The organism is Nocardioides acrostichi (assembly GCF_015319165.1).
Lineage (GTDB): Bacteria > Actinomycetota > Actinomycetes > Propionibacteriales > Nocardioidaceae > Nocardioides > Nocardioides acrostichi.
Genome location: NZ_JADIVZ010000003.1, coordinates 224,805 through 340,147 on the forward strand (window position 1 = coordinate 224,805; position 115,343 = coordinate 340,147).

The 115,343-nt window shown below is 71.5% G+C and carries 102 protein-coding genes (2 of these 102 cut by a window edge); 73 read left to right on the forward strand and 29 right to left on the reverse strand.

All coding sequences use genetic code 11. From position 1 onward, the window contains the following. Both ISG29_RS08905 and ISG29_RS08910 read left to right on the forward strand, forming a co-directional pair. Positions 1–578, forward strand: the 3' portion of a protein-coding gene (locus ISG29_RS08905; RefSeq protein WP_194503065.1) for a SpoIID/LytB domain-containing protein. Its footprint begins 586 nt before the window's first position; 578 of the gene's 1,164 nt are visible here — the last part of the coding sequence; its start codon lies off the left edge, out of view; it ends in the stop codon at positions 576–578. 47 nt (positions 579–625) lie between these two features. Then, positions 626–1,813: a SpoIID/LytB domain-containing protein gene (locus tag ISG29_RS08910; RefSeq protein WP_194503066.1), complete on the forward strand. Its 1,188-nt coding sequence runs from the start codon at positions 626–628 to the stop codon at positions 1,811–1,813. Here ISG29_RS08910 and ISG29_RS08915 read toward each other — a convergent pair. Beyond that, entirely contained in the window at positions 1,800–2,906 is a 1,107-nt protein-coding gene (locus ISG29_RS08915) for a glycoside hydrolase family 6 protein (RefSeq protein WP_194503067.1), read from the reverse strand. The genes ISG29_RS08910 and ISG29_RS08915 overlap by 14 nt on opposite strands. Before the next feature lie 43 nt (positions 2,907–2,949). Continuing rightward, positions 2,950–6,360 (reverse strand): pyruvate carboxylase, encoded by a 3,411-nt coding sequence (locus ISG29_RS08920; RefSeq protein ID WP_194503068.1) that lies wholly within the window; start codon positions 6,358–6,360, stop codon positions 2,950–2,952. A 113-nt stretch (positions 6,361–6,473) separates the two neighbouring features. Here ISG29_RS08920 and ISG29_RS21585 point away from each other — a divergent pair, with 113 nt between their 5' ends. The 3 genes from ISG29_RS21585 to ISG29_RS08935 are packed head-to-tail and all read left to right on the forward strand — an operon-like array spanning position 6,474 to position 9,344. Next, positions 6,474–7,130, forward strand: coding sequence for a LuxR C-terminal-related transcriptional regulator (locus ISG29_RS21585; protein WP_194503069.1), 657 nt, complete (start codon positions 6,474–6,476; stop codon positions 7,128–7,130). After that, positions 7,120–8,238, forward strand: a complete 1,119-nt coding sequence (locus ISG29_RS08930; RefSeq protein ID WP_194503070.1) for an ATP-binding protein — start codon at positions 7,120–7,122, stop codon at positions 8,236–8,238. The genes ISG29_RS21585 and ISG29_RS08930 overlap by 11 nt, the downstream gene beginning before the upstream one ends. Continuing rightward, the gene (locus ISG29_RS08935; protein ID WP_194503071.1) at positions 8,235–9,344 is read left to right on the forward strand and encodes a hypothetical protein; all 1,110 of its coding nucleotides are present in this window, start codon (positions 8,235–8,237) and stop codon (positions 9,342–9,344) included. The genes ISG29_RS08930 and ISG29_RS08935 overlap by 4 nt, the downstream gene beginning before the upstream one ends. Positions 9,345–9,431: 87 nt before the next feature. Here the strand turns inward: ISG29_RS08935 and ISG29_RS08940 are convergent, their stop codons facing one another. Then, positions 9,432–11,228, reverse strand: coding sequence for an acetyl/propionyl/methylcrotonyl-CoA carboxylase subunit alpha (locus ISG29_RS08940; RefSeq protein WP_194503072.1), 1,797 nt, complete (start codon positions 11,226–11,228; stop codon positions 9,432–9,434). Positions 11,229–11,376: 148 nt separating this feature from the next. Between ISG29_RS08940 and ISG29_RS08945 the strand changes: the two genes are divergently transcribed. The 3 genes from ISG29_RS08945 (at position 11,377) to ISG29_RS08950 (ending at position 14,145) form a co-directional block, all read left to right on the forward strand. Continuing rightward, positions 11,377–12,762 carry an OFA family MFS transporter gene (locus ISG29_RS08945; RefSeq protein ID WP_194503073.1) on the forward strand — a complete coding sequence of 462 codons (1,386 nt, stop codon included), beginning with the start codon at positions 11,377–11,379 and terminating at the stop codon, positions 12,760–12,762. Beyond that, complete coding sequence (locus tag ISG29_RS21935; protein ID WP_456237960.1) at positions 12,759–12,860, forward strand: MFS transporter small subunit; 102 nt, start codon at positions 12,759–12,761, stop codon at positions 12,858–12,860. Before ISG29_RS08945 ends, ISG29_RS21935 begins: the two co-directional genes overlap by 4 nt. 100 nt (positions 12,861–12,960) lie before the next feature. Further along, a complete protein-coding gene (locus ISG29_RS08950; protein WP_194503074.1) occupies positions 12,961–14,145 on the forward strand; it encodes an acyl-CoA dehydrogenase family protein in 1,185 nt (394 codons plus the stop codon). On the opposite strand, the gene ISG29_RS08955 is transcribed toward ISG29_RS08950, so the two are convergent. Next, a complete protein-coding gene (locus tag ISG29_RS08955; protein WP_194503075.1) occupies positions 14,111–15,268 on the reverse strand; it encodes an acyltransferase family protein in 1,158 nt (385 codons plus the stop codon). The genes ISG29_RS08950 and ISG29_RS08955 overlap by 35 nt on opposite strands. 205 nt (positions 15,269–15,473) lie before the next feature. On the opposite strand from ISG29_RS08955, the gene ISG29_RS08960 reads away from it, so the two are divergent. Further along, the gene (locus tag ISG29_RS08960) at positions 15,474–15,962 is read left to right on the forward strand and encodes a GtrA family protein (protein WP_194503076.1); all 489 of its coding nucleotides are present in this window, start codon (positions 15,474–15,476) and stop codon (positions 15,960–15,962) included. Here the strand turns inward: ISG29_RS08960 and ISG29_RS08965 are convergent. The 5 genes from ISG29_RS08965 to ISG29_RS08985 form a co-directional block, all read right to left on the reverse strand. Beyond that, positions 15,910–17,145: an MFS transporter gene (locus tag ISG29_RS08965; RefSeq protein ID WP_207792910.1), complete on the reverse strand. Its 1,236-nt coding sequence runs from the start codon at positions 17,143–17,145 to the stop codon at positions 15,910–15,912. The genes ISG29_RS08960 and ISG29_RS08965 overlap by 53 nt on opposite strands. Further along, the gene (locus ISG29_RS08970) at positions 17,133–17,744 is read right to left on the reverse strand and encodes a Maf family protein (protein ID WP_194503077.1); all 612 of its coding nucleotides are present in this window, start codon (positions 17,742–17,744) and stop codon (positions 17,133–17,135) included. Before ISG29_RS08970 ends, ISG29_RS08965 begins: the two co-directional genes overlap by 13 nt. A 21-nt stretch (positions 17,745–17,765) precedes the next feature. After that, entirely contained in the window at positions 17,766–19,436 is a 1,671-nt protein-coding gene (locus ISG29_RS08975; RefSeq protein ID WP_194503078.1) for a DUF885 domain-containing protein, read from the reverse strand. A gap of 54 nt (positions 19,437–19,490) precedes the next feature. Next, on the reverse strand, positions 19,491–19,784 hold the full coding sequence (locus tag ISG29_RS08980; protein WP_194503079.1) for an acyl-CoA carboxylase subunit epsilon: 294 nt from the start codon (positions 19,782–19,784) through the stop codon (positions 19,491–19,493). Between the two features lie 103 nt (positions 19,785–19,887). After that, positions 19,888–21,570, reverse strand: coding sequence for an acyl-CoA carboxylase subunit beta (locus ISG29_RS08985; RefSeq protein ID WP_194503080.1), 1,683 nt, complete (start codon positions 21,568–21,570; stop codon positions 19,888–19,890). On the opposite strand from ISG29_RS08985, the gene ISG29_RS08990 reads away from it, so the two are divergent. The 9 genes from ISG29_RS08990 (at position 21,569) to ISG29_RS09030 (ending at position 29,198) form a co-directional block, all read left to right on the forward strand. Continuing rightward, positions 21,569–22,411 (forward strand): biotin--[acetyl-CoA-carboxylase] ligase, encoded by an 843-nt coding sequence (locus ISG29_RS08990; RefSeq protein ID WP_194503081.1) that lies wholly within the window; start codon positions 21,569–21,571, stop codon positions 22,409–22,411. The two genes, ISG29_RS08985 and ISG29_RS08990, sit on opposite strands and share 2 nt — an antisense overlap. 18 nt (positions 22,412–22,429) lie before the next feature. Next, positions 22,430–22,933 carry a PH domain-containing protein gene (locus ISG29_RS08995; RefSeq protein WP_207792911.1) on the forward strand — a complete coding sequence of 168 codons (504 nt, stop codon included), beginning with the start codon at positions 22,430–22,432 and terminating at the stop codon, positions 22,931–22,933. 5 nt (positions 22,934–22,938) lie between these two features. Next, positions 22,939–23,952 (forward strand): adenylate/guanylate cyclase domain-containing protein, encoded by a 1,014-nt coding sequence (locus tag ISG29_RS09000; protein ID WP_328828520.1) that lies wholly within the window; start codon positions 22,939–22,941, stop codon positions 23,950–23,952. A gap of 248 nt (positions 23,953–24,200) precedes the next feature. Then, positions 24,201–24,512, forward strand: coding sequence for a winged helix-turn-helix domain-containing protein (locus ISG29_RS21590; protein WP_194503083.1), 312 nt, complete (start codon positions 24,201–24,203; stop codon positions 24,510–24,512). A gap of 33 nt (positions 24,513–24,545) precedes the next feature. Further along, positions 24,546–25,718 carry a 5-(carboxyamino)imidazole ribonucleotide synthase gene (locus ISG29_RS09010; protein WP_194503084.1) on the forward strand — a complete coding sequence of 391 codons (1,173 nt, stop codon included), beginning with the start codon at positions 24,546–24,548 and terminating at the stop codon, positions 25,716–25,718. A 10-nt stretch (positions 25,719–25,728) separates the two neighbouring features. Further along, positions 25,729–26,265: a 5-(carboxyamino)imidazole ribonucleotide mutase gene (gene purE / locus ISG29_RS09015; protein WP_194503085.1), complete on the forward strand. Its 537-nt coding sequence runs from the start codon at positions 25,729–25,731 to the stop codon at positions 26,263–26,265. Next, the gene (locus ISG29_RS09020; protein WP_194503086.1) at positions 26,262–27,479 is read left to right on the forward strand and encodes a heparan-alpha-glucosaminide N-acetyltransferase domain-containing protein; all 1,218 of its coding nucleotides are present in this window, start codon (positions 26,262–26,264) and stop codon (positions 27,477–27,479) included. The genes purE and ISG29_RS09020 overlap by 4 nt, the downstream gene beginning before the upstream one ends. 222 nt (positions 27,480–27,701) lie before the next feature. Then, a complete protein-coding gene (locus ISG29_RS09025; RefSeq protein WP_194503087.1) occupies positions 27,702–28,250 on the forward strand; it encodes a Dps family protein in 549 nt (182 codons plus the stop codon). 171 nt (positions 28,251–28,421) lie between these two features. Continuing rightward, positions 28,422–29,198 (forward strand): sigma-70 family RNA polymerase sigma factor, encoded by a 777-nt coding sequence (locus tag ISG29_RS09030; RefSeq protein ID WP_194503088.1) that lies wholly within the window; start codon positions 28,422–28,424, stop codon positions 29,196–29,198. 4 nt (positions 29,199–29,202) lie between these two features. Here the strand turns inward: ISG29_RS09030 and ISG29_RS09035 are convergent, their stop codons facing one another. Both ISG29_RS09035 and ISG29_RS09040 read right to left on the reverse strand, forming a co-directional pair. Continuing rightward, complete coding sequence (locus ISG29_RS09035; protein WP_194503089.1) at positions 29,203–30,102, reverse strand: crotonase/enoyl-CoA hydratase family protein; 900 nt, start codon at positions 30,100–30,102, stop codon at positions 29,203–29,205. Positions 30,103–30,114: 12 nt separating this feature from the next. Continuing rightward, the gene (locus ISG29_RS09040) at positions 30,115–31,338 is read right to left on the reverse strand and encodes an LCP family protein (protein WP_194503090.1); all 1,224 of its coding nucleotides are present in this window, start codon (positions 31,336–31,338) and stop codon (positions 30,115–30,117) included. A gap of 24 nt (positions 31,339–31,362) precedes the next feature. Between ISG29_RS09040 and ISG29_RS09045 the strand changes: the two genes are divergently transcribed. Both ISG29_RS09045 and ISG29_RS09050 read left to right on the forward strand, forming a co-directional pair. Beyond that, positions 31,363–31,881 (forward strand): acyl-CoA thioesterase, encoded by a 519-nt coding sequence (locus ISG29_RS09045; protein ID WP_194503091.1) that lies wholly within the window; start codon positions 31,363–31,365, stop codon positions 31,879–31,881. A 48-nt stretch (positions 31,882–31,929) separates the two neighbouring features. Then, on the forward strand, positions 31,930–33,396 hold the full coding sequence (locus ISG29_RS09050; RefSeq protein ID WP_194503092.1) for an LCP family protein: 1,467 nt from the start codon (positions 31,930–31,932) through the stop codon (positions 33,394–33,396). Between the two features lie 61 nt (positions 33,397–33,457). On the opposite strand, the gene ISG29_RS09055 is transcribed toward ISG29_RS09050, so the two are convergent. After that, positions 33,458–34,120 carry a GNAT family N-acetyltransferase gene (locus ISG29_RS09055; RefSeq protein ID WP_194503093.1) on the reverse strand — a complete coding sequence of 221 codons (663 nt, stop codon included), beginning with the start codon at positions 34,118–34,120 and terminating at the stop codon, positions 33,458–33,460. A 54-nt stretch (positions 34,121–34,174) separates the two neighbouring features. Next, a complete protein-coding gene (locus ISG29_RS09060; protein ID WP_194503094.1) occupies positions 34,175–35,923 on the reverse strand; it encodes an HNH endonuclease in 1,749 nt (582 codons plus the stop codon). A gap of 604 nt (positions 35,924–36,527) precedes the next feature. Here ISG29_RS09060 and ISG29_RS09065 point away from each other — a divergent pair. The 7 genes from ISG29_RS09065 to ISG29_RS09095 all read left to right on the forward strand — a co-directional run bounded on the left by ISG29_RS09065 (position 36,528) and on the right by ISG29_RS09095 (position 46,638). Further along, positions 36,528–37,445 carry a glycosyltransferase family 2 protein gene (locus tag ISG29_RS09065; protein WP_328828527.1) on the forward strand — a complete coding sequence of 306 codons (918 nt, stop codon included), beginning with the start codon at positions 36,528–36,530 and terminating at the stop codon, positions 37,443–37,445. Next, a complete protein-coding gene (locus tag ISG29_RS09070) occupies positions 37,442–38,350 on the forward strand; it encodes a glycosyltransferase family 2 protein (RefSeq protein ID WP_194503096.1) in 909 nt (302 codons plus the stop codon). Before ISG29_RS09065 ends, ISG29_RS09070 begins: the two co-directional genes overlap by 4 nt. Positions 38,351–38,356: 6 nt before the next feature. Then, positions 38,357–39,556: a UDP-galactopyranose mutase gene (gene glf, locus ISG29_RS09075; protein ID WP_194503097.1), complete on the forward strand. Its 1,200-nt coding sequence runs from the start codon at positions 38,357–38,359 to the stop codon at positions 39,554–39,556. After that, positions 39,553–41,583: a glycosyltransferase gene (locus tag ISG29_RS09080; protein WP_194503098.1), complete on the forward strand. Its 2,031-nt coding sequence runs from the start codon at positions 39,553–39,555 to the stop codon at positions 41,581–41,583. The genes glf and ISG29_RS09080 overlap by 4 nt, the downstream gene beginning before the upstream one ends. Positions 41,584–41,632: 49 nt before the next feature. Then, entirely contained in the window at positions 41,633–42,664 is a 1,032-nt protein-coding gene (locus ISG29_RS09085) for an ABC transporter permease (protein WP_328828530.1), read from the forward strand. A gap of 19 nt (positions 42,665–42,683) precedes the next feature. Beyond that, positions 42,684–43,505 carry an ABC transporter ATP-binding protein gene (locus ISG29_RS09090; RefSeq protein ID WP_328828532.1) on the forward strand — a complete coding sequence of 274 codons (822 nt, stop codon included), beginning with the start codon at positions 42,684–42,686 and terminating at the stop codon, positions 43,503–43,505. 325 nt (positions 43,506–43,830) lie between these two features. After that, entirely contained in the window at positions 43,831–46,638 is a 2,808-nt protein-coding gene (locus ISG29_RS09095; protein WP_194503099.1) for an FG-GAP-like repeat-containing protein, read from the forward strand. 25 nt (positions 46,639–46,663) lie between these two features. On the opposite strand, the gene ISG29_RS09100 is transcribed toward ISG29_RS09095, so the two are convergent. Beyond that, positions 46,664–47,407 (reverse strand): TIGR03089 family protein, encoded by a 744-nt coding sequence (locus ISG29_RS09100; protein WP_194503100.1) that lies wholly within the window; start codon positions 47,405–47,407, stop codon positions 46,664–46,666. A gap of 63 nt (positions 47,408–47,470) precedes the next feature. Between ISG29_RS09100 and ISG29_RS09105 the strand changes: the two genes are divergently transcribed. Beyond that, entirely contained in the window at positions 47,471–48,607 is a 1,137-nt protein-coding gene (locus ISG29_RS09105) for a mannose-1-phosphate guanylyltransferase (protein WP_194503101.1), read from the forward strand. Positions 48,608–48,673: 66 nt separating this feature from the next. On the opposite strand, the gene ISG29_RS09110 is transcribed toward ISG29_RS09105, so the two are convergent. The 3 genes from ISG29_RS09110 to cofD form a co-directional block, all read right to left on the reverse strand. Continuing rightward, positions 48,674–49,441: a DUF3105 domain-containing protein gene (locus tag ISG29_RS09110; RefSeq protein ID WP_194503102.1), complete on the reverse strand. Its 768-nt coding sequence runs from the start codon at positions 49,439–49,441 to the stop codon at positions 48,674–48,676. Positions 49,442–49,508: 67 nt separating this feature from the next. Next, the gene (gene cofE / locus ISG29_RS09115; protein ID WP_194503103.1) at positions 49,509–50,492 is read right to left on the reverse strand and encodes a coenzyme F420-0:L-glutamate ligase; all 984 of its coding nucleotides are present in this window, start codon (positions 50,490–50,492) and stop codon (positions 49,509–49,511) included. Then, positions 50,489–51,529 carry a 2-phospho-L-lactate transferase gene (gene cofD / locus ISG29_RS09120; RefSeq protein WP_194503104.1) on the reverse strand — a complete coding sequence of 347 codons (1,041 nt, stop codon included), beginning with the start codon at positions 51,527–51,529 and terminating at the stop codon, positions 50,489–50,491. Before cofD ends, cofE begins: the two co-directional genes overlap by 4 nt. Positions 51,530–51,693: 164 nt before the next feature. On the opposite strand from cofD, the gene ISG29_RS09125 reads away from it, so the two are divergent. The 3 genes from ISG29_RS09125 (at position 51,694) to ISG29_RS09135 (ending at position 56,422) form a co-directional block, all read left to right on the forward strand. Then, a complete protein-coding gene (locus ISG29_RS09125; RefSeq protein WP_194503105.1) occupies positions 51,694–51,948 on the forward strand; it encodes a WhiB family transcriptional regulator in 255 nt (84 codons plus the stop codon). Positions 51,949–52,025: 77 nt separating this feature from the next. Then, positions 52,026–54,950, forward strand: a complete 2,925-nt coding sequence (locus ISG29_RS09130; protein WP_194503106.1) for a glycosyltransferase — start codon at positions 52,026–52,028, stop codon at positions 54,948–54,950. Continuing rightward, entirely contained in the window at positions 54,947–56,422 is a 1,476-nt protein-coding gene (locus tag ISG29_RS09135; RefSeq protein WP_194503107.1) for a DUF5719 family protein, read from the forward strand. The genes ISG29_RS09130 and ISG29_RS09135 overlap by 4 nt, the downstream gene beginning before the upstream one ends. 15 nt (positions 56,423–56,437) lie before the next feature. Here the strand turns inward: ISG29_RS09135 and ISG29_RS09140 are convergent, their stop codons facing one another. Continuing rightward, on the reverse strand, positions 56,438–56,926 hold the full coding sequence (locus ISG29_RS09140; protein WP_235958896.1) for a metallopeptidase family protein: 489 nt from the start codon (positions 56,924–56,926) through the stop codon (positions 56,438–56,440). Between the two features lie 50 nt (positions 56,927–56,976). On the opposite strand from ISG29_RS09140, the gene ISG29_RS09145 reads away from it, so the two are divergent. The 22 genes from ISG29_RS09145 to secA all read left to right on the forward strand — a co-directional run bounded on the left by ISG29_RS09145 (position 56,977) and on the right by secA (position 84,082). Next, positions 56,977–57,333, forward strand: coding sequence for a DUF3499 domain-containing protein (locus ISG29_RS09145; protein ID WP_194503108.1), 357 nt, complete (start codon positions 56,977–56,979; stop codon positions 57,331–57,333). A gap of 35 nt (positions 57,334–57,368) precedes the next feature. Further along, entirely contained in the window at positions 57,369–58,748 is a 1,380-nt protein-coding gene (locus tag ISG29_RS09150; RefSeq protein ID WP_194503109.1) for a phosphomannomutase/phosphoglucomutase, read from the forward strand. A 2-nt stretch (positions 58,749–58,750) separates the two neighbouring features. After that, on the forward strand, positions 58,751–58,936 hold the full coding sequence (locus tag ISG29_RS20490; RefSeq protein ID WP_207792912.1) for a Trm112 family protein: 186 nt from the start codon (positions 58,751–58,753) through the stop codon (positions 58,934–58,936). After that, positions 58,933–59,961, forward strand: a complete 1,029-nt coding sequence (locus ISG29_RS09155; RefSeq protein ID WP_328828543.1) for an SIS domain-containing protein — start codon at positions 58,933–58,935, stop codon at positions 59,959–59,961. The genes ISG29_RS20490 and ISG29_RS09155 overlap by 4 nt, the downstream gene beginning before the upstream one ends. Positions 59,962–60,030: 69 nt before the next feature. Next, positions 60,031–61,128 (forward strand): acyltransferase family protein, encoded by a 1,098-nt coding sequence (locus ISG29_RS09160; protein WP_268927665.1) that lies wholly within the window; start codon positions 60,031–60,033, stop codon positions 61,126–61,128. Positions 61,129–61,273: 145 nt separating this feature from the next. Next, the gene (locus ISG29_RS20495; protein ID WP_207792913.1) at positions 61,274–61,942 is read left to right on the forward strand and encodes a hypothetical protein; all 669 of its coding nucleotides are present in this window, start codon (positions 61,274–61,276) and stop codon (positions 61,940–61,942) included. Between the two features lie 535 nt (positions 61,943–62,477). After that, the gene (locus ISG29_RS09170; protein WP_194503112.1) at positions 62,478–64,403 is read left to right on the forward strand and encodes a hypothetical protein; all 1,926 of its coding nucleotides are present in this window, start codon (positions 62,478–62,480) and stop codon (positions 64,401–64,403) included. A gap of 23 nt (positions 64,404–64,426) precedes the next feature. Further along, positions 64,427–65,071, forward strand: a complete 645-nt coding sequence (locus ISG29_RS09175) for a DUF402 domain-containing protein (protein WP_194503113.1) — start codon at positions 64,427–64,429, stop codon at positions 65,069–65,071. Positions 65,072–65,113: 42 nt separating this feature from the next. Further along, positions 65,114–68,131, forward strand: a complete 3,018-nt coding sequence (locus ISG29_RS09180; protein WP_194503114.1) for a penicillin acylase family protein — start codon at positions 65,114–65,116, stop codon at positions 68,129–68,131. 33 nt (positions 68,132–68,164) lie between these two features. Further along, positions 68,165–69,115 carry a DUF808 domain-containing protein gene (locus ISG29_RS09185; protein ID WP_194503115.1) on the forward strand — a complete coding sequence of 317 codons (951 nt, stop codon included), beginning with the start codon at positions 68,165–68,167 and terminating at the stop codon, positions 69,113–69,115. Positions 69,116–69,136: 21 nt separating this feature from the next. Beyond that, positions 69,137–70,057: a LysR family transcriptional regulator gene (locus ISG29_RS09190; protein WP_194503116.1), complete on the forward strand. Its 921-nt coding sequence runs from the start codon at positions 69,137–69,139 to the stop codon at positions 70,055–70,057. Positions 70,058–70,240: 183 nt separating this feature from the next. Further along, positions 70,241–71,293, forward strand: a complete 1,053-nt coding sequence (locus ISG29_RS09195) for an SLAC1 family transporter (protein ID WP_207792914.1) — start codon at positions 70,241–70,243, stop codon at positions 71,291–71,293. A gap of 99 nt (positions 71,294–71,392) precedes the next feature. Further along, positions 71,393–72,844: an adenosylhomocysteinase gene (gene ahcY, locus ISG29_RS09200; protein WP_194503117.1), complete on the forward strand. Its 1,452-nt coding sequence runs from the start codon at positions 71,393–71,395 to the stop codon at positions 72,842–72,844. 95 nt (positions 72,845–72,939) lie between these two features. Then, positions 72,940–73,650: an MtrAB system response regulator MtrA gene (gene mtrA, locus ISG29_RS09205; protein WP_194503118.1), complete on the forward strand. Its 711-nt coding sequence runs from the start codon at positions 72,940–72,942 to the stop codon at positions 73,648–73,650. 14 nt (positions 73,651–73,664) lie between these two features. Next, a complete protein-coding gene (gene mtrB / locus ISG29_RS09210) occupies positions 73,665–75,335 on the forward strand; it encodes an MtrAB system histidine kinase MtrB (protein ID WP_328828549.1) in 1,671 nt (556 codons plus the stop codon). After that, a complete protein-coding gene (locus ISG29_RS09215) occupies positions 75,332–77,095 on the forward strand; it encodes an LpqB family beta-propeller domain-containing protein (protein ID WP_194503119.1) in 1,764 nt (587 codons plus the stop codon). The genes mtrB and ISG29_RS09215 overlap by 4 nt, the downstream gene beginning before the upstream one ends. Positions 77,096–77,171: 76 nt before the next feature. Then, positions 77,172–77,903 carry a ComF family protein gene (locus tag ISG29_RS09220; RefSeq protein WP_194503120.1) on the forward strand — a complete coding sequence of 244 codons (732 nt, stop codon included), beginning with the start codon at positions 77,172–77,174 and terminating at the stop codon, positions 77,901–77,903. A 445-nt stretch (positions 77,904–78,348) separates the two neighbouring features. Continuing rightward, on the forward strand, positions 78,349–78,987 hold the full coding sequence (hpf, locus tag ISG29_RS09225) for a ribosome hibernation-promoting factor, HPF/YfiA family (protein WP_194503121.1): 639 nt from the start codon (positions 78,349–78,351) through the stop codon (positions 78,985–78,987). 122 nt (positions 78,988–79,109) lie between these two features. Next, entirely contained in the window at positions 79,110–79,799 is a 690-nt protein-coding gene (locus tag ISG29_RS09230; RefSeq protein WP_328828553.1) for a response regulator transcription factor, read from the forward strand. Between the two features lie 101 nt (positions 79,800–79,900). Then, positions 79,901–80,074, forward strand: a complete 174-nt coding sequence (locus ISG29_RS21595; RefSeq protein ID WP_328828555.1) for a hypothetical protein — start codon at positions 79,901–79,903, stop codon at positions 80,072–80,074. Then, positions 80,075–81,127, forward strand: coding sequence for a winged helix-turn-helix domain-containing protein (locus tag ISG29_RS09235; RefSeq protein WP_328828557.1), 1,053 nt, complete (start codon positions 80,075–80,077; stop codon positions 81,125–81,127). Between the two features lie 102 nt (positions 81,128–81,229). Next, positions 81,230–84,082, forward strand: coding sequence for a preprotein translocase subunit SecA (gene secA / locus ISG29_RS09240; protein WP_194503123.1), 2,853 nt, complete (start codon positions 81,230–81,232; stop codon positions 84,080–84,082). Positions 84,083–84,112: 30 nt separating this feature from the next. Here secA and ISG29_RS09245 read toward each other — a convergent pair whose 3' ends face one another. Further along, positions 84,113–84,655 carry an Rv3235 family protein gene (locus ISG29_RS09245; RefSeq protein ID WP_194503124.1) on the reverse strand — a complete coding sequence of 181 codons (543 nt, stop codon included), beginning with the start codon at positions 84,653–84,655 and terminating at the stop codon, positions 84,113–84,115. Continuing rightward, positions 84,652–85,323 (reverse strand): LysM peptidoglycan-binding domain-containing protein, encoded by a 672-nt coding sequence (locus ISG29_RS09250; protein WP_194503125.1) that lies wholly within the window; start codon positions 85,321–85,323, stop codon positions 84,652–84,654. Before ISG29_RS09250 ends, ISG29_RS09245 begins: the two co-directional genes overlap by 4 nt. Before the next feature lie 119 nt (positions 85,324–85,442). Here ISG29_RS09250 and ISG29_RS09255 point away from each other — a divergent pair, with 119 nt between their 5' ends. Further along, positions 85,443–85,982, forward strand: coding sequence for a hypothetical protein (locus tag ISG29_RS09255; protein ID WP_194503126.1), 540 nt, complete (start codon positions 85,443–85,445; stop codon positions 85,980–85,982). A 468-nt stretch (positions 85,983–86,450) separates the two neighbouring features. Here the strand turns inward: ISG29_RS09255 and ISG29_RS09260 are convergent, their stop codons facing one another. The 4 genes from ISG29_RS09260 to ISG29_RS09275 all read right to left on the reverse strand — a co-directional run bounded on the left by ISG29_RS09260 (position 86,451) and on the right by ISG29_RS09275 (position 89,872). Beyond that, entirely contained in the window at positions 86,451–86,789 is a 339-nt protein-coding gene (locus ISG29_RS09260) for a sec-independent translocase (RefSeq protein WP_194503127.1), read from the reverse strand. 80 nt (positions 86,790–86,869) lie between these two features. Beyond that, positions 86,870–88,030 carry an Mrp/NBP35 family ATP-binding protein gene (locus ISG29_RS09265; protein ID WP_194503128.1) on the reverse strand — a complete coding sequence of 387 codons (1,161 nt, stop codon included), beginning with the start codon at positions 88,028–88,030 and terminating at the stop codon, positions 86,870–86,872. An 11-nt stretch (positions 88,031–88,041) separates the two neighbouring features. After that, positions 88,042–88,608, reverse strand: coding sequence for a DUF1003 domain-containing protein (locus ISG29_RS09270; protein WP_194503129.1), 567 nt, complete (start codon positions 88,606–88,608; stop codon positions 88,042–88,044). Next, positions 88,601–89,872, reverse strand: coding sequence for a magnesium transporter MgtE N-terminal domain-containing protein (locus ISG29_RS09275; RefSeq protein ID WP_194503130.1), 1,272 nt, complete (start codon positions 89,870–89,872; stop codon positions 88,601–88,603). The genes ISG29_RS09270 and ISG29_RS09275 overlap by 8 nt, the downstream gene beginning before the upstream one ends. A 22-nt stretch (positions 89,873–89,894) precedes the next feature. On the opposite strand from ISG29_RS09275, the gene ISG29_RS09280 reads away from it, so the two are divergent. The 6 genes from ISG29_RS09280 (at position 89,895) to ISG29_RS09305 (ending at position 96,772) form a co-directional block, all read left to right on the forward strand. After that, positions 89,895–91,022 carry a serine/threonine-protein kinase gene (locus ISG29_RS09280; protein WP_194503131.1) on the forward strand — a complete coding sequence of 376 codons (1,128 nt, stop codon included), beginning with the start codon at positions 89,895–89,897 and terminating at the stop codon, positions 91,020–91,022. A gap of 148 nt (positions 91,023–91,170) precedes the next feature. Next, the gene (locus tag ISG29_RS09285; protein ID WP_194503132.1) at positions 91,171–92,313 is read left to right on the forward strand and encodes a glycosyltransferase family protein; all 1,143 of its coding nucleotides are present in this window, start codon (positions 91,171–91,173) and stop codon (positions 92,311–92,313) included. A 211-nt stretch (positions 92,314–92,524) separates the two neighbouring features. Further along, a complete protein-coding gene (locus ISG29_RS09290; protein WP_194503133.1) occupies positions 92,525–93,844 on the forward strand; it encodes a phospholipase D-like domain-containing protein in 1,320 nt (439 codons plus the stop codon). 9 nt (positions 93,845–93,853) lie between these two features. After that, on the forward strand, positions 93,854–95,410 hold the full coding sequence (locus tag ISG29_RS09295) for a class I SAM-dependent methyltransferase (protein WP_194503134.1): 1,557 nt from the start codon (positions 93,854–93,856) through the stop codon (positions 95,408–95,410). Then, positions 95,401–95,643: a DUF6752 domain-containing protein gene (locus ISG29_RS09300; RefSeq protein WP_328828567.1), complete on the forward strand. Its 243-nt coding sequence runs from the start codon at positions 95,401–95,403 to the stop codon at positions 95,641–95,643. The genes ISG29_RS09295 and ISG29_RS09300 overlap by 10 nt, the downstream gene beginning before the upstream one ends. Before the next feature lie 10 nt (positions 95,644–95,653). Further along, positions 95,654–96,772: a hypothetical protein gene (locus ISG29_RS09305; protein ID WP_194503135.1), complete on the forward strand. Its 1,119-nt coding sequence runs from the start codon at positions 95,654–95,656 to the stop codon at positions 96,770–96,772. Here the strand turns inward: ISG29_RS09305 and ISG29_RS09310 are convergent. Further along, a complete protein-coding gene (locus ISG29_RS09310; protein ID WP_194503136.1) occupies positions 96,738–97,892 on the reverse strand; it encodes an endonuclease/exonuclease/phosphatase family protein in 1,155 nt (384 codons plus the stop codon). The two genes, ISG29_RS09305 and ISG29_RS09310, sit on opposite strands and share 35 nt — an antisense overlap. Before the next feature lie 65 nt (positions 97,893–97,957). On the opposite strand from ISG29_RS09310, the gene ISG29_RS09315 reads away from it, so the two are divergent. The 3 genes from ISG29_RS09315 (at position 97,958) to ISG29_RS09325 (ending at position 102,941) form a co-directional block, all read left to right on the forward strand. Then, positions 97,958–100,084 (forward strand): acyltransferase family protein, encoded by a 2,127-nt coding sequence (locus tag ISG29_RS09315; RefSeq protein ID WP_194503137.1) that lies wholly within the window; start codon positions 97,958–97,960, stop codon positions 100,082–100,084. A 165-nt stretch (positions 100,085–100,249) separates the two neighbouring features. Next, a complete protein-coding gene (locus tag ISG29_RS09320) occupies positions 100,250–101,797 on the forward strand; it encodes an exonuclease/endonuclease/phosphatase family protein (RefSeq protein WP_194503138.1) in 1,548 nt (515 codons plus the stop codon). 31 nt (positions 101,798–101,828) lie between these two features. Continuing rightward, positions 101,829–102,941, forward strand: coding sequence for a hypothetical protein (locus ISG29_RS09325; protein WP_194503139.1), 1,113 nt, complete (start codon positions 101,829–101,831; stop codon positions 102,939–102,941). Between the two features lie 21 nt (positions 102,942–102,962). Here the strand turns inward: ISG29_RS09325 and ISG29_RS09330 are convergent, their stop codons facing one another. After that, the gene (locus tag ISG29_RS09330; protein ID WP_194503140.1) at positions 102,963–104,012 is read right to left on the reverse strand and encodes an endonuclease/exonuclease/phosphatase family protein; all 1,050 of its coding nucleotides are present in this window, start codon (positions 104,010–104,012) and stop codon (positions 102,963–102,965) included. Positions 104,013–104,145: 133 nt separating this feature from the next. Between ISG29_RS09330 and ISG29_RS09335 the strand changes: the two genes are divergently transcribed. Together ISG29_RS09335 and ISG29_RS09340 are read left to right on the forward strand one after the other, a co-directional pair. Continuing rightward, complete coding sequence (locus tag ISG29_RS09335; RefSeq protein WP_194503141.1) at positions 104,146–105,342, forward strand: acyl-CoA dehydrogenase family protein; 1,197 nt, start codon at positions 104,146–104,148, stop codon at positions 105,340–105,342. Positions 105,343–105,407: 65 nt separating this feature from the next. Then, entirely contained in the window at positions 105,408–105,950 is a 543-nt protein-coding gene (locus ISG29_RS09340) for a DUF2332 family protein (RefSeq protein WP_328828572.1), read from the forward strand. 48 nt (positions 105,951–105,998) lie between these two features. Here ISG29_RS09340 and ISG29_RS09345 read toward each other — a convergent pair whose 3' ends face one another. Next, positions 105,999–106,484: a DUF6174 domain-containing protein gene (locus tag ISG29_RS09345; RefSeq protein WP_194503142.1), complete on the reverse strand. Its 486-nt coding sequence runs from the start codon at positions 106,482–106,484 to the stop codon at positions 105,999–106,001. A gap of 93 nt (positions 106,485–106,577) precedes the next feature. Here ISG29_RS09345 and ISG29_RS09350 point away from each other — a divergent pair, with 93 nt between their 5' ends. From ISG29_RS09350 to ISG29_RS09370, 5 genes are all read left to right on the forward strand, one after another. After that, positions 106,578–107,108, forward strand: a complete 531-nt coding sequence (locus ISG29_RS09350; protein WP_194503143.1) for a MaoC family dehydratase — start codon at positions 106,578–106,580, stop codon at positions 107,106–107,108. 100 nt (positions 107,109–107,208) lie between these two features. After that, positions 107,209–108,003, forward strand: a complete 795-nt coding sequence (locus ISG29_RS09355) for a potassium channel family protein (protein ID WP_194503144.1) — start codon at positions 107,209–107,211, stop codon at positions 108,001–108,003. Further along, positions 108,000–108,578 carry a histidine phosphatase family protein gene (locus tag ISG29_RS09360; protein WP_194503145.1) on the forward strand — a complete coding sequence of 193 codons (579 nt, stop codon included), beginning with the start codon at positions 108,000–108,002 and terminating at the stop codon, positions 108,576–108,578. The genes ISG29_RS09355 and ISG29_RS09360 overlap by 4 nt, the downstream gene beginning before the upstream one ends. A 4-nt stretch (positions 108,579–108,582) precedes the next feature. After that, entirely contained in the window at positions 108,583–109,230 is a 648-nt protein-coding gene (locus tag ISG29_RS09365) for a DUF6758 family protein (RefSeq protein WP_328828575.1), read from the forward strand. Positions 109,231–109,300: 70 nt separating this feature from the next. Beyond that, positions 109,301–110,191 (forward strand): PHP domain-containing protein, encoded by an 891-nt coding sequence (locus tag ISG29_RS09370; protein WP_194503146.1) that lies wholly within the window; start codon positions 109,301–109,303, stop codon positions 110,189–110,191. 130 nt (positions 110,192–110,321) lie between these two features. Here the strand turns inward: ISG29_RS09370 and ISG29_RS09375 are convergent, their stop codons facing one another. Beyond that, positions 110,322–111,080: an SDR family NAD(P)-dependent oxidoreductase gene (locus ISG29_RS09375; RefSeq protein ID WP_194503147.1), complete on the reverse strand. Its 759-nt coding sequence runs from the start codon at positions 111,078–111,080 to the stop codon at positions 110,322–110,324. Between the two features lie 62 nt (positions 111,081–111,142). Between ISG29_RS09375 and ISG29_RS09380 the strand changes: the two genes are divergently transcribed. Together ISG29_RS09380 and ISG29_RS09385 are read left to right on the forward strand one after the other, a co-directional pair. After that, the gene (locus ISG29_RS09380) at positions 111,143–111,955 is read left to right on the forward strand and encodes a ParA family protein (RefSeq protein WP_194503148.1); all 813 of its coding nucleotides are present in this window, start codon (positions 111,143–111,145) and stop codon (positions 111,953–111,955) included. Positions 111,956–111,958: 3 nt separating this feature from the next. Further along, the gene (locus ISG29_RS09385; RefSeq protein WP_194503149.1) at positions 111,959–112,759 is read left to right on the forward strand and encodes a L,D-transpeptidase; all 801 of its coding nucleotides are present in this window, start codon (positions 111,959–111,961) and stop codon (positions 112,757–112,759) included. An 80-nt stretch (positions 112,760–112,839) separates the two neighbouring features. Here the strand turns inward: ISG29_RS09385 and ISG29_RS09390 are convergent, their stop codons facing one another. Next, positions 112,840–114,114, reverse strand: a complete 1,275-nt coding sequence (locus tag ISG29_RS09390) for a lipopolysaccharide biosynthesis protein (protein ID WP_194503150.1) — start codon at positions 114,112–114,114, stop codon at positions 112,840–112,842. Between the two features lie 78 nt (positions 114,115–114,192). Here ISG29_RS09390 and ISG29_RS09395 point away from each other — a divergent pair, with 78 nt between their 5' ends. Beyond that, positions 114,193–115,343, forward strand: partial view of a hypothetical protein gene (locus ISG29_RS09395; RefSeq protein WP_194503151.1) — the 5' portion only. 565 nt of this gene lie beyond the right edge of the window; only the first 1,151 of its 1,716 coding nucleotides appear in the window; its start codon is at positions 114,193–114,195; its stop codon lies beyond the right edge, outside the window.

A 115,343-nucleotide genomic window follows, 5' to 3' on the forward strand; every position in this document is an offset into this window, starting at 1 on the left:
TGAACAAGGTGAGCCTGGAGAGCTATCTGCGCGGCGTCGTGCCGCAGGAGGTGCCGGCGTTGTGGTCGGCGAACGCCGTGCGCGCGCAGGCCGTCGCGGCCCGCACCTACGCCGCGTACGAGCGGGCGCACCCCCTCACGGGGCGCTACCAGATCTGCGACACCGCGCTGTGCCAGGTCTACGGGGGCGCCTCGGCCGAGCACCCGGCGTCCGACCAGGCGGTCAAGGCCACCCGCAAGCAGGTGCGCACCTACCAGGGCCGGCCGGCCTTCACCCAGTTCTCGGCCAGCAACGGCGGCTACTCGGTCAAGGGATCGGCTGCCTACCTCAAGGCGCGCAAGGACACCTTCGACGACTACCCGGTCTGGAAGCAGAGCGTCTCGGCTGCCGCGATCGAGAGCGCCTACGACATCGGCGCCTTCCGCTCCCTGAGTGTCTCCGAGCGCGACGGGAACGGGGCCTACGGCGGCCGTGCGGTCACGGTCAGCATCCGAGGCTCGTCGAAGACGGTGACGGTGAGCGGCGACGCCTTCCGTTCGACGTTCGGCCTGCGTTCGACGCTGTTCAAAACTACGTGACCGTAGTTCTCGCGTAGCCCGGCGGGGCTGGTGTGACGCGTGGTGCGATGACGCCCATGCGCTCGCTGTTCGCCGTGTCGTTGACGGCTCTGGTCGCCCTCACGGTGGGTGCGGCTCCCGCCCAGGCCCGGCGCGCCGCCGCGATCGACGTGCCCTCCGACGCGGTGTTGACGGTGACCGGTCACGGCTTCGGGCACGGTCACGGGATGTCCCAGTACGGCGCCGAGGGCGCCGCGCGGCAGGGCCTGACCGCGCAACAGATCGTCGCGTTCTACTACCCGGGCACGGACGCCGGCACGCGCGGCGGCCGGATCAGTGTCGGCCTCAGCGGCACCGGACGTCGCGATCTGGTGGTGCGGCCCCGGTCGGGGTTGCGGGTGCGCGACGTCGCGACGGGGGAGACCACGGAGCTGCCGGCCGACGGGGTGTCGCGCTACCGCGTGCGGGTGCGCGATGACGGCGCGCGGGTGGCGCGGCTGCCCGCGGGTGCTCCGGCCAAGGGAGGCTGGGAGCCGGTGGTCGACCTGGCCGGCTCCGGCGAGCTCGACGCGCGCAACCGACCGGTGAGCATGGTGACGCCGTCCGGCGACCGTGCCTACCGGGGCCGGCTGCGGCTGGTCGCTACGGGCTCGGCGCCGGTCGTGGTGAACCGGCTGCGCCTCGAGGACTACCTGCGCGGTGTGGTGCCCCGCGAGATGCCGGCGAGCTGGAGCCCGGCGGCGGTGCAGGCCCAGGCGATCGCGGCCCGCACCTACGCCGCCTACGAGCGCGCTCACCCGGTGAGCCCCGACTATCAGGTCTGCGACACCACCTCGTGCCAGGTCTACGGTGGCGTGGGCTCGGAGAATCCGCTCTCCGACGACGCGGTCGCGGCGACCGCGCGGCAGGTGGTCCTGGCCGACGGGGCCGCGGCGTTCACGCAGTTCGGCTCCAGCAGCGGTGGCTACACCTCGGCCGGCTCCGTGCCCTATCTCGTGGCGCAGGCCGACCCCTACGACGGGTGGTCCGGCAACGGCTACCACGACTGGACGCGTCAGGTGACCGACGACCGCATCGAGTCGCAGTGGCCGGCTCTCGGCGACCTCGAGCGCATCGTCGTGCTCGACACCGAGGGCGGACGCCGCGTGCGTTCGCTGCGCCTCGTCGGCTCCGATGCCACCGTGACGCTCACCGGCGACGCCGCCCGCTCCGGGCTCGGCCTGCCGTCGACCTGGTTCCGCTTCAGCGTGCGCTGAGCGCCTCTCCTCCCCGCGCTGCGGCGAACGGGGTGGTGCGGGCCATCCGGAGAGCGCGCTGCCTGACGAACGGCCAGGTCTGGGTGTCGAGCCAGGGGCGTCCGGCCCAGAGGTAGCCGTCGACGTGCTCTCGGGCGAGCCGGCGGATGCGCGCGGGTAGGTGCCACCGCTTGCGCGCCACCTGGGCGGTCGGCGGGATGCCGAGGGTCGCGCAGACCCTCTGGGCGGCCCTACGGCAGGCGGGTGCGTTGTTGAAGACGCCGTCGGGGTGGGCGTCGAAGAACTCGGTGTAGGTGAAGGGCCGGCCGTTCTCGGCGGTGTCGACGGTGAAGTGGACGTCGTCGAGGCCAGCCTTCGCGAGCGCCGCCACGACCTCGGCGCCGAAGTCGATCTCGCGGGCGGTCGACTCGTAGTGCGTCGTGTTGAGGTGGAAGCCCCGCACGTGCTCGACGCCGGCCCGCGTCAACTGGCGGACGGCGTTCGCCGGGTCGAGGTGGTTCCAACCGGCGGATCCGGCGTCGATGTAGGTGGCGACGTTCGGCAGGGCACCGAGCCGCTTCGCCGCGTAGGTCTCGAGCCGCGAGAGCACGTGCGAGCCGTCGGGCGCGCACAGGGCGAAGGGCCCGTCGGGCTGGAGGACCACCGCGGCGTGCTGCTCGGTGCCGATGCCCGCGACGAACCGGCGGATCCACCGCTTGTACGACGTCCGCTCCGTCTTCGTGGGCAGTCTCGTGCAGGCGGCCTGCTCCCACGGCACCATCCTGAAGACGGTGAGCTGGGCGACCACGGCGGTGTCGCCGCCCGTGGAGGCGTCGATGTAGGAGCGCACCTTCTGCTTGATGTCACCGTCGGGGATCCAGGCGCCGAACCACTTCGAGGTCGGCCGTAGGGCGATGCGGCCGAGCAGTCTCTTCTGGCGACCCGACGCGGCCTCGTACGCGAGCCACTGGGGCTCGGCGGTGTGGCGGGGCACGCCCCACGCGCGTCCGGCCAGCGGGTTGCCCGGATTCGGGTCGGCCGCGCCGGCGAGGGACGGCACGAGCAGGGGCAGGCTCAGAGCGGTAGCGCACACGGCCAGCAACAGACGTCTCACCGCGGCAGGGTAGATCTCGGCCGCGGCTCCTGACCGGCGAACGTCAGGAACCGAGCACGACCACCAGGTCGCCGCCCTCGACCGAGCGGGTGCCGCTGAGGGCCAGGCGGGCCACGGTGCCGGCCCGCGGGGCGGTGATGGCGGCCTCCATCTTCATCGCCTCGATCGTGGCGAGGGTCTCGCCGGCCTCGACCGGCTGGCCCTCCTCGACCACCACCGTGACGACGCCCTGGAAGGGGGCGGCCACGTGACCGGGTTCCGAGGGGTCGGCCTTCTCGGCGGCCTCGACCGCGGCCGACACGCTGCGGTCGCGCACGCTCACGGGGCGCATGTGGCCGTTGAGCATCGCCATCACGGTGCGGAAGCCGCGCTCGTCGGGCTCGCTGATCGACTGGAGCCCGAGGATCAGGTGCTTGCCCTCGTCGAGTGTGACCTCGTGCTCGACGCCCGGGCGCAGCCCGTAGAGGTAGTCCAGCGTGGCGAGCACCGACACGTCGCCGTAGGTGTCGACTGTCTCGGTGTACTCCGCGGTGGGCCCCGGGAACAGCAGCCGGTTGAGCGTCCGGCGGCGCTCGGGGTTGGTCTGGCCGGCCGTGCCGGCGAGCCCGGCGGTGTCGTCCTGCGACAGCGACTCGGTCGCCGGCGTCCAGGAGCGGCCCTCGAGCGCTCGGGAGCGGAACGGCTCGGGCCAGCCGCCCGGCGGGTCGCCCAGCTCGCCGTGCAGGAAGCCCACGACCGAGGCCGGTAGGTCGAACCTCGAGGGGTCGGCCGCGAACTCGGCCGGGTCGGCGCCCAGACCGACCAACGCGAGGGCGAGGTCGCCGATGACCTTGGACGAAGGCGTCACCTTCGGCACGTTGCCGAGGATGTCGTTGGCCGCGGCGTACATGTCCTCGACCTCCTCGAACCGCTCGCCGAGCCCCAGCGCGATCGCCTGCTGGCGCAGGTTGGAGAGCTGGCCACCGGGGATCTCGTGCCGGTAGACGCGGCCGGTGGGAGCGGTGAGGCCGGACTCGAACGGCGCGTAGACCCGCCGTACGGACTCCCAGTACGGCTCGAGCGCGTTGACGGCGGCCAGCGAGAGGCCCGTCTCGCGCTCGGAGTGGTCGGTGGCCGCCACGAGCGAGGAGAGCGGCACCTGCGAGGTCGTGCCCGCCATGGCCGCGCACGCCGCGTCGACCGCGTCGACGCCGGCGTCGATCGCCGCGGTGAGCGTGGCGAGCTGGCCGCCCGGGGTGTCGTGGGTGTGCAGGTGCACGGGCAGGTCGAAGTTCTCCCGCAGCGCCATGACCAAGCGACGGGCCGCAGGCGCCCTGAGCAGCCCGGCCATGTCCTTGATGGCCAGTACGTGGGCGCCGGCCTCGACGATGCGCTCGGCCAGGCGCAGGTAGTAGTCGAGCGTGTACAGCTTCTCGCCGGGCGAGGAGAGGTCGCCGGTGTAGCACAGCGCGACCTCCGCCAGTGCGGTCCCGGTGCCGCGGACGGCGTCGATGGCCGGGCGCATCTGGTCGACGTCGTTGAGCGCGTCGAAGATGCGGAAGACGTCGAGTCCGGTGGCCGCGGCCTCCTCGACGAACGCATCGGTGACCGTCGTCGGGTACGGCGTGTAGCCGACCGTGTTGCGACCTCGCAGCAGCATCTGGAGGCAGATGTTCGGTGCCGCCTGACGCAGGGCCGCCAATCGCTCCCACGGATCCTCGGAGAGGAAGCGCAGCGCGACGTCGTAGGTCGCGCCGCCCCAGCACTCCAGCGACCACAGCTCGGGCGTGGTGCGGGCGACGTACGGCGCGACCGCCAGCAGGTCGGCGGTGCGCACGCGCGTGGCCAGGAGCGACTGGTGGGCGTCGCGGAACGTGGTGTCGGTGACCGCGACGTTCTTCTGCTCACGCAAGGCCCGGGCGAACCCCTCGGGCCCCAGCCGCAGCAGCGCCTGGCGCGTGCCGTCGGGCGCGGGCACCCCGAGATCGACGGGGGGTAGCTTCTCGACCGGGCTGATCGTCACCGGAGCCTCGCCGTGCGGCCGGTTGACGGTGACGTCGGCGAGGTAGGTGAGCAGCTTGGTGCCGCGATCGCCGGTGCCGCGGGCGCGCAGCAGTTGCGGGTGGGTCTCGATGAACGAGGTGGTGACCCGGCCGGCCGTGAAGTCGGGGTCGGCGAGCACCGCCTGGAGGAACGGGATGTTCGTGGAGACGCCGCGGATGCGGAACTCCGCCACCGCCCGACTCGCCTTCTCGACCGCCTTCTCGAAGGTGCGCCCGCGGCAGGTGAGCTTGGCCAGCATCGAGTCGAAGTGCGCCGACACCTCGGCGCCGGTGTAGACCGTGCCGCCGTCCAGACGCACCCCGCCGCCGCCGGGGGAGCGGTAGGTGGTGATGACCCCGGTGTCGGGGCGGAAGTCGTTGGCGGGATCCTCGGTGGTGATGCGGCACTGGAGCGCCGCGCCGCGCAGCACGATGGAGTCCTGGCTCAGCCCGAGGTCGGCCAGCGTCTCGCCGGCCGCGATGCGGATCTGGCTCTGCACCAGGTCGACGTCGGTCACCTCCTCGGTGACGGTGTGCTCGACCTGGATGCGCGGGTTCATCTCGATGAAGTGGTACGTGCCGTCGGCGCCGAGGAGGAACTCCACCGTGCCGGCGTTGCGGTACCCGATCTCACGGGCGAAGCGCACGGCGTCGGCGCAGATGCGCTCGCGCAGACCGGGGTCGAGGTTCGGCGCCGGCGCGAGCTCGATGACCTTCTGGTGCCGCCGCTGCAGCGAGCAGTCACGCTCGTAGAGATGGATGACGCCGTCGTCCCCACCCGTGCCGTCGCTGAGGATCTGCACCTCGATGTGCCTCGGGTCGACCACCGCCTGCTCGATGAAGCACGTGGGGTCGCCGAAGGCGCCCGCCGCCTCGCGCATGCAGGCCTCGACGGCGTCGCGCAGCCGGGCGGGGTCGTCGACCCGTCGCATGCCGCGACCGCCGCCGCCGGCCACCGCCTTGACGAAGAGCGGGTAGGGCAGCCTCTCCGAGGCCGTGAGCAGGGTGTCGACGTCGTCCGACGGCTCGACGCTGGCCAGCGTCGGGACACCCGCCGCCTTGGCCGCGGCGATGGCCCGGGCCTTGTTGCCGGTGAGCTCGAGCACCTCGGGAGCCGGGCCGATGAAGGTGATGCCCGCCTCGGCGCACGCCTCGGCCAGGGCCGGGTTCTCGGAGAGGAAGCCGTAGCCGGGGTAGACCGCGTCGGCTCCGGAGCGTACGGCGACCTCGACGATCGCCTGCGGGTCGAGGTAGGCGCGCACGGGGTGGCCGAGCTCTCCGATCTGATAGGACTCGTCGGCCTTGAGGCGGTGCTCGGACCACCGGTCCTCGTGCGGGAACACCGCCACCGTGCGGGCCCCCAGCTCGTAGGCGGCCCGGAAGGCACGCACGGCGATCTCGCCACGGTTGGCCACCAGCACCTTGGAGAACATGCGTGGCAACCTATCGAGACCAGGTGCGTGAGGGCACCGCGCGTCTCACCGGGTGGCGCCCACCGGCCGGATCGGCTCTCGCGCCGGTGGCTGACCTCACCTAGCCTTTACTCGTGACCGCACCAGTCGCCGAGGGGCCGTGCCGGGTGGCCGCCATCGACGATCACCCGATGATGCTCTACGGGCTCGAGACCTACGCCGATGAGCACCCGGACCGCTACACCTTCGTCGGGCACGCGGCGTCCGTCGCGGACTACGCCGGCGCCGGCTTCGAGGCCGACGTGGTGCTGTTGGACCTCCAGCTCGGAGACGGCTCGCGCCCCCGCGACAACGTGCGACGGCTACTGGCCCTCGACGCCGGGGTGCTCGTCTACACCGAAGGAAGCCGCAACGCGTGGGTCGTCGACGCCCTCCAGGCGGGCGCCTTGGGAGTGGTGCTGAAGTCGGAGGAGCGGGAGGTGCTGCTCGACGCCATCAGCCAGGTCGAGGCGGGGCTGCCGGTCATCAGCCACCAGATGGCCGAGATGGTGCACGCCTACGAGCGCCAGCGACCCCGGCTGGCCAGGCGGGAGGAGGAGGCGCTCCAGTTGGTCGCGCACGGGCTCACCGACCGGCAGGCGGCGCGGGCGATGGGCATCTCGGAGGAGACGCTCAAGGAGTACCTCAAGCGGGTCCGGGTCAAGTACGCCGACCTCGGGAGGCCGGCCTCCTCACGCGTCGACCTGCACCGTCGCGCCGTGGAGGACGGCCTCATCGCCGATGCGGACTGACCCGCGCCGGCTGGCCTGTCTGCTCTTGGTCGTCGGCCTGCTGACGCTGGTGTTCCCCGTCGCGGTCGGTGTGCGCGAGCAGCACGACGGCTACCCCCTCTGGTGGACGGCGGCCGGCCTCGCAGCCCTCGTCGCGAGCCTCGTGCTGGCGGTCGCGGGGCACGATGTCGGTTCCGGACGCACGGTGGTCGCGACCGAGGTCGCCCTCCTGATCACCCTGCCGCTGGTCGAGACGGCGAGTCGGGTGCAGACGCCCTGGCCGCTCTATGTCATCTACGTCGCGAGCGGCGCCGCCGCCGTGGTCTCCCGACGTGGCTCGGGCGTCGCCCTGGCCGTGCTGGCGCTGGTGCTGGCGCGCGGCTGGCTGTCCTGGCGCGTCGACTGGGGCGAGCGGCCCGAGGATCTCGTCGGCAGCCTGCTGTTCGTCGTCACGATCGCCGGTGGCCTCACGACGGTCCGGCTGGTGCTCGACCAGAGCGTCGGACGCATCGGGGTGGCGCGGGCCGAGGCCGTCCGACGACTCGAGGACGCCAGGGCCGTCGAGGCGCAGGGACGAGCCGCGGCGCTGTGGGACGCCTACGTGCACGACGAGGTGCTCGCGGTGCTGGCCGATGTGCAGGTGTCGCAGGACGAGATCCCGGCCCCGGTGCGCGAGGCCGCCGCCAGAGTGGTCGACGACGCCGGGGCCGCGGCCGCGCAGGGTCCGCCGGCGCCCGACCTCGTCGACGGGCTCCTGGACAGCACGCTGGAGATGTGTCCGAGCGCCGACACCCTCGTGGAGGTCGACGACGACGCGGTGCCGCTGCCCGCCGAAGTACGGATCGCGCTCGTGGAGGCGACCCGCGAGGCGCTGCGCAACGTCGGCCGCCACGCGTTCGGGGGCGAGCCGGCGCCCGAGGGGACGGTCGAGGTCAGCGTGCACCACGACCGTCGGGCTGTGCGGGTGCGCGTCGTCGACCGCGGTCGAGGGTTCGACCCCGACCACACCGCCCCGGACCGCCTGGGCATCCTCGTCTCCGTGCGCGGACGCATGGAGGCGGTGGGTGGGCGAGCCCGCGTGCAGTCCAGGCGAGGTGCAGGCACGGAGGTGGAGGTGCTGTGGCCGTGACGTCGACGACGAGCGCGCACCCGACGCCGACGACGTCTGAGGACTCCTCGACGCGCCCGACGGGTTCGTCGGTCACGGCCCCCGTGCGCACCGCCTGCCTCGTCGCGGCCGGTGCCTGGTCGGTGCTGCACGTGACCATGGCGCTGCTGTCGTGGGAGCTGGTCGACGAGCCGTGGCTCTATCTGGCGGCCCTGCTCGGGTGCGGCCTGGTCGTCGTGCGCATGCTCATGCCTCTGATCGACCCTCGCACGCGCCCGCTCGGCCGCGGCGAGGGGCTGATGGTCGTGGCAGCCATCGGCCTGATCGAGGCGGCGGATCTCGCCTCCCTGCACCCCGGTGAGTTGCAGACCTATGCGAACTGGGCGCAGGGGTGGACGGCGCTGCTCATCGCCGTCCTCGTGCTGCGGGGCCGCCCGGGCCACGGTGCCCTGGCTGCGGTGACGCAGATGGGGGTGCAGGTGACCTACCTGCTGCTGGAGCACGGGGTGGTCGTCTCACTCTCCGACGTCGCGCAGGCGAGCGTGGCCGCCCTCCTGTGGTTCCTCGGTTCGTGGGGCATCAGGAGTGTGGTGCAGCCCGCCGACCGGCTGGCCTCCCGGCTGCTCGGCCGTGCGGTCGCCTCCGCCGGTGACCAGGTGGTGCTGGGGGAGTGGGTGGCCGTACGCGAGCAGCGGGTGCGTGAGCTGGAGGCCGACGTGCTGCCCTTCCTGCGCAGCGTGTCCTCCGGTGCGGTCTCGCCGGCCGACGCCGCGCTCCAGGCGAGCCTGCTGTCGGCCCGGCTACGAGACGACCTGCGCGCCCGGGTGCTGCTCGACGCCGGCGTGCGCGAGGCGCTCGTGCGCGCGCGAGCGCGGGGCGCCGTCGTCCGGCTCAGCGCCTCGACGCCGCTGGACCCGGGACGGGCGGCCACGGGCCGCGCCGTGGCGCTGTGCGTGCTGGGCGGCTCCGACGTCGACGACGTGACGCTGCGCGTGACACCCGATCGCCTGACCGTGGCCGTCGAGGGTGCCGATCTCGAGGGCATCGCGGAGGCCCTGCCCAGCCTGCTGCCGGGGGTCTCGCTCACCGAGCGGCCGGGCTTTGTGTGGGCCGACCTGCTCTGGTGACACCCGCCCAGCACACGTGAGAGCAACCGGGAGGTCCGTGTCGACACGGACCTCCCGGTTACCGGAGTGCGACGGGTGGGAGCCGGGTCAGTCCTTCAGCTCGCAGATGACCGCGCCGCTGGTGACGGTGGCGCCGATCTCGGCGGCCAGTCCGGTCACAGTGCCGGCCTTGTGCGCCTTGAGCGGCTGCTCCATCTTCATGGCCTCGATGACCACGATCGTGTCGCCCTCGGCGACCTCGGCGCCCTCCTCGGCGACGACCTTGACCACGGTGCCCTGCATGGGGCTGGTGACGGCGTCGCCGGACGCCGCGGCGCCGGCCTTCTTGCCTGCGGCGCGCTTGGGCTTCTTCGCACCGGCGCCGGCGCCTCCGCCGGTGGCGGCGAGTCCGCCGAGGCCGGCCGGGATGACGACGTCGAGGCGCCTGCCGCCGACCTCGACCACCACGGTCTGACGCTCGCCGGCCTCCTCGGCCTCGGCCACATCGCCGCCGTAGGGCTCGATCTGGTTGTCGAAGTCGGTCTCGATCCACTGGGTGTAGACGTCGAAGGAGCCCTCGCCGGTGGGGTTGGAGGGGCCGACGTAGGCGGGGTCGGAGACCACGGCGCGGTGGAACGGGATGACCGTGGGCATGCCGTCGACGACGAACTCGTCGAGCGCGCGCCGCGAGCGCTCCAGCGCCTGGGTGCGGGTGGTGCCGGTGACGATGAGCTTGGCGATGAGGGAGTCGAACGAGCCGGGGACGGTCTCGCCGTTCTCGTAGCCGCCGTCGAGCCGGATGCCCGGGCCCTGCGGCGGGCTCCACGCCGAGAGGGTGCCGGGAGCGGGCATGAAGTTGCGGCCGCCGTCCTCGGCGTTAATGCGGTACTCGATGGAGTGGCCGCGCACCTCGGGGTCGCCGTACCCGAGCTCCTCGCCGGCGGCGACACGGAACATCTCGCGCACGAGGTCGATGCCGGTGACCTCCTCGGAGACGCAGTGCTCGACCTGGAGTCGGGTGTTGACCTCGAGGAAGGAGATGGTGCCGTCCTGGGCGACCAGGAACTCGCAGGTTCCGGCGCCGTAGTAGCCGGCCTCGGTGAGGATGCGCTTGGAGGACTCGTAGAGCTCGGTCATCTGCTCGTCGGAGAGGAACGGCGCGGGCGCCTCCTCGACCAGCTTCTGGTTGCGGCGCTGGAGCGAGCAGTCGCGGGTCGAGACGACCACGACGTTGCCGTGCTGATCGGCCAGGCACTGGGTCTCGACGTGACGCGGCTTGTCGAGGAACTTCTCGACCAGGCACTCCCCGCGGCCGAACGCGGTGACGGCCTCGCGGACGGCGGAGTCGAAGGCGTCGGGGATCTCCTCGAGCGTGCGCGCGACCTTCAGACCGCGACCGCCGCCGCCGAAGACCGCCTTGATGGCGACCGGCAGGCCGGCCTCCTTGGCGAACGCGACGATCTCGTCGGCGTCGGCGACCGGATCCTTCGTGCCCGGGGCCAGCGGCGCGTTGGCGCGCTCGGCGATGTGCTTGGCCTTGGCCTTGTCGCCGAGGGCCTCGATGGCCGCCGGCGGCGGACCGATCCAGATGAGGCCGGCGTCGATCACGGCTTGGGCGAAGTCGGCGTTCTCGGCGAGGAAGCCGTAGCCGGGGTGTACGGAGTCGGCGCCGGACTTCTTCGCCACCGCGATGATCTTCTCGATGTCGAGGTAGGACTCGGCCGGGGTGGCCCCGCCCAGCGAGTGGGCCTCGTCGGCGATGCGCACGAACACGGCGTCGCGGTCGGGATCGGCGTAGACGGCGACGCTACCGATGCCGGCGTCCTTGCAGGCCCTGATGACCCGGACCGCGATCTCTCCGCGATTCGCGATGAGGACCTTCTGCAATGGCTTGATCTCCGGCACGTGCGCTCCTGCCCGATGGTGGTGAGGGGTGTTCTCGTGGGACTCGGTTCGCAGGGTATCGCCCGACTCACCCCGACCGATCAGGTGTGGCGCCTCTCACGTCGGGTCGGCAGGGTGGCCATCACATCGTTGACGTAGGAGGATTCTCGTGGCCGTCCCGTCGTTCCTCTCCCGTGAGCGCATCGTCGCGCCACCGGGATACAGCCGGTGGCTGGTGCCGCCCGCCGCCTTGGCCGTGCACCTCTCCATCGGTCAGGTGTACGCGACCAGCGTGTACAAGAGCGCGCTCGTCGAGCGCTTCGACTCCAGTCTCACGGCTGTGGGCGTGGTGTTCTCGCTGGCGATCGCGGTGCTGGGGGTCTCCGCCGCCCTGTTCGGCACCTGGGTCGATCGCAACGGCCCGCGCGCCGCCATGGCGGTGGCCGCCGTCTTCTGGTCGGCCGGCTTCTTGGTCTCGGCCCTCGGCATCTCCGCGGGACAGCTGTGGCTGGTCTACCTCGGCTACGGCGTGCTCGGGGGCATCGGACTGGGCATCGGCTACATCTCACCGGTCTCGACCCTCATCAAGTGGTTCCCCGACCGACCCGGCCTCGCCACCGGCATGGCGATCATGGGCTTCGGGGGCGGTGCGCTGGTCGCCAGCCCGCTCAGCAGCCGGCTGCTCTCGCTCTACGACAGCGGCTACCCCGACCAGACCGCCAGCGGCGGGGCCGTCGCCGGGCTGTTCGTCACGCTGGGGCTGGTCTACCTCGCGTTCATGCTCTTCGGCGCGCTCATCGTGCGCGTGCCGGCCGACGACTGGAGGCCGGGCGGGTGGGAGCCGTCGCGGAGCAAGCAGCAGAGCATGGTCACCACCGCCAGCGTGTCGGCGGCCACGGCCATCAAGACTCCCCAGTTCTGGCTCGTGTGGCTGGTGCTCTTCTGCAACGTGACCGCGGGCATCGGCATCCTCGAGCAGGCCGCGTCGATGATCGTCGACTTCTTCCGCGAGGGTGGCGCCTCGAGCGTCTCCGCGCCCGCAGCGGCCGGATTCGTGGGCTTGTTGTCGATCTTCAACATGGCCGGGCGGTTCGTATGGTCCTCGACCTCTGATGTCATCGGCCGTAAGCCCACCTACATGCTCTACCTGGGAGTCGGCCTCGTGCTGTACTCGGCGCTGGCCCTGGCCGGGACCAGTTCGACGGTGGTCTTCGTGCTGCTCGCCGCGGTCATCATCTCCTTCTACGGTGGTGGTTTCGCGACCGTCCCGGCCTACCTGCGCGACCTCTTCGGCACCTACCAGGTCGGCGCCATCCACGGCCGGCTGCTGACGGCGTGGTCGCTCGCCGGCATCGTCGGACCACTCATCGTCAACGGGTTCCTCGACGCCCGAGGGACACCGGGGGAGCTGGTCGCCGACGACTATCGGCCGGCCCTGCTGACGATGGTCGGTGTGCTCGCGGTCGGCTTCGTCGCCAACCTGCTGGTGCGCCCCGTGGCCGAGAAGCACCATGAGCCCGAGACCGCACCCACCGAGGAGAGGAGCGCCGCATGAGCGCCAAGATCGCCGGAGCCTGGGCCCTCGTCGGCATCCCGCTCGTGTACGGGATCGTCGAGACGCTGATCAAGGTCAGCTCGCTGTTCACCGAGTGAGCCAACGCCCCGGGTGGGCTCAGTGTGGCGGCCCTCGGGGGCCGATGACCGTCGTCCCGGTTGGTTAACAAACGCTAACCGGTCGGGCTAGGGTGCAGACATGACCGCTGCCACGCCATTCGAGCTGTCCCGCGAGCACGAGGAGTTCCGCCGCAGCGTGCGGGAGTTCGCCCAAGGGGAGATCGCCCCCCACGCGGCCCAGTGGGACAAGGACCACCACTTCCCGACCGACGTCGTGCAGAAGATGGGGGCTCTGGGGCTCTTCGGCCTCACGGCACCCGAGGAGTTCGGCGGCGCGGGCGACGACGGCGACTTCACCTCGCTGTGCGTGGCGATCGAGGAGGTCGGCCGGGTCGATCAGTCGCTCGGCATCACACTCCAGGCCGGTGTGGGCCTGGGCATCAACCCGATCCTCACCTACGGCACGCGCGAGCAGCAGCAGGAGTGGCTGCCGGCGCTGGTGGCCGGCGATCGCCTGGCCGGGTTCGGGCTCACCGAGCCCGGCGCCGGCTCCGACGCCGGGGCCACCCGCACCAAGGCCGAGCTCGTGAACGACGAGTGGGTCGTCGACGGCGCCAAGCAGTTCATCACCAACTCGGGTTCCGAGATCACCTCGCTGGTCACGGTCACGGCCCGCACCGGCACGCGCGACGACGGCCGCCCCGAGATCTCCGCGATCATGGTGCCCGCGGGTACGCCAGGATTCGTCGCCGAGCCCGCCTACGACAAGCTCGGCTGGCACGCCTCCGACACCCACCCGCTGAGCTTCACCGGCTGCCACGTGCCGGCCGAGAACCTGCTCGGCGAGCGGGGGCGCGGCTACGCCCAGTTCCTCGCCACCCTCGACGACGGCCGCGTGGCCATCTCCGCCCTCTCGGTCGGCTGCATCCAGGCCTGCCTCGACATGGCGGTCGCCTACGCCGGCGAGCGTGAGACCTTCGGTGCCCCGATCGGCCGCAAGCAGGGTGTGGCCTTCCAGATCGCCGACCTCGAGGTCATGGTGCACGCCTCGCGCCTGCTCACCTACCGCGCCGCCGCCCTCAAGGACGCCGGAGCCCCGGCGTCCGCCTTCAAGCAGGCCGCGGCGGTGGCCAAGCTCTACAGCACCGAGTCGGCGGTCACGGCCACGCGCATCGCCACGCAGGTGTTCGGCGGCTACGGCTTCATGGAGGAGTACCCGGTGGCGCGGTTCTACCGCGACGCCAAGGTGCTGGAGATCGGCGAGGGCACCTCGGAGGTGCAGCGGATGCTCATCGCCCGTGGCCTCGGCCTGCCCGTGGAGTGAGTCGGTCCGCTCCCGACCCGGCGACCTCGAGGGTGGCCCGGGCGGGTGTGCGTCGCCACCGTCGCTCGAGCGGTGACTCGATCCACCTGTGGACGGCCGCGGCGATGGCCACTGATGCCAGCAGCGCCAGTGCGATGGTGATCTGGTCGAGTGTGGGGTCGGCGCCGAGTCGTAGGACCACCTCGTGCTGCACCTTCAAGACGCTGGCGTGCACGAGGTAGAACGCGAAGGACCACTCACCGAGCCGGCGAGCCGCGGGGGAGCCCCACCGTGACGTGCGGTGGGCGAGGTCGTCCGTCGCTGCGGCCGCGATCAGCCATGAGAACGGCACCACGAGCACGAGGGACACCGTGGCCCAGAGGGGCACGAAGGCCGTGGCCACGTACGCCGCGAGGACGAGGAGCAGGGCGGCTCTCGTTGTGAGCGGCGGTCGCCATCCGCGACGGACGGCGTGGGCGACCAGGATGCCGACGGCGAACTCGGCGACGCGCGTGATCGGACAGATGTAGATCAGCCACGCCGCCGTGGAGTCCAGACTCCCGGGGGCCGTGGGATGGAGCAGCAGGCTCGGTACCACCATGAGAGCGGCCGCCCCGAGCCCGAGCGTGCGCCGACCCCGGCGTGTCGCGGTGAGCGTCGTCAGGAGCGGGAACATCGCATAGAAGAAGAGCTCGGCCGAGATCGACCACCCCGGACCGTTGGCCCCGTAGTGCACGGCCGCGGAGGGAAACCAGGCCTGGAGGCCGACGACGGAGGGCGCGACATCGCGCGTGGTCTCCATTAGATCGCCGGTGCCCGCCACGAGCAGCGCCCAGCCGGCCGCGAGGCACAGCCAGTAGACCGGCATGATCCGGGCGAGCCGGCGGCGGTAGAACGCACGGGGGGTGTCGTCAGGCCGGTGTGACCAGGTGAGCACGAAACCGGACAGCACGAAGAAGAACGACACGCCCACATAGCCCCGACCCGCGACGGCGAGTGCCATGTCGTGCCCAGGGCCGGGCAGGGAGTGGCCGGCGGCGTGGTAGGCGAACACCGCCAGCGCGGCGGGGAACCTCAGGCCGGTCAGCGAGTCGATGCGTGGTCGCTCGGCGACCTCGCTGGCAGCCGCTTCGTGGGTACTCATGCCGATCGCAGAGCCTAGGGCGCCCGCGACGACCGCGGGTCTGTGTTGCGCTCTTGTCGTGTTGTGTCTGGACCAGTGGCCGGCCTCGGGGTCACCGCGAGGGGTCGTACATTGCGCCTCGAGGGGTCGCAAAGTGCGGCGCCGCTGCGCGATTTGCGACCCCTCGGGCAACGATTTGCGACCCCTCGCGCATAACCTGCTGACCATGGGACGACGGTGGCGCCGCTTCGTCGACGAGGCGTGGCGGTTCCTCGCGGTGGGCGGGTTGGCGACGATCATCGCCTTGTTCCTCTTCAACCTGCTCGTGCACGGGTTCGGCACGCCGCTGGCGGTGCTGGCCGACCAGCCGCTGGTGGCCTACGTCGTGGCCAACCTGGTGGGGATGGCGGTGAGCTACCGGGGCAGTCGCGACTTCGCCTTCCGGCACCGCGAGCCGGTGCATGCCGACGGCGGTCGCACGGCCTTCGTGGTCATCAACGTCGCGACGATGGCGATCCCCGTGGCCTGTCTCTTCGTGAGCCGCAACCTGCTGGGGCTCGACGACCCGGTCTCCGACAACCTCTCGGCCAACGTGATCGGCCTCGTGCTCGGTCTGGTCACCCGGTTCTGGCTGTTCCGGCGGTTCGTGTTCCGGCACCCCGTCAGCCTGCTGGCTCGCTCCCGTCCACGAGCGGACGCGTCTCGGGAGCCCTGAGCCACGGACCGATCGCGAGGGCGCTCACGAGGGCCGTGAGCGCGTAGGCGGGACCGAAGCCGGCGTGGTCGGCCACCACGCCGGTGAGCACGGGACCGAGGATGGCTCCGGCGTCCTGGCACATCTGGAACGTGCTCAGCACGGTGCCGCCCGTGCGTTCGTTGCCCACGACGTCGGCGACGGCAGCCTGTTGCCCCGGGTTCACCAGCCCGGCCCCGAGCCCCGATACCGCCGCCAGCGGCAGCAGCACCCAGAGAGTCGTGCTGGTGCCGAGCGCCACCAGACCGACCGCGGTGACGCCCAGGCCGGCCAGCACGAGCGGACGACGTCCGATCCGGTCGGTGAGCCGGCCGGCGGCCTGGAGGGCCACGGCGGTCGCTGCGGCTGCGACCGCGAGCGAGACGCCGGCCGCCCAGGTGGCACCCGTGATCGCCACCGCCAGCTGGGGCAGCACCGCGACCCGTACACCGAAGTTGCACCAGCCGTTGGCGAACGCGGAGACCAGGGCGGCCCGGTAGGTGCGGTGCGAGAGGGCCTCGCGCACCGGCATCACGGGGCGGGGTGGGGCGTCCGGCGCCGGGCGCAGCCGCGCGCCCGAGAGCCGGAAGCCGACCGCCAGCGCCGCGAGCACCAGCGCGCCGGCGTAGACCACGAACGGCGCTCGCAGCCCGAACTGGGCCAGCGAGCCGCCCAGCACGGGGCCGAGCATGCCGCCGATGAGGAATGTGCTCGCCCATGCCGAGGTGACCCGCCCGCGCATCGTGGGTGGCGCCAGGCGCACGAGGAGCGCCATCGCCGAGACCGTGAACATCGTGGACCCCAGACCGCCGAGTCCGCGCAACACCAACAGCTGGGTGTAGGACTGCGCGAACGCGGTCGCCAGCGAGGACGCCGCCACGATGCCCAGGCCGGTGAGGTAGACCGGTCGCTCGCCCAGCCTGGCGATGAGCGCGCCGCCACCGGGGGCGAAGACCAGCCGGAAGAACGCGAACGCCGACACCACGAGCGAGGCGGCTGCGACGCCGACGTCGAAGGAGCGGGCGTAGGCCGGCAGGACCGGCGCGACGATGCCGTAGCCCAGGGCGATGACGAAGGCCGAGGCCACCAACACCCGGATCTCGCCGGGCAGCGGCTCGCGCTGAGACCGCGCCGGTCGCGATCCGCGCTTGGTCAGCGAGACCACTGGCCGGCCCAGAGGTCGGTCCAGAGGTGACCGAGCTCGGTCGCCATCGTCCGCACGACCGGAAGGCTCACGCCCACCACGTTGTGGTGGTCGCCCTCGATGCCGGTCACGAAAGCGCCGCCGAGCCCGTCGACGGTGAACGCTCCGGCGACCATCAACGGCTCCCCGGTGGCGACGTAGGCCGCGATCTCCTCATCGCCGGGCTCGGCGAAGTGCACGGTCGTCGACGCCACCCGTGAGCGCTGCTCGCCGGTGGCGGTGTCGCGCAGACAGTGACCCGAGTGCAGCACGCCGGTGCGCCCGCGCATCGCCCGCCAGCGCTGCGTCGCGACCTCGGGCGTCCCCGGCTTACCCCACGCCTCGCCGTCCATCTCGAGCACGGAGTCGCACGCGAGCACGAGCGCGCCGGCGGGCACCTCGGGCCGGTCGAGCACGGCGGCCAGCTTCAGCTCGGCCAGACCGCCCGCGAGCTCGGCGGGCGGCAGCCCGTCGAGCACCGACTCGTCGACCCCCGACACCACGACCACCGGGTCGAGGCCGGCGCTGCGCAGGGTGGCCAGGCGTGCGGGGGACTGGGAGGCGAGGACGAACGTCGGCACGGTGCCGACGCTACCGGCGCCTCACAGCCGCGCGAGGGCGGCCTTCAACGGGTCGAGGCCCAAGGAGCCGAGATCGAGGGCGTCGGTGTGGAATCGCTTGAGGTCGAAGGCCGCCCCGGCGCGGGCTCGCGCCTGGTCGCGGGCCTCCAGCCAGATGCGCTCGCCGACCTTGTACGACGGCGCCTGGCCGGGCCAGCCGAGGTAGCGGTTGACCTCGAAGCGCAGCGAGCCGTCGTCCATGCGGGAGTGCGCGCGCAGGAACTCCATGACCAGGGCGGCGTCCCACGTGGCACCGGGCCGGAAGCCGAAGGGGTTGCCCTGCGGCACGCTCAGACCGAGGTGCACGCCGATGTCGACGATCACGCGGGCCGCGCGGAAGCCCTGCATGTCGAGGAAGCCGAGCCGATCGCCGGGGTCGGCGAAGAAGCCGAGTTCGTCCATGAGCCGTTCGGAGTACAAGGCCCAGCCCTCGCCGTGGCCGCTGACCCAGCACAGCAGCCGCTGCCAGCGGTTGAGCAGGTCGGCGTTGTGCACCGCCTGGGCGCACTGGAGGTGATGGCCGGGCACGCCCTCGTGGAACACGGTGGTGGTCTCGCGCCAGGTCGAGAACGTGCGGTGGTCGTCGGTGAAGGAGAACCACATCGTGCCGGGACGGGAGAAGTCCTCGTTCGGCGGGATGTACCAGGCGCCACCGTCGTTGACCGGCGCCACCCGGCAGGCGATCGTGCGGATCGGCTCGGCGATGTCGAAGTGCACGCCGTCGAACTGCGCCAGGATCTCGTCGGCCCGGCGCTGCATCCACTCCTGGAACGCGTCGCGACTGCCACAGTCGCGGGCCGGGTCGGCGTCGAGGGCGGCCACCGCGTCGTCGACGGAGCCACCCGGCACGATGCGCTGCGCGGTCTCGCGCATGTCGGCCTCGATGCGGGCCAGCTCCTCGAACCCCCACAGGTAGGTCTCCTCGAGGTCGACCTCGGCGCCGAGGAAGTACCGCGACGCGAGCGCGTACTGCTCCCGGCCCACACCGTCGATCTCGCGACCGCGCGGGGCCAGCTCGGTCTCGGCGAACCGGCCGAACTCGGCCACCGCGGCCGAGGCCTCGCGCGCGGCCGCCGCGACCCGCTCCGAGAGGCCGGACGGCGCCTGGGCGGCCAGGTTGGCGAAGAAGTCACCCGAGGCGCCCTGCTGGCCGGTCCAGCCCCGCACCTGGTCGGCGATCTCGACATACTGACGCCGCGCCGAGACCCGGCCCGCGTCTGCCTCGGCGCGGAGGGTCTCGCGGTAGCCCGCCAGGGCGGCCGGGACGCCGGCCAGGCGCTCGCCGATCGCCTCCCACTGCTCGTCGGTGTCGGTGCCCATCACGTCGAACACCTCGCGGATCGAGTGCAGGCCGCTGCTGATCACCGACACCTGGCTGCGCACCGCGTGCGCGTCGGCCTGCTCGACCGCGAGGCCGATCCGCTCGGTGAAGGCGTCCTGGGCCACCCGCTCGCGCTCGTCGCACGGCGTGAGCGCGGCGACGTCGGCCAGCGCGCGCCGCTGGAGTTGCTCGCGCGCGCCGAAACCCTCCGGGCTCAGATCCGGCAGCAGGTGGTCGTACCCGGGAATGCCGGCATACGTCGCCTCCAACGGATCGAGGGCAGCGAGTTCCTCGACGTAGGCGTCACACCGGGCATCCACGGGTCGCGTCATGTCGCCACCCTAGGGTCGCGCACCGACACCGTTTGCGACGGTTCCGGACGGCGCTCAGCGGGGCAGGCCGCTGGCCCGCCAGCCGCCCCGACCCTGGGGCAGGCCGGTGGCGTGCGTGGTGCGGTGCAACCGCCGCGGGTGCGACCACTCCGAGCGCACCGGCTCGGGGGCCGGCGCGCCGCCGCCGAGGCTGGCGAACACCGCCACGACGGCCGCGATCTCCTCGGGCGTCGCGTCGGGGTTGAGAACCCTCAGCAGCGGCCTTGCGGCTTCGCTCTCCGGACTCGCTGCGCCCGTCCCGGAAGGCGCGGAATCCGCTGCGCTCGTGCCGTCTTGATTCACGACCATCCAGGCCTCCTTCGTCGGCACCGAAGAGGCGCCGCACTCGCTGCGCTCGCGCTGTCCTCCCGTTCCGACCAGACCAGGCTCGCTGCGCTCGCGGTCTGGTCGGTCACAGCGGGATGTTCCCGTGCTTCTTGGGGGGCAGGGTCTCGCGCTTGTTGCGCAGCAGGCGCAGCGCCTTGACGATCTCGGCGCGGGTCTCGCGGGGGGCGATGACGGCGTCGATGTAGCCCCGCTCGGCGGCGATGTAGGGGTTGGCCAGCGTGGTCTCGTACTCGTCGATCAGCTCGGCCCGCTTGGCCTCGACGTCGCCGCCGTCCTTCTCGACCTTCGCCAGTGTCTTGCGGTGCACGATGTTGGCCGCGCCCTGCGCGCCCATCACCGCGATCTGGCCGGTGGGCCAGGAGAGGTTGATGTCGGCGCCGAGGTGCTTGGAGCCCATGACGTCGTAGGCACCGCCGTAGGCCTTGCGGGTGATGATCGTGACCAGCGGGACGGTCGCCTCGGAGTAGGCGTAGATGAGCTTGGCCCCGCGGCGGATGATGCCGTTCCACTCCTGGTCGGTGCCCGGCAGGAAGCCCGGGACGTCGACGAAGGTGAGCACCGGGATGTTGAAGGCGTCGCAGAACCGGACGAATCGGGCCGCCTTCTCGGAGGCGTCGATGTCGAGCGTGCCCGCGAACTGCATCGGCTGGTTCGCGACCACGCCGACCGGGCGGCCCTCGACGCGGCCGTAGCCGACGATGAGGTTCGGGGCGAAGAGCTCCTGCACCTCCAAGAAGTCGTCGTCGTCGAGCACGGCGGTGATGACGTCGTGCATGTCGTAGGGCTGGTTCGCGCCGTCGGGGATGATCGTGTCGAGCGCGAGGTCGTCGTCGGTCGGCTCGAGGTCGGCCACCTCGTCGTAGACGACCGCCTCGTCGAGGTTGTTCTGCGGCAGGAAGCTCAGCAGCGCCTTGACGTACTCGAGCGCGTCCTCCTCGTCGGAGGCCATGTAGTGCGCGTTGCCCGACTTGGTGTTGTGCGTGCGGGCGCCGCCGAGATCCTCCATCGAGACGTCCTCGCCGGTGACGGTCTTGATGACGTCGGGGCCGGTGATGAACATCGCGGAGGTCTGGTCGACCATGATGGTGAAGTCGGTGACGGCGGGGGAGTAGACGTGTCCGCCGGCACAGTTGCCCATGATGAGCGAGATCTGCGGGATCACGCCGGAGGCGTGCACGTTGCGGCGGAAGATCTCGCCGTAGAGGCCGAGCGAGACCACGCCCTCCTGGATGCGCGCGCCGGCACCCTCGTTGATGCCGATGATGGGGCTGCCGGTCTTGATGGCGAGGTCCATCACCTTGACGATCTTCTCGCCGTAGACCTCGCCGAGCGAGCCGCCGAAGACCGTGAAGTCCTGGCTGAACACGCACACCTGGCGACCGTCGATGGTGCCGTAGCCCGTGACCACGCCGTCGCCGTAGGGGCGCGTCTTCTCCAGGCCGAACGCGGTGGAGCGGTGCCGGGCGAGCTCGTCGAGCTCGACGAACGAGCCCTCGTCGAAGAGCATCTCGATGCGCTCACGTGCGGTCTGGCGCCCCTTGGCGTGCTGCTTCTCCACGGCCTTGGCCGAACCCGCGTGCACGGCCTCGTCGATGCGGCGGTCGTAGTCGGCGAGCTTGCCCGCCGTCGTGTGGAGGTCGATGTCGTCGGGGACGTCGGTGCCCTCACCTGGCTGTGCGCTCACGGATTCCGCTCCTGCCGGGGCTCGTGCTGCTGCTGGGTCTGGTCGTGGGCAGACTAACTGCATGGCCTCGCCCGGGAACGCCCGCCCACGACTCGACACGCCCCTGGACCGGGCACGACTGGAGGAGCGCGGCGTGCGTGTCGTCGACCAGACCACCTCGACCAACGAGGACGTCGCGGCTCTCGCTCGGCGCGGCGCGTCGCCCGGCCTGGTGATCGTCACCGAACACCAAACGGCGGGCCGTGGTCGGTTGGCCAGGCCGTGGGAGACCCCGGCCCGCACCGCTTTGACCTTCTCGCTCCTGCTGCGGCCGGCCGTTCCCGCGTCGGCGTGGCCGTGGCTGCCGCTGCTCACCGGCCTGGCCGTGACCGACGTCCTCACCGCCGCCGGCTTCCCGGCGCGGCTGAAGTGGCCCAACGACGTGATGATCGACGACCGCAAGGTGGCCGGCATCCTGCTCGAGCTCGTCGACGGTGGGGTCGGAGGGCCGGCGGCCGTCGCCGGCATCGGTCTCAACGTGCGACTCCCGGCCGATCTGCTGCCCACCGAGACCGCGACCTCGCTGCTGGTCGAGGCGCAGCGTGCCGGCCTGGGCGTGCCGCGTCGCACGGACCTGCTGCTCGACGTGCTCGACGCGCTCGGGTCGCGGCTGGAGAGGTGGGAGGCGGCGGGCGGCGCGGTCCAGACGCTTCGGGAGGCCTATCTCCCGGTGTGCGTGACGATCGGACGCCGGGTGCGGGTGACGCTGCCCGTCGGCGACCCGCTGGTCGGTGTCGCGGCCGACATCGACGAGTCCGGCAGGCTGGTGGTGCATCCGGACGCCGTCGGACCCGGCGACGTCGAGCCGGTCGCCGTGGCGGCCGGAGACGTCGTGCACGTACGGCCGGCCCCCGAGGGTTCGTGACATGATCGCGGCGTGGGCATGTCTGCGAAGCACCTGAGCGAGGGGGAGCGGATCGTCGTCTCGACCCGGACGCACCCCAAGGTGCTGCTGGGCCCGCTCATCGTTCTCGTCCTGCTCCTGGCGGTCGGTGCCTTCGTGGAGACGCGCACCGGGCCGGGCAGCGACCGGTGGCTCTCCCGGGTCGTGTGGGTGCTCGTCGCGGTCGGCGTCGTCTGGTTCGTCGTGCGCCCGTTCCTCCAGTGGTTCGCGGGCTCCTACACCTTCACCGACCGCCGCCTGGTCACGCGCACCGGTGTGCTCACGCGTCGCGGGCACGACATCCCGCTCTCCCGGGTCAGCGACGTGGCCGTCGAGCGCAACGTGAACGACCGGTTGCTCGGCTGCGGCACGCTCGTCATCAGCGACGCCAGCACGCACGGCTCCGTGACGCTCCCCGACATCCCTCGGGTGGAGGAGGTGCAGCGTCGGCTCAACGACCTGCTGCACGAGATCCACAGCGGTCGCGACGACGAGGGCGCCTGAGGGCCGTGTCGCGCGACGACGAGCAGCTCGAGCGAGAGGCCGAGCAGCGCCGCTCGGGTGACCTGGTGCGGGCGATCCTGGGTGGGCCCCCCGAGCTCACGGCACCGCAGCTCGCCCACCAGGCCGGGGTGACGTCGGAGCAGGCGCGTCGCCTCTGGCGGGCGTTGGGGTTCCCCGAGTACCCCGACGACGTCGAGGCCTTCCTGCCCGCTGACGTCGAGGCGCTGCGACTGCTCGCGGGCACGGTCGAGAGCGGCCTGGTCGACTTCGACCTGGCCGTCAACCTCACCCGCGGGCTGGGGCAGACGATGGCGCGACTCGCCGACTGGGACGTCTCGGCCCTGGTCGGCCGCATCGAGCACCTCAGCGCAGCCGACCCCGATGGCGGCACGCGCGTGGACGCCGCGGTCCGGGTGGTCGACGAGTTCCGCGAGCCCTTCGAGCACCTCATGCTCTACGCCTGGCGCCGGCACCTCGCGGCCGCCGCGGCGCGGGTCGAGACCTTGGCCTCGGACGACGACGAGGGCTTGCACACGGCCGATCTCACGGTGGGCTTCGCCGACATCGTGGGTTTCACCGCGCTGTCGAACACCCTGACCGAGGAGCGCATCGGCGACCTGGTCGAGCTCTTCGAGATGCGCTGCGCCGATGTCGTCACCGCTCAGGGTGGCCGGATCATCAAGTCCATCGGCGACTCGGTGCTGTTCGTCAACGAGAGCCCCCTGCGCTCCTATGACACGGCCGAAGGCATCATCCACGTGATCGGACGCGACCAGCGGATGCCCGACGTGCGCGTCGGCCTGGCCAGCGGCCTCGTGGTGATGCGGCTCGGTGACGTCTTCGGCCCCCCGGTGAACATGGCCGCCCGGCTCACCAACGTGGCGCGGCGCAACCGGATCATCATCGACGCCGCGACGGCGGCCAAGCTGCCCGACGACCAGTTCGAGACCCGTCGTCTGGCCGCTCGACCGGTGCGCGGGTTCGGCATCGTTGAGCCGTTGACGGTGCGCCGCCACTGAACGTCGCGCGCAGCGGCGTCGGTGCTGAGACAGAGCCGGCCTATCGAGAGCCTGTCGGGAGCCCGTCGAGAGCCTGTCGGGGGCCGGTCCGGTCACGGGGGCACCGGACCGTTCGGTGTCCTTTACCTGCCGTCCCCCAAACGGGGGACGGCAGGCGCCCCCGTGAATCCCAGAAGTGACATGAAAATGCCAAGGCCGTTTCGGGCCAAACCCTACCGTCGAGCTCGTCACCTTCCTAGGCTCATCCCGTGATCAAGGTTCAAGAGATCTCCGTCGACCCCGAGACCCGTCAGGCATGGAAGGACGGGGAGGAGGTGGCGCTCTCGCGCAAGGAGTTCGACCTCGTCCACGCCCTCATCGCTCGAGCCGGCGACATCGTGACCCGTGACGAGCTCATGCGCGAGGTGTGGCACGCGTCGTTTTGGACCTCCTCCAAGACCATCGACGTGCACCTGGGCTGGGTGCGCCGCAAGCTGGGCGACGACAGCCGCCGTCCACACCTCATCACGACCATCCGCGGCAAGGGGCTGCGCTTCGAGAAGGCCTCCCCAGCCGCCTGAGCGCCCTCTGCGTCGACCACTAGGCTGTCGGCCGTGAGTGCCGACCCTCAGCCTGCTGCGCCCACCGTCGCGATCATCGGAGGCGGCCAGCTGGCCCGGATGATGGCCCAACCCGCCATCGCTCTCGGCCTGCCGGTGCGTCTGCTGGCCGAAGCGCCCGGGGTCTCGGCCGCCCAGGTGGTCGTCGACCACGAGGTCGGCGACTACCGGGATCTGGAGACCCTGCGCCGGGTCACGGCGGGATGTGCCGTGGTCACCTTCGACCACGAGCACGTGCCCACCGACCACCTGCACGCGCTGGAGGAGGCCGGGGTCGCCGTCCGGCCCGGTCCTCAGGCCCTCGTGCACGCTCAGGACAAGGCGGTCATGCGCGAACGCCTCACCGCGCTCGAGGTTCCCTGCCCGCGGCACGCGGTGGTGGCCGACGCCGACGAGGTGGCCGGCTTCGGGTTCCCTTGTGTGCTCAAGACGACCCGGGGCGGCTACGACGGCAAAGGCGTCTGGGTGGTGCGCACCCGCGAGGACTGCGTCGAACCCTTCGCCACAGCGGCCGAGGCCGGGGTGCGCATCCTGGCCGAGGAGCTCGTCGACTTCCGCCGTGAGCTGTCGGCGCTGGTGGCCCGTGCGCCCAGCGGACAGGCGGCGGCCTATCCGGTGGTGGCCTCGACCCAGACCGACGGCATCTGCCACGAGGTGATCGCGCCCGCCCCCGACCTCGATCCGGCTCTGGCCGCCCAGGCCCAGCACGTGGCGCTGCACGTGGCCGGCGAGCTGGGCGTCACCGGCGTCTTGGCCGTGGAGCTGTTCGAGACCACCGACGGCCGGATCCTCGTCAACGAGCTCGCGATGCGCCCGCACAACACCGGTCACTGGACGCAGGACGGCGCCGTCACCTCCCAGTTCGAGAACCATCTGCGAGCGGTGCTCGACCTGCCGCTGGGATCACCGGCTCCACGGGCCACGTGGACCGTGATGGTGAACATCCTCGGCGGCCCCGACCCCGCGGTGGGCCGCCTCTACGACGGCTACCCCCACGCCCTGGCCAGGGATCCCCACCTGCGGGTGCACCTCTACGGCAAGGCGCCGCGCCCCGGGCGCAAGGTCGGGCACGTCAACGCCTACGGTGACGATCTCGAGGACTGCCTCGAGCGGGCCCGGCACGCCGCGGCCTGGTTCCGTGGTGACCTCGGCGACGAGAGTGAATGAGGATCCGGTGATGAGCATCGACCAGACCAGCCCGGCCCCGCGCGTCGGCATCGTCATGGGGTCCGACTCCGACTGGCCGGTCATGCAGGCGGCGGCCGAGGCGTGCGCCGAGTTCGACGTCGTGACCGAGAGCGACGTGGTCTCGGCGCACCGGATGCCGCACGAGATGCTGGCCTACGGTGAGCAGGCTGCCGACCGCGGTCTCCAGGTGATCATCGCGGGTGCCGGCGGAGCGGCCCATCTGCCCGGCATGCTCGCCGCCGTCACTCCGCTGCCCGTGATCGGTGTGCCGGTGCCCCTGAAGTTCCTCGACGGCATGGACTCCCTGCTCTCGATCGTGCAGATGCCCGCCGGGGTGCCGGTGGCGGGCGTGGCTATCGGCAATGCCCGCAACGCCGGCCTGCTGGCGGTGCGCATCCTCGCGGCGTCCGACCCGGGCCTGCGCGAGCGCATGACGCGCTTCCAGGCCGGCCTGCGCGACGCGGCGCACGCCAAGGGCGAAGCCGTCCGCCGGCAGTCGCGACCCGGTTCCCGGCTCGGCTTTTGACCGAGGCCGCCCGCTTCCGCCTCGTCGGGCTGGACGCCGCCCGCTGGGTCGCCCTGCTCGGCATGATGGCCACCCACCTGCTGCCGATGGCCCAGGCCGACGGGTCCAACACGTGGGTGGCCACCGTCTTCGCCGGCCGCGCCGCCGCCCTGTTCGCGGTGCTCGCCGGCGTCACCCTCGCGCTGCTCACCGGCGGTCCGCAGCCCGTGAGGGGGCCGGAGCTGGCCCGCGTGCGGATCGCGCAGTCGGTGCGCGGTCTGCTGGTGGTGCTGATCGGTCTGGCCCTCGGCGAGACCGACTCGGGTCTGGCGATCATCCTGGTCAACTACGGGGTGCTGTTCTGGCTGGGGCTGCTGGTGGTCCGGCTCCGCGCCCGCGCTCTGGGCCTGCTCGCCGCGGCCGTCGCGGTCGGCGCGCCGGTGGGTGACCACCTGCTGCGCCCGTACCTGCCACCCCGTGGCGTCGGTGTGCCTGTCTTCGGTGACCTGCTGCACCCGCTCCACCTGCTCTCGGAGCTGTTCTTCACCGGCTACTACCCGGTGACCTGCTGGGCGGCCTACCTCCTGGTGGGCATGGCGCTGGGTCGGCTCGACCTGCGCCGGATCTCGGCCGGGCCCCGCGCGCTGCCGGTGTTCGGCGGCATCGCGGTGGTCGGGGCCGCTGTCGCGGCCGTCACGACCGTGGTCTCCCACGCGCTGACGTCGCGGACGTCGGTGCTGGCCCGGCTCGACCCTGCCCTCTACCGCGAGCGCGGGGCGCGCGCCGTCCTCGAGCAGGTGGATCAGCCCCGAGAGGGCGTCGGCTACTTCGGCCAGACCCCGGTGCGCGGCAGCTGGGACTGGCTGTTGGTGGTCGCTCCGCACTCCAGCACCCCGTTCGACCTCGTGCAGAGCGCGGCCAGCGCGGTGGGCGCCATCGGTCTCGCGCTGGCGCTCACACACCTGCTCCACGGTCGAGTGCTCCGTACTGCCGCGGTCGTCACCGGCGCGGGCCGCAGCACCTTGACGCTCTACTCGGTGCACGTGCTGATGACGTCGTCGCTGCTGCCACCCTCGCCGGGTCCGGGGTTCGCGATCGTTCAGGTGGTCGTGGTGCTCGCGCTCGGATCGGGACTCGTGCTGGCCCGTCGTCGTGGGCCCCTGGAGGCGTTGGTCACCGAGGTGTCGAAGGGTGTCGCGGACCGCTTCGTCGCGGCGTCGACCCCACGGACGTGAATCCCGGGGTAGGGTTGGACCGAGCGGCGCAGCGCACCCCCCATGAGGCTGCGTCGCCCGCCGCCGGGAGTCCGGCGGTCTTGGGGTCGGGGCGCCGTTCCCCCCGCGACGTCCCGGCTCCGCCGAAGGCTCGCGCGGTGTGTCGGTTCGTCCCTCCTCCGAGCTGTCGCTCACCCGGGCAGGTGTCCGGAGTCGGGGCGCGGTGTGCCTAGCCTCGCTGGCATGACCTCCGACATTCAGTACACGACCCCCGGCATGGACGCCGCGAGCGCCGCCCGGGTCATCGAACTCCTCCAGGACCGTCTCAACGCGGCCAACGACCTGCATCTGACCCTCAAGCACGTGCACTGGAACGTGGTCGGCCCCCACTTCATCGCCGTGCACGAGATGATCGACCCGCAGGTCGAGGTGGTTCGCGGGTACGCCGACGACCTGGCCGAGCGCATCGCCACCCTGGGTGGGTCGCCGGTGGGCACGCCCGGCGCCCTGGTCGCGGCGCGGTCGTGGGAGGAGTACTCCATCGGTCGCGCGACGACCCAGCAGCACCTCGGCGCGCTCGACCTCGTCTACCGCGGCATCATCGAGAGCTACCGGGCGGGCATCAAGGAGCTCGACGATCTCGACCTGGTCACCCAGGACATGTTCGTCGCACAGACCGAGCAGTTGGAGCTGTTCCACTGGTTCGTCCGGGCGCACCTCGAGGACACCGGCGGCAAGCTGTCGACCGAGGGTGCCGGCTCCGAGCGTGAGGCCGCGGCGCAGGCAGGCTGAGACGGACGGGTCGAGACCGTAGGGTCGAGACCGGCGGGTCGACGAACGTCGCCCATGGGAGGCGGGTGGTCCGGACCGGGCCGCCCGCCTCTCGTATTTACCGACCGGACAGCGTCGTCACGTGCCACGATGAGCCGGTAGTGGGGGGAGCCGAGCAGGAAGGATCCCCCGGTGTCGGCTGACGGTGTGCACGGTTCCTCCATCGGCGTGGCGAGCCGCCGACTCGAGATCGCCCGGCTGATGCTGCGGGCACGCGCGACGTCCGGCGTGGAGAGAACCCGCCTCGAGAACGAGGTCGTTCGGCTCAGCATGCCGGTCGGACGACAGGTCGCGGGCCGGTACGCGCGCCGCGGAGTGGGGCTCGACGACCTCGAGCAGGTCGCCTACCTGGGCCTGGTCAAGGCGGTCCGCACGTTCGATCCGGTGCGGGGCGAGGACTTCCTCTCCTATGCCGTGCCCACGCTGCGCGGTGAGCTCAAACGCCACTTCCGCGACGCCGGGTGGACCGTGCGCCCGCCCCGATCGGTGCAGGAGGCGCAGGCAGTGGTGCTCGCGGCCGAGGCCCGCCTGACCCAGGAGCTGGGCCGTCACCCCGGGCCTGCGGACATCGCCTCGGAGACCGGCCTCGACGTCATGCTCGTGCGGCAGGCGCTGGGGGCCACCGGTCTCTTCCGCCCCGCCTCGCTGGACGCGCCCTGGGAGCGGGAGGTTCCGGTCGCCGACACGCGCGACCTCGAGCTCGTCGAGCTGCGCGAGGCCGTGCGCCCTTTGCTGGCCGGCCTGGGATGGGTCGACCGCACCATGCTGGCCATGCGCTACGTCGAGGGCCGCACCCAGGCCGACATCGGCCGGGTCGTGGGGCTGAGTCAAGAGCAGGTGTCTCGCCGGATCTCCCGGCTGCTCGACGACCTGAGGTCGACCTTGGATCGCGAGGCCGGGGCCGCCTGAGCTCTCAGCCCCGCGGGTGGATGCGTGGAGCCTGGCTGGCGCGGCTGGTGAAGACGGGGGCGCGCTTCTCGCGGAATGCGGCCACGCCCTCCTTGCCGTCACCGATCGAGGTCCAGTACATCGCGAGGGAGTCCGAGAGGTGGGCCTCGAGAGGGTGGTCGTGGGCGCTGTTGCGGTAGAGCATCTGCTTGGCCAGCGCGAGGGCCACCGGAGAGCGGTCGACGACGATCGATCGGGCCAGCTCGAGGGCTGCCGGCACCAGGTCGTCGGGCTCGTGCACCGAGCGCAGCAGCCGGCCGGTGAGCGCCTGCTCCGCGGTGAGGATCTCGGCGGAGTAGACCCAGTCCAGTGCCTGCTGGATGCCGACGATGCGAGGCAGGAACCACGTGGAGCACGCCTCGGGCACGATGCCCAGGCGCCCGAACACGAACCCGATGCGTGCCTTGGTGGAGGCCAGTCGGAGGTCCATGCCGAGCGTCATGGTGGCGCCGATGCCCACGGCGGGGCCGTTGATGGCGGCGATCACGGGTTTGGGCAGTGCGTGGATCGCGAGCGTCACCTTGCCGCCGGTGTCGCGCACGCCCTGGTCGTAGGGCGGCTCGTCGTAGGCCGCGCGGAACTCCTCAGGGGTCGGTCGCACCGTCTCGTCGAGGCCGAACACGTTGCCCTCGGCGGAGAGGTCCATGCCGGCGCAGAACGCCCGGCCGGCACCGGTGACGACCACCGCGCGCACGTCGTCGTCGCGCGCGTCGACGCGGAACACCCGCTCCAGTTCGCGCGCCATCGTGAGGTCGAAGGCGTTGAGGGCGCCAGGCCGGTCGAGGGTGAGGAGAGCGATGCCGTCGTCGTCGACCTCGAAGGTGAGGGTCTCGTAGGCGGGGGTCTGGTCAGTGGTGTCGGGCACGGGGTGACCCTCTCACCCCGTGACGGAGGAGGGCAGACCCGAGGGGGAGCAGAGGTTCTTGCCGATGCGGTCGGTGTCGTCGTTGATGATCGCCTTGAACATCTGCGGCGCCCGCTCGGCGTCCCAGTGCACGGCCAGATCGGAGATCGGCACCGAGCAGGTCAGGCCGTTCTCACCGTTCACGTGTGTCATCGCCATCGCGAACATCGCGGCCCGAGCCGGGTTCATGCCCTTGCCGAACGTCACGAAGCCGGTGGCCGCCATGTTCAGGTTCCAGTAGCGCCACGGGAGCAGAGACCACGGTGAGATGGCCTTGGACCCCACCTGGGAGACGACCTCTCGTTGAGCCTGCGCGCGCTGGATGTCGCCGGTGGCGTACGTGTGCCGTGAGCGTGCGTAGGCGAGCGCCGTGGTGCCGTCGGCCTCCTGACAGCCCTTCTTCACGTCGAGGTTGGCCAGCTTGTCGACCATCGCCTGCTGGGGGCAGATGGTGATGCCGCCGACGGCGTCGACCACGTCGACGAACCCGCCGAGGCCGATCTCGACGTACTCGTCGATCTTGATGCCGGTGTCCTGCTCGACGGTCTTGGTGAGCAGCTTGGGGCCACCGAAGGCGTAGGCGGCGTTGATCTTGGTCGTGCCGTGTCCGGGCACCTCGACGAGCGAGTCACGGGGGATCGAGAGAAGCAGGTTCGGGCCGGAGCCGGTGTGTAGCAGCATGATCGTGTCGGTGCGCTGGCCGACCGCGTTGCCGGTGCCGTACTGCTTGCGCTGCTCCTTGGAGAGGCCGGCCCGGGAGTCGCTGCCGACCAGCAGATAGGTGGTGCCGGGCTGGTCGTCGGGCCGCTTGCCGGACGGCTCGAACGCGACCTCGTCGACCTTCGTCCAGGCGTAGACGGGAACGGCGACCAGGAACACGATGTAGGCCAGCAGCACCAGCAGCAGGTACCGCACCCGGAACCTGGGCCGGAAGCCGCGGCGCGAGCTGCGATAGGTGGTGCCCGGTTGGGACGGCGTGGGCGCCGGCCGCGGGGTGGGTGCCGGCGTGGGTGCCGGGGAGGGCCCGGACGACCCCGTGCCGGGCCGCGGCTGGGTGGGCATCATGCGGGTGGCGTCGTCGCCGCCCTCGTCGCGTCGCGGTGCGCCGCCCTGGCCGTAGAGCCAGTCGTAGCGCTCGCCGTCGGAGGAAGCTCCCGAGGAGTTGTCGGGGGAGTCGCTGGGGGGACGCTGTGCCATGGGTTAGGACGGTACCGTGCCGCCATGCCCGCCGACCTCCACTCGAGCCCGGCGGGTCATCCGCCGACGTACGCCAGCGTGTCGCTGACGGTCATCACGAACGGCACCCAGGCCAACCTGCTGGGCAACATCCACGGTGGCGAGATCGTGAAGCTGGCGGACTCGACCGCCGGTGCGGTCGGTCAGCGACACAGCGGCGGACCGGCCGTGACCGCCGCCCTCGACGAGATGGTGTTCCTGGCGCCGGTGCACGTCGGCGACATCGTGAGCACCTACGCGTGCGTCAACTGGGCCGGCCGATCGTCGATGGAGATCGGGGTGCGGGTCGAGGCCCAGCCGTGGAACGACCCGGACGGCGACGGCTTGCACGTGGCGTCGGCGTACTTCGTGTTCGTCGCCATCGACACCTCCGGCCATCCCCGGTCGGTGCCGCCGCTGTTACCGCAGACCGAGGTCGAGCACCGTCGCTGGCGCGAGGCCGAGATCCGCAGGGCGCACCGGCTGGCCCGCAAGCAGGAGATCGACGCGGCTCGGGGATCCTGACGGCGCGCCTGACCGATGTGACGCCTGTGGCTCGTGATACTTCCTGGCATGCCCGTTCCTTCCCCCGGGTTGCCCGACCCCACCCGACCTCAGCGCCCAGCCGCGGGTCGCACCTCGGTCGACGACCGCGCCGCCCGCATCCGCTTCCGCCGCGCCCTCTCGCTGATGGTGATGACCCTGGTCGCGCCCGGCTCGGCCCAGATCGCCGCCGGCAACGCTCGCGTCGGGCGGATCGCCCTGCGCATCTGGCTGGGCAGCTGGGCCCTCGCCCTGCTGGTGCTGATGGCCGTCGTGGTCGACCACGGCCTGGCCATCAGTCTCGCGGTGTCGCCGTCGCTGCTGCTCCTGCTGCGCATGGCGATGCTGGCCGGTGCGGTCGGCTGGGCGGTGCTGTTCATGGACGCCTGGCGTCTGGGCCAGCCGCTCACGCTCGGCATGGCGCACCGGCGCGCCGTCGTGGGGGTCAACGGCCTGCTGTGCTTCTCGGTCGCGGGCACGTTGTTGTTCGGCGCGCACGTACTGGCGGTGCAGCGCGACTTCATCGTGACGATGTTCGGCAACGGCACGGCCACGAGCGCGAACCACGGCCGGTACAACGTGCTGCTCGTGGGCGGCGACTCCGGCGCCGGTCGGTGGGGCCTGCGACCTGACTCGATGACGGTCGCCTCGATCGACGAGGTCACCGGTCGCACGGTGCTGGTGTCGGTGCCTCGCAACATGAAGAACTTCACCTTCGCTCCCGGCTCGGTGATGGCCAAGCAGTTCCCCGATGGCTTCGACGCCGACTACGTCAACGGCGTCAGCACCTGGGCGCTCGATCACACCGACCTCTTCCCCGGTGACAAGGATCCGGGGATGGACGCCACGATCTCGGCCGTCGAGGGCATCACCGGTCTCGAGATCAACTACTGGGCGATGGTCAATCTGCAGGGCTTCAAGGATCTCGTGGACGCCGTGGGCGGCGTCACCCTCAATGTGCGTCAGCCGATCCCGGTCGGGCTGCCGGGTGACTACGGCTACCACTTCATCCAGCCCGGCACCCGCAAGCTCGACGGCGTCGACACCCTCTGGTACGCCCGGGCCCGCCACACCTCCGACGACTATTCGCGGATGGCGCGCCAGAAGTGCGTCATGAACGCGATGCTGCAGCAGATCAGCCCCCAGGTCGCGGTCACGCGCTTCGAGCAGATCGCCAAGGCGTCCTCCGAGCTCATCTCGACGGACCTGCCGGCGTCTGAGCTGAGCACGTTCATGTCGCTGGCGCTCAAGGCCAAGAGCCAGAAGATCTCCACGATCTCGCTGGTGCCCCCCATGGTGAACACCGCCGACCCGGACATGGACCAGCTGCACTCCATGGTCGCCAAGGCGGTCGACTCCTCCGAGGCCACCCCCTCGAGCGCGCCGAAGAACAAGGTGCGCAAGAAGGCGGAGGAGACCGTCACCGGTGGTTCCCTCGGGTCGCTCTCCACCGGATACGCGGCCAACAAGTCCAGCGACCTCTCCACGGCCTGCTGATTCACCCGCGAGGGGTCGTGAATCGTCCCGCGAGGGGTCGCGAATCGTGCCGCCCGTGGGTTCACTCGTCGGGATCTCCGACACCGAGTACCGTGCGCAGACCTGCGGCCCCGGAGATCGCGACGATCTGTTCTGGCCGCACCAGGTCGGCCGGGTCGAGGACGAAGCGTCGGTGCTCGGCCGCAAGGCCGTCACGGAGTTCGAGCTTGCCGCCGTTGGGCCGGTAGCCGACCTTGCGGCTCACGGCGGCGGACGCCGGGTTGTCGGCGTATGCGCCGCTCGTGATCTGGTGCGCGCCGAGCTCGTCGAAGAACAGCACGCAGAGGGCCCGGCGCATGAGGGTGCCGATGCCTCGACCGTGCACCGATCTGGTCAGCCAGGAGAAGGTATCCGGGGTCCGCAACGCGGGGTAGTGCCTCGCTTCGGCGCCTTGGATGCCGACGATGTTGCCCTCGTGACGGACGACGAGGGGGAGCGCCCACTCGTCGTCACCGAGCCCGGCCCGGTACCGCCAGCAGCGACGGGCGAGATCGCGGCCCACGGTCGTGGCGTCGGCCGACGCCCAGTCACGCGGGAACGGTCGCAGGGAGTCGGCGTGGATACCCGCCTCGGCGGCCTCGGCGAGCTCGGGAAGGTCTTCGTCGCGCATGAGGCGCAGGGTCAGCGGGCCCACCTCGACGTGGAGCGCGAACGGAGGCCAGATCTCTTCGAGGATCGAGGGCATGCCGCGAGCCTTCCGGTGCGGCTCGCGCGGGCGCAACCGGTTTGAGGGTGGCCCTCAGGTGAGGTGTTCGGTGCCGTCGGGGTCGACCAGGAAGTGCCGGCCGTGGGGGCTGGTCCAGAGGTAGAGCCCGGGGCGGATGCGGCGGTAGCGCCAGCGTTTCTCGGATCGGCTTGGTTGGTGGCTGGGGCTGGGGTGGGTCTTGGCGCGGTGGTGGGTGCGGCACAGCGGCGCGAGCGTGTCGGTGCTGGTCTGCCTGGGTGGGCCGCCCTGGGAGCGTGGGACGTATTCGTCGATGTGGTCGAGGTCGGCGCGCATCGCCGACCTGGTACAGAAGGGGAAGGCGCAGGTCTGGCGCTGCTCGGTGACTCGGTAGGCGATGCGGTCGGGGATCTCGTAGGCATCCACCGCGACCGTCTCGGCCAGATCGACGACGGGCTTGACGATGACTTTCGTGTCGGGGTTGCCGGCCCAGGTCGCGACCTGGGCGGCGGTCACGGTGGCCCGGTGTGCACCGGTGGCGGTGGACACGCGGGCGAGGTGGATGCCCAGGGCACCGGTGGCGGGGTCGATGCTCGGTGTGCCGGTGCCAGTGATGGCTTCGCTGGAGAGGTGCACGTGGAGGACGAGTTGGCGGGCGGGCACGCTTGCGGGCACCGTGGTGGGGAGCGTGGTGGGTTGGGGTGGTTTCGACACGCCTTCGCCTTCGGCATCCGGCGGCTCAACCACCAGCAGGGCCGGTGGTTGAGCCGTGAGGCCGTCCACCACCGGCGGGGCTGGTGGTTGAGCCGTGAGGCCGTCCACGGCCGAGCGCGTCGAAACCACCGCCGAGCCTGGTGGTTGAGCCGTGAGGCCGTTCACCACCGCCGAGGCTGGTGGTTGAGCCGTGAGGCCGTCCACCACCGGTGAGCCCGGTGGTTGAGCCGTGAGGCCGTTCACGGCCGAGCGCGTCGAAACCACACCACCGCTCACCCCGCCACCGAGGTCGAGCATGGTCTGGTTCCGCGCGAGCTGGCCCAGGGCGGCGGCACGTCGTTCGCCGAGGTCCAGCGGTGAGCCGAGCGCGGACTGCTCGGCGGCGAGGTGGCGGAGGGCGTGGTCGAGGTCCTCGGCATCGGCACGGTCCAGGAGCCCGTCGAGACGCACGAGGCCGTCGAACGCGCAGATTGCCCCCTGGCCGGGCTGGTCGAGCTCGATGGTGACGTGCCGTTGTGCGTGGGCGTCGGCGATGTCGGCCTCAGCGGTTTCGGGCTGGTAGCGGGCGATCGCGTCGGCGACGAGGCCGTCGAGGGCCCGCAGGCCGGTCTTGTGCGCGACCGGGGTGATCATCCGGTCTACAAAGGCGGCAGCATCGGCACCGACCTTCATCGTCTCTTCGGCGATGCGGCGTACCCGCCACGGAGCCACCCGTCCGGAGGTCATGGCCTCCCAGAGCAGTGGGAGGCGGAACCGGGTCTCCATCACCGCCCCCACGAACGCCCGACCAGAAGCATCGGAGCGCCCCAGTGCGGTGGCGAGCTCGATGATCGCGAACTGAGCCACCAACGGCGTACCCGGGCCACCGGCCCCGATGAGCCGATCACCACCCTCGACCTCATAGGCGGCCAGCAGCTCCTCGGTCACCACACCCAGCGGGCCGCCGGCCACACAGTCCGGCACGTGGCCCTCGGCGTGCGCGGCACACCACTCCGCGGCCGCCTCCCACAGCCGGATCTCGGCGGCCTGCGCTTCGCGTTGCGCGGTGACCGCCGCAGCCAACGCACCATGGGGCAGCCCGTGGGGCTGGGGTGCGGGCGCCGTGGTCATGACCCGATTTTACTCGAACACCTGTTCTATCGGAAGGTGTGACGGCGAACTGTGGAGGAGATGTTGCCTTGCCCGTTGCGGGGTTTCGACGCGCTCGGCCGTGGACGGCCTCACGGCTCAACCACCGGTGCGTCAGCGCCGTGCGGGGTTTCGACGCGCTCGGCCGTGGACGGCCTCACGGCTCAACCACCGGTGCGTCAGCGCTCGCGTGGGGGTGTCGACGCGCTCGTCGCTGGCGCTCCTCACGGCTCAACCACCGGTGCGCCAGCGCCGCGCGGGGTTTCGACGCGCTCGGCCGTGGACGGCCTCACGGCTCGACCAGCGGTGCGTCAGCGTCGTGCGGGGTTTCGACGCGCTCGTCGCTGGCGCTCCTCACGGCTCAACCACCGACGACGCGCTCGTCGCTGGCGCTCCTCACGGCTCAACCACCGGACGACGCGCTCGTGGCTGGTGCTCCTCGCGGCTCGACCAGCGGTGCGTCAGCGTCGTGCGGGGGTTTCGACGCGCTCGTCGCTGGCGCTCCTCACGGCTCAACCACCGACGACGGGCTCGTGGCTGGCGCTACCTGCTCGACCGCCGACGGATGCTCGTTAGGGTGACGCCCGTGGTGCAACGGACGGTGGTGGCGGTCGTCGTGACGTACAACCGTCTGGCCCTGCTGAAGCGGCTCGTCCCACGACTGACCGAGATCGGCAGACAGACCCCGGGCCTCACCGAAGTCGTCGTCGTCGAAAACGCGAGCACCGACGGCACGACCGCATGGCTCGCCCGGCAACCCGTGACGACGCGGAGCCTGCCCGGCAACCGCGGGGGAGCGGGCGGGTTCCACGAGGGCGTGCGGTACGCGATCGAGGAGACCGACGCCGACCTGGTGTGGCTGATGGACGACGACGGCCTGCCCGACCCCGACTGTCTCGCGACCCTGCTGACCGAGACCGACCTCGACTTCTGGGGGCCGATGGTGGTCGACGAGGAGGACGCCGAGCGGCTGGTCTTCCCGATCCGGCTCCCCGGCGGCACCAAGGTCGTGCACCGCCTGGCCGACGTCGAGGCCGCGGGCGGTGAGCGCAGGCGCATCGACGAGATCGTCATCCCCTTCAACGGGGTGCTCGTGACACGGGCGCTGGCGGAGCGCATCGGCTACCCCCGCGAGGAGTTCTTCATCTGGGGCGACGACCACGAGTACCGGCTGCGCGCCGAGCAGGCGGGCGCCCGCATCGCCACCCGCACCGACGCGGTGGTGCGCCACCCGTCCGTGGGCCGGCTCGGCACGCCGATGATGGGTGGGCGTACGACGTACAACCACAGCCCCAGTGACCTCAAGGGCTACTGCATGGCCCGCAACAACACCGTCAACCTGCGCACCTACCGGGGCTGGCCGCACGTGCTGGCGTTCTGGGTCAAGACGATCTGGTTCTACCTCGTCACCCACCGCGACCTGCGCCGCCTCGCCCTGAGTGCCCGCGCCGTCGTCGCCGGCCTGCGCGGCGACTTCACGGGCCACCGGAGGTACCTCTCGTGAGCGAGACCGTGGCCATCGTGGTCGTGACCTACAACCGCGCCCACCTGCTCGAGCCGATGCTCGAGAGCCTGACCAGGCTGGAGCGCCGCCCCGACGCCGTGATCGTCGTTGACAACGCGAGCACCGACGACACGCCTGCCGTGCTCGAGCGGGCGCAGCGGGCCGGTGCACTGCCTCTGCAGGTGATCCGCACCGCGAGCAACCTCGGGGGAGCGGGCGGGTTCCACCTCGGCGTCCGCACCGCCTACGAGGGCGGCTACGACCGCATCTGGCTCATGGACGACGACGTCGCGCCGGACCCCACCTGCCTCACGGTGCTCATGGACGCCGACGAGGACTGCCTGATGGCCGTGCGCGAGGACTCCCAGGGGCGGCTGTGCGAGAAGGCCGCCACCCGCTTCGACCTCACCCACCCCTGGGCGATCAAGCCGAAGACGGCGATGGTCGAGACCGACTACGGGTTCCGGCGCACGATGCCGGCGCGGGTCGAGCTCGAGAACGTCGCCTTCGAGGGCTTCATGGTGCGCCGTCGTGTGGTCGAGCGCATCGGGCTGCCCGACCCGAGCTACTTCATCTTCTACGACGACGTCGACTTCGCGATCCGGGCACGGCGGGCGGGGTTCCGCATCTGGGGGCTGCGCGACGCCGTGCTCGTGCGGCAGCTGGACTTCGACCAGCAGCACGACCTGGCGGGGTGGAAGGGCTTCTACATGTACCGCAACCTCTTCGTCGTGCACCTGCGCTACGGCGAGAACCTCGCGGTGCGCCTCAAGCCGTTGCTCATCGCGCTCGCCGTGGTGCTGCTCTCCTCACTGCGCGGAGGGAGGGCCGAGGCCGCGAACGTGACCCGCGCCCTACGCGCCGCGTGGGAGATGCGCGCGCTGCCCTCGTCGTCCGTAGACTGACCTGCCGTGCCGACCCCTGACGCGAACAGCCAGCCCGAGCCGCCCGACCTGGTCGTGGTGGGCTCCGGCTTCTTCGGCCTGACGATCGCGGAGCGCTGCGCCGACGAGCTCGGCCTGAGGGTGCTGGTCCTCGAACGTCGCAGCCACATCGGCGGCAATGCCTACTCCGAGTTCGACGACGAGACCGGGATCGAGGTGCACAAGTACGGCACCCACCTCTTCCACACCTCCAACGCGCGCGTGTGGGAGTACGTCAACCGGTTCACCGACTTCACGAACTACCAGCACCGGGTGTTCGCGAAGTACCAGGGGCAGGTCTACTCCTTCCCGATGAACCTGGGTCTGATCAACCAGTTCTTCGGTCGTGCGCACACCCCCGACGAGGCGCGCGCGCTCATCGCCGAGCAGGCCAGCGAGATCGCAGGAGAGGACGTCACCAACCTCGAGGAGAAGGCGATCAGTCTCATCGGGCGGCCGCTCTACGAGGCGTTCGTCAAGGGCTACACCGCCAAGCAGTGGCAGACCGACCCCACCGAGCTCAGCGCCGACATCATCACGCGGCTGCCGGTGCGCTACACCTTCGACAACCGCTACTTCAACGACACCTACGAGGGTCTCCCGGTCGACGGCTACACCGCCTGGCTGGAGCGGATGGCGGCACACGAGAACATCACGGTTCGTCTCGACGTCGACTTCCTCGACATCGCCGACGAGTACAAGGGCACGGTCCCCGTCGTCTACACCGGCCCGGTCGACGAGTACTTCGGCAACTCCGAGGGTCGACTGTCGTGGCGCACCATCGACCTGGAGGCCGAGACGCTCGACATCGACGATTACCAGGGCACCGGGGTCGTCAACGCCAACGACCAGGAGCTTCCCTACACCCGTACGCTGGAGTTCAAGCACCTGCACCCCGAGCGCACCTACCTGCCCGGCAAGACGATCGTGGTGCACGAGTACAGCCGCTTCGCAGAAGTCGGCGACGAGCCGTACTACCCCATCAACACCGCGGCCGACCGCGAGAAGCTGCTGAAGTACCGCGAGCTGGCCAAGGCCGAGCCGATGGTGCTCTTCGGCGGACGGCTCGGCACCTACCAGTACCTCGACATGCACATGGCCATCGGCTCCGCGCTCTCGATGTACGACAACAAGATCAAGCCGCACTTCGCCGACGGCGCCCCGTTCACCTCAGGAGGCGTGGCATGACCGCCACCGACCAGACCGCCAGCCGCCTGCTCCAGCGGCAGATCATGCCGATCGACCGCGACTTCGACGTGCTCGCGCTCTACGTCGACCCCGAGGAGGCCAAGCTCGACGCCGACAAGTACGAGATCGGCGGCAACAAGGCGGCCAAGGATCTCAACAACGCCGCCATCCGGCAGTCGACGGCGACCGGCCGCTCGCTGCACCCCGACCAGATCGAGTCGCGCACCGCATTCCGGGTCAACTCCGGCCAGCGACTCTCCTTCGGCACCTACTTCAACGCATTCCCGGCCAGCTACTGGCGGCGCTGGACCATCGTGTCGGCCGTGCGGCTCGTCGTCACGCTCAAGGGCGAGGGCGCCACACTGCTGGTCTACAAGTCGATGGCGCGCGGCAACGCCCAGCGGGTCGCCACGGCCGAGACCGACGCGTCGGGATCGCAGACGTTCACCTTCGACCTCACGCTCAAGCCGTTCGTCGACGGTGGGTGGTACTGGTACGACGTCATCGCCGGCGACGCCGACGTGGTCGTGGAGTCGGCCGAGTGGTCTGCCGACGTACCGGCCGACCGCGCCGAGCACGGCACCGTCGACATCGCGATCACCACGATGAACCGGCCCGACTACTGCGCCGAGCTGCTCGGCCAGATCGGTGCCGACGAGACGCTGCGGCCCTACCTCGACTCCGTGATGGTGATGGAGCAGGGCAAGGACAAGGTCACCGGCTCCGAGCACTTCCCGGCAGCGGAGAAGGCGCTGGGAGAGAAGCTGCGGGTGCTCGAGCAGGGCAACCTCGGCGGCTCCGGCGGCTACGCCCGCGGCCAGCTCGAGTGCGTGCGCAAGGGCACCGCCACCTATGCGCTGATGATGGACGACGACGTCGTCTGCGAGCCCGAGGGCATCATCCGCGCCGCGACGTTCGGCGACCTCGCGCGGCGTCCGACCATCGTCGGTGGCCACATGTTCAACATCTACTCGCGCAGCCGACTGCACTCCTTCGGCGAGATCGTGCAGCCGTGGAAGTTCTGGTGGCAGTCGCCACTGGACACCTACTCCGACTGGGATCTCGCGGGTCGCAACCTGCGTTCGTCGCGGTGGCTGCACAAGCGCATCGACGTCGACTTCAACGGCTGGTTCATGTGCCTGATCCCGCGGGTCGTGCTCGAGCAGATCGGCCTCTCGCTGCCGCTGTTCATCAAGTGGGACGACTCCGAGTTCGGGCTGCGCGCCAAGGCCGCCGGCTTCCCGACCGTCACCTTCCCGGGTGCCGCGGTGTGGCACGTGCCGTGGACCGACAAGAACGACGGCCTGGACTGGCAGGCCTACCTGCACCAGCGCAACCGCTTCGTCGCGGCGCTGCTGCACTCGCCCTACCCCCGCGGTGGCCGGATGATCCGCGAGAGCCGCAACCACCAGATCTCGCACCTGGTCTCGATGCAGTACTCCACGGTCTGGATGCGGCACCAGGCGCTGCTCGACATCCTCGAGGGGCCCGAGAAGCTGCACGAGCAGCTCGACGGCCTGCTGGCCTACATCAACGGCATCCGTGCCGGCCACAGCGACGCCCAGCTGGAGACCGACCGCGACGCCTTCCCCCCCGTACGGCGTGAGAAGCCGCCGCGTAAGGGTCGTGACAGCGCCGAGATCCCGACGCGACTGGGCACCCTGATCAGTGCCGGCCTGCAGCCGCTGCGTCAGCTCAAGCCGCCGCGGACGATGTCGCGGGAGTTCCCCGAGGCGGAGATCCGCGCGATGGACGCCAAGTGGTACAAGCTCGCGACCTACGATTCGGCCGTCGTCTCGATGGCCGACGGCACGTCGGCGGCGCTCTACCGGCGCGACCCCGAGCAGTTCCGCGAACTGGCCGCCAAGACCTTCGTCATCCACGAGAAGCTGAAGAAGGAGTGGCCGCGGCTCGCGGAGGAGTACCGCGCCAAGCTGGCCGACGTCGTCTCGCCCGAGGCGTGGGAGAAGACGCTGGCGCCGTGGCTCGACGGCGGACTCGAGGACGTGAGCGCCGGTGACGACTGAGACGCCCGCCGAACCGATGTCGCAGGCTCCCGCTCCGGAGAAGCCGGCGGTGACCTCGCCCGAGCTCGAGGAGCTCGAGGCCGCCGCGGCGGCGTTCGGCGAGGACGACGTCTCGCCCGAGGCTCGGGCGGCCCGCAAGGCCGCGCGCAAGGTGCGCCAGCGGCTCGAGATCCGCGCCGAGCGGGAGCGCCGCGCCTACCTCGATCCGAACCGGCCGCTGGTGCAGGCACCGCTCGTCCCGCCGGCCGCCACGCAGGGTCTGTTGGAGGTGTTCCGCCGCCGCTACCTGCTCAAGCTGCTGGTGCGTCGCGAGGTCAACGCCCGCTACTCCGGGTCGTTCCTGGGGCTGCTGTGGAGCTACATCAACCCGGCGAGCCAGTTCCTCATCTACTACTTCCTGCACGTCTTGCTGCTGGGGCGGCACGCGACGCCGAACTTCGCCGTCCACGTCTTCTGCGGCCTGGTGGTCGTGCACTTCTTCACCGAGACCTTCAACGCCGGAACCCGCTCGATCGTGCGCAACAAGAGCCTGGTGCGCAAGGTGGCGGTGCCCAAGGAGATGTTCCCGGTCGCCTCGATGCTGGTCTCGCTGTTCCACGTGGGGCCGCAGCTGCTGATCCTCTTCGGGCTGATCCTCATCGAGGGGTTCAACCCCGATCCGTTCGTGCCGTTGGCGCTGCTGCTGGGTCTGGGCATCATCATGTGCCTGGGCACGGCGCTGGCCCTGATCTTCAGCGTGGCGAACGTCTACTTCCGCGACTTCCAAAGCGTGGTGTCGATCCTCACCAACCTGGTGCGGTTCAGCGTGCCGATGATCTACCCCTACTCGCTGGTGCCGGAGCGGTTCGGCCCGGCGGCGCAGTACTACCTCTGGAACCCGCTCGCCTCCGCGGTGCTGTTGGTGCAGCGGGCCATCTGGTACCCGGCCACGGGAGACGAGCAGAAGGATGCCCTCAAGGAGCTGCCGCACCGGCTCATCGAGCTGGGCACGATCATGCTCCTGCTCTCCATCGTCACGCTGTTCTTCGCCCAATGGCTGTTCCGGCGGCTCGAGGACCGCATCCCGGAGCGCCTGAACTGATGTCAAGAATCGAGCTCTCGTGACCAGCATCCTGACGCCCGGCGCGGCAGCACCCGACGAGTTCCCGGCGTCGACGTCGATCGTCGTCGAGAACGTCACCAAGACCTTCAGCCTGCGCTACCACCGCACCTTCAAGCAGGTGACGGTCGCAAAGATGCGCGGCGAGAAGACCAAGGACGACTTCCAAGCCGTCGACGACGTCTCGTTCACCGTCGAGCAGGGCGAGTCGATCGGCCTGATGGGACTCAACGGGTCGGGCAAGTCGACCCTGCTCACCCTCATCAACGGCACCATGAAGCCCGACGAGGGGCGCGTCCTCACCCGCGGGCGGATCGCGGGCCTGATCGCCACGAGTGCCGGCTTCCACCCGCAGCTCTCGGGCCGCGAGAACGTCTTCCTCAACGCGGCGGTCTTCGGGCTGACCGAGGAGGAGACCAAGGACCGCTTCGACGACATCGCCGAGTTCGCCAACATCGGCAAGCACATGGAGTCGGCGGTGGGCAACTACTCCTCGGGCATGAGCTCGCGGCTCGGGTTCGCCATCGCGATCAACGTCGACTGCGACATCTTCCTCGCCGACGAGCTGCTCGCGGTGGGCGACCGGCCCTTCAAGCGCAAGTGCATCGAGAAGATGGAGGAGGTGCGCGACTCCGGACGCACCCTCTTCTACGTCAGTCACGCTGCCGGCTCCGTGCGCAAGATGTGCAACCGGGTGCTGATCCTCGAGGAGGGTCGGCTCGTGTTCGACGGAGACGTCGACGAGGGCATCGAGTACCTCCAGTACGACTCCGACGGCGATGACGACGAGCGCGAGGACGAGGAGCTCGGCGCCGACATCTGAGCGCGCCGAGGGGGTCCTCGTGATCGCCCGCGGAGTCGATCTCGATCATTCCGCGGGTCAGTGGCGCCCCGTGAGCGATCATCGCCCACCCCTGGGCCGGTCAACCGTGACGCCTCGCGGGCATACGGCTGCGCGCTGCGGTGGGCCTGGGGCACCCTGGGACTCAAAGATTTCTGACTAGACCACGGCGTGTCGGCTGGAAATTACACGATTGTAGTTACTCACGAAACCTTCCGTGAGCCGAGTGACGCATGTGAAAGTTGCGTCTGGTGTGGCCCCAGCGGACGCACCGCAGCACTTGCCCGGCTTCCCCAGAAGGTGCTCGATGCCCCCCTCGTTGACCCGTGGTCGCGCGTACTACGTGACCGCCTGCCAGCAGCTCCTCGCGCTGGCCGTGGTCGTGGCGGCACTCACCCCGGCGACCGGCATCGTGCGTCTCGACGTGGTGCCCTCGGCTCCCAGCGCCCAGACGATCACCATCTCGCCGATGGCCTCGGTGCGTCACGACGACGCCCTGGTGCCCACGGCTCCCGTCGATGCCGTGGTGCACGAGTACCCGCTCGCCGGCCCGGGCGCGGACGACGCCCGCACGGTCACGGGCCGACACGGCGTCGTCCGGCTCGTCGGGGCGCCGCAGCCCGTGAGCGGCTACGGCGCGGTCGGCGTCACCTGGGAGCACGGTGAGGACCTACCCGAGGACGCCCTCGGCCTCCAGGCGCGCACCCGCACCGGCGGCACCTGGTCGAGCTGGACCGCGCTCGACTACGACCCCGACCACGCGCCCGACCCCGACACCCGCGAGGGGCGGCACGCCCGCCCCGGCACCGAGCCACTGTTCGTCGGCCACGTCGACGAGGTGCAGGTGCGGGTGGAGGCACCCGCCGGCGCGACCGGCACGCGAGCCCTGCCCGACGACCTGCGGATGGCGGTCGTGGACCCGGGGCACGCGACGTCCGAGACCACCGAGCGGCCGGCGATCGACACCGCGACCCTCGACGGCACCTCCGACACCGCGACCGCCGCGGCCGCCGACACCGACGCTCGGCCGGGCGTGACCCCGAAGCCGCAGATCTTCTCCCGCGCCCAGTGGGGGGCGGACGAGTCGATGCGCGACAAGCCCTCGCTGCACTACGGCGAGGTACACGCGGGCTTCGTGCACCACACGGTGAATGCCAACGACTACACGCGCGCCGAGGTGCCGGGCATCATTCGCAGCATCTACGCCTACCACGTGCGGTCCAAGGGCTGGTCCGACATCGGCTACAACTTCCTCGTCGACCGGTTCGGCCGCATCTGGGAGGGCCGCTACGGCGGCGTCGACCGCCCCGTCGTGGGCGCGCACACGCTGGGCTACAACGACGACGCGTTCGCCATGTCGGCCATCGGCAACTACGAGATCGCGCGGCCCAGTCAGGCGATCATCTCGGCGTACGGAGCGCTCTTCGCGTGGAAGCTCTCCTTGCACGGCGTCGACGCGGCCTCGACCCGGCAACGGGTCGCCGGCCGCACCTTCCAGGCGATCAACGGCCACCGCGACGCCGGCCAGACCGCCTGCCCCGGCAGGTACCTCTACGCCCGACTGCCCGACATCCGCCGCCTCGCCGCCGCCGACCAGGCGAGCTGGGCCGCCCGCGACCTCCGGACCGACCTGGTACAAAGCGCCCACCCCGACCTCGTCGCGCGCCGCACGTCGGACCACCACATCGTGCTCGTCCCCAACCACGGGCTCTCCGCCGTGCGCGCGCCGCGCCTGGTGTCCTCCGACTGGGGGCGCTACGACGGGGTCGTCGGCTCGACCGACCTCACCGGCGACGGCGTGCCCGACCTGGTGGGCGTGCGCGCTACCGGCGCCGTCGAGGTGCGTCCCGGCGGCCAGGACGGCGTGTACCCACGCTCGGGCTCGGTCGTCCAGGCCACGCGGGGCAGCGACCTCGTCGCCGCGCCGGGCGACGTGGACGGCGACGGTCACGCCGACCTGGTGTCACGCGACAGTGCCTCGGGTGCGCTCGTGCTGGCCCGCGGCGCCGGTGACGGGACGTTCACCGAGACCTCGCTGGGCGGGGACTGGTCGCGCTTCGCGCTGCTGGCCGGTTCCGGCGACGTCGACGGCGACGGCCACCCCGATCTGGTGGCGCGCGCGAGCGACGGCAGCATGTGGCTGGCGCGTGGCACGGGCTCGGGCTTCGCCGAGCCGACTCGGCTGCCCAGCGCCCGCGGCCCGTGGGACGTCGTGGCCCCGGCGGGGGACTGGAACCACGACGGTCACCCCGACCTCTTCGTGCGCAAGAAGGGCGCCCACGCCTTCGTGCTGCCCAACCTCGGCGACGGCACGTTCGGTCACCGGATCGGCCCGATCAAGCGGCTGCGCGACCGGGCCGGCCTCGCCACCGTGCCGGTCACCTCCGGTGCGGCCGGCGGCTCGGTCGACGTGATCTCGCTCGACGGCAGCGACCTGCGCGTCCTCGCCAACAAGGGCGGCTACGAGAGCGGCGCAGCCGTCGACACGGGCATCGGGGCCAAGAACGCCGTCGCCCTGCTCGACGCCGGTGACTGGGACGGCGACGGGCACGGCGACGTGCTCCTCGTCGATCGTCGAGGCCGGGCCAAGGTGCGGCTCGGCGACGGGGCTGGTCACTTCGGACCGCTCCAGCGCATCGGGGGCGGCTTCGCCCACATGAGAACCCTGGACGTCGTCGGCGACGTGACCGGCGACGGCCTGCCCGACCTCATGGGGCAGCCGATGGGCGGCGACGTGCGCATCTGGCCGGGCCGCGGCACGGAGCGCCTCGGTGCCTCCTACGTCGCGCACAGCGCCGTGTCAGGCGGATCGCTGCTCGGCGTGGGGCTGTGGAACGGCGACGGGGCGCCCGACGTGATGGTCCGCGACGGCGACCAGCTCTCGCTGTACCCGGGCAACGGCCCCGGCGGGATCATGACGCCCAGCAAGGTCGGGCTCGACCTCGGGCCCTACGACCGGCTGGTCGGTGTGTCCAGCGTGCGCCCGAACGGGCACGCCGACCTCGTGGCGCGGGAACGGTCCACCGGCGACCTCTGGCTCTTCGAGGGTCGCCCCGGCTCGCTCGCGCCGCGGCACTACCTCGCCGACGGAGGGGACTACGACCTGATCGACTAGTGCTCCGTGAGCGCGCCACCAGCACTCAGCGAGCACGATGCGTGATGCGCTCGTCGGCTGCCAGCCGCTCGACCCGCTCCTCGAGAGGGCCGGGGGTAGGCGGGGCGCCGACGACCAGCACCACCGAGCCGCCGCGTGCGAGCGGCTCGACCAGCGTGGCGGGATCCGGAGGGGAAGCCGGGCCCGACACCACCAGGAGGCGGCCCCCGTCGGTGAGGAGACTCCCGCGGGCGGCCGCCTCCGTCAGCTGCGCCTGGCTGGTGCCGTCGCTCAGCGCCTGGTCGTCGCCGGTGGGCGGGTCGTAGGGCGAGAAGGCGTCGGGCTGACCCCACACCTCGACCCCCACGTCGTGCACCCCGTCGGGCAGCGGCTCGGCGAACCGGACGCCGAGCGGCAGCAGGGCGCACGCGAGCACGGGTGCCTGGGCGGCGAGCGGTGCATGAGCGTCGAGGTTCTGCGGTCCGGTCACGATGACGTCGGGGGAGTCGGCGCCGGGGCCGTCGGGTAGCGCGACGGTGAGCCCCGCCGTCCATGCCGCGCCGAGGAACACGGTGGCGAGCCAGTGGTCGGGCAGGTCCAGCAGCAGGGTGTCACCGCGCTCGAGTCCGTGCTCGTCGACCAGGAGGGACGCCGCCTTCGCCACCCAGTTCGCGTACGTCGCGACCGACAGCTCGGTGCGCTCGCCGGTGGCGAGGTCGTAGAACGTGACCAGGGGGCGACCCGGCTCTCGGCGCAGTTCGGCCGCGAGGACGTCGGCGAAGGTGCTCATGGTCACGACCCTAGGGCGCGACCGCGCTGCGAGCGGTGCGGGGCTGGCCCTAGGGTGTGCGCCATGACGGGCCCTGTCGACACGGCACTGCACGAGGCGATCGAGGACTTCTGGGCCGTCGTGCCCGCCGGCGGGGCCGGCACCCGGCTGTGGCCGTTGTCGCGCGCCTCCGAGCCCAAGTTCCTGCGCGACCTGCGCGGCAGCGGCCGCACGCTCCTCCAGGAGACCTACGATCGGCTGGCGCCGTTGGCCCAGGAACGCTTCCTGGTCGTCACGGGCGCCGCACACTCGGCCGCGGTCAGCCGGCAGCTCGACGCCGTGCCCACGTCGTCGATCCTCGCGGAGCCGTCGCCGCGCGACTCCATGGCGGCGATCGGGCTGGCCGCCGCGTTGCTCGAACGGGAGAGCCCGGAGGCCGTGATGGGCTCCTTCGCAGCCGACCACGTGATCGCCGACCGCGTGGGTCAGCCCGGGTTCGCCGACGCCGTGCGACTGGCCGTCGACGTCGCCCGCGACGGGTGGGTGGTGACGATCGGCATCGAGCCCACGCACCCCTCGTCCGCCTTCGGCTACATCGCCTCCGCGGACCCGCTGACCGAGCACGCCGGAGCCTCGAAGGTCGCGGCCTTCGTCGAGAAGCCGTCGGTCGAGACCGCCACCGCCTACCTCGCGGCGGGCGGCTACCGCTGGAACGCCGGCATGTTCGTGGTGCGGCCCGGTGTGCTGCTCGACCTGCTCGCCGACTACCACCCCGAGCTCGCCGCGCAACTGCGGGGCATCGCGGCCGACCCCGACACCCTCGACGACGTGTGGCCCGGACTGGAGAAGATCGCGGTCGACCACGCCGTCGCCGAGCCGGCGGCCGCCGCGGGACGCGTCGCCACCGTGCCGGCGCAGTTCGCGTGGGACGACGTGGGCGACTTCGACTCCCTGGCGGGCCTGCTCGCGCGAGACGGCGGCCCCGAGCCCACCCCGGCCGCTGCCGGACCGACCGTGCTCGGCGACCCCGACCGGGTGTACGCCGTCGACAGCACCGGCCTGATCGTCCCCGGCGAGCGCGCCGTCGCCGTGGTCGGCCTCGACGATGTCGTCGTCGTCGACACTCCCGACGCGGTGCTCGTCACCTCCCGCTCCCGGGCCCAGGAGGTCAAGCAGGTCGTCGCCGCCCTCAAGGACGCCGGTCGCACCGACCTGCTCTGAGCACCGGCGGACGCGCCCCACGCGCGCTCCTCGCGCGCTCCTCGTTGCTCGGAGCGCGCTGGCGCGTCACATCTGGACGCTGGGCTCCGGGCTGTCCTGCTGGGGGTAGTCCTTCATGAAGGTCTCCAGTGCCGCGCCGCTCGGCTGCGAGCAGTACTGCCACACGCCGACCTGCTTGGTGGTGTCGGTGACCCCGACCCCGCCCGCGGACCAGTGGGTCATCGCGATGTGCTGGCCCTTCGGGAAGGACTTGCCGTTCTCGTCGTCGGAGGTCCAGGGCGCGACGATGAACGCATTGCGCCGGTCGGAGGTGTCGGAGAACTTCGCGGCGATGGCGCGCAGCGTGCTGACCTGGTCGGCATCGTCGGCGACGGTGTCGTCGTACCAGAGGATCGTGAAGCCGTGCTCGAGGTTGTGCACCAACTGCTCGAGCTCGGGCCGGTCGGCGGCGGTGTAGAACTCGCGACCGATCGGCACCGGCGCCAGGCCCAGCACGTTCCAGTGCGGGCCGAACGCGGGCGGCGCCTGGGTGTAGTCGACCTGCTGGGTCTCCGGCACGTGGTTGCCGCTGCCGTTGGCGGACTTGGTGGTGACCTTCTGGCAGTCCGACGCCGGCCCGCCGAGGTCGGCGAGCGCCACATCGGAGTACTTGCGCGAGTCGAGCGCGTTCTTGATCGGTCGGTAGGCGGCCGCGCCGACGATCAGCAGCGCGATGAGCGCGCACACGAGCACGATCGCCAGGCCGCGACGCTTCTCGGAGCCGCGCTGCTTCTTGCGGATCGCGTCGATCTTCGCCTGACGGTCGTTCTTGGCGTACTTCGCGCTCTTGGCCATCGCTGTCGTGTCCTCGCGGCAGTTCCGGATACGGATGAGCCCCCCGGGGGCGGGGGCCGCGGTGAGTCTACAAAGGGGCCGGTCGCATCCGTACTTCGACGACGCTTTCGTCACCCAACGGTGACGGTGCGTCGGCGAGGATCCAGCCGTGGGCGAAGGATGCCGGGGCGAGGAGGGGTACCTGGTCCGGTGCGAGCCGTGCGACCACGCAGGAGCCCTCCCTGCTGGCCACCGAGCCGGTGACGCGGTGGATCGCCTCGATCAGCTCCTCGGGCTCGGCCGGCGCCCCGAAGACGGGTCGGTCGGCCGCCGAGGCCACCAGTGCCCGGACGACGGCCTCCCGCGCGCCGTACCCGAACAGGTCGCCCCCCTCGGGACGGACGAGTGCGCTCGCGCCCGGACCGTCGTCGTCGAGTGGGAGGACGAGGTCGGATCGGCCGCGCAGCACGGCGAAGGGCCGCCCTGCGAGCTTGCCCTGGGCCAGCTCGGCCGCGCCGGCCAGCTCGTCGGCCACGGCCGGGAGCGTGACCGCGAGCTCGTTGCCGTGCGCGTCGAGCCGGCCGGCGAACGCCTCGGCGACTGTGAGCCCAGCGGCGCCCACGGCGATGTCGGTCTGCCCCTCGCGCCAGGCGCGCCCCGCGGTGTCGGTGACGATCACGCCCACCACGGCACCGGCGAGCTCGTGCAGGCGGCGCCGGATCCGACGCGCCGACGCGTCGGGGTCGACGGGCAGGAGCAAGACCGTGCCGAGAGCCGTGTTGGAGGCATCGATGCCGGCAGCGGCCATCGTGAGTCCGAGCCGGGTGCGCACGATGGTGGTGGGTCCGCGGCGGGCGACCACCCGCGCACCGGGGGCGGCGAGCTCCACGTCGAGGGCGTCGTCTCGACCGCCGGTGCGCACCGCTCCCTCGGCCTTGCTCACCACCTTGCTGGTGACCGCGACGACGTCGCCGTCGCGCAGGTCGGCACCCAGTGACACCAGCACCTCGGCCAGATCGCAGCCGCGAGCGATCTCCGGCGCGCCGTCGGGTGCGGTGACCTCGAGCCTCACTCGCGCACCAGGTCGATCGCAGCCGCGGCCATGGCCGCCGTGGCGTCGTGGTCGGTCATCATGAGCGGGACGGCGCGAGCCGCGAGGCCGGCCGCCTCCACGGTCGGCACCTGGTCGGCGTCGACGGTGTCGACGAGCCAGCCGTCGAGCACCCCGCCGCCGGAGCGCGCCCCGTAGTGACGGCCGACGGCGCCCGCGCTCACCTCGACCCCGATGGAGTCGAGCATCTGCTGGGCCATGCCGCGCACGTGGGTGCCGCCGACGATGGGGGAGAGGCCCACCACGGGGGCCGCGGTCGCGCGCACGGCCTGGCGCAGACCGGGCACGCCCAGGATGGTGCCGACCGACACCACCGGGTTCGACGGCGGCAGCAGCACGAGATCGGCGCCGGCGATCGCGTCGAGCACGCCGGGGGCGGGGGCGGCGGCATCGAGTCCGACGAAGACCAGTTGCTCGGCCGGTACCTCGGCGCGCAAGCGCACCCAGTACTCCTGGAAGTGCACGACCCGACGCCCGCTGGCCGACTGCGGGTCGGCGATCGCGACATGGGTCTCGACCCGGTCGTCGGTCATCGGCAGCAACCGAAGCGCATCGCCGTGCGTGGGGGAGAGCCACCGCCGGCACAAGGCCTCGGTGACGGCCGAGAGCGGATAGCCCGCCTCGAGCATCTGGGTGCGCACCAGGTGGGTGGCGATGTCACGGTCGCCCAAGCCGAACCAGGTGGGCTCGACGCCGTACTCGGCCAGCTCGGTCTTCACCGACCAGGTCTCCTCGCGGCGCCCCCAGCCGCGTCCGGGGTCGATGCCGTCACCCAGGGTGTACATCACGGTGTCGAGGTCGGGGCACACCTTGAGGCCGTGCACCCAGAGGTCGTCGGCGGTGTTGGCGACCACCGTGACGGTCGCTCCGGCGGCCACGCCGGGCAGCGAGCCGGTGCGGATCCCGTGCAGCAGACCCTGACAGAAACGGGCTCCGCCCATGCCGCCGGAGAGCACGGTGATCTGGCGGATGTCTGCCTCTGCGGGTGTGGTCGGCATGCCGCCCAGGATGCCCCATCGCGGACCTTCGGCCCGAGGGGGGACGCATATCACCATTCCGCTTGACTCTGGCGGTACGACATGGGTGTAATTCCAAACATGAACTTCTGGTCGGCCACACCCCCGGGGCCACCGGAGTCGGCGGGTCGAAAGGTGGGGTCGGCATGAGAGAACTGTTCCTCCTCGAGTCAGAGACCGAGGCAGGCGGCTGGCAGGAGCGCGCGTTGTGCGCGCAGACCGATCCAGAGGCCTTCTTCCCCGAGAAGGGTGGCTCCACCCGTGAGGCGAAGAAGGTCTGCCTGACGTGCGACGTCCGCCAGGACTGCCTCGAGGCGGCCCTGACGAACGACGAGCGCTTCGGGATCTGGGGCGGGCTCTCCGAGCGGGAGCGGCGCCGCCTGAAGAAGCGCGCCGTCTGACCCTCGACTGAGGCCTTCCTCTCACCGGCCGTCCGCGCGTTAGGGACCGGTGAGCCAGACGGCTACCGTGTTCCCCCGTGTCGGGAGGGGATGTGCGGACCGGTCGGGTCGCTGCGGTCGTGGTGAGCCACGACGGCGCTCGGTGGCTGCCTCAGGTCATCGAGGCGGTCGCGGCCCAGACGAGGCCCGTCGACCACGTCGTCTGCGTCGACACGGGCAGCGGCGACCAGAGCGTCGAGCTGCTCGAGGCCGCCTTCGGCACCGTGCACTCCGCCGGAGAGGGGACCTCCTACCCCCAGGCAATCGACCTCGCCCTGGTCGAGATCGCCGAGCGGGCCTCGGACGTCGAGTGGGTCTGGCTGTTGCACGACGACAGCGCCCCGGCCCCGGACGCCCTCGCACGCTTGCTCGAGCACGCGGAGGCCGACCCGGAGGTCGGCGTCCTCGGCCCGAAGCTTCGTGAGTGGCCGTCGCTGCGGCGGCTGCTGGAGGTCGGCATCACGATCTCGGGCACCGGACGACGCGAGACCGGCCTCGAGCGCGGTGAGTACGACCAGGGACAGCACGACGACGTCCGCCGGGTGCTGGCCGTCAACACGGCCGGCATGCTGGTGCGCCACGACGTGTTGGTCGGCCTCGGTGGCTTCGACGAGCAGCTGCCGGTGTTCGGCAACGACCTCGACTTCGGGTGGCGAGCAGCCGCGGCGGGCCACCGCACCGTGGTCGTGCCCGCGGCCGTCGTGTTCCACGCCGAGGCCGCGCATCGCGGCGTGCGGCGTACCGACCTCACCGGACGCCACACGCACTTCCAGGAGCGTCGCGCCGCGCTGTGGACCCTCTTCGCGAACAGCCGCGCCAGGGCGCTGCCCTTCCAGGCGGTCCGACTCACCCTGGCTACCGTGCTGCGCGCCGTCGGCTTCCTGCTCGTGCGGGCGCCTGGCCAGGCTCTCGACGAGGTGCTCGCGCTCGTGACCATCCGGGCCGGCTCGGTGCTCCGTGCCCGGCGCGAGCGGCAGGGCCGCGCCACGGCACCGTACGGGGAGGTCCGGGCGCTGCTGGCGCCACCGTGGCTGCCCTACCGCCACGGCCTCGACGCCGTGAGCGACCTCGCGGCGGCCGTCACGAACCAGGCCTCCGACGTGGCCGAGCGGCGCCGCGCGGCCGCGCTGGAGCGCGATGCGGCCGCCAACCCGGGGCGCACCGCCCGGCACGTGGAGGTCGACGACGACGTGCTCGAGGCCGACTCCAGTTGGCTGGCCCGCTTCTTCACCAACCCCGTGGCGCTCGTCGCGGCGCTCGCGGTGGCAGCGATGCTGGTCGGCGCTCGCTCGACGTTCGGTCTCGTGGCAGGCGGGCTCTCGGGTGGGGCGCTGTCGCCGACGCCGGATGGCGTCGGCTCGTGGTGGCACCTGCACCTGGACTCCTGGCACGCCCTCGGTAGCGGCACCGGTGTGCCCGCTCCGCCCTACATCGCTCCGCTGGCCCTGCTCGCCAGCCTGGGCGGGCCGGGTGTCGCGCTGCTCCTGGTGATGCTGGTGGCCGCGCCCCTCGGCATGCTCGGGGCCTGGCGGTTCCTGCGGGTCGTCGGGCGGCTCGTCGACCCCGCGGGCCTGCCGTCGTGGCTGCTGCTCTGGGGCGCCGTGTGCTGGGGTCTGGTCCCCGCCGTCAGCGGTGCCTGGGGTGAGGGACGCCTCGGCGCCGTGATCGCCGCGGCCCTGCTGCCGTGGCTCGGTCACGCCATGCTCGGTTTCCTCGACCCCGAGGCGGAGCGGCGGTGGCGCGCCGCCTGGCGCACCGGGGTGCTGCTGGCTCTCGTCGTCGCCGGCGCACCGCCCGCGTGGCCGGTACTGCTCGTCTTGATGGCGCTGGCCGTCGCCGGCGCGGCCGCGCTCGCGCCGTCCGTCGCCCGCTCGCGCGCGGCGTGGGGCCCGCCTCTGCTCGGTGGCCTGCTGCCTGCGGTGCTGCTGGCGCCCTGGGCTCTCGGATCCCTCACGAGTACGGCTGCCGAGGGTCTGCTGCTCGACACCGGCCGCCCACCGGGGGCGGCGCCGTCCGTGCTCGACGTGCTGGCCGGGCGCCTCGGTGACGTCGGCGCGCCGACCTGGGTGGGCTTGGTGCCCCTCGTGCTCGCCGTGCTGGCGCTCGTGCCGACCCGCACGCGGGGCCCCGTGCTCGTCTGCTGGTCGGTGGCCCTGGTCACGGCCCTGGCACTGGTCCTCTTCTCCCGCCTCGGGCTCGACGTCGCCGCCGGTTCCCTCGAGCCCGGGCTCGCGCTCCCCGTGGCCCTGCTCCAGGGGGCCTGGCTCACAGCGGCCGTCTTGGGCGGACTCGGCGCCCTCGACCACCTCAGCGGCGCCCGCGGCCGGTCGCGGCAGGTATGGCTCGGCGCCGGTGCGGTCGTGGCCGCGGTGGCCGTACTCGTGCCGCTGATCGGGGCCGGCTGGTTCACCCTCGGCCACACGGAGCTCTCCGGCACCGACGACTCCGCGGTGCCGGCATACATGCAAGACAGCTCTCGGCGGGGCCCGGAGCACGGCGTGCTCGTCATCACCGGCACCACCTCGACCGGTCTCGGCTTCACGGTGCGCCGCGACGACGGTGTGACCGTCGGCGAGGACGAGGTGCTCACGCTGAGCGCCCGCGACGACCGGCTCACCGAGGCGGTGCGACAACTCGTGTCGGATCCCGAGTCGAAGGCGCCGCGCGAGCTCGCGGCACAGGGCATCGAGTACGTCGTCTTGCCGGCGCCCGCCGACGGCGACGTCGCCGCGGTGCTCGACGCCACCGGCGGACTCGACCAGGCCAGCGCGGAGGACCGCACGACCCGCGCCTGGCGAGTGTCGGCCCCGCTCGGTGATCAAGGCCTGACGGGCACGGGTTCGTGGTGGCATCGGCTGCTGCTGGTCGTGCAGCTCCTCGGCGTGCTCGTCGCCCTCGTGCAGTGCGCCCCGAGCCGCCCCGGCGCTCGCGAGCGCGCAGCAGAAGGGGTGGCCCGTCGATGAGCGACCAGCCTCGTCGAGCGACGACCAGCCGGGCCCGCGCGGCCGTCGGCGCCCGAGCCAGCCGGGCCGGCGCGGGCCGGCGTCCCGGCCCCCTTGCGGTGCTCACGATCGTCGTGCCCGTCCTCACGGTGCTCGCGCTCCTCGGCGTCGGGGTGCCCAAGCCGCCCGCGGCGCAGTACCAGGATCCGACCACCGCTCCGCTCACCCGGGTCGCCCTGGTGTGCCCGGCCGTCGCCGCCGACGGGCAGGTGCTGGTCGCGTCGACGGCCACCGGCGACGGCGGCAAGGTGCTGTCCCGCTCGGGCGGGCGAGCCGCCGCGGCCTCCTCGAGTCGGCTCGACGTGAGCCCGGACCGTACGACCGCCCTCACCGGTGACGACGCCGGCGCCGCGACCCGGCTGGTCGGGGTCGGCGCGAAGGCTCCGGGGCTGTCCGCGACACGGGCCGGTGGTCCGGGGCTCCAGGTGACCGCGTGCCCGACCACGTCGGCCGATCAGTGGTTCACCGGCGTCGGAGCGGGCGCCGAGCACTCCTCGGTGCTCGAGCTGACCAACCCCGACGCCGGGCCCGCGACCGCGAGCGTGTCGTTGGTGGCCCAGTCGGGACCGGTCAGCGAGGGGCTGCTCGACGGCATCTCGGTGCCAGGTCGCACGACCCTGCGCATCGACCTCGCCTCACGCATCCCCAAGCGCGAGGAGCTGGCCCTGCACGTCGTCGCCGCACGCGGCCGCATCGCCGCCTCTCTCGTCGACAGCTTCCGCACCATCGGCGGCGGCCGCACGAGCGACACCAGCGACTATCTGAGCGGGCAGTCCACGCCGGCGGACTCCTCGGTGATGCTCGGCGTGCCCGAGGATCCGCGAGGAGCCGCGGTGCTGGTCGCCAATCCGGGCGACAGCTCGCTCCAGGTGCAGGTTAACGTCGTCACGGCGCAGTCGACGTTCCAGCCGCGCAGCCTCGACCCGGTCGTCGTGCCGCCGCACACCCTGCGTCGGGTCGCGGTCGGAGCGCTGCTGCGCTCGAAGCCGGCGCGTGGCGCCCTCGGTCTCCAGGTGGAGGCCTCCGCCCCCGTGGTGGCGTCGTTCCGCGCCCGGGTCGGCAACGACTTGATGCACCTGACTCCGAGCGGTGCGCTCGACGGTCCGGCCGCCGTGCCGGTGCCGGTCACTCGCAGCGCACGGCTCGTGCTCGGCGGCGCCGAGGCCCTGGGGCGGGTGCGGGTCACCGCTCGCGACACTCGGGGACGGACCCTGGCCGAGGAGACCCTCCAGATCGCGCCCGACCGCGGCGTGGACCTCGACCTGCCGGAGGGCACGGCGCTCGTACAGCTCGACCCGTCCGGCTCGCCGGTGCAGGGCAGCGTCTTGGTGAGCGGACCCTCCGGGGTCGGCGCGGTGGCGATCCAGCCGCCGCTCACCGAACGGCTCGTTCCGGCCGTGCGCCCGGGTCTCCCGCCGGCGCCCGCGGACTGACCGGCCCACGACGACTCAGTCGGGCCGGTAGCGCGGGTCGACCTCGGAGGCGTCGATGCCGAGCAGTTCGGCGACCTGCTCGACCAACACGGTGAGCACGAGCGCCTCGAGCTCGTCGCGGCCCTCGGCCCGGTGCTCGATCGGACGGCGGAACAGCACCAGCCGGTTCGGGTGCCCGCCGCCGCCCCGCACGAGGGAGGCCAACGGGACGGTGTCGTCGTCCCAGTCGTCGGGTATCTGCGGGGTGTCCTCGACCGCGTACTCCATGAGCCCGAGCCGGTCGGACCAGCGCCGCTCCAGGTCGCCCACGAGGTCGACCACCACGTCGTCGAAGCGCTCTCGCCGGCCGCGCAGCACGGGGGTGCGCGGGTCGGACGGCACCACACCCGGACCCCGCATCCCGCGACCTCGGCGGTCGCGGGAGCGGCGGCTGCGACGGGAGGCCTCCGACGGGGTGCTCGGCGGAGAGCTCACGGGCTCGCTCGCCAGCGGGTCGGTGGACATCACCGCGAGCCTAGCCCCGGCCCACGGGGTGGCGGGGTAGCGTCGGCCGGGTGAGCCACGTGCGTCGTTGCAGCCGCACCGCCTGCGGTCGCCAGGCGGTGATGACGCTCACCTACGTCTACGCCGACCAGACCGCTGTGCTGGGCCCGCTGTCGACCTACGCCGAACCACACGCCTACGACCTCTGCGAGGCGCACAGCGAGCGGCTCTCGGCGCCCCGCGGGTGGGAGGTGCTGCGTCTCGCGCAGCCCGAGCCGCCCGGTCCGAGCAACGACGACCTGCTGGCCCTGGCCGACGCGGTGCGCGAGGCGGGGCGCCCAGGCCCGCCTCGGCGTCCGCTGAGCGAGGAGACCGGTCGCGAGACAGGACGTCGCGGTCACCTGCGGGTGCTCAGTCACGACTCCTGATCTTCGGTGTCCTCGGCACCGTCTAGGGTCATCGCATGGTCGACACCCGTTGTGCCGAGAACGCCGGCGCCGTCTTCAAGGCCTATGACGTGCGCGGCACGGTTCCCGACCAGATCGACGAGCCTCTGGCCCGGGCCACGGGCAATGCCTACGTGCAGGTACTCGACCCCGGCACGGTCGTGGTGGGGTACGACATGCGGCCCAGCTCGCCGGGTCTGGCGCAGGCGTTCGCCGAGGGTGCCGCACAGGCCGGCGCCGACGTGGTGCTGATCGGTCTGGCCTCCACCGACCAGCTCTACTTCGCCTCGGGGCACCTCGGCCACGCGGGCGCGATGTTCACCGCGAGCCACAACCCGGCTCAGTACAACGGCATCAAGCTGTGCCGCGCGCACGCCGTCCCGGTGGGCTCGGAGTCGGGTCTCGCCGAGATCCGCGATCTCGTGGTGGCCGGCACCACCGTCACCGCCGAGCAGCCGGGCAACATCACCGAGACCGACGTGCTCGAGGCCTATGTGGCGCACCTGCTCACCCTCGCGCCCGTCACCGGACGCCGCCTCACGGTGGTCGCCGACGCCGGCAACGGCATGGCCGGGCACACCGCCCCGGCGGTGTTCGAGCGCATCGGCCCCGACCAGGTCGAGCTGGTACCGATGTTCTTCGAGCTCGACGGCACGTTCCCGAACCACGAGGCCAACCCGCTCGACGAGTCCACGCTGGCCGACTTGAAGCGGCGCGTGCTCGCCGAAGGTGCCGATGTCGGGCTCGCCTTCGACGGTGACGCCGACCGCTGCTTCCTGGTCGACGAGCAGGGCCGTGCGGTCTCGCCGTCCACCATCACTGCCCTCATCGCCGAGCGTGAGCTGGCCAAGGAGCCGGGCGCGAGTGTCATCCACAACCTCATCACCTCGCGCGCGGTACCCGAGCTGGTCACCGAGCTGGGCGGCACGCCGGTGCGCACGCGGGTGGGGCACTCCTACATCAAGGCCACGATGGCCGAGAGCGGTGCGATCTTCGGCGGCGAGCACTCGGGGCACTTCTACTTCCGTGACTTCTGGCGCGCCGACTCGGGCATGCTGGCGGCGCTCCACGCGCTGGCCGCGCTCGCCGAGGCAGACGTGCCGCTCTCCCAGCTCTTGGCGCGTTACGAGCGCTACGTGATGTCGGGGGAGATCAACTCCGAGGTGGCCGACGCGGCGGCCGTGATGGACGCGCTCGAGGCGGAGTACTCAGCGCGCGAGGGCGTCGCCACGGACCGGCTCGACGGTCTGAGCGTGACCCACGCCGACTGGAGTTTCAACGTGCGACCCTCGAACACCGAGCCTTTGCTGCGGCTCAATGCCGAGGGGCTCGACGAGCAGACGATGGCGGCCGTGCGCGACGACGTGCTGGCCCGGATCCGCGGAGGAGCGCAGTGAGCATGAGCGAGATCGACCCGGCCCTGATGGCCATCATCGTGTGCCCGGAGTGCCACGGCGAGCTGGCGCTGACGCCCGTGCCCGAGGGTGGCGCGGAGGAGCTGGTCTGCCAGGGCACCTGCGGCTACGCCTACCCGGTGCGCGACGACATCCCCGTGCTGCTGGTCGACGAGGCCCGCCGACCGTGACCTGGTTCGACGAGTCGCGGCTCGACGACCCGGTCGCGCTGGAGCGGTTCGACCTGCGGCTGCGCACGCTCGCCGAGTCCGGCGCGCGGGTGCGCCGCGAGGTCGGGGAGGCGGCCGAGGCCATCGCCGAGGCGGTGGCGCGCGCTCGCGACGCCGACCGGCCACGCGCCGTCGTGGCGGCGGGGCCCGACTCGCGGCTGCTCCGCGCCGTACTCGAACCCGCCTGCCCCGTTCCGTTCGTGGCCTGGCCGAGTCCCGCTCTGCCAGGATGGGCCGGGGGCCTCGACCTCGTCATCGTGCTGGCACCGGACGGCGGCGACGTGCGCACGGCGTCTGCCATCGCCGAAGCCGTGCGGCGCGGTTGTCAGGTCGTCGTCGGCTGCCCCCCGGCGTCCTTGGTGGCCGAGCACGCAGTAGGGCGCGACGTCACGGTGCTGCCGACCTCGACCCGGGACCAGCTCGGCATGGCGGTCGCCATGCTCTCGTTCCTCGACCAGGTGCAGCTCGGCCCCGCCACCTCGCCCGACGACGTCGCCGATGCGCTCGACGAGGTGGCCACGCGGTGCGCCCCACGGCGCGATCTCGCCGTCAACCCCGGCAAGGCGCTGGCGATCGCCCTGGCCGACAGCACCCCGGTGGTGTGGGGCGGCACCGTGCTCGCCGCACGGGCAGCGCGCCGCGTGGCGGAGTCGCTGCGCCGGGCGACCGGCCGCACGGCGCTCGCCGGCGACGCCGACGTGTTGCTGCCCGTGCTCGAGGCGACGCGGCCACGCGACGTCTTCGACGACCCGTTCGCCGACGACACCGGGGAGCCGCGCCCGATGCTGGTCGTGCTCGACGACGGCTCCCAGGACGCCGTCGTGACCGAGCAGCGTCACCTGCTCACGGCCGCCGCCGACGAGCGCGGCGTCCGGGTCGAGGTGGTCGAGGCGACGTCGGGCAGCGAGGTCGCTCGGTACGCGTCACTGCTGCTCAGCGGCACCTACGGCGCGGAGTACCTGCGGCTCGCGCTCGTCGAGGACTGAACGGTGCCGAACACGCTGCGACCTCGGGTGTGGTTTGGCAGAGGTGCCCCACCGGGTACACCGACGACCATGGCCGCGCGACGTGACCCTTGGTTCGACAACGCCAAAATGGCTCTCGTGACCCTCGTCGTGGTGGGTCACTCATGGACGCTCCTGCCTGGTTCGGCGACCAACGACCACCTCTACGACTTCCTCTACGCCTGGCACATGCCGGCGTTCGTGCTCGTCACCGGCTATCTCTCGCGCTCGTGGAGCTACTCGCGCGAACGGCTGTGGAAGCTCGTGCGTACGGTCGCTGTGCCATACGTGCTCTTCGAGACGGCGCTGGCGCTGTTCCGCATCTACGTCGGCGGCGAGCGACTCGAGGATCTGTGGCGCGACCCGCACTGGCCGATGTGGTACCTCTCGGCCGTCTTCTTCTGGCGGCTGGCGACACCGGTCCTGCGCAGCCTCGGCGAGTGGGCGCTGCCGGTGTCCGTGGGCGTGTCGATCCTCGCGGGTCTGTACGCGGGCGACACCCTCGACTTCGCAAGAATCCTCGGACTGCTGCCGTTCTACGTGATGGGTCTGCTCGCGACGCCCGAGCGGTTCGAGCGACTGCGCACCCCCTGGGCGCCGATCGCCGCCGTCTTCTCCCTCGTCGGCATCTGGCTGCTCACCGGCCCCGGGTTCCGCTGGTTCAGCACCGAATGGCTCTACTACCGCTCCCGCTACGAGGAGATGGACGTCTCCGACGGGCAGGCGTTCCTCACCCGCGCCTCGTTGCTGATCCTCGGCACCCTGGGAGCGTGGGCGTTCTTGGCGCTCGTCCCGCGGGGGCAGGGTTGGTTCACGCGCATGGGAGCGGCCACGCTGGTCGTCTATCTCTTCCACGGGTTCTTCATCAAGGGTGCGAGCTATGCCGGCTTCGGAGGCTTCGCCGACGCGCACCCCGTCCTCGGCTTCCTCCTCACCACCCTCGGCTCGGTCGGGCTGGCCCTCCTCCTCGCCTCGCCGCCGGTGGTGCGGGTGCTGCGGCACGCCGTCGACCCGCTCGGCTTCGGCGAGCGGCAGGTGAAGGACGCCCTCGAGGTCGTCGATGCCGAGCAGCGCGCCGACGACCTGGCCGAGCGGATCGAGGAGCACATCGCGGAGCAGGTGGGGGAGCGGTCGTCGGTCGGCGGGTGACTGGCAGGCGCGCCGGTGGGCGGGCAGTGAGATCGGCGAGCGTCGTCCAGACCCGCTGAAACGGGTACCAACCCCGCGCGCCGGGCTCCGCTGACTACGCCTCATCCCCATTGCCGGGCGGTGATCGCCTCAGCAGTCTCGGGTCATGCGCCCTCGCTCCTTGATCCGTCCGACCCTCGCGAGCCTCCCGATCCTCGTGCTCGCCGTCCTCCTCGCCGCGGGAGGCGGCGCTGCGGCCGGCTCGCTCATCACGGGCAAGCAGATCAAAGACGGCAGCCTCACCGGGGTCGACGTGAAGGACCACTCGCTCGGCGTCCGGGATCTCTCGGCGAAGACGAAGTCCAAGCTGACCGGCCCGGCGGGTGCCGATGGGGCGGACGGCGTTGACGGGGCCGACGGATCTCAAGGCCCCGCAGGGCCGGCTGGTCCTGCCGGGCCACAGGGGCCGGCCGGACCCTCGGGTGGAGTCGCCCGTGCCTTCGGGCTGCACATGAGCGGCTCCTCGGATGTCTTCTCCCAATCCGGAGGCATCACGTCGCGCAGCCCCTCGGACGGCGTCTGGTGTCTCACCATCCCGGGAGTCTCGCCGAACTACTCCGCGCTCGTGGCCACCTTGAACAACCGCTACAACTTCGGGGCAGGTGATGCGGTCACGAGCATCGAGACCTCGATCGGTGCTGGGGACGGCGGCACCTACTCATGTGCGCAGGACGAGTGGGCTGTGTACATCTCGCGGTACGCGATCTCGAGCGCCACACGCCAAGGCATCGACGCCGCCTTCACCTTCGTCGTAGCCGGTCCGCCTGCGGCCTGAGCGGTGGTCGGGCAGCGAGTCGGCGCGCAGCGCTGACGCACCGCTGGTTGAGCCGTGAGGAGCGTCAGCGACGAGTCCGTCGTCCGGTGGTTGAGCCGTGGGGCCGTCCACGGCCGAGCGCGTCGTCCGGTGGTTGAGCCGTGAGGCCGTCCAGGGCCGAGCGCGTCGTCCGGTGGTTGAGCCGTGAGGCCGTCCACGGCCGAGCGCGTCGAAACCCCGCACGACGCTGACGCACCGGTGGTTGAGCCGTGAGGAGCACCAGCCACGAGCGCGTCGAAACCCCACACCGCGCTGACGCACCGGTGGTTGAGCCGTGAGGAGCGTCAGCGACGAGCCCGTCGTCCGGTGGTTGAGCCGTGAGGAGCGCCAGCGACGAGCGCGTCGAAACCCCACACAACGCTGACGCACCGGTGGTTGAGCCGTGAGGCCGTCCACGGCCGAGCGCGTCGAAACCCCGTAACGGGCAAGGCAACATCTTCTCCACAGTTCACCGTCACACCTTCCGTACGAACAGGTGTTCGACTAGAATCGGGTCATGACCACGGCGCCCGCACCCCAGCCCGCAGGGCTGCTGGCATGTGCGGTGTCGGCGCAACGCGAAGCCCAAGCCGCCGAGACCCGGCTCTGGGAGGCGGCCGCGGAGTGGTGTGCCGCGCACGCCGAGGGCCATGTGCCGGACTGTGTCGCGGGCGGCCCGCTCGGCGTGGTGACCGAGGAGTTGCTCGCGGCCTATGAGGTCGAGGGTGGTGATCGGCTCATCGGGGCCGGTGGCCCGGGCACGCCGCTGGTGGCGGAGTTCGCGATCATCGAGCTCGCCACCGCCCTGGGGCGCTCCGATGCTTCTGGTCGGGCGTTCGTGGGTGCGGTGATGGAGACCCGGTTCCGCCTCCCACTGCTGTGGGAGGCCATGACATCGGGGCGCGTGCCGCCGTGGCGGGTACGCCGCATCGCCGAGGAGACCATGCGCCTCGGGTCTGAGGCTGCTGGGTTCGTGGACCGGATGATCACCCCGGTCGCGCACAAGACCGGCCTGCGGGCCCTGGACGGTCTCGTCGCGGACGCGGTCGCCCGCTATGAACCCGAAACGCACGAGGCCGACCTCGCCGACGCCCACGCGGCCAAGCACGTGACGATCGAGCTCGACCAGTCCGGGCGATCGACTATCCAGGGTGCGGTGTGTGCGTTTGACGGTCTCGTGCGGCTCGACGGGCTCTTGGACCGGGCTGATGCCGAGGACCTCGACCACGCCCTACGCCACCTCGCCGCGGAGCAGTCCGCGCTCGGCTCACCGCTGGACCTCGGCGAACGACGTGCCGCCGCCCTGGGCCAGCTCGCGCGGAACCAGACCATGCTCGACCTCGGTGGCGGGGTGAGCGGTGGTGTGGTTTCGACGCGCTCGGCCGTGGACGGCCTCACGGCTCAACCACCAGGCTCGGTGGTGGTTTCGACGCGCTCGGCCGTGGACGGCCTCACGGCTCAACCACCAGGCTCGGCGGTGGTTTCGACGCGCTCGGCCGTGGACGGCCTCACGGCTCAACCACCAGCCTCGGTGGTGGTTTCGACGCGCTCGGCCGTGGACGGCCTCACGGCTCAACCACCAGGCTCACCGGTGGTTTCGACGCGCTCGGCCGTGGACGGCCTCACGGCTCAACCACCGGCCCTGCTGGTGGTTGAGCCGCCGGATGCCGAAGGCGAAGGCGTGTCGAAACCACCAGGCTCACCGGTGGTGGACGGCCTCACGGCTCAACCACCAGGCTCACCGGTGGTGGACGGACTCACGGCTCAACCACCAGCCCCGCTGGTGGTTGAGCCGCCGGATGCCGAAGGCGAAGGCGTGTCGAAACCACCCCAACCCACCACGGTCCCCGCAAGCGTGCCCGCCCGCCAGCTCGTGCTCCACGTGCGCCTCTCCAGCGAGGCCATCACTGGCACCGGCACGCCGAGCATCGACCCCGTGACCGGTGCCCTGGGCCTCCACCTCGCCCGTGTCTGTACCGCCACCGGTGCACACCGGGCGACGGTGACCGCGGAGCAGGTCGCCACCTGGGCCGGCAACCCCGACACCCAGGTCATCGTCAAGCCGGTCGTCGATCTGGCCGACACGGTCGCGGTGGATGCCTACGAGATCCCCGACCGCATCGCCTACCGAGTCACCGAGCAGCGGCAGACCTGCGCCTTCCCCTTCTGTACCAGGTCGGCGATGCGCGCCGACCTCGATCACATCGACGAATACGTCCCCATGACCGAAGGCGGCCCACCCGGCCAGACCGGCACCGACACGCTGGCGCCGCTGTGCCGCACCCACCACCGCGCCAAGACCCACCCCAGCCCCAGCCACCAGGCAGGCCGATCCGAGAGACGCTGGAGATACCGCCGCATCCGCCCCGGGCTCTACGTCTGGACCAGCCCCCACGGCCGGCACTTCCTCGTCGACCCCGACGGCACCGAACACCTCACCTGATCGACCGGCGGTACGGTGCCGGCATGCCGAGCCGCCGCCTGCGTCCGTCGGGTACACGGCCGTTCTGGTCTCCGGGAGCGCGGATCACGTGGCACGAGGGTGCCGGCCCGCTGGGTACGGGGCCGTTGGCCATCGACCCGGACCAGCCTCACTTCGCCTCGCCGGTGACGGTCGTGAGCGATGACCCCGATTCTCTGGTGGTGTGGCTACCCGTCGGGACGCCGGTGTTGCGCGCCGAGCGCGCAGACGGCCGATCGAAACGGGACGACCCGACGACGCTGTTCACCGCAGAGATGGTGCAGGGCTACGGAGTGCACGAGCAGTACGACCAGCTCAGGATCGCCCCGACCGGCCAGCCCTGGTCGGTCTGGATCCTCCGTGAGCCGGGGGCCCCGGGCCACGCGTGCTGGTACGTGAACCTCGAAGCGCCGCATCGGCGTGATGCACGCGGGGTCTTCACCAGCGACCACGTGCTCGACCTCGTCGTCGGGCCCGACTGCAGTGGGGCTCCTAAGGACGAGGACGAGCTGGGGCTCGCCGTCGCGCAAGGCGTCTTCTCGGCCCAGCAGGCGCGCCGCATCGTGAGGGACTGTGCGCGAGTGGAGCGCCTGGTCGAGCAGTGGGCCTCGCCCTTCTGCGACGGGTGGGAACGCTGGCGAACCGGCTGACGGCCACCGTTACGTTTGTCCACGTCAACCGTTGAACGTGCCGTGAGGATCTCCCGCCCCGTCCTGCTCGCCTCGGTTGCCGGTTCCCTCGCGGTGTCCTGCGTGGCCGCCGGAGCCACCGCCCAGGCCGCGCCGTTCGGCGCGGCGTCCACGGTGGTCGCCCACCACGACGGGCGCGCATCGCAGCCTGCGCCCGACGAGTACGGCAGCGTGCTCGACATCTTGCCGCCTGGGGCCGATGGCAACGTCGACGCCGTCCAGTTGGCCGCGCTCGGGCCGGGGCGGGCCGCCGGCGATCCGACGAGCCTGCTGTCCGAGCTGGCCGCCCCCCAGGGCTTCTTCACCACCGCCACGCCGACCAGCCCACCGCACTTCGCCGACCAGCTCGAGCAGTACGACGCCCTCAACACGGTGCGCCCGGACTCGCTCACCGACGCGCAGCTGCCGACGTACTTCAAGGACGCCGGGCTCGGCGTGCCGGCCGACGAGGTCGAGCACGTGGAGCACCCCAAGGACGGCGTCACCATCACCTGGGACACCGACGGCGTCCCGCACGTGCAGGGGCGCACGACCAAAGACGTCGCCTACGGTGCCGGCGTCGCGAACGCCGAGACCAGGATGTTCCTCACCGACGTCCTGCGGCACACCGGCGAGGCCCGGATGGCCGAGTTCGTCGGGCCCACCGACGCCGACATCGCGCAGGACGCCGCGCAGCTGCGGGTCGCGGCCTACACCAAGGCGCAGTTGAATCGGCAGATCACGCGGCTGGTGCACCGCTCACCGCAGGCGGCCCGGCTGGTGCGCTCCCTCGACGGCTACATCGCGGGAATGAACGCGACCCAGGAGAGGCTGTGCCCGGCCACGACACCGAGTGTCCCGCTGCCCGGCAGCCTGGGGCTCGGCTTCGGGGCGGACTGTCCGGTCGAGTACGCAGCCCTCCAGCGTCCGCCGCAGCCCTACACCCGTGCCGACATCGTGTCGATCGCCAGCCTCGTGGGCGGGATCTTCGGCACCGGCGGGGGCGGGCAGTACACCAACGCGATCTGGCTCCAGCAGCTCCAGGAGCGCTTCGGTGCCCGGGTGGGCAAGCGGATGTACGAGGACCTGCGCGAGAAGCAGGATCCCGAGGCGCCGGTCACGACCACCCTGCGGTTCCCCTACGGCGGTGGGCCACACGTGCACCCCGACCGCCCCGGCGTCGCGATGCCCGACCTGCACCCGAAGGCTCAGGCGCTCGCCACCGGAGCCCTGGTGAACGCCGACGGCTCGCTCTCGGCCCCGCCGGCCGGCGCGGCCGGCAACCAGGGCAACGCCAGCACCACCGACCCGAAGGATCCGCCCTCCCGCACCGCCGACCAGGCCGCGGCCCGAGGCGCCGGCATGCTGCGCGCCTACGGCGTGAACCCGATCGCCGAGGCACACCAGATCCACGGCTCGCTGGAGCGTGCGATGGAAGGCGAGCTGGTCGGCATGAGCAACGCGCTGCTCGTCGACCGCCAGCACTCAGCGGGCCACCACCCGACCGCCGTCTTCGGTCCGCAGACCGGCTACTACGCACCACAGTTGCTCATGGAGGAGGAGTTGTCCGGGCCGCACACGCAGGCTCGTGGGGTGTCGTTCGCCGGCACCAACTTCGTGATCGAGCTCGGCCGCGGTGTCGACTACGCGTGGTCGGCGACCTCGCCGTACACCGACATCACCGACACCGTCGTGCAGCGCCTCTGCAACGCCGACGGCTCCGAGCCCAGCGTCACCTCCACCGCCTACGTGGACCGACGGGGGCGGTGTCGGCCCATGCACAGCTACGAGCACACCGAGACCGGACTGCCGACGCTGGCCGCCCAAGGCTCCCCGCAGCAGATCTCGTTCCTGGTGCTGCGCACCGACGAGGGCCTCGTGCGGCTGCGCACCACCGTCCGGGGCAAGCCGGTCGCGATCGTGCTCAAGCGGTCGACGTACATGCACGAGGTCGACTCCGTGCTCGGGTTCGTCGGACTCGACGACCCCGGCAAGGTGCACGATGCCCGAGGCTTCATGCGTCAGGCGTCGAAGATCCAGTACACCTTCAACTGGTACTACCTCGACGACCGCGACATCGCCTATTACTCCTCGGCCCGGCTGCCGCGTCGCGCTCCCGGCACCGACCTGGACCTGCCCCGTTGGGGTTCGGCCCGCTTCGACTGGCGCGGCTACGTCGGCTTCGCCGGCCACCCGCACGAGATCGACCCGCCCAAGGGCTACATCGTCAACTGGAACAACAAGCTCGCGCGCGGCTTCGCGTCGTCGTCGCAGGTCTACGGCGACGGCTCGGTCTATCGCAGCCGCACGCTCGAGGACCGCCTGCGAGATCTCGTACGGCGTGGCGGCGTGCACCGCTCCGACCTGGTCGGCGCCATGATGGACGCCGCCACCGTCGACGTCCGCGGCGCCTACGTGCTGCCCGACGTGCTCGAGGTGATCGGCAAGCCGCAGGATCCTCAGGACGCCGCCGCGGTGCGTGCGCTGCGCTCGTGGGTGCGCTCCGGTGCCCACCGGGTAGACCGCGACCGTCGGGACGGTTACGCGCACCAGTCCGCGATCGACGTGTTCGACACGTGGTGGGATCCGGACGACATGGGGGCGGGCTGCTCGCCCGACTGCGGGTTCACGTTGCCCGAGGACGCCCTCCGGCACGGCCTGGGCGACTACGTCGACACGCTCCCGGAGCCCATCGACGACCACCCTCGCGAGGGCATCGGCTCGGCCTTCAACGGAATCAGCTGGTACGGCTACCTCGACAAGGATCTGCGCACGACGCTGGGCCGACGCGTCCGGGGCGGGTACTCACGCTCCTACTGCGGCCCCCTCCCGGTCTGCCGCCGCGAGCTGCGCGCCTCCTTCCACGCCGCCGTCGCGCAGGCGCTCGCCGACCAGGACGCGACCTCGGTCGACCAGCTCACCTACGACAAGTCGCGCGACGACATCGTCTCGGTCGCCGGCGGGGTCGTCGGAGTGCGGCCGATCGACTGGCAGAACCGGCCCACCTTCCAGCAGGTGGTGAGGTTCACCGGTCACCGGTGAGACCCGAGCCCGTGGAGCCTCTAGGGTTTCGCCATGGCCGGTGGACTCTTCGCCCTGCTCGACGACGTGGCGGCACTCGCGCGCCTGGCGGCGGCGTCCGTCGACGACGTCGGGGCGGCGGCGGGTCGCGCCAGCGCCAAGGCGGCCGGTGTGGTGGTCGACGACACCGCCGTGACGCCGCAGTACGTGCAGGGCGTGGCCGCGGAGCGCGAGCTGCCGATCATCAAGAAGATCGCGATCGGCTCGATCCGCAACAAACTGCTCATCATCCTGCCCGTGGCGATGGTCGCCAGCCAGTTCGTGCCCTGGATCCTCACGCCGATCCTCATGCTCGGCGGCACGTACCTGAGCTTCGAGGGTGCCGAGAAGCTGTGGGAGAAGTTCGGCCCCGGCCATCACGGCCCCGACGAGCGCGCCGACGAGTCGGACGCCGGGGGAGACCCCGCCGAGACGGAGAAGAGGCTCGTGGGGAGCGCTGTGCGCACCGACCTCATCCTCTCTGCCGAGATCATGGTCATCTCGCTCAACGAGGTGACCGACGAGCCGTTCCTCGCCCGAGCCGCGATCCTCGTCGTGGTGGCGCTCCTCATCACCGTGCTGGTCTACGGCGTGGTGGCCCTGATCGTGAAGATGGACGACGCCGGCCTGCACCTCGCGCAGCGCGACAGCCCGGCGGTGCAGCGGCTGGGTCGTGGCATGGTGCACGCGATGCCCGGCCTGCTCGCGACCATCGCGGCGGTCGGCACCGTGGCGATGCTGTGGGTCGGCGGGCACATCCTGCTGGTGGGCGCCGACGACCTCGGCTGGCACCACCCCTACGAGTTCGTGCACCATGTCGAGCACGCCGTGCACGAGGCCGCCGGCGCCCTGGGCGGGGTGCTCGGGTGGCTCACCAACACCGCGTTCTCGGCCGTCGCCGGGCTGATCGTGGGTGCCGTCGTCGTCGCGGTCATGCACGTGGTGCCGCGTCGCGGGGCCCACTGACCACCCCTGGACGCTGACGACGTGCTGCCCGACCTCGACCTGCTGCGCCTGCTGGTGCGGGTCGACCGCCTCGGCAGCATCGGTGCCGCCGCCCGCGCGAGCGGCGTGAGCCAGCAGGCTGCCTCGGAGCGCCTGCGTCGCCTGGAGGAACAGACGGGGCTCGTGCTCCTGGTGCGGCGACCGTCCGGTACCCAGACGACCGACGCCGGCCGTCTCCTCGTCGACTGGAGCACCGACCTGGTGGAGCGGGCCGCCCACGTCGAGACCGCCCTGGCGGCCCTGCGCGAGCGGGCCCAGGGTCATCTGCGGGTGCACGCCAGCATGACCGTGGCCGAGAGCCTGTTGCCGCCCGTGCTGGTGAGGCTGCGCGAGGAGCGGGACGTGCGGGTGCGGCTGCACGCCACCAACACCGCTGCGGTGCTCGAGGCGGTGCGCGCCGGTGCGACCGACCTCGGGTTCGTCGAGGGGCCCAGCGACCTCACCGGGCTGGGCAGCCGGGTCGTGGGGGGAGACGAGCTCGTCGTCGTCGCGCATCCCCACGATGCTTGGGCACGCCGCGCCCGGCCGCTCGCCGCAGACGAGCTGGCCGCGCGCCCCCTGACCTCGCGGGAGTCCGGGTCGGGCACGCGCGCCACCTGGGAGGCGGCCCTCGCGGCGGCCGGTCAGCCGGGCTGCGAGCCTTCGGTGGAGCTGCACACCACGACCTCGCTGCTGGCGCACGTCGCGTCGGGCGGAGCCCCGGGCGTCGTGAGCCGTCGCTCGGCGGAGCGTGACGTCGAGTCCGGCCTCGTGGTCGTCGTGCCGGTGAGCGGGATCGACCTGGGGCGTCCCTTCGTGGCCGTGTGGGGCGGACGTGACGGCGACCGGCGTCCGGAGGTCGAGACGCTGCTCGCGGTACTCGGCGAGCAGGCCCGCCGGAGCACGCGCTCCGCCGGGATCTGAGTGCCTCAGGTCCGGCCCACAGGTTCACCTTGTGGCCTCACAAGGCGCCGGTCCCTACTGCTCCGAGGGGTTCTCGACGAGCGTGGCGGGGTGACCACGACCGCCCTCCCCGCGAGCCGTCCCGCGACCCCGTCAGCACCGCCCGAGCGGGCCGGCCGACGACCCGTCACCCCTCTGCCCCCAGTGGGGCCTGCCTGGTTCCCGGTCACGATGGGCACGGGCATCCTCGCCACGCTCCTGGAGACGAACGCCGCCTCGGCCGATGCACTTCACCCGGCGGCGGTCGTCGTGCTCGTCCTGGCGTGGGTCGCGCTGCTCGGGTTGAGCCTCGGGTACGGCATGCGCGTCGCCCGCGACACCCGCGCCCTGACCTCCACCCTCACCGATCCGGCGGTGCTGCCGCTGTGGGGCACCGTGGCGATGGGGCTGCTCGCCGTCGGAGCGGCCACCCTCACGGTCGTACCGACCGTCGCGGCCGCCGCGACGAGTGCCGCAGTGGTCGTCGACGCCGTGCTCTGGACGCTCGGCACCGGGCTCGGCCTGGCCACGGCCTTCGGTTTCGCCGTCGTGCTCATGCGCCGGCACGCCGGCCCGCCGACCCCGGTGTGGGGTCTGCCGATCGTGCCGCCGATGGTCTCCGCGACCACCGGGGCCTCGCTGGTGCCGCACCTGGGTGGGACCGGGGCCCGCTTCGCCCTCGTGCTGGTCGCCTCGGCGTGCTTCGCCGTCGCCGCCACCTTCGGCGTGCTGGTCTTCGGCCTCGCCTACCACCACCACTGGCGCGTCACCCCCCTCACGGTCGCGGCCGCGGCGTCCTCGTGGATCCCGCTCGGCATCGTCGGCCAGTCGACCGCAGCGGCCCAGGCCATCGCCAGCCAGGCCGAGAGCCTGCTCACCCCGGCCGCCGCGGCCGCCGCGCACACCGCGGCCGACGCCTACGGCAGCGCCGCACTCGTCGTCGGTGTGCCGCTCGTGGCCTACGCGGTGGTCGTCACCGCCCGCGGGTTCCGGCACCGCATGCCCTTCGCTCCCGGATGGTGGGCGCTCACGTTCCCGATCGGCACCATCGCCCTCGGCTCCCACCTGCTCGGTGCGGCCACCGGCTCGGCGCTCGCCACGCTCGTCGGCTGGACGGCGCTCGCCACGCTCGCGGGCACCTGGGCGCTGTGCGTGTCGGCGACACTGCTCGCCACGGTGCGCATCCTGCAGGCGCGAGGATTGCCGGATCGTCGGTGAGGCGACCTATCGTGACCGGGAAGGTCCGCGCGGGAGATCCCGACGACGCGCAGATGCGCGGCGCAGGCCACGCACCGCACCCATGAGGAGACGTCAACCATGGACTTCAAGGTTGCCGACCTGAACCTGGCCGACTACGGCCGCACCGAGATCGAGCTCGCCGAGCTCGAGATGCCCGGTCTGATCGCGATGCGCGAGCGCTTCGGTGCCGAGCAGCCCCTCGCCGGTGCCCGCATCGCGGGCTCGCTGCACATGACCACCCAGACCGCCGTGCTCATCGAGACCCTCGTCGCCCTCGGCGCCGACGTCCGCTGGGCCTCCTGCAACATCTTCTCCACCCAGGACCACGCGGCTGCCGCCGTCGTGGCCGGCCCCACCGGCTCCGCCGACGCCCCCGCCGGCGTCCCGGTGTTCGCCTGGAAGGGCGAGACGCTGGAGGAGTACTGGTGGTGCACCCAGCAGATCCTCGACTGGGGCACCGACGCCGAGGGCAACCCGGTCTTCGCGAACATGATCCTCGACGACGGCGGTGACGCCACGCTGCTGGTGCACCTCGGGGTCGAGGCCGAGAAGAAGAACGAGGCTCCGGCGGTCGACTCCGCCAAGTCCACCGAGCAGCGCATCATCTTCGAGGTGCTCAACGAGTCCCTGGCCGCGAGCCAGACCCGCTTCACCGACATCGCCCGGGAGATCAAGGGCGTCACCGAGGAGACCACCACCGGTGTGCACCGTCTCTACGAGATGATGCGCGAGGGCTCGCTGCTCTTCCCGGCGATCAACGTCAACGACTCGGTCACCAAGTCGAAGTTCGACAACAAGTACGGGTGCCGCCACAGCCTCGTCGACGGCATCAACCGCGCCACCGACGTGCTCATCGGCGGCAAGGTCGCCGTGGTCTGCGGCTACGGCGACGTCGGCAAGGGTTGCGCCGAGTCGCTGCGCGGCCAGGGCGCCCGGGTCGTCGTCACCGAGATCGACCCCATCTGTGCCCTGCAGGCGGCCATGGACGGCTACCAGGTCTCCACCCTCGACGACGTCGTGGGCACCGCCGACATCATCATCACCGCGACCGGCAACAAGGACGTCGTCACCGTCGACCAGATGCGGGCGATGAAGCAGAACGCGATCCTCGGCAACATCGGCCACTTCGACAACGAGATCGACATGGCCGGCCTCGAGACCTACCCCGGCGCCGTGCGCAAGAACGTGAAGCCGCAGGTCGACCTCTGGACCTTCCCCGAGGGCGAGGGCAAGGCGATCATCGTGCTCTCCGAGGGTCGCCTGATGAACCTCGGCAACGCCACCGGTCACCCGTCGTTCGTCATGTCGAACTCCTTCACCAACCAGGTGCTGGCCCAGATCGAGCTCTTCACCAAGCTCGAGGAGTACCCGACCGGCGTCTACGTGCTGCCCAAGCACCTCGACGAGGAGGTCGCCCGGCTGCACCTGGCCAGCCTCGGCGTGCGGCTCACCACCCTCACCGACGAGCAGGCCGGCTACCTCGGCATCCCCGTCGAGGGTCCGTACAAGTCCGACGAGTACCGCTACTGATCGACCCAGCGCAGACACATGCTGCGGGCGGGGCCCGACACGGCCGAGCGCCGGGTCGGGCCCCGCTCTCAGACTGAGGGTGCAAGATGGACGCCATGAGTGAGGCAGGAGCGCAGGACTACGCCACCAAGGGGCGGGTTCTGGTGGTCGACGACGACGCATCGTTGGCCGAGATGCTCACGATCGTGCTGCGCCAGGAGGGATTCGACTCCCGCATGTGCACCCGGGGCGACGAGGCGATGGAGGTCTTTCGCGAATATCGGCCCGACGTCGTCCTGCTCGACCTCATGCTGCCCGGGCGCGACGGCATCGACGTGTGCAAGGAGATCCGCGCCGAGTCCGGGGTGCCCATCGTGATGCTCACCGCGAAGGGCGACACGGTCGACGTGGTCGTGGGGCTGGAGTCGGGGGCCGACGACTACGTGGTCAAGCCGTTCAAGCCCAAGGAGCTCGTGGCGCGCATCCGTGCCCGCGTGCGTCGGTTCGACGCGGCCACGCAGACCGAGACGCTCCAGGTCGGCGATCTCGCCATCGACGTCGCCGGGCACCGCGTCAGCCGCGGGGGGCAGCCCATCGGCCTCACGCCGCTGGAGTTCGACCTGTTGGTGTGCCTGGCTCGCAAGCCGTGGCAGGTGTTCACCCGCGAGGTGCTGCTCGAGCAGGTGTGGGGCTACCGCCACGCCGCCGACACCCGCCTGGTCAACGTGCACGTGCAGCGGTTGCGCTCGAAGGTCGAGCACGACCCCGAGAACCCCGAGATCGTGCTCACCGTCCGCGGCGTCGGCTACAAGGCCGGCGCGGCCTGAGCGCGAGCGACACCGTGACCGGCTCGGTCGGGATCCTCGGCCGATCCTCGATGACGCGCGTGGTGCGCAGGCCGTTCACCTTCTGGCGCCGCTCCATCCAGGCGCGCGTGGTCGCCAGCACCCTGGTGCTCACCATCGTGGTGGTGGGGGTCGTGGGCATGCTGTTGCTGCGCCAGACGCGCGACGGTCTGCTCGACAACCGGGTCGACGCGGCCCTCGCGGAGACCACCAACGAGACGCAGGATGCACGCAACCGCCTGGAGTCGGCCCTGCTCTCCGACGTCGACGCCGCCCAGCAGCAGCGAGAACTGGTCGAGCCGATCATCCAGCGCGGCCTGACCCGCAACTTCTCCGTGCTGCTCGTCGGCCCGGTGGGCTCGGCGTCTGGCCGGCCCGCCGCCGGAGGGTCGACCTACACCTTCGGCCTCGATCGCTCCTCGGTTCCGGCCGACCTCGTGGCGCACTTCTCCGAGCCGGCCGACATGGCGTGGACCTACACGACGATCCGCCGCTTCGACACCGCCACCGACACGGCCTCTACCGAACCGGGCATCGCGGTGGGCACGCAGTTGACCCTGCCGGCCGACGGCCGCACCTACACCCTCTACCTGCTCTTCCCGACCACAGGTGAGCAGCAGACCCTCGACCTGGTCACCCGGGCCCTCCTCACCGCAGCCATCCTCCTGGTCGTGCTGGTCGGTGGGGTCGCCTGGTTGGTGACCCGACAGGTCGTCACCCCGATCACGATGGCGCGCAGGGTCGCGGAGCGCCTGGCCGCGGGCCAGCTCGAGGAGCGCCTCCAGGTGAGCGGAGAGGACGACCTCGCGCGACTGGCGACCTCGTTCAACCAGATGGCCAGCAACCTCGAGCGCCAGATCGGCCAGCTCGAGGAACTCAGCCGCGTGCAGCGACGCTTCGTCTCCGACGTCTCCCACGAACTCCGGACGCCGTTGACCACCGTGCGCATGGCCAGCGACGTGTTGCACGACGCCCGCGAGGAGTTCGACCCCGTGACCGCGCGCTCGGCGGAACTTCTCCAGACCGAGCTCGACCGGTTCGAGAGCCTGCTCGGCGACCTGCTGGAGATCAGCCGCTTCGACGCGCGCGCCGCCGTCCTCGAGGTCGACGATGTCAACCTGGTCGACGTGTGCCACCGGGTCGTGGAATCCACCCAGCCGCTGGCCGACCAACGCGGGGTGCGGCTGGAGGTGCACGCCGCCGTCGACCCCGTGCTGGCCGAGGCCGACGTGCGCCGCATCGACCGGATCGTGCGCAACCTCGTCAGCAACGGCATCGACCACACCGGCCCGCAAGGCCCCGGGGAGGAGCCACGCGTGGTGGTGACCGTGGCCGGTGACGACCACGCCGCGTCGATCACGGTGCGCGACCACGGGGTCGGCCTCGAGCCGGGACAGACCGCGCGCGTCTTCGACCGGTTCTGGCGAGCCGATCCTGCCCGTGCCCGGACCTCGGGCGGCACCGGCCTGGGCCTGTCGATCTCGCTCGAGGACGCCCACCTGCACGGCGGGTGGCTCCAGGCGTGGGGGCGACCCAAGGAGGGGGCGCAGTTCCGGCTGACCCTGCCGCGCCGGCAGGGCGTGGCGCTGCGGCGCAGCCCGCTGACGCTCATCCCCAGCGATCTCTCCGAGCGGCGGTCCGAGACGATGCGCCAGGAGTGGGTATGACGATGCGGTGGCCGATCCTCCTCGCGCTCCTCGCCGCCCTCGCGGCCGGCTGCGCCACCCTGCCCGAGAGCGGCCCCGTGGTCACGACCCAGCAGACGACGAGCGCCGATGGGCAACCGGGGCTGAACGCGGCGGCGATCTCCGCGCGAGCGCCGGTGCCCGGCATGACCGGCACGGAGGTCGTGCAGGGATTCCTCGACGCCCTCCAGGCCTGGCCGGCCGAGCTGTCCACCGCCAAGCAGTACCTCGCCTCCGACGTGCAGTCCTCGTGGCAGCCACGCGGCACCGTCGTCTACTCCGAGAGCCAGCAGCCGGCCGGCAGCTCCAGCCGGGTCTCGGTGCGGTTCTACGGCGCCGCCCGGCTCGACGCTCGTGGAGCCTGGAAGGGGTCGCTACCCACACGCGACTCGACCCTGCGGTTCCGGCTCGTCGAGCAGGACGGCGAGCTGCGCATCACCAACCCGCCCTCGAGCGTCCTGGTGCCGCGGGCCTGGTTCGAGCAGCGCTACGCGTCGGTGGGGCTGTACTACCTCGACCCCACCGGTGATCTCGTCGTGCCCGAGCCGGTCTTCGTCGGCGAGGACGACAAGTTCGCCTCGACGCTGATCGCCGACCTGCTGCGCGGCCCCGGCACGTCGTTGCGCAACGTGGTCACCACCGCGATCCCGGCCGGTCTGAAGGTCGACCTCTCGGTGCCGGTCTCGGACGGGACGGCCCAGGTCACCTTGACCGGCGGCTCGACCACCCTGGCCGGCGACCAGCTCGAGCAGGTGCTCACCCAGCTCTCCTGGACGCTGCGCCAGGTGCCCGACGTCGAGCGCTTCACGCTCAGCATCGGCGGGCGCGCCGTACGCGACGACGGCGGCCGCACCCGCTTCTCCGTGAACGACGGTGCCCCCTACGACCCCACCGGCACGGGCGCCAGCTCCCAGCTGTTCGGGTTGCTCGACGGCCGGCTGGTCTCCGGTGAGCCGGGAGGACTCTCCTACGCGACCGGTGCCTTGGGCCAACAGCAACTGGGCGTGCGCTCCGTGGGCGTCGACCTGTTCGCCAACCGCGCTGCCGCCGTCACCGACGACGGCACCAGTGTCATCGAAGGCTCGGTGAGCGACCCCGATACCGGCGCCGACACCGTCGTCTCCGATGCCACGGACCTGCTCCCACCCGCGTTCGACTACCGGGGTCGGATGTGGCTCCTCGACCGCACCGACACCGGCGCTGTCATCACCTGGCGTCGCGGGCAGCGCAACGGCACCGTCGACGTTCCGGGCATCACCGGGCAGCAGGTGAGCCAGTTCCTCGTCTCCCGAGACGGCACCCGCCTGGTCGCCGTCGTCCAGGGCCCGGGTGCCGACCGGGTGGTCGTGAGCCGGGTGCGGGTGGCCGAGTCCGGCAAGGTCATCGGCGCGACCCGGGCGGTCCGTCTGCCGCTCGAGGACCAGGCCGGGGCGGGGCTCCTCGACGTCGCCTGGACCTCACCGACCACCCTCGTCGTGCTCAACCGCATCACGGGGCAGTCCTCGAAGGTCATCACCGTGGGGGTCGACGGATCTCCCGGCGGGTTGGCGCAGAGTCCCGGCGCGGCCAGCCGTGACGACGTGTCGACCAGTCTCACCGGAGCCCGCGGCCTCATCGGCACGCCGGTCACCTCCGACCCGGTCTACGCGGTGCTCTCCTCCGGGCTCGTCGACCTCGGTGCCCGGGCCCGCGGGGTCGAAGCGGTCAAGCAGGGTGTCGACGACCTCGACTACGTCGGCTGAGCCGGGCGCTCGAGGTTCTCCACAGGTCGGATCCGTCCTCCTCGCCGACGTCGCGACTCGCTGCTGTGATGGTGCCATGGGCACTCCAGGCCAGGATCTCCACGCCGGTTGGACGGCGCAGTTCACGGACGCCGCCTCCGACCTGCTCCTGGCCGGTCGATGTGTGGGGTGTGACGCCCCCGGGCGGCCGTGGTGTGCAGAGTGCGACCGCACGGTGTCGGGTGGCGCCTGGAGCGTCGGCGACCGCGTGTGGACGGCCACGGTGTACGAGGGGGCGGTGCGCCGGTTGGTGGTGGCACACAAGGAGAAGGGACTCCCGGTCCGGCGTCCGCTCGGCCGGCTGCTGGCCGGAGCGATCACCGGGATCCTGCACGACACCGGCTGCCCGCCCGACCTCCCGGGCCCGGCGGTGCTGCTGGTCCCGGTGCCCTCACGCCGGTCGGCCTCACGCCAGCGCGGCGTCGACGCCACCGGTGTGCTGGTGAAGGAGGCGGCCCGGGTGCTCCGCGCCGCCGGTCACCCGGCCCGCACCAGTGCACTGCTGCGCCTGGGCGCGGGCGTGCGCGACCAGGCCGGACTCGACGTCGCCGAGCGCGCCCGAAACCTGTCCGGGGCCATGGCCTGCCCGTCGTCCGCACTCAGACGGGCCGGCCGCGAGGTGCCCCGCCTGCGCGGCGCGGTCGTGTGTGACGACGTGCTGACCACCGGTGCGACGTTGGCCGAGGCGGGCCGGGCGCTGCGTGCCGTCGGGCTGCCCGTGCTCGGCTCCGCGGTGGTCGCGGCCACGCCGCTGCGACGAGCGCGCTGAAAATCTGCTGGCGGCTCGTCCACGGCCTCGGGTGTTTCCTTCCCCCGCGCCGCCGATGCGCCTATCGTCTCGACATGGAGTCCGTCCGGGTCCGTGGTTGCGTCGTCGCGACGCCCGCGCGCCGGGCGCCGTCACGACAAGCCGATGCCAGTCGCAGGCGAAACGGTCCACGTAATCCGAGGTGCGGGGCTACCTGCGCCGCGGAGATCACGGTGCGGCTTAGAGGTAAGTCCTGCCCCGGCCCGGCCACCAGATGTGGCCGTCGTCGGGAGAAGGCCAGTAGTGGCAGGGAAGCTGCGAACGTCTCAGCAGGCGGTTGTGGGGTCGAAGACCAGGTCGGCCGGACGGACTCCTCCCCGAGGGAGGTCGAGCGCCCGCTCGAGTCTCGGGGTCGCTGAAGTCACCGATGCCGCGTCCCCCCAGGACGCGCGAGGAGGAGGTTCACATGGAAGTTGTCGTCACCGGTCGCCACTGCGAGATCAAGGAGGGCTTCCGCGAACATGCCGCGGAGAAGCTCGCCCGGCTCGAGAAGCACGACCACCGCATCATGCGGGTCCATGTGGAGGTCGACTGCCAGCAGAGTCCGCGTGACCCCGAGCGCGCGGTCCGGGTCGAGCTCACCGCCTTCTCCAAGGGCCCGGTGATCCGGGCCGAGGCGAACGCCGAGGGCAAGTCGGCGGCGCTCGATCTCGCCCTGGACAAGATGGCCGCACAGATGCGCCGCGCCGCCGACCGCCGACGCGTGCACCGCGGCGGCAAGCGCCCCATGTCGGTCGGCCAGGCCACGGCCGACCTGCCGCTGGTCGGCGACGGTCCGGGCGGGCTCGCCGTCGACGAGGCGGTCGAGACCGAGCACGACCGCTACGTGGGCCCGATCGCGGTCACGGGCGACGGTCCGCTCGTCGTCCGCGAGAAGTCGCACCCCGCGAGTCCGATGACCCTCGACCAGGCCCTCTACGAGATGGAGCTGGTCGGCCACGACTTCTACCTCTTCGTCGACAAGGAGAACGACCGGCCGGCGGTGGTGTACCGCCGACGCGGCTACGACTACGGAGTGATCGCGCTCGACCTGGGCGAGGACTAGGCGGCCCCCCACCAGGAGGGCCCTGGGTCACGAGGGGCTGGCCCGTGTGGGCCAGCCCTTCGTGCTCTCGGGGTAGGTCCAGGGGCATAGGGCAAATGGCCCGTACGTGTCATAGTTCTCCGGTGGACACGGCATCAGGCCCACTGCGCACCGAGGGCGAGCCCATCCGGGTCGTCGTCGTCGACGACCAAGAGCTGTTCCGCCGGGGGCTCACGATGCTGCTCGCCTCCGAGACCGACCTCGAGGTCGTGGGCGAGGCCGGCGACGGCATCGAGGGCACCGCCCTCGCCGAGACCTCCGCCCCCGACGTCGTGCTCCTCGACGTGCGGATGCCGCGTCGTTCGGGGATCGAGGCCTGCCGCGCCATCAAGGAGGCCGTGCCCACGGCCAAGATCATCATGCTCACCGTCTCCGACGAGGAGGGCGACCTCTACGAGGCGGTCAAGAGCGGCGCCTCGGGCTACTTGCTCAAGGACTCCTCGATCGAGGAGGTCGCCCAGGCCGTGCGCGTCGTCTCCGACGGCCAGTCGCTGATCAGCCCGTCGATGGCGGTCAAGCTCATCGACGAGTTCAAGCAGATGAGCAAGCCCGACCGCGACCACGTGCCCGGGCTGCGACTCACCGAGCGTGAGCTCGAGGTGCTGCGGCACGTCGCCACCGGCATGAACAACCGCGAGATCGCCAAGGTGCTCTTCATCTCTGAGAACACCGTCAAGAATCACGTGCGCAACATCTTGGAGAAGCTCCAGCTGCACTCGCGCATGGAGGCGGTCATGTACGCGGTCAAGGAGAAGCTCCTGGACTTGCCCTGACCCGCTGCGCGGACCAGAACCCGGAGCTTCGCTCCTCGTCGGCTTCGTCGACCCGGAGTGCAGGGGGTTGGGTGTCGGTGGGGTGTGGTTGAGTCCAGGGCGTGCCGACCACGCAGTCTCTGAGCCGCGCGCAGGCGCGCCGGGTGGCGCTGGCGGCCCAGGGTTTCCTCGATCGTGCGCATGCGAGCCCGACCATGCGCACCCTCGCGCGCACGGTGGAGCGCACCGGGGTGCTCCAGGTCGACAGCGTGAACGTGCTCCAGCGCGCGCACTAAATGCCGTTGTTCTCGCGTATCGGCCCCTACGACCCGGCTCTGCTCGTCCGCGCCGCCGAGCGCCGGCCACGGCGACTCGTGGAGTACTGGGCGCACGTGCAGGCGTTGATGCCCGTGGAGCTGTGGCCGTTGATGCGCCACCGCATGGACTTCTACCGAGAGCGCAGGGGCAAGTGGTGGCGTGACGTCGACCCCGCGTTCACCGCATGGGTGTCCAGCGAGGTGGCCGCGCGCGGGCGCCCGGTCACGGCGTCCGAGCTCGACGACGGCACGCCGCGCAGCACGGAGCACTGGGGCTGGAACTGGTCGCAGGCGCGTCAGGCCCTCGACTACCTCTTCATGGTCGGCGACCTCGCCATGGCGGGGCGCACCTCCCAGTTCGAGCCACGCTACGACCTGCCCGAGCGGGTTCTCCCACCCGACGTGCTCGCCCTGCCCACGCCGAGCCCCCAGGAGGCGGTCACCGCGCTGGTGCGCCGCGCCGCCCGATCGCACGGAGTCGCCACGGCCACCTGTCTGGCCGACTACTACCGCCTGCGTCAGCAGCCGGCGTCCGACGCGCCCAGTGCCCAGCGTGCCGTCGACGAGCTGGTGGCGGCCGGCGAGCTGGAGCGGGTGCAGGTCGAGGGCTGGCGCAAGCCGGCCTACCTGCACCGCGACGCCCGGCTCCCGCGCCGGGTGCGTGCCCGTGCCCTGCTCAGCCCGTTCGATCCCGTGGTGTGGCAGCGCGAGCGCACGGAGCGGCTCTTCGGCTTCCGCTACCGCATCGAGATCTACGTGCCGGCGCCGCAGCGGCAGTTCGGTTACTACGTGCTGCCGTTCCTGCTCGGCGACCGACCCGTGGGCAGGGTCGACCTCAAGGCCGACCGGGCCGCCGGCGTCCTGCGCGTGCAGAGCGCTTGGCGCGAGCCCGACGCTCCGCCCGAGACCGCGGCGGAGCTGGCCACCGAGCTCGAGCGGCTGGGGCGGTGGCTGGGCCAAGAACGCGTCGTCGTCGGGCCGCGCGGCGACCTGGCGCCGGCCCTGGCCGACGAGGTGTCCCGGATCGGTTAGGGAGCGCCGAGCGGCGTGGGTACAGTGAGGGAGCCCGCGCGGGACGCGTGAGGCACCCACCCGCACATCGGGACTTCGAGCCTGCCTAGGAGACGCACCACCGTGCCAGCGATTCTCGACAAGATCCTCCGCATCGGCGAGGGCAAGATCCTGCGCCAGCTGGAGGGCATCGCCAAGGCCGTCAACGCGATCGAGGACGACTTCGTCGCGATGACCGACGAGCAGCTCCGGGGCATGACCGAGGAGTTCAAGGACCGTCTCGAGAAGGGCGAGTCCCTCGACGACCTCATGCCCGAGGCCTTCGCCACGGTGCGCGAGGCCGCCAAGCGCGTGCTCGGCATGCGACCCTTCGACGTGCAGGTCATGGGCGGCGCCGCGCTGCACCTGGGCAACATCGCCGAGATGAAGACCGGCGAGGGCAAGACCCTCGTCGCCGTGCTGCCCTCCTACCTCAACGCCCTGGCCGGCAAGGGCGTGCACGTGGTCACGGTGAACGACTACCTGGCCAAGTACCAGTCCGAGCAGATGGGCCGGGTGCACAACTTCCTCGGTCTCACGGTCGGCGTGATCCTGCCCGAGATGCGCCCCGACGAGCGCCGCGAGGCCTACGGGTGCGACATCACCTACGCCACGAACAACGAGCTCGGCTTCGACTACCTGCGCGACAACATGGCCTCCTCGCTCGAGGAGTGCGTGCAGCGTGAGCACTTCTTCGCCGTCGTCGACGAGGTCGACTCGATCCTCATCGACGAGGCGCGCACCCCGCTCATCATCAGCGGTCCGACCCAGGACGAGGTCAAGTGGTACGGCGAGTTCGCCAAGATCGCCACACGCCTGGTCAAGGACGAGGACTACGAGGTCGACGAGAAGAAGCGCACCATCTCGGTGCTCGGCCCGGGCATCACCAAGGTCGAGGACCACCTCGGCATCGAGAACCTCTACGAGACCGCGAACACCCCGCTGATCTCGTTCCTGAACAACTCCATCAAGGCCAAGGAGCTGTTCCGCAACGACAAGGAGTACGTCGTCCTCGACGGCGAGGTGCTCATCGTCGACGAGCACACCGGCCGCATCCTGGCCGGGCGCCGCTACAACGACGGCCTGCACCAGGCGATCGAGGCCAAGGAGAGCGTGACCGTCCGTGAGGAGTACCAGACCCTCGCGACCGTCACCCTCCAGAACTTCTTCCGGCTCTACGAGAAGCTCTCCGGCATGACCGGCACGGCCATGACCGAGGCCTCGGAGTTCGACAAGATCTACGAGCTCGGCGTCGTGCCCATCCCGACCAACAAGCCGATGGTCCGCCAGGACCAGGCAGACCTCGTCTACCGCACCGAGGAGGCCAAGTACCTCGCGGTCGCCGAGGACATCGCCGAGCGGCACGAGAAGGGCCAGCCGGTGCTGGTCGGCACGGTGTCGGTCGAGAAGTCCGACTACCTCTCGGCCCTGCTGACCAAGATGGGCGTGCCGCACAACGTGCTCAACGCCAAGCGGCACGCCGACGAGGCCAAGATCGTGGCCCTGGCCGGTCACAAGGGCTCGGTCACCGTCGCCACCAACATGGCCGGGCGCGGCACCGACATCATGCTCGGCGGCTCGGTCGACTTCCTGGCCGACGCGGAGCTGCGCAAGCGCGGCCTCGAGCCGATCGGCGAGACCGCCGAGGAGTACACCGCAGCCTGGCCGGGCACCGTCGAGACGATCAAGGCCCAGGTCAAGGCCGAGCACGACGAGGTCAAGGAGCTCGGCGGCCTCTACGTGCTGGGCACCGAGCGGCACGAGTCGCGCCGCATCGACAACCAGCTGCGCGGCCGCTCCGGACGACAGGGCGACCCGGGGGAGTCCCGCTTCTACCTCTCGCTCCAAGACGAGCTCATGCGGCTGTTCAAGTCCGATTGGGTCGACCGCGTGCTCCAGGTGCTGAAGATCCCCGACGACGTGCCGATCGAGAACAAGCGCGTCACGAACGCCATCGCCAACGCGCAGGGCCAGGTCGAGTCGCAGAACTTCGAGTCGCGCAAGAACGTCCTCAAGTACGACGACGTCATGGACCGGCAGCGCAAGGTGATCTACGGCGAGCGGCGCGAGGTGCTCGAGGGTGCCGACATCGAGGCGCAGATCCGCACCTTCCTCGACGACGTCGTCTCCGGCTACGTGCGCGGCGCCACCGAGGAGTTCGCCGAGGAGTGGGATCTCGATGCCCTCTCCACCGGTCTGAGCCAGCTCTACCCGATGACGATCGACCTGCACGCCGAGGCCGAGAAGGTCGGCGGTCAGGCCAACCTCGACCGCGACGAGCTCATCGAGATGCTCCAGGCCGACATCAGCGCCGCCTACGACCAGCGCGAGGCGGCCGTGGGCGACGCCACCGACGAGGGGCACAGCGTGATGCGCGAGCTCGAGCGTCGAGTGCTGCTCTCGGTGCTCGACCGCAAGTGGCGCGAGCACCTCTACGAGATGGACTACCTGCGCGAAGGCATCTACCTGCGCGCCTACTCCCAGCGCGACCCGCTCGTGGAGTACCAGCGCGAGGGCTTCGACATGTTCGCGGTCATGATGGACGCCATCAAGGAGGAGACCGTCGGGTTCCTCTTCAACCTCGAGGTGACCGTCGAGGAGGAGGCCGCCGAGGGGTCGGACGAGGCCGACGACGGGCTCGAGCTCGCCGTGGCCGAGGGGCTGCGATCACCGGTGTCCGCTGACGCCGGGGCGCACGCGCCGCACATCCACGCCAAGGGCCTCGATGCGCCGTCGCGGCCGGCGAACCTCACCTACTCCGCGCCGGATGAGTCCGGCGACGCGGAGGTGCACGGCACCGCTCAGGCGGACGCCGACGACCCCTTCGCCAAGGTGAGTCGCAACGCCAAGTGCCCGTGCGGCTCGGGAAAGAAGTACAAGCAGTGCCACGGCGCTCCCGGCGGCCCCACCGGCCTCACGGCGCGCGCCAACGGCTGAGTCGACCGCTCTGTTGGGTAGTGCCGGGACTCACGAGAAGTCGAAGGCGGTGCACACCCAGGCGTGGTCGCCCCGGGCGTCGTCGCGGTGCTCGAAGCGCGCCGCGACGGCACGAGAGCGGCGTCCGTAGCGCACCCGCACGGCCGCCTCGATGACGCCGGGGCGCGGCCAGGTGCAGTGCACGCTGGCGACCTGGGGTCGGATGGCCGGATGCTGGCCTGGCCCGCCCTGGTGCGCACCCGCCAACGCCACCAGTCGGGCACGGCGGCGCAGGTCGGCGTACACGTCGGAGCTGACACAGCGCAGGAGCTGGCTGCTCGAGCGGTTGCCGCTGACGATCTCGACCGCCACCTGGGCGACCCGCCACACCCACTGATCCGCCTCGCGACGGGCCTGGCGGTCGATCGGGATGACCTGGCTGCCCGACTCATCGGCGAGTGCGGACTCCAGGGTCGGCTGGCCGGCGCCGCGCTGGGTCGCGGAGCGGCGCCCTGGTCGTCGTGGCAACGACGCGGGCACGTCGTCGATGAGCCCCTCGAGCAGTTCGGCGAGGTCAACTGGCAGGGCGGTCATGGTGTCTCCCGAGAGGTGTGGTCGAGCAGGCTGGGCACCCGGAGTCGTTGTCCGGGCGAGATCAGGTCGGGGTCGGCGCCGACGATGACGGCGTTCGCCGCGTAGAGGCGCGGCCAGGCCGCAGCGATGTCGGCGTCCGAGGCGTCTGGGCCCAGGCGTGCGGCGGTGATACGCCACAGCGAGTCGCCGGGCCGGACGACGGCCACCGACGGCCGCTCGCCGAGGGCCGGTCGGGTCGCCACGCTGGGGCGGGCCAGCCGTCCGTCGTCGCGCTGTGACTCCTGGTGCCGCGCGGCCGCGTGCTGGTGCTCCTGGTCGTGGTGGACGCCGCCCGGTGTGGCTGTTGCGGGCATCGCCACGCCGACGGTCGCGCCCACGAGCGCGAGTCCGCAGGTGCCGACGAGGAGCCGGTGGATGCCCCTCGGCACGCCCCGCGGTCGGTGCACCCCACCGGTCCGCAGCACGCTCACCGAGACGGCGATGGCGCACGACCAGACCCAGACGGCGCAGGCCACGAGTGCCCACGAGCACATCCACACGAGCACCGTGTCGAAGCGATCGGTGTGAGGTGCGTGGGGCGGGGGCGCGCACGTCACCACCGCGGCGAGGGCAGCGGTGCTGCCGCCCAGCAGGGCGAGGCCGCGTGACGAGGTGCCAGCGCTTTTCATGGCGATTCCCGAGTGATCGTTGCGTTTGCGTCTGTTTGAGCATGAAAGCACGCAAATGGATGCAAACGCAAAGGTCTGTCCACAGCGCCGACGTCGCCCGGTGCGGCAGACTGGCCGCCATGGTCTGGGCAGAGCACCTCTTCGATGTGCTCGACGAGCTCGAGCAGGAGGCCGAGGCGCTGTACGGCGCCGAGCGACTCGTCGAGATCGAGGACCGAGCGCGGTCCGAGTACGCCGACGTGCCGCTGGCGGGGCGCTTGATGGCCGCCGCAGGAGGCGCCGTCCGGCTGGAGGTGCGGGCGCTCGGGGCCGTGGTCGGAGAGCTCGAGCGCGTCGCGCGCGACTGGGTCGTGGTGCGGGGTTCGCGTCAGGACTGGCTGGTGCCTCTGGCCGCCGTCATGACGGCCGAGGTGCCCACCGATCGCGCCGTCCCGGAGGTGGCGTGGTCACCGCTGACGCGGCTCGGCCTCGGCTCTGCTCTGCGCCGGCTCTCGGAGGAGGGGGAGCGATGCCTGGTGCACCTCCTCGACGGCACCCGTCACGAGGGTGTGCCGCGGCGGGTCGGCCGTGACTTCGTGGAGTTCGCCGAGGCAGACGCCGCCCGCGTGGTCCTCATCGCCCTGACCTCGGTCGTCGCGGTCCAGAGCCCCGACGACTGAGCCACTCCGGTGGTTGAGCCGGGCGAGGCGCTAGCCGAGACCGTGCTTTCCGGTGGTTGAGCCGGGTGAGGCGCTAGCCGAGACCGTGCCTTCCGGTGGTTGAGCCGGGCGAGGCGCTAGCCGAGTCTCGTGTCGAAACCTGGTGAGGTGGTAAGCAGCGTTGCCTTGGCAGTTGCCGGGTTTCGACGCGCTCGTCGCTAGCGCTCCTCACGGCTCAACCACCAGCGGACGCGCTCGTCGATTTCGACACGCCTTCGCCTTCGGCATCCGGCGGCTCAATCCACCGGCTGGCGCTCCTCACGGCTCAACCACCGCAGGGCCATCACGGTGGTTGAGCCGGGCGAGGCGCTAGCCGAGACCGTGCCTTCCGGTGGTTGAGCCGGGTGAGGCGCTAGCCGAGACCGTGCCTTCCGGTGGTTGAGCCGGGCGAGGCGCTAGCCGAGTCCCGTGTCGAAACCCGGTGAGGTGTCAGGTGGCCTCGAGGTCGTAGGGTGGCAGTTCGCCCTCGGCGAGCGGCACGGTCTCGGGCTGGCGGCGGGGACGGATCTCCTCGTCGTCGTCCTCGTTCATCGCCTCGATGATGTGCTTGCGCACGATCGCGCGGGGGTCGAGATCCCGCAGCTCGAGGTCGGCGTAGTCGGGGCCGAGTTCGGTGCGCAGCTCGTCGCGCGCCTGGTTGGCCATCCGCTTGGCCATCTTGGCCCACTGGCCCGCCTGACGGGCGAGCTCGGGCAGCTTGTCGGGCCCGAACACCATGATGGCGACCACCGCGATGACCGCGAACTCAGGCAGACCGATTCCGAACACGGGGCAAGCCTAGAGGGGTACCCGCACGCCTCGGGCCAAGTCCGGCGACTTCACGGCTGATTCACACCTCGGCGGGCAGGTCAGCGACCCGCGGGGGAGATGCCGAGCTGCATGCCGGCCAGACCGCGCGAGCGGCCGGAGAGGCGGGCCGCGATGTCGGTGAGCACCCTCGCCGCCGGGGCCGTGGGGTCGGACTCGACGATCGGCTTGCCCGCGTCTCCTCCCTCACGCAGCGAGATGTCGAGCGGCACCTCGCCCAGCACCTGCACGTCGTAGCCGAATCGCGACGACAGCGTGCCTGCGACGCGCGCGCCGCCGCCGGCGCCGAACACCTCGAGTCGGTGCTCCTTGCCCTCCGGCGTGCAGTGGGGGCAGGGCAGGTAGCTCATGTTCTCGATGACGCCGACGACCCGCTGGTGCATCATCGAGGCCATCGTGCCGGCGCGCTCGGCCACCTCGGCGGCGGCCTCCTGGGGCGTCGTCACGACGACGACCTCGGCGCCGGGCAGGTACTGCCCCAGCGAGATGGCGATGTCGCCGGTGCCCGGGGGCAGGTCGAGCAGCAGTGCGTCGAGGTCGCCCCAGTGCACGTCGGCGAGCATCTGGCGCAGGGCGCGGTCGAGCATCGGACCGCGCCAGGCCACGACCTGGTCGCGGCGGGGCTTGAGCATGCCGATCGAGATGACCGAGACGCCGGACGGCGTCGGCACCGGCATGATGAGATCCTCGACCTGGGTCGGCCGGGCGTCGGCGACACCGAGCATGGCCGGCACCGAGTGGCCGTAGATGTCGGCATCGACGAGGCCGACCTTGAGGCCCTGCTCCGCCATCGCCATCGCGAGGTTCACGGTGACCGACGACTTGCCCACGCCGCCCTTGCCGGAGGCGATCGCGAAGACCTTGGTCAGCGAGCCGGGCTCGGCGAACGGGATGTCGCGTTGGGCCTGGCCGCCGGCCAGGTTGCCGCGCAGCTCCTGGCGCTGCCCGTCGGTCATGACGCCGAGCTCGAGCCGCACGTCGGTGACACCGTCGACCGCCGAGACCGCAGCCCGCACGTCGCGGTCGATGGTGTCCTTCAGCGGGCAACCGGCCACGGTCAGGAGCACCTTCACGTCGACGACGCCGGCCGGGTCGACCTCGACGGAGTCGACCATCCCCAGCTCGGTGATCGGTTGCTTGATCTCCGGGTCGTTGACGGTCGCCAGCGCGGCGTTGACCTGGTCCAGGACGGCACTGCTCATGGGGACCGAGTCTAGGTGGCGGTCCCGTCTTCCTCCGAGTCGGAGGGGGCCTCGGCGGCCGACGCCCGCGAGTCCTCGATCTCGGCCAGCAGGGAGCGCAGCTCGGAGCGTACGAAGTCGCGGGTCGCGACCTCGCCCACCGCCATCCGGAGAGACGCCACCTCGCGGGCCAGGAACTCCATGTCGGCGTGTGCCCGGGCGTTGGCCTGACGGTCCTGCTCGGCGACGACCTTGTCGCGCTGCTCCTGCCGGTTCTGGGCGAGCAGGATGAGGGGCGCGGCGTAGGAGGCCTGCAGGCTCAGGATGAGGGTGAGGAAGATGTAGGGGTAGGAGTCGAAGCGCCAGCTCTGCGGTGCCAGGAGGTTCCACACGATCCACACACCGACGACGAGCGTCATCCAGAGCAGGAAGCTCGCGGTGCCCATGAACCGGGCGAACTGCTCCGCGAACACCCCGAAGTCGTCGGCGTCGAAGCGGGGGCGCTTCACGAGCGGACGGCGCTTGACCTCGGTCGGGGTGTCGAGCCGCGCACGGCGCTCGGAGCCCGAGGGGCGCGGGGTGCGCTGCCGCTCAGCCACGGGGCACCGCCCGGCGCTGACGTCGTCCGCGCTCGCCGTCACGCCAGCCCTCGGGCAGCATGTGGTCGAGCAGGTCGTCGACCGTGACCGCCCCCAGAAGATGCCCGGCCTCGTCGAGCACCGGTGCGAGCACCAGGTTGTAGGTGGCGAGGTGAGCGGCGACGTCGTCGATGCTCATCTCGGGTCGCAGCGCCTCGAGCCGATCGTCGAGCGCGCCGGCGACCAGGGACGACGGCGGCTCCCGCAAGAGCCTTTGGATATGGGCGGCGCCGAGGAATCTGCCGGTGGGGGTCTCGAGCGGCTGGCGGCAGATGAAGACCTGCGAGGCCAGCGACGGCGTCAGGTCGGGATCGCGCACGTGGGCCAGGGCGTCGGCCACGGTCGCGTCGGGTCCGAGGATCACCGGCTCCGGGGTCATCATGGCGCCGGCGGTGTCCTCGACGTAGGACATCAGCCGCTTGACGTCCTCGGCCTCCTCGGGCTCCATGAGGTCGAGCAGCACCGTGGCGGTCTCGGGGGGCAGCTCGGCGATCAGGTCGGCGGCGTCGTCGGCCGACATCTCCTCGAGGACGTCGGCCGCACGCTCGCTCTCCAGCGCGGAGAGGATCTCGACCTGGTCGTCGTCGGAGAGCTCCTCCAGCACGTCGGCGAGGCGCTCGTCGTCCAGCGCGGCGACGACGGCACTGCGCCGCTCGGGGGGCAGCTCGTGGATCATCGTGGCGGCGTCGGCCGGCTTCATCTCGTGGATCGCGTGCAGCAGGTTCGTCGCGCCCTGGGACTCGTCGCGATGCGTGAGGCCCTCGACGTCACGCCATTCCACGACGTGCGTCTGGCCGCGCCGGCGCAACCCCTTGCCGGGCTCGCGCACGGCGATGCGGGAGATGACCCAGTCGCGGTTGCGCGCCTGCTCCATGGCCACGTCGTAGACGGTGCCGGCCACCTCGCTGCTCGGGATGCGCACGGAGCGGTCGAGCATCTGTCCGATCACGAGCGTCTCGGTCGAGCGTTGCTCGAAGCGGCGCATGTTGAGCAGACCGGTGGTGTAGACCTGCCCGGCATCGATGTTGGTCACCCGCGTCATCGGCACGAACACTCGGCGGCGTCCGAACACCTCGCCGACCAGACCGAGAACCCGCGGCTGGTGCACCTCCGAGCGCACGGCCACGACGACGTCGCGGACCTTGCCGACCTGCTCGCCGGTGGGGTCGAAGATCGGCAGCCCGACGAGTCGTGCCACGAAGACGCGGGAGGGGCTGGAGCTCACGGGGTCACGCTAGCGTGAGCGGGTGCAGAAGCCCGGACGTGTCGTGCTGCACGTGGGCCTCACCAAGACCGGCACCACGTGGCTCCAGGGCCTCTTGGCCGGGCAGCGCGAGCGACTGGTCGAGCACGGGGTGCGGTACCCGTACGTGCGCCCGGGCGCCCAGTTTGAGGGTGCGGTCGAGGTACGCGGCAGCGAGACGCGCTTCGGCCTGGACCCCGACCGGGTGCGGGGCACCTGGGCAGCGGTGTGCGGCCGCGCCCGTGAGGCGGCCGCGATGGGTGAGACGGTCCTGCTCAGCCACGAGGTGCTGGCGGGGGCGACGCCCGGTCAGGTGAGGTGGGCGCTGGAGCCGTTGGCCGGGCTCGACGTACGGGTGCTGGTGACCGCACGAGACCTGGGCCGGCAGGCGGTCGCGCACTGGCAGGAGCGCGTGAAGCTCGGTGACCCCCGCAGTTTCGCGGCTTTCGCCGACGAGGAATTGCGCGCCGACACCGGGCCCGACCCGCGGGGCCTGGGCCCGGACGACGGTGGGGTGCGACCGCGGTTCTGGCACGGCCAGGATCTCGCCGACACCCTCGCCCGGTGGACCGGTCCGCTGGGCGCGGGCACGGGTGGTCTCGTCGTGTGCCCGGCGCCCGGTGCGCCGCGCGCCGAGCTGTGGCGAAGGTTCGCCACGGCGGCCGGGGTGCCGACCTCGGCGCTCGACCCCACCGCCGAGGTACCGGGCAACGCCTCCCTGGGCGCGGGGGAGGTCGCGCTGCTGCGAGAGGTCAACGCGCGGCTCGCCGACCGGCTCGATGCACGCACCTACCACGCGGTGGTCAAGCGGGGGTTCGCCGAGAACGACCTCGCGGCCCGGCGTGGTGCAGCGGGCTGGTCGGCGGTGATGACCCCGGCCGACCTCGGACCACTGCTCGGCGGGGCCACCCTCGGCTGGATCGAGGCGGTGCGTGCCGCCGGGCACCCGGTGCATGGTGAGGTCACCGACCTCGATCCCGTACTCGCCGAGCCGGGGGCGCCCGGGCCCGATGCCACCGTCCCGCCCGACCTCGATGTCGACGCGATCGTCGCCGATTTGCTGCGCCGCGCCGAGACGCACCGCGCACCCCCGCGCCGTCCGACCCTGCTCGACCGTCTCCGCAGACGCTGACCTGCCACCAGTTTTCACCTGACCTGCCACCAGTTTTCACCTGACCTGCCACATTTCGCGCGGGCAGAAAAACTCATGGCAGGTCGATCGAAAACTGGCGACGGGTCACGTGAAAACTAGCGACGGGTCAGCGCCTAGGGTGGGCATCATGTTGGTGGCGGTCAGCACGGTGATGGACACGGTCGCTCACGTGCGCCGCTACGTCGAGGGCAACCTGGCCGGTGGCGTCGACCACGTGGTGGTGTTCCTCGACAAGCCCTCGGGCGAGGGTCAGGGCGAGGTGGCCGAGTACCTCGAGGCGCATCCGCGGGTCACGTGTGTGCGCGCGGGCGGGCAGTGGTGGGGTGGTCAGCGCCCGGACCAGCTCAACGTGCGCCAGTGCACCAACGCCGGTGTGGCCAAGCACGCCCTGGCCGCCACGGGTCACCCCGAGGCCTGGGTGTTGCACTGCGACGGCGACGAGATCGCTCGTGTCGACGTGGGTGTCCTCGACGCCGTACCCGCCGAGCAGGTCGCGGTGCGGCTGGCCACCCGCGAGGCGGTGAGCCGTGGCGACTGGCCGGGGGAGCCGACGCTGTTCAAACGGGAGCTGGACGACGACGAGCTGGCGCTGCTCGAGGGGCTGGGTCTGCTCGGCACGGCCACGAACCAGGCCTACTTCCGTGGTCACGTGATGGGCAAGCAGGCCGGCCGGGCGGGCTCGCCCACGTGGCTGACGCTGCACAAGGTGGTCGACGAGGACCGTCAGCCCGTGGCGCCCTTCGAGCACCCGTCGCTCGAACTCTTCCACTACGAGTCGTACTCGGCCGACGACTTCGCCCGCAAGTGGATCGCGATGGTGGCCTCCGGACCCCGCGCCAGCTACCGCTCCGACCGTCGCAGCGTCGCCGACACCCTGCGCGCGCTCATCTCGCGCGACCTGCCTGCCGATGCGCTCGAGCGAGCGCTGCGGCGCTATTACGCCCGCTTCGTCGAGGAGGACGCCGCGGCCCTGCGCGACGTGGGTGTGCTCGTGGAGTGCGACCCCCTCCTCCCGCGAGATGCCGGAGGCGGTGGCCCGCTCGACGAGCAGACGACGAGCGCGCTCGGCGCTGCCATCGAGGAGTGGCGGGGCCAGGACAAGAAACAGCACTTCAACGGGGTCTCCGCGGCCAAACCCGCGGCCAAACCCGCGGCCAAACCCGGGGCCAGGCCGGGCAAGGGCGCCTCGGGGTCGGGCGACGGCGAGTCCGCCGGAGGCCGTCGAGAACGTGCGGGTCTGAGCGGAGCACTGCGCTCGCTTAGAGGCTGAACCCGGGTCGGAACCCGGGTCGGAACCCGGGCCGAGCCCCGGGCGCGACCTCGCCCGTCGGGGTGTCGTCGCTCGCGGAAGCGGGATCGATCGCCAGTGATGTGTACCATCGCGGACAGCCTGCCGGCCCATCTGGCGGGCTCGTGATCATCCGTCCCAGACACCTCGTGGAGTAGCTGTGCCCCTGGTCCGAAGGACGTCGTCCTGGCTCGTGAGCGCGGTGGTCCTGGCCGCCACTGTCAGTCTTGCCCCGGCTGACGCGGCGCCGATCGCCGTGACGGCCCACTCGCCCGTCAGCGCGACCGGCGCGGTCTCGACCGCCGATGCCAAGCCGACCTACCGCGTCAAGGAAGGCATCACCTTCAACGCGGCCACCGGCAACAACGCCACGAAGCGGGCGATCCTCGATCACCTGCTCCAGATGATCTACCGGTCGCGGCCCAACAGCCTGATCAAGATCATGACGTGGAACTTCCTCGACCGCCAGGCCACCGACGCGCTGCTCAAGGCCGTCGACCGCGGCGTGCAGGTGCACATCCTGATGGACCAGGCCAACGACAGTGCTGCCGAGCCGAACGGCCCCTGGCGGCGGCTGCGGGCCGGCTTCCAGAAGCGCAACAAGGGCAAGAAGTGGGCCGACAAGTCGATCGCCCGCACCTGCCAGAACTCCTGCCGTGGCCAAAGCGGTGCGGCGCACGCGAAGTTCTACCTCTTCCCCCGTGTGGGCGCCTCGAAGAAGGTGCTGGTGCAGGGCGGCGCCAACTTCACCAAGGCGGCGGCCTACAACCAGTGGAACGAGGTCTACACCTACGTCGGGCGCAGCGGCATCTACGACTTCGCCGACCACATCTTCGACCAGATGTGGAAGGACCAGCCGGTCGCGAACCCGTTCCAGCGCTTCAACGGCGGCCGGTACGGTCTCTACTTCTCGCCCAACTCCGGTGACGAGTTCAAGGGCGACCCCATTCAGAGCCTGCTCAGTCGCGTCAACTGCAAGCGCACGGTGAAGTCCGGGAACCGCTACCACCGCACGATCATCCGGTCCTTCCCCGACGTCATCCGCGGCAAGCGCGGTCTGGCGCTCGCCCGGCTGTTGCGCGACCTCTGGGACCGCGGGTGCGACGTGCGAGTCGGCTACACCGTGATGGGCTACGACGTGCACGACCTGATGACCAAGCAGGGCAAGCGCGGCCCGGTTCCGATCCGGCACATGGTCCAGGACTTCGACGGTGACGGGAAGTTCGACAACTACTTCCACCTCAAGGTGCTCACGGTCAACGGCCGTGTCGGAGCCGACCCGACCGTCTACAAGGCGTTCAACGGATCCTCGAACTCCTCGGGTCTCTCCGGCGCCTCGGACGAGAACATCGGCACGTTCAAGGGCAAGGGCATCACCATGAAGTACCAGAACTTCATGGACCGCTGGTTCAACAACCCGCCGCCCAACGCCAACCCCAAGCCGACGACGGGCGCGAGCGACCCCCGCCTGGACCCCGACTTCGACCCCTACGAGTTCGTCGACATGGACTGAGGCCGGCCGATGAGGTCGGTGCGTGTGCTCGATGTCGACGAGAGGGGGATCCGGCTCCTGGTGGCCGGACCCGACCGGGTCGTCGACGTCTGCTTCGACGGGCGGCGGATCTGGTCGTTCTGGGTGCGCCGTGACACCGAACGCGGTGCGATGCCCGGGCTCCGGGCCATCGCGTGGCCGGGTGTGACGCGTCAGCACCTGCGCGGTCGCAGCGCCGTGACCGTGCGAGAGCACGTGTCCGACCTCGACCTCTGGGCCGGCGAGGTCGTCTTCACCGACGACGACCGGCGGGTCGACTTCATCGACCGCCAGGGCAACCCGATCAGCCTGGACAAGTCGGGACGCTTCAGCCCGGAGTTCTCCCAGCGCACCGAGGCCGACCTCGACCCGCTGCTCGACGCGGTCGAGGCGCTGCTCGGCGTCTTGAACGCCGAGGGCGTGGCGGCCTTCCCGGCCTACGGCACGCTGCTGGGCGCCGTGCGAGAGGGCGAGTTCCTCGGGCACGACTCCGACGCCGACCTGGGCTATGTGAGCCGCTTCAGCACCCCGGTCGACGCGATGCGCGAGTCGTTCCGCCTCCAGCGCGTCGTGGCCGCTCGGGGCTGGCGCACCTACCGCTACAGCGGCCTGGCCTTCCGGGTCTCGGTCGAGGAGGGCGACGGCAACACGCGCGGCCTCGACGTCTTCGGCGGCTTCTTCGACCACGGCCGCCTCTACCTCATGGGCGAGGTGGGTGCGCCCTTCCGACGCGAGTGGATCGAGCCGCTGGGCACCACCACCCTGGCCGGGCGCGAGCTCCCGGCCCCGGCCCGGCCGGAGAAGCTGCTCGAGGCGATGTACGGCCCGGGGTGGAAGGTGCCCGACCCCGCCTTCAAGTTCGAGACGCCGCCGCACACCGTCGAGCTGCTCAACCAGTGGTTCCGCGGCACGGCGCACGGCCGCCGCGACTGGGAGCGCCGCGCCGCGCTGCGACGTCGCAAGCCGCTACCTCAGGGCTCCTCGCCGCTGGCCCGGCACCTCAAGCGCGCCGAACCCGCGGGTGTGCACGTGCTCGACGTCGGCGCCGGCCGGGGGCGAGACGCCGTGTGGCTGGCCCGCCGCGGTCTCACCACGACCGCCTACGACTACGTGCCGCGCGGCCTCGCCAAGGCGCAGCGCGCCGCTCAGCGACGCGAGCTGCCCTTGGCGGTGCGTGAGCTCAACCTGCTCGAGTGGCGTTCCGTGCTCAGCGAGGGCGCCCGTCTCTCCCGCATCGACGAGCCGCGCGTGATCCTCGCCCGGCACCTGCTCGATGCCACCGACGAGTTCGGACGCCAGTCGCTGGGGCGGTTCGCCTCGATGGCGCTGCGAGGCGGTGGCCGGCTCTACGTGGAGACCTGGACGGGTCGCGGCGGCGGCCCGGCCACCAAGGGGCTGGTGCCGGTGAGGCTGGCAGCAGTGGAGAAGATGGTGGCCCGGCACGGCGGCACGGTGCTGTCCGCCGAGGAGAAGCGCCCCGGCAAGAAGGGTGAAGGCACGGGGGGCAAAGGCGCCTCGAGAGGAAGGTTGGTGGCCCAGTGGACCTGAGCACGAAGGCCGAGCAGTTGCGCGAGAAGCTCCCCACGACGCTGGCGGGGGGCCGGGTGGCCGAGCTGACCGCGCGGGTCGAGCAGCTCGAGGCCGACCTGGCCGAGTTGCGTCGCCACCAGCTGCGCATGGCCGAGCTCGCCGACATCGTCACCGAGCTGCTGGTGCCCATGGCCTCGCGGGACGACGCCGCCGTCGCGGCTGCCCTCGAGAAGTTCCAAGCCGGCCTGTGAGTGCGGGGCTGTGAGCCGCCGGGTCTTCGTGCACATCGGCCTGCCGAAGACCGCCACGACCTATCTCCAGACCATCCTCTGGGCGCACCGCGACGCCGCGCTGGCCCAGGGCCTGCTGCTGCCCGGGCGCGAGCGTCGTGACCACCTGTGGAGCTCGCGGGTGGTGCGCGAGGAGCCGCAGCGCCGCCGTCGACCCGACCGTGAGCACGAGGCGTGGTCCCGGGTGGTCGCCGACGTGGCGGGCCACGACGGCGACGCGCTGATCAGCCACGAGTTCTTCGCCGCGGCCACCGCCGAGCAGGCGCGCTGGATGGTGGACTTCTTCGCCCCCGACCCGGTGCACGTGGTCGTCACGGCGCGCGAGCCGCTGGGTCTCTTCACGGCCAGCTGGCAGGAGAGCCTGAAGAACCGCGGCACGACGCCGATGGCCGAGTACGGCCGCGACGAGTCGACCAATCCCCAGGACATCTGGAACTGGCGCACCCTGGATCTGCGGCTGGTGCTCGAGCGCTGGATCCAGGCGGTGCCGGCCGAGCGGGTGCACGTGCTGCCCCTGGACCGGTCGGCGCCGCGCGAGGAGATCTGGCACCGGTTCGTTGGCGTCGTCGGGCTGGACGCCGCCGCGTTCGATCCGGGTGTCTCCTTCCCCAACGAGTCGATGGGGGTCGTCGAGGCCGAACTGCTGCGCCGCGTGAACCCGCACCTGGGGGCCTTCAACTCCGCCTTCGACCGCGGCGTGTGGATCCGCACGTTCCTCGCCGACGAGCGACTGGTGCCCCGGGCGGGGGAGAAGTTCTGGCCGCTGCCCGACCAGGTCGCCGACTGCCGGCGACGGGCCGAGCAGGCCGAGGCCTACCTGGCGAGCAGTGGGGTCGACGTCGTGGGCGACGTGGCCCACCTGCGGGTGCCCGACACGCTCGAGGAGCGGCGTACCCCCGACTCGGTGACCGAGGCTGAGCTGGCCGAGGCCGGGGCCGAGATCATCGCCGTCCTGCTCGGTGATGCGCGAGAGCTCCGCGACGAAGTGCGCTCGCTCCAGCGCGCGGAGGCCGAGGGGCCGGCCGGGTCGTCGCTGACCCGCGCAGCCGGGCGGCTCAGGAGGCGGGCGGGACGCTCGCGGTCGCGCTGACGTAGTAGTGGTCGCTGATGCGACGGGCCGGCACGGACTCGTCGATCGAGTAGTTGCCGAAGGTGGTCGGCGCGGAACCGGCGACCCAGTCGACAGGCATCCGGCCCGGCGGTCGGCAGCCGCTCGCGGTGGAGCCGCCGACGGCGGCGACCATGTGTGTCGGGGTCAGCACCCGGCAGAAGAAGGCCGCGCGGTCGTTCATGTCACCGGTGATGAACACCGGCAGTCCGGTGGCCTTGAGCCGGTTGATCTGGCTGACCGCGGCGCTGTAGCCCGCCAGCCGGGTGGAGGTGTTGTGCGGGTCGTGCCCGGCGGAGGGGTGCATGTTGATGACGTAGAACTCCCGCCCCGTGGCCTTGTCGCGCAGCTTCACGATCGTCTGGGGGCGAGAACGGCTCATGAAGACGACCGGGAAGGTCGATCCCTCCACGAGCTCGTACATCGACGGGTTCCAGATGATCGAGTTGTCGGTGTCGCCGATCGAGGTGCCGGGGTAGGCCGCGTACCCCAGGGCGCCGGTGATCGCACCGAGCTGGTCGGGCTTGAGCTCCTGCATGCCGACGATGTCGGAGCCGTGGGCGCGGATGGCGCCGATCGCGCCCGGGGTGCGCACCGAGGCGGGCGGCAGGTTGGGGCGGTCTCCGCCGGGGGCGGTGTGGTTGCTGCCCAGCACGTTGAAGGTCGCGATGTCGATGGTGAAGGGCTGGGCGGCCAGCTTGGCTGCCTTGGCGGCGGCGATGCGCGCCTTGCGGGCCTTGATGCGAGCCAGCCGAGCCAACCGGGCCTGCTCGCGCAGCTCGCGCTTCGCGGCGGCGGTCAGGTGCAGCTGCTTGCCGCTCGCCACTCGCTGCGTGCGAAGGGCGGGATCCTGGGTGACTGCCTCGTCGGCGATCTCGCCGGAGGCCGAGGGGGAGGACGACGCGCTCGCACCGTGTTCGGGGGAGAGCAGGTGGGCCGCGGAGGGCACGACATCGGTCCTCGAGCCGACCACCACCCCGCCGACGACGAGAGCGACGGCGAGAGCGCCGAGTGTCACGCGGGAGAGCACGGCGCGGGCCACTAGACTTCCCCGCAGCCCGGACCGCTCCCGAGAGCTGTGCTTGCGATCCTTGAACGTCATAGCGACCAGCACTCTAGCCGACGTCCGGCTGGTCAGGAGATCCGGCGAAAGGGGCCCGAAGCGCGATGCGCGAAGCAGTGCGGGGTGACATCCAGGGCCTGCGCGCCCTCTCGGTGCTCGTGGTCATCGCGGCGCACGCACGGCTGCCGTTCGTGGCCGGAGGCTTCATCGGCGTCGACGTCTTCTTCGTGATCTCGGGGTTCCTCATCACCGGTCTGCTGCTGCGCCGCGCCGCCGCCGGGCAGGGCCTGGGTAGGGGGCTGCTCGACTTCTACGCCCGCCGGGCCCGCCGCATCCTGCCGGCGGCACTCGTGGTGCTCGTCGGCGCCGTGGTGGCGACGGCGCTGTTCCTCCCGGCGGTTCGGGCCGAGGAGATCTTCACCGATGCCTGGTGGGCGGCCTTCTTCGCCGCCAACTGGCGCTTCGCGCTGGTGCAGACCGACTACTTCGCGGCTGACCGTCCGACCTCTCCGCTCCAGCACTACTGGTCGCTGTCGGTAGAGGAGCAGTTCTACGTCGTGTGGCCGGTGGTGCTGCTCGTCGTCGTGCTGCTGGCCCGGCGTCGCGGCGTGAGCCCGGTGCGGCCGCTCGCCGTGGCCCTCGGCGCTGCCTGCGCCACCTCGCTGGCGTGGTCGGTGTGGGCCACCCATGCCTCGCCGGACACCGCCTACTTCTCCACCCTCACCCGGGCCTGGGAGCTCGGCGCCGGAGCCGGCCTGGCCGCCTGGGTCGCCGCTCGTGAGGGCCGCTCGGTCACCAGCCCGGACGACGCACCGCCTGGCTCGGTGCCGCGCGCCCCGCAGACCGCGGCGCTGCTCGGGCTGGTGCTCGTGCTCGCGGCCGTGCTCGTGCTCGACGAGCAGAGCCCGGTGCCGGGCATCGTTGCGGCGCTCCCGGTGGCCGGCGCCGTCCTGCTGCTGTGGGCGGGCTCGGTGCCGGGCGGGGGTCGCACCCTCGTGGCGAGGGCTCTCTCGACGGCGCCGATGCGGGTGCTGGGGGACTGGTCGTACTCGCTGTACCTCTGGCACTTCCCGGTGCTGGTCATCGCACGGTCGCGGTTCGGTGGGCTCGACCTGCCGCACCTGGGGGCCTGCCTGGTCGTGATCCTCGCGCTGAGCGGTCTGACGTACCGGTTCGTGGAGCAGCCGTTCCGACGGGGCCGGATGTGGCGCCGATCGCTGCCCGCCGTGGCGCTCTACCCCGCGACGGTGGCCGTGCTCGCGCTGGCGGTGGTGGTCTCGAGCCACTGGGTCGATCACCGGCTCGACCGGTTCGCCGGCAACCCCGAGATCACCACGGCCCAGTTCGCCGGCAGCAAGCTAAGCAAGGATCCCGCGCTGGCGCTGGTCCAGGCCAGCGTGCTGGCGGCGAAGAAGGGTGACCCGATCCCCGGCGACCTCGTACCGGGGCTCAAGGACATCCGCTACGACACCGCGCCGTTGGGCGAGTGCGACTACCGCACGGGCACCCGGCAGCTGTGCGCCGAAGGCGACCCCGACGCCGACCGCTCGATCGTGCTGCTGGGTGACTCCCACGCCCGCGCCTGGTCGCCCGCGATCCGACGCATCGGCGAGCGGCTGGGGTACCAGGTCTACACGCTGGCCTACACCGGCTGCCCGGCGAACCAGGCGTTCCGGCTCGACCCCGAGACGGGCCGCCGATGGCCGGACTGCGAGGCGTTCATCGCCTGGTCGCTCCAGCAGGTGCAGGCGCTGCGCCCCGACCTCGTGTTGGTGTCCAACGCACCCCTCGCGCCCGTCGTCGACCCGCGTACCGACGAGGTCGTGCTCAAGCAGCACCGCAGCGACTACGTCGACGCCCTCGACGTCGGGCTGCGTCGCGAGTTGGCCGAGATCACGCCCTATGCGGCGCGGACCGTCGTCTTGGCCAACACCCCGAAGCTGCCGCGCTCCCCGGGCGTGTGCCTGACCCAGGCGAGCGACCTCGGTGACTGCCTGCTCGACGCGGAGACCAAGCCACGCCAGACGCAGCGGGGCTTCATGCAGCTGGCCCGCGAGCACGGGGCCGAGGCGCTGGACGCCGAGAAGTGGTTCTGTGCGCAACGCGCCTGCCCCGCCGTCATCGGCAAGTACGTCACGATGCGCGACAGCGAGCACATGACGACGGAGTACTCCGAGCACATCGCCGACTCCGTCGGTCGGGCGCTCGGTCTCACCAGCGCGTCTCCGTGACCCCTCTTCGGATGCCCCCAGGGGCAAGGTCGAATTACATGTTTGTAGTTGTCGAGAACCGATTGCCGTGTGACTGATGGTGCGGTTGAGTCCTCTGTGACTCGTGGGACTGGTGCGTACGCCACGACGTCTCAGATGCGTTCGCGCCCCGCCGAGAGGACCATCATGCTGCCCCCCGCTCCCGCCCCCGCGCCGGCCGGCTCCCCCCGCCGCAACAGCCGCCGGATCAGCCGCCGGACGCCCCGCCGTGCCGGCGCCCTCGCCCTGCTCGCGACCTTCACGACGGCGGCCGCCACGGCGTTGGCCCTCTCTCCGGTCGCGACGATCGCCGAGGCGGCGGCCGTGCCCACCGGGTGCCCCGCCGTCGCGGGGTCCGCCGCCTCGACGTCGTCCAGCGCCCCCAGCGCGACGACGTCCTCGACCTCCGAGGCGACCCCCACCGGCGACTCCTCGCCGACGCCGATGATCGACCCGTCGCACGTGCAGATGGTGCAGGCCAACATCAAGTCGGGCATGGCTCTCGGCGACGTGAAGGCCGACCTGCGCAAGGTCTACCGCTCGTGCCCCGACTTCGTGTCGTTCAACGAGGTGCCCTACCGCCAAGACAGCCTGCTGGCTCCCCAGGGCTACTCCCTCTGGCGCACGCCCGGCCAGTACCGGGGCGAGACCCCCGTCGCTTGGCGCACCGACCGCTGGACCGCCATCGCCCGCGGCACCACGATGGTGAGCAACAAGCAGGGCTACGGCGCCGGACAGCACGTGATGTGGGGCGTGCGGTACGCGAACTGGGTCACGCTGCGCTCGACCGTCGCCGACCAGACGGTGTCGGTCATCTCGATGCACGTGGCGCCGTCGTCGCCGCGCACCGACGGCTTGGTGAAGCCGTCGGTGACGCGCCTGGGCATGCTGGCGCGCGACCTGAGCGCCGATGGTCCGGTGCTGATGGGCGGCGACCTCAACCGGCACTACCCGAGCAAGACCTACCCGCGCGAGACGCTCACCAAGTACGGCCTCTCGGCGATCTACGACCTCGCCGGCCGATACGTGCCGACCGGTGACCACTACGGCGCGACCGTCGACTACGTCTTCGTGAAGCCGGCCGACGCCTTCCACGTCGACAAGATGAGCACCCGTGAGCTCAACTCCGACCACGACGCCTTGGTGGCCGACCTGACCATCCCCACGCAGACGACACGCACGAACACCTCGTTCTCGACCAGCGTCATGCTCAGCGACAACACCTCGCCGAACAACCAGGCCCGGACCTCGGTGCTGCGCCGGTTCCGGCTCGCCGTGCGCAAGGCGCATGAGGACAGCCAGATCCGACTGGTCACCACCGACTTCCGCATGCGACGGCTCGCCAAGGATCTGATGCGCGCGGATCGCCGTGGCGTGCAGATCCGGCTGCTCAGCGGCTCGCAGACGCCCACGGCGCTCGAGCAGCGGTTGGCCGACGCATTCGCCGCCAGCGGTCACGGGTCGTGGGTGCACCTGGGCGACGTGACGTCGCAGGCCGGGACGCCGCTGACCACGATGACCACGGGCGCGACGGCGTCCAGCCGACGCGTCACCATGCACGTCGACCGGGCGATGGGGCCGGAGATCGTCAACGACCGCACGCTGCTGCGCACCAGCATCCGCAAGGTCGACGTGCGGGCGGCCAAGGAGGCCTTCGGGCAGTACCGCTCCCAGGAGCGCGCGGTCGTCGGCTGAGCACTCGAGGAGCGCCACTACAGTGACGGCCGTGAGGCCCGTCTACCTGCACATCGGTCTGCAGAAGACCGGCACCTCCTACCTCCAGCGACTCTTCCTCGGCTCGGCCGAGCAGTTGGCCGGGCACGGCTTCGACGTCGTGCCCGACCAGCGCCGCAGCGCCTACTGGCTGATGCTCGACGTGCGCGACCGCCTCAAGCCGCACGACCCTGCCCAGGCACGCGAGGTGCTGGCGGGGCTCGCGCAGGCACTGAGCGACGCCGGTGGTCGCGCCGCGTTGGTCTCGGAGGAGTCGCTCTCGCCGGCGGAGGACGCCCAGATCGAGCGGCTGCTGGCTGCCTGCGCGGCGGGAGACCGGGAGCCGCACGTCGTGCTGAGCGTGCGCGACCTCGCGCGGCAGATCCCGTCGGTGTGGCAGCAACTGCTCCAGTCGGGCCGCACGATCACCTACCCGCACTACGTGCGCCGTCTGCGCGAGGTGCAGGGCACCGACGCGCCCATCTGGCGACAGAAGGACATCGCCGCCGTCGTCGACAAGTGGGCGCGGCACGTGCCGCCCGAACGGATCCACGTGGTCACGGTGCCGCCGCCGGGCAGCGACCAGACGCTGCTGCTGCGGCGCTACTGCTCCGTGCTCGGCGTGGAGCCCGACTGGCTGGTCGAGACCGACCCCGGCCGCGCGAACCGCGGGTTGCGGCTGGAGCAGAGCGAGGTGCTGCGCCGCGTCAACGATGCGATCCCCGAGAATCTCTTCCGCCGGGATCTCTACGGCGACATCGGCAAGCGCTGGCTCTCGGTGCAGGTGCTCGGCGGCACCGAGGGACGCCGGATCCTGCTGCCGGCCGAGCATGCCGAGTGGTGCCAGGAGACCTCGCGGGGCTACGTCGAGCACCTGCGTACGAGCGGGGTGGACGTCGTGGGCGAACTCGAGGATCTGCTGCCACGCCCGGAGTCGATCGCGGACGACGACCAGGAGGTCTCCGAGGAGCAGGTCGCGCAGGCGGCGGTCGCTGCCCTCTCGACGATCGTCAACACCCGTCTCGAGCGGGGGCAAGAGGCCTCGAGCCCAGCCGGGCCGGAAGCCGAGGAAACCCTCGCGCCCGGCGCCGTCCGCTCGCTCGTCAGCCGGCTGCGTGGGCGTTGACCGCCCACCGCCACGGACGGCTCACTGATCGGTGAGCACCGGCAGGCACACCTGCGCGGGCACGTCGGGTGCGAGGTCGAGCACCGACCGCACGGCCCGGTGGTCGGAGACCGTGCCGGGCACGACCTGGGTGAGCGTGGTGCCCAGTGAGGGGCTGGCGAAGACGTAGTCGATGCGCGCGTTCGGCCGCGCGTTGGGGTGGGTCAGGCCGTTGCCGCGGCCGGCCGCGCTCCACGTGTCGACGAGGCGCTGGCGCAGCAGCGCCATCGTCGTCGACGACGACCGCGAGTTCATGTCGCCCCCCAGCACCACCGGGTTCGGGTCGCTGGCGATGCGGGCGGCCACGACGCGCGCCTGGGCGACCCGGGCGGCGTACGACGTGGCCTCGAGGTGGGTGACGTAGAGGCTCACCTTGCGGCCGGGCACGGGCTCGATGACGACCCGCAGCAGGCCGCGCTGCTGGGTGTTGCCGGGCCGCGGGAGCAGATAGTTGTGACTCTCGAGGATGGGGTAGCGCGAGAGGATCGCGGTGCCATAGCGGCTGTTGCCGGGCCGCAGCACGTTGGTCGCGAACGCGTACTCCATGCCGAGAGCGTTCGCGAAGTACTCCGGCTGGTTCACCCGCCCGCTCCAGATGCGGTTCTGGTCGACCTCCTCGAGTAGGAAGACGTCGGACTTCATCGCCTTCATCTCGGCGGCCAGGGTGGGCAGCATCTGCCGCGTGCGCGGCGGGTTGAAGCCGGAGTGGATGTTGAAGCTGGTGACCGAGAGCTGGGTGCGGCTGCGGTTCACGCACTGCTCGCCGTCCGCCTTGACGTCGATGCCTGGGTCGGTCGTGCGGGCCTTTCCGCCCCGGGCCTTGCTGCCCTTCGCGGCCTTCTTGACCGGCGGGGCCGTGACGTCGGGGCTGGGCACCGGGCTCGACGCGGCGGCCGAGGGGCTCGTGGGGGTCGAGACCGACTGCTGGTCGGAGCCACCCGGGTGCTTGGCCACGAGGAAGGCGGCGGCGGCGATGGCCAGCACCACCAGCAGACCCACCCCCTCGAGCCACGGGCGGCGTCGGTCGTCCATACCGGGAGTCTAGTGACCAACCTGACACGGCGAGGCAGGATCGGAGTGCTGCACCCGACGCAGGAGAGCAGTACGGTCTGCGTAGGCCACACTTGTTACCGCCAGGTAACTGAACGATCCGGAAGGACACCCGATGCCGCGTCTGTGCCAGACCGAAGGGCTCACCGAGGACCAGAGCGAGATCCTCAAGGCCGTGCACCAGTTCGTCGAAAACGAGATCATCCCGGTCGCGACCGAGCTCGAGCACGCCGACGAGTACCCGCAGGAGATCGTCGACGGGCTCAAGGAGCTCGGCGTCTTCGGTCTGATGATCCCCGAGGAGTACGGCGGCCTGGGCGAGTCGCTGCTCACCTATGCGCTGTGCGTCGAGGAGATCGCACGTGGCTGGATGAGCGTCTCCGGTGTCATCAACACCCATTTCATCGTCGCCTACATGCTCATGCAGCACGGCACGGAGGAGCAGAAGCAGAAGTACCTGCCGCGCATGGCCACCGGCGAGGTGCGCGGCGCGTTCTCGATGTCCGAGCCCGGCCTCGGGTCCGACGTCTCGGCCATCTCGACCAAGGCCACCAAGAAGGACGACGGCTCCTACTCCATCACCGGCCAGAAGATGTGGCTGACCAACGGCGGCACCTCCACCCTCATCGCAGTGCTCACCAAGACCGACGAGGGCGCCGACTCGGTCTACAAGAACATGACCACCTTCCTGGTCGAGAAGGAGCCGGGCTTCGGCGAGACGGCCCCGGGCCTGACCATTCCCGGGAAGATCGACAAGATGGGCTACAAGGGCGTCGACACGACCGAGGCCGTCTTCGAGAACCACGAGATCGCGGCCGAGCAGATCCTCGGCGGCGAGCCTGGCCAGGGCTTCTACCAGATGATGGACGGCGTCGAGGTCGGCCGCGTGAACGTCGCCGCCCGCGCCTGCGGCATCGCCAACCGCGCCTTCGAGCTGGGTGCCGCCTACGCCCAGCAGCGCGAGACCTTCGGCAAGCCGATCGCCCAGCACCAGGCGATCCTCTTTCGCATCGCCGAGATGGCGACCAAGGTCGAGGCCGCCCACACGATGATGGTTCGCGCCGCCCGCCTCAAGGACAAGGGCGAGCGCATGGACGTCGAGGCCGGCATGGCCAAGATGCTCGCCAGCGAGTACTGCTCCGAGGTCGTCGAGGCCAGCTTCCGCATTCACGGCGGCTACGGCTACTCCAAGGAGTACGAGATCGAGCGGCTCTACCGCGAGGCCGCCTTCATGCTCATCGGCGAGGGCACCTCCGACATCCAGAAGATGATCATCGGCCGCAGCCTGCTCAAGGAGTACAAGCTGCGCTGAGGCTTGTCCGATCACCCCTCACTACGCCCCCGGTACCGCGTGCCGGGGGCGTAGCTTGTCTGGCTGTGAGTGACGTGACCCGCATGGTCGAGCACCTGCGGCTCCAGGCGATCGGCTGCCACGAGCTCGGGTCGCCGATGTACGCCGACCTGCTGCTCCGCGTCGCCGACGACGTGCGCGCCGGTGGACCCGCTGCGACCGTACTGGCCGGCCACGAGGACGACCCCGGCCCCTCCGCGCTCGGGCTGCGCCTCATGGGCGGCGTGCATGCGCTCGTGCTGGCCCGAGAGGCCGGCGCCCTCGCGGCCCACTGCCCGTCGGTGGGCCGGGCCCGGCCTACGCGAGGCGGAGCAGGTCGACCCCGGCCGGTCGTCGCGGCGTCGTGCTCTCCCGTTCACGGGCGCGCTCTGCGACGCCAAGCCGCGATGAGGAGGGCGCCCAAGACTCCGGTGGCGCCCGCGATGAGGCACCCCCATGCGATGGTCTCCCACCACGGCCAGCCGCATCGGTCCCGGAGATCCATGGTGATCACGACGCCCAGCATGACCGGGAGCGAGTCGCAGAAACGATCCCAGAACGATGCTTCTTGTTTCGCACGAGGAGGGTGAGGCACGAGCACAGCCTTTCAGGCTGCCGGCGCCACGGGGGGTTGCTCGTCAACTGGCCTCGAGCACCGTCACGTCGCTGACGGTGTAGGCCACCTCGTCATCGGCGACTCGGGCCGACTCGTCGATGCGCACCTCGTCGGGCCACGTCTGGCCCTGGGGCCAGTCCACGTCGACGGACGCCGCGTCGGTGCGCTCGGCCTGCGCCACGACCTCGGCCAACGTGAGCTGGCGACCGGGGGGAGCGGGTGCACCTGCCCGCGCGGTGCCGCGCCCGGTCGCGTCGCGCAGGTAGGTCGCCGCCGTCACCTCCCCGCCGCGCACGGTGACCCGCACCGGGGTGCCAGCGTCGAGGCAGTAGCAGGTCGTGGTGAGGGTGAAGGAGTAGTCGGTGGGCAGGCCGGTCGGCGAGGGAGTGGCCGTGGCCGTGGCCGTGGACGTGGTCGTGGCGGTGGGTGTCGGGGGCGCGTCGCCGCAGCCGCCGAGGAGCGGTCCGAGGACCGGGACGAGCACGAGTGCCATGACCGAGCGGCGCATGCCGGTGAGACGATCCGTGGGCGGCGGAGGTTCCGTCGTCCACCTTGGTTACCCTTCGGTAACAGACATTTCCAGGCGACGAAGGAGACATCCGTGCAGTTCGGGCGCAGCTACGAGGAGTTCGAGGTCGGTGCGACCTACAAGCACTGGCCGGGCAAGACGGTCACCGAGTTCGACGACCACATGTTCTGCCTGCTCACCATGAACCACCACCCGCTGCACCTGGACGTCAACTACGCCGAGGAGACCACCCAGTTCGGCAAGAACGTCGTGGTGGGCAACTACGTCTACTCGATCCTGCTCGGCATGAGCGTGCCCGACATCTCCGGCAAGGCCATCGCCAATCTCGAGATCGAGTCGCTGCGCCACGTCGCGCCGACCTTCCACGGCGACACCCTCTACGGCGAGACCAAGGTGCTCGACAAGTGGGAGTCGACCTCGAAGGACGACCGTGGCGTCGTGTACGTCGAGACCATCGGCTACAACCAGGACGGCAAGGTCGTGTGCATCTTCCGCCGCAAGGTGATGGTGCCGAAGGACAACTACCTCCAGGCACGCGGCGGCGAGCAGCCCGGTCGCCCCGTCCCGCAGCCGGACAAGGTCTGGCCTGGGGCCGACGCCTGACCCGCGAGGGGTCGCGAATCGTCCCTCGAGGGGTCGCGAATCGTGCCTCGAGGGGTCGATGGACGCCGGGATCCGGCGCGCGCTTGCTTGACTGGGTCGCATGACCCCGCCCACGTGGAACGCGCGCGCCGTGATCGGCGATCTGCCACGCTCGGCCTGGGAGCGGATGAGCCAGATACCGCTCATCGTCGCGGCCGTGGTGTTCCTGGCCGCCTACTCCTGGCCGATCCTCGACCCGCATCTCGCGAGGCACTGGAAGATCACGTGTGCCAGCGTCATCACGATCACCTGGTTCGTGTTCGTGGTCGACTTCGTGGTGCGCCTGGCCAGGGCTGACGACAAGCCACGGTGGTTGTGGAAGCACCTCTTCGACGCGGTGGTGCTGCTCCTGCCGATGCTCCGACCCCTCCAGTTGCTGCGGCTCCTCGTGCTGATCCGGGTGCTCAACCGCAGCGCGGCCTCGAACCTGCGCGGCCGGGTCGGACTCTACGTGGGCGCCGGGTCGCTGGTGTTGGGCTACGTCGCCGCGCTGGCCGTGCTCCAGGCCGAGCGGCACGCCCCCGGAGCCAACATCACGACCTTCGGTGACGCCTCGTGGTGGGCGCTGACGACGATGACGACGGTGGGCTACGGCGACACCTATCCCGTCACCGACCTCGGTAGGGTCGTGGGCGCCGCGCTCATGGTCGCGGGCGTGGCGCTGCTCGGTACGGTGACCGCCACGATGGCCTCCTGGCTGGTCGACCGGGTCACCGAGGCCGAGGTGGAGGACGATCGTCGCGAGGCCGCGGAACGGGCCGCACTGCGCGAGGAGATCGCGGAACTGCGCAACCACGTGAAGTTGCTGGTCGAGCGCACCGAGGGCAGAGACCCTGCCGAGGGAGGGACGTCATGAGCGGACGCCAGGTCTGGCTGGTACGCCACGGTGAGACCGAGTGGAGCCGCGACGGCAAGCACACCGGAGTCACCGACATCTCGCTGACCGAGGACGGCGAACGCGTCGCCGCGCTGCTGGCTCCGGCGCTGGCCGGGGTCGCCTTCGACCAGGTGCTCACCTCGCCGCGTCGACGCGCCCGGCGCACCGCCGAGCTGGCCGGGTTCCCCGACGCGGAGATCGCCGACGGCCTGCACGAGTGGGACTACGGCGACTACGAGGGCCTGACCACGCCGCAGATCCGCGAGTCCGTGCCCGGCTGGACCGTGTGGAGTCATCCCTGCCCGGGCGGGGAGACCGCGGCCGAGGTGAGCGCACGGCTCGACGCCCTGCTCGCGCGCGTGGCGTCGTCCGAACGGGTGCTCCTCGTCGCCCACGGTCACTCGCTGCGCGCACTGGCGGCGCGCTGGCTGGGGCTGCCCGTGGCCGACGGCCGACTGCTGCGCCTGGACACCGCGACCGTGTCGGTCCTGGGCCTGGAGCGCGACGAGCACGTGCTGCTGCGGTGGAATGCCCCCGTGGGCATGGGAAGCTGATCGCGTGACCACCGCCGCCTGCCCTCGGTGCTCGGCTCCGCTGGGGGAGCTGCCGGGAGATGCGCCCGGAGGACGCCTCTGGACCTGCCCCGACCACGGACCGGTGCCGCCGCTGTGGCGGCCCGACGACTGCGACTACGAGGCGTTCTCTGCGCACCTTCAGCTGACCGACGGCTTCCCGACCTACCTTCCGTGGCCGCTGAGCCCCGGTTGGGCGGTCACCGACGTCAGCTCCGTCGGCGCACCGGGGGAGCCGATGGCCACCATGACCTGCACGTCGGGCACCAGCGCCCTGGACGGGCCGGTCGACGTGCTCGTGGTCAGCGAGGAGCCCGGGGCGGGGCTCGGCGCCCGGTGTGCCGGTGTGCCGCACCTCGACGCGGGCGAGCGTCTCTCGGAGGGCCAGCCCCTGGTGAAGGTCCGCCTGGAGCGGCAGCAGGTGTCGTTGTGGTCGGTCTCGACGAGCGGTGCCGACGGCGAGTGGGACCGCTCGGTCGTGGCCGGTGAGGCCGGGGGTCGGTGGCTGTGGATCGTCGTGCGACCCGCCTCGGCGGTGCTGCTGCTGCGCGACGACTGGATCCTGCGCGACATCTCCACCCTCGGTGCCGCGCTGCTCGAGGTCGACTTCGGGGGGCCGCGACCGCCCTGGTGACGGACGACGTCCTACTCCTCGAGCGATCACGAGTGACTCCTCGTGGGTGCCGCGACACTAGGCTGGTTGTGTGGCACCCGGAGCGCGGATCGATCTGCACACGCACTCCCGGTGCAGCGATGGCACCCAGTCGCCCACCGAGCTGGTGCAGGCGGCGGCTGCCGCGGGCCTCGACGTCCTGGGCCTCACCGACCACGACACCGCCGAGGGCTGGGCCGAGGCCGGCACCGCGGCCCGCGAGCACGGCCTGACACTCGTGCCCGGGATGGAGATCAGCACCCGACTCGACGGTCGGGGGGTGCACCTGCTGGCCTACCTGCCCGACCCCACCTTCCCGCCTCTGGTCGAGCACCTGCGGCTCATCCTCGACGGACGCCGCTCGCGAGTGCCGGCCGTCGTCGAACGACTGCGGGCGCTGGGGATAGACGTGACCGAGGCCGACGTCGCGCGGGTGTCGGGCGACTCCGCGGCCAGCGGGCGACCGCACGTCGCCGACGCCTTGGTCGCGGTCGGGGCGGTGCGTGACCGCACCGAGGCGTTCCGCCGCTACCTCAACCCGGGCATGCCGGCCTACGTCGACCGCTACGCCGCGCCGCTGCGCGAGATTCTCGGCGTCGTCACCGCGGCCGGCGGGGTCAGCGTCATCGCGCACGCCTGGGGCCGGCGCCGCACCCGCGACCCCGACGAGGCGGCGCTCGCCGAGCTGGCCGCGCTCGGGCTGACCGGCCTCGAGGTCGACCACCAGGACCATCCGCCTGCCGCCCGGGAGGCGCTGCGCGCCATCGCCCGCGACCTCGGGCTCATCGTCACCGGCTCGAGTGACCACCACGGCCTGGGCAAGGTCGACCACGAGCTCGGCTGCAACACCACCGACCCCGCCGAGCTCGAGCGGCTGCTCGACGCCGCGGCACGCGCGGCCGCAGCATCCGGGCGCGCCGTGCCCGCCGTCGTCCGACCTTGAGGTTCGGCGCTGAGGGGTCTGCGCCGAGAACTTCGTGGCAGGTCACCTGCAAAGTCGTGGCAGGTCACGTGAAAACTGGTGGCAGGTCACGTGAAAACTGGTGGCAGGTCACGTGAAAACTGGTGGCAGGTCAGCGGCGACCGAGGCCCTGGAGCCGCTGCAACAGCCTGCTCGGGACGACGCGAGCGGCGCCGGTGATCGCCTTGTAGCGCAGGCTGGGGACGGAGAAGGCACGACCCTTGTCGAGGTCGGCGAGGGCCTCGCGCACGAGATCGTCGGCGTCGAGCCACAAGAAGGCAGGCGCGGAGTCGCGTCCGACGTCCATGCGCTCGTGGAACTCGGTCTTCACGAACCCCGGGCACAGGGTCATGACGCGGACGCCGCGCTCGGCGTACTCCGTGGCGGCCCACTCGCCGAGGCGGTTGACGTAGGCCTTCGCCGCCGAGTAGCTGCCGCGAGGTAGGAAGCCCGCGACGCTGGACACGTTGATCACCGCGCCGTGACCGCGCTCGCTCATCGGCCCGAGGGCCGCGTGCATCAGCCGCAGCACGGCCGTGACGAGCACGTCGAGCATGGCTGTCTCGGCGTCGATGTCGTTGTCGAGGAAGCGGCCCTTGAGCCCGAACCCCGCGTTGTTGACCAGCAGGTCGACGGGGGAGCCGGCGTCGCGCAGCCTGGCCTCGACGAGGGCGAGCTGCGCCCGGTCGGTGAGGTCGGCGGGCAGCACCTCGACCTCGACGCCGTGGGCGGCGCGCAGCTCGTCGGCGACCTGGTCGAGCCGGGCGCGGTCGCGGGCCACCAGTACCAGGTCGTCGCCGCGGGCGGCGAGCTGTTCGGCGAAGGCGCGGCCGATGCCGGCCGTGGGCCCGGTGACCAGGGAGCGAGACATGTGCGCCAGTAGAGCAGGTCGCTCCCACGGGCGACCACACGTGTCCGGCATAGTGTCTTCCGATGACCACGACACTCGCGATCGCCAACCAGAAGGGTGGCGTCGCCAAGACCACCTCGGTGGCCTCGATCGGGGCCGCGCTCGCCGAGCTCGGTCACTCGGTGCTGCTCGTCGACCTCGACCCGCAGGCGTGCCTCACCTTCTCCCTCGGCATCGACCCCGAGGATCTCGAGATCTCCGTGCACCACGTGCTGACCCAGGGCGTCGACGCCGAGGAGGTCATCATCGAGACCGACGACGGTGTGCACCTGCTGCCGGCCACGATCGAGCTGGCCCGCGCCGAGGCCGACCTGCTCACCCGCACCGGGCGCGAGCACGTGGTCAAGGGCGTCGTCGAGGATCTCGACGACGCCTACGACTGGGTGCTGCTGGACTGCCCGCCCTCGCTCGGCGTACTCACCGTGGCCGCGCTCACCGCCGCGAACGGCGTACTGGTGCCGCTCCAGTGCGAGACGCTCTCGCACCGCGGCGTCGGCCAGCTGCTCGACACCGTGCACGACGTGAAGCGGTTCACCAACCGCAAGCTCGAGGTGTGGGGCGTCCTGCCCACGCTCTTCGACGGCCGCACCAACCACTCGCGCACCGTGCTCGAGACGATCTCCGAGACCTACTCCCTCGAGGTCGTCGAGCCGCCGATCCCCAAGACGATCAAGTTCGCCGAGGCGCCCGCCGCCGGGCGCTCGATCCTCGCCACGAGCCGCACCAGCAAGGGCGCGCAGGCCTACCGCGAGGTGGCCAAGAACCTGGTGCAGCGCAGCACGCGGCCCAAGAGCGCGAAGAAGGCGGCCGCCAAGGCCAAGAAGGAGAAGGCGTAGCCGATGTCGAAGCACCGCGGAGCACCGATCCGCCCCCGCTGGGGCCGGATCGGGCTGCTCGGTGCCTCACTCGGTCTCACCTTCGCCGCTGTGCTCGGCGGCACCGGCGTGGTCCCGGTGCCCGGTGGCGGCATGGCGCTGGCCTCCAACGCTCCGCGCCCCACGGCGAGCGAGCCCTCGGCTTCGTCCTCGGCCACCTCGGGCCGGCAGCGCGACGCCCGCCCGAGCTCGGCGTCGTCAGCGTCGTCGTCGGCGGCGTCGTCGGATCCCTCGGACGACGCGAGCGCCGACGCGGCCGAATCGTCGGGTGGTCCGGTGCTCGACGAGGCCGGCGACCAGGCCGGCGACCAGGGCCAGAGTGGTGGCGGCGATGCTGGCATCCTCGAGGCGCTGCGCAACCCGCCGGTACCGGTGGACTCCGGCACCGGTCGCCGGGCCGTCTTCGACCAGAGTCAACAACGGGTCTGGATGGTCGGCGCCGACGGCGCCGTCGAACGCACCTACCTGGTCTCCGGCAGTGTCACGAAGAACCTCAAGCCCGGCACCTACGAGGTCTTCTCGCGCTCCGAGGACGCCGTCGGCATCGACGGCTCCACCATGCACTGGTTCGTCCGGTTCACCCGCGGGCCCTCCGGCGCTGCGATCGGGTTCCACAGCCTGCCGTTCAAGAACGGCCATCGCATGCAGACCCTCGGCGACCTCGGAACCCCCCAGTCCCACGGCTGTATCCGGCAGCGGGGCGCCGACGCCCGCGCCATGTGGACCTTCGCGCCGCTCGGCACGAAGGTGGTCGTCGTCGCCTGAGTCCGCGTCTGATTCCGTCTGATTCCGTGTGATGCCGGGTCTGATTGCGGGTCTGATCGCGGGTCTGCTTGCGGAGGCGATCAGGGGGCCGGCTCGGCCGGTGCCAGCGGCTCGGCGAGCCGCACCAGGCTGATCACGAGCAGCACGGCGAACAGCACGCTGTCGACGATTGCCACGGTGACCACCAGACTGCCGAGGTGCGCGGTGAGGCTCGCCAGCCCGACCAGAGCCACCACGGCCGCCCACACCAGCCACGTGGTGCGGCTGCCCTGCCGGGCGAGCACCGAGTACACGAGCAGCTGGAGCATCGAGAGCACGGTGCCCAGCACCGCGAACAGCCACAGCCGAGACTCCACCGCCTGGTACTCCGCGCCGCCCACGAACACCATGGCCAGACCGCTGAGCAGCCAGGCGCCGAGGGTCGCCACGACCCCGAGGACGGCGACGAGGGTCAGGCTGCGCAACAGGGCGCGCCGCCGCTCGCCGGGCGTCGACATCGCCGGGAAGGCGAGCACGACCACGAACTGGGGGAGGAACAGCACGGCCTTGGCGAGGATGAGTCCGGCGGCGTAGAGACCGGCCTCGCGGTTGTCGAGCACGTTGCGGGCCACGACGATGTCGATGTTGGAGAGCACGAAGAACGCCAGCAGCGCCAACGACGCCGTGACGGCCTCGCGGGAGACCGGACGCAGCGCGTGCTCCTCGCTCTCGAAGGTCTCGGCTCGCTCGGCCCGCGGGCGGCGCAGCGCCCACCACCCGACGGCGGCGGGGGCGAACATCGCGACCATGACACCGAACATCGCCGCGGTCTCGGTGGGGGAGACCAGCACGCACGCGGTGCCGATGACGACCCGCGAGACCCCCATGGCCAGGTAGACCGCGGCGAGCGGGAGCCAACGCCGCTCACCTTGGAGGATGCCGGACTGGCCGCCCATCACGCTGACGGGCACCGCGGAGATCGCGAGCATCACCGCGGGCAGGTAGCCGTCGAGCCGGAGCACGTGGGTGACGACCGGGCTGAGCACCAGCATGAGCGCGCCTAGCCCGAGCGCTGCTCGGTAGGTGACCGTGAGCACCACGCGTTCGATCTGCTCGACGTGGTCGGGGGTCGCGGCCACCCGCCGGGCGCCGGTGGCCTGGAGGCCGAGCTGGAGCACCGCGACCACCATGAGCAGCGCCATGAGTGAGGCGATGGCGCCGTAGTCGTCGGGGCCGAGCAGGCGCGCGGAGATCATCTGGAACGCGTAGGTGGCGACGTTCATGACCGCCATGGCCACCGCGATGCCCGCACTGCCGCGCAGCAGCGCGCGAAGGCTGCGGCGCGCGGGGGCGGCGGGGCGAGACGTCGTCGTCACAGCGCGAGCGTAGACGAGACCTCCACCCGGCCAGGGAACGCGCGCATCACCTCACCCGGGTGTGCTTGGCTTCGCTGCATGCGCGTGGCCGGCGAGACGAGAGGGCTCACGGCGGTGCTCGCCGCGCACGCACCGTGGCTGCTCGCGATCGCGTGGTCCGTGCTGCTGCTCGGTCCGGCCCTCGCGCCGGGTTTCGTGCTGAGCTACGACATGGTCTGGGTGCCCGACCTGGCCGTGCGTCCCGACGTGTGGGGGCTCGGCACCAGTCTGCCGCGCGCCGTGCCGTCCGACGCCGTGGTGGCCCTGCTCGACGACGTCGTGCCGGGCATGTGGCTCCAGAAGCTGGTGCTCCTCGGCTCGCTCGCGGCCGGTGGAATCGGCGCCGCCGGGCTGGTCGGCGACCGCGCCCTCGTGGCCAGGCTCGCCGCCGTGACGCTGTGGATCTGGAACCCGCTGGTGGTCGAGCGTCTGGTGCTGGGCCAGTGGCCGGTGCTGGTGGGGTACGGGGTGCTGCCCTGGGTACTGCTGGCCGGACGCCGGTGGCGCGCGTCCGGCCGGCTGCCGGTGCGGCTGGGCTGGCTGGTGCCGCTGGGCAGCCTCAGCGTCTCGACCGGTCTCGTCACGTGCCTGGCACTGCTCGCGGTGACCGGACGACGCCGGGCCTTGCCCGCTGCGGGTCTCCTGCTCGCCGGGCAGGCGCCCTGGCTGGTGGCCGGTCTGCTGCACGCCGGCGACGCCACCAGCGCAGCCTCCGGGGCCCAGGTGTTCGCGCTGCGAGGGGAGGGGCTGCTGCCGGCCCCACTGGCCGCCCTCGGGCTCGGCGGCGTGTGGAACGCCGAGGTGGTGCCCGCCTCGCGCGAGGGCCTCGTCGCGGCGGTGTCGCTGTGCGTGCTGGCCGGGCTGTGCGCGGTCGGGGTGCGCTCCGCGCTCGCGCGCGTGCCGCGCCACGACCACTGGGCACTGTTCGCGTGCTGGGCCGTCGGGTTCGGCCTCGCGGTCGCGGGCTGGGCGCTGCCCGGTGCGGTCGGCTGGCTCGCCGCGCACGTGCCCGGCGGGGGCACGCTGCGCGACGGGTCGCGGCTGCTCGTGCTCTGTGCGCCCCTGCTGGTCGTGCTCGTCGCCCACGGCACCGATGTCGCGGTGACGCGCTTGCGCGCGACCGCAGCGGGTGCGGCGGTCGTCTCGCTGGGGGTCGCCGCCGTCCTCTGGCCGGTCGCGGTCATGCCGGA

Excerpts from the sequence above, each read along its gene's own strand:
- ISG29_RS09125 (WP_194503105.1), top strand. The coding sequence starts at position 51,694 with ATGAGAGAACTGTTCCTCCTCGAGTCAGAGACCGAGGCAGGCGGCTGG.
- ISG29_RS09335 (WP_194503141.1), top strand. The coding sequence starts at position 104,146 with ATGCCGCGTCTGTGCCAGACCGAAGGGCTCACCGAGGACCAGAGCGAG.
- ISG29_RS09185 (WP_194503115.1), top strand. The coding sequence starts at position 68,165 with ATGGCCGGTGGACTCTTCGCCCTGCTCGACGACGTGGCGGCACTCGCG.
- ISG29_RS09100 (WP_194503100.1), bottom strand. The coding sequence starts at position 47,407 with ATGAGCACCTTCGCCGACGTCCTCGCGGCCGAACTGCGCCGAGAGCCG.
- ISG29_RS09215 (WP_194503119.1), top strand. The coding sequence starts at position 75,332 with ATGACGATGCGGTGGCCGATCCTCCTCGCGCTCCTCGCCGCCCTCGCG.
- ISG29_RS09095 (WP_194503099.1), top strand. The coding sequence starts at position 43,831 with ATGCCCCCCTCGTTGACCCGTGGTCGCGCGTACTACGTGACCGCCTGC.
- ISG29_RS09140 (WP_235958896.1), bottom strand. The coding sequence starts at position 56,926 with ATGTCCACCGACCCGCTGGCGAGCGAGCCCGTGAGCTCTCCGCCGAGC.
- ISG29_RS08995 (WP_207792911.1), top strand. The coding sequence starts at position 22,430 with ATGTCTGCGAAGCACCTGAGCGAGGGGGAGCGGATCGTCGTCTCGACC.
- ISG29_RS08920 (WP_194503068.1), bottom strand. The coding sequence starts at position 6,360 with ATGTTCTCCAAGGTGCTGGTGGCCAACCGTGGCGAGATCGCCGTGCGT.
- ahcY (WP_194503117.1), top strand. The coding sequence starts at position 71,393 with ATGGACTTCAAGGTTGCCGACCTGAACCTGGCCGACTACGGCCGCACC.
- ISG29_RS09295 (WP_194503134.1), top strand. The coding sequence starts at position 93,854 with ATGAGGTCGGTGCGTGTGCTCGATGTCGACGAGAGGGGGATCCGGCTC.
- ISG29_RS09315 (WP_194503137.1), top strand. The coding sequence starts at position 97,958 with ATGCGCGAAGCAGTGCGGGGTGACATCCAGGGCCTGCGCGCCCTCTCG.
- ISG29_RS09385 (WP_194503149.1), top strand. The coding sequence starts at position 111,959 with ATGTCGAAGCACCGCGGAGCACCGATCCGCCCCCGCTGGGGCCGGATC.
- ISG29_RS08930 (WP_194503070.1), top strand. The coding sequence starts at position 7,120 with ATGCGGACTGACCCGCGCCGGCTGGCCTGTCTGCTCTTGGTCGTCGGC.
- ISG29_RS08960 (WP_194503076.1), top strand. The coding sequence starts at position 15,474 with ATGGGACGACGGTGGCGCCGCTTCGTCGACGAGGCGTGGCGGTTCCTC.
- ISG29_RS09175 (WP_194503113.1), top strand. The coding sequence starts at position 64,427 with ATGCCGAGCCGCCGCCTGCGTCCGTCGGGTACACGGCCGTTCTGGTCT.
- ISG29_RS09160 (WP_268927665.1), top strand. The coding sequence starts at position 60,031 with ATGGCCGCGCGACGTGACCCTTGGTTCGACAACGCCAAAATGGCTCTC.
- ISG29_RS09355 (WP_194503144.1), top strand. The coding sequence starts at position 107,209 with ATGACCCCGCCCACGTGGAACGCGCGCGCCGTGATCGGCGATCTGCCA.
- ISG29_RS09110 (WP_194503102.1), bottom strand. The coding sequence starts at position 49,441 with ATGGCCAAGAGCGCGAAGTACGCCAAGAACGACCGTCAGGCGAAGATC.
- ISG29_RS09055 (WP_194503093.1), bottom strand. The coding sequence starts at position 34,120 with ATGCCCTCGATCCTCGAAGAGATCTGGCCTCCGTTCGCGCTCCACGTC.
- mtrA (WP_194503118.1), top strand. The coding sequence starts at position 72,940 with ATGAGTGAGGCAGGAGCGCAGGACTACGCCACCAAGGGGCGGGTTCTG.
- ISG29_RS09150 (WP_194503109.1), top strand. The coding sequence starts at position 57,369 with ATGGTCGACACCCGTTGTGCCGAGAACGCCGGCGCCGTCTTCAAGGCC.
- hpf (WP_194503121.1), top strand. The coding sequence starts at position 78,349 with ATGGAAGTTGTCGTCACCGGTCGCCACTGCGAGATCAAGGAGGGCTTC.
- ISG29_RS09235 (WP_328828557.1), top strand. The coding sequence starts at position 80,075 with ATGCCGTTGTTCTCGCGTATCGGCCCCTACGACCCGGCTCTGCTCGTC.
- ISG29_RS09060 (WP_194503094.1), bottom strand. The coding sequence starts at position 35,923 with ATGACCACGGCGCCCGCACCCCAGCCCCACGGGCTGCCCCATGGTGCG.
- purE (WP_194503085.1), top strand. The coding sequence starts at position 25,729 with ATGAGCATCGACCAGACCAGCCCGGCCCCGCGCGTCGGCATCGTCATG.
- ISG29_RS09135 (WP_194503107.1), top strand. The coding sequence starts at position 54,947 with ATGAGCGACCAGCCTCGTCGAGCGACGACCAGCCGGGCCCGCGCGGCC.
- ISG29_RS09285 (WP_194503132.1), top strand. The coding sequence starts at position 91,171 with ATGTTGGTGGCGGTCAGCACGGTGATGGACACGGTCGCTCACGTGCGC.
- ISG29_RS09045 (WP_194503091.1), top strand. The coding sequence starts at position 31,363 with ATGCCCGCCGACCTCCACTCGAGCCCGGCGGGTCATCCGCCGACGTAC.
- ISG29_RS09380 (WP_194503148.1), top strand. The coding sequence starts at position 111,143 with ATGACCACGACACTCGCGATCGCCAACCAGAAGGGTGGCGTCGCCAAG.
- ISG29_RS09310 (WP_194503136.1), bottom strand. The coding sequence starts at position 97,892 with ATGACGTTCAAGGATCGCAAGCACAGCTCTCGGGAGCGGTCCGGGCTG.
- ISG29_RS09040 (WP_194503090.1), bottom strand. The coding sequence starts at position 31,338 with ATGGCACAGCGTCCCCCCAGCGACTCCCCCGACAACTCCTCGGGAGCT.
- ISG29_RS09220 (WP_194503120.1), top strand. The coding sequence starts at position 77,172 with ATGGGCACTCCAGGCCAGGATCTCCACGCCGGTTGGACGGCGCAGTTC.
- ISG29_RS21935 (WP_456237960.1), top strand. The coding sequence starts at position 12,759 with ATGAGCGCCAAGATCGCCGGAGCCTGGGCCCTCGTCGGCATCCCGCTC.
- ISG29_RS09250 (WP_194503125.1), bottom strand. The coding sequence starts at position 85,323 with ATGAAAAGCGCTGGCACCTCGTCACGCGGCCTCGCCCTGCTGGGCGGC.
- ISG29_RS09105 (WP_194503101.1), top strand. The coding sequence starts at position 47,471 with ATGACGGGCCCTGTCGACACGGCACTGCACGAGGCGATCGAGGACTTC.
- ISG29_RS09330 (WP_194503140.1), bottom strand. The coding sequence starts at position 104,012 with ATGGACGACCGACGCCGCCCGTGGCTCGAGGGGGTGGGTCTGCTGGTG.
- ISG29_RS09265 (WP_194503128.1), bottom strand. The coding sequence starts at position 88,030 with ATGAGCAGTGCCGTCCTGGACCAGGTCAACGCCGCGCTGGCGACCGTC.
- ISG29_RS09025 (WP_194503087.1), top strand. The coding sequence starts at position 27,702 with ATGACCTCCGACATTCAGTACACGACCCCCGGCATGGACGCCGCGAGC.
- ISG29_RS09320 (WP_194503138.1), top strand. The coding sequence starts at position 100,250 with ATGCTGCCCCCCGCTCCCGCCCCCGCGCCGGCCGGCTCCCCCCGCCGC.
- ISG29_RS20495 (WP_207792913.1), top strand. The coding sequence starts at position 61,274 with ATGCGCCCTCGCTCCTTGATCCGTCCGACCCTCGCGAGCCTCCCGATC.
- ISG29_RS09255 (WP_194503126.1), top strand. The coding sequence starts at position 85,443 with ATGGTCTGGGCAGAGCACCTCTTCGATGTGCTCGACGAGCTCGAGCAG.
- ISG29_RS08975 (WP_194503078.1), bottom strand. The coding sequence starts at position 19,436 with ATGACGCGACCCGTGGATGCCCGGTGTGACGCCTACGTCGAGGAACTC.
- ISG29_RS09050 (WP_194503092.1), top strand. The coding sequence starts at position 31,930 with ATGCCCGTTCCTTCCCCCGGGTTGCCCGACCCCACCCGACCTCAGCGC.
- cofD (WP_194503104.1), bottom strand. The coding sequence starts at position 51,529 with ATGCCGACCACACCCGCAGAGGCAGACATCCGCCAGATCACCGTGCTC.
- ISG29_RS08955 (WP_194503075.1), bottom strand. The coding sequence starts at position 15,268 with ATGAGTACCCACGAAGCGGCTGCCAGCGAGGTCGCCGAGCGACCACGC.
- ISG29_RS08950 (WP_194503074.1), top strand. The coding sequence starts at position 12,961 with ATGACCGCTGCCACGCCATTCGAGCTGTCCCGCGAGCACGAGGAGTTC.
- ISG29_RS09345 (WP_194503142.1), bottom strand. The coding sequence starts at position 106,484 with ATGCGCCGCTCGGTCATGGCACTCGTGCTCGTCCCGGTCCTCGGACCG.
- ISG29_RS08985 (WP_194503080.1), bottom strand. The coding sequence starts at position 21,570 with ATGCAGTTAGTCTGCCCACGACCAGACCCAGCAGCAGCACGAGCCCCG.
- ISG29_RS08910 (WP_194503066.1), top strand. The coding sequence starts at position 626 with ATGACGCCCATGCGCTCGCTGTTCGCCGTGTCGTTGACGGCTCTGGTC.
- ISG29_RS09375 (WP_194503147.1), bottom strand. The coding sequence starts at position 111,080 with ATGTCTCGCTCCCTGGTCACCGGGCCCACGGCCGGCATCGGCCGCGCC.
- ISG29_RS08980 (WP_194503079.1), bottom strand. The coding sequence starts at position 19,784 with ATGGTCGTGAATCAAGACGGCACGAGCGCAGCGGATTCCGCGCCTTCC.
- ISG29_RS09170 (WP_194503112.1), top strand. The coding sequence starts at position 62,478 with ATGACCACGGCGCCCGCACCCCAGCCCGCAGGGCTGCTGGCATGTGCG.
- ISG29_RS09080 (WP_194503098.1), top strand. The coding sequence starts at position 39,553 with ATGACCGCCACCGACCAGACCGCCAGCCGCCTGCTCCAGCGGCAGATC.
- ISG29_RS20490 (WP_207792912.1), top strand. The coding sequence starts at position 58,751 with ATGAGCGAGATCGACCCGGCCCTGATGGCCATCATCGTGTGCCCGGAG.
- ISG29_RS09360 (WP_194503145.1), top strand. The coding sequence starts at position 108,000 with ATGAGCGGACGCCAGGTCTGGCTGGTACGCCACGGTGAGACCGAGTGG.
- ISG29_RS09245 (WP_194503124.1), bottom strand. The coding sequence starts at position 84,655 with ATGACCGCCCTGCCAGTTGACCTCGCCGAACTGCTCGAGGGGCTCATC.
- ISG29_RS08990 (WP_194503081.1), top strand. The coding sequence starts at position 21,569 with ATGGCCTCGCCCGGGAACGCCCGCCCACGACTCGACACGCCCCTGGAC.